Genomic DNA, 95,148 nt, shown 5'->3' with positions numbered 1-95,148 from the left:
ACGGAGGAACTCCCACTCCTCATCGGACAGTTCATGGCGACGTATCACCCGACCATGATCCACTACTCAAGATCAATTGAAGACACGACCTAGGCTCGTCCCACCATGACGACCGTGAGGATTCCCGCGGGCTGGCCCGCCACCGAAGAGCAAGCACGTGCCGTGCAGGACGAGTTGCGGGAGCGGGTGGTGCTCGACGAGCCGGGGCCGCCGCCCGGCACCGGCCGGGTGACGGGGGTCGACGTCGCCTACGACGACGAGCGGGACGTCGTCGCCGCCGCGGCCGTCGTGCTCGACGCGGCCACCCTCGACGTCGTCGCCGAGGCCACCGCCGTCGGCCAGGTCTCCTTCCCGTACGTTCCGGGGCTGCTCGCCTTCCGTGAGATCCCGACCGTTCTGGCCGCGCTCGGGGCCCTGCCCTGCGGGCCGGGCCTCGTCGTCTGCGACGGCTACGGCCTGGCCCACCCGCGCCGCTTCGGCCTCGCCAGCCACCTCGGCGTCCTCACCGGACTCCCCACGATCGGCGTCGCCAAGAACCCCTTCACCTTCTCGTACGAGGAGCCCGGCGCCGAGCGCGGCAGCGCGTCCCCGCTCCTCGCGGACGGCCCCGCGGGCGCCGAGGAGGTCGGCCGCGCGCTGCGCACGCGGGACGGCGTCAAGCCCGTCTTCGTGTCGGTCGGCCACCGGGTGAACCTGGACAACGCGTGCGCACACACGCTCGCGCTCACCCCGAAGTACCGCCTGCCGGAGACCACCCGGCGCGCGGACTCCCTCTGCAGGCGGGCCCTCCGGGAGGCAACACCCTGACCGACTCCTCTCTTGACGGAGCAGGCCTTCTGAGTACCCGATCTGAGTACGCGTTCTGAGTAGTCGTACGGATGCGAGGGCACCCTCATGATCGGCAGGCTGTGCCGCATGACGACGCACCGTGCCCCGAAGCCCGCCGCCCACCCCACCCAGCCCGTCGAACGGGCGGTGACGGCCGCGCTGGTCCTCGCCGTGATCGCCGGACTCGCCTGGATAGGCGGGATGATCTACACGGTCTCGGGATGGTCGTCCTGAGGTCCGGCCATCCCGAGAATCCGGACCATGTCGACTAGCGCGTGGCCGCGACGCGGAAGACGATCCCGGCCTTGCGGAGGCGTTCCATCAGCGCGTCCCCCATCGCCACCGCCGTCGTGACCTGACCGGACGTTTTCGGCAGGTCGTCGAAGGCGAGGGACAGTGCCGACTCCGCGAGCATCTTGGCGGTCTCGTCGTAGCCGGGGTCTCCGCCCGCGACCTCGGTGAAGACACGCCGCCCGCCGCCCTCTCCGACGAACCGCACCGAGAACCAGCTCTTGGCGCGTCGGGAGGCGCTCGGCCCGTCCCCGGGCTTGAGCCGGTCGGACAACCAGCGGCGCGCGGGCGGCAGTTGGGCCGCAGCGAAGACCGCGCCGACCGCCGCGACCCCGCCCACCGCGAAGGGCAGTCGTTCGACGGCCGCGTAGTGGCGGTAGCGGAAGTCGGGCCCGTAGCGCTCCAGCGCCCGCGCGGACCGCTGCACCACCTGAGCGTCGATCGTGGGCAGCGGCAGTGCCCAGGCCCCGACCTCCTTGGCGAACCGCGGAGCGCTCAGGGGTGCCTCCGCGCGCCGGGCCATCAGCCGCGGCTCATGGCGTTTCCGGTCCCGTGCCGCGGCGAGCATGTGCCGCCCGCGCGCGAACTGGTTGAGCGCCGAGGCGAAGGTGCCGCCCGAGAACATCGCCTGGGTGCGTACGAATCCGTCGACCCTGAGCGGTACACCCTCGGGCAGCTTCCGCACGGTGAAGTACGCGCCCAGGTCGTGCGGAATCGAGTCGAAGCCGCAGGCGTGCACCAGGCGCGCCCCCGTCTCCCGCGCGCGGGCGTCGTGCCGGACATACATCAGGTCCACGAACTCGGGCTCGCCGGTGAGGTCCACGTAGTCGGTCCCGGCGTCCGCGCAGGCGGCGACCAGCTCCTCGCCGTACGTGATGTACGGCCCCACCGTTGTGGCCACCACGCGCGCGTGGCGCGCGAGTTCGCGCAGCGACTCGGGATCGGCCACGTCGGCCAGCAGCACACCGGGGGCACCGGCCAGCCGCTCCCGGAGCCGTTCCAGCTTCTCCGCGCTGCGCCCCGCGATCGCCCAGCGCAGCCCCTCGGGCCCGTGCGCCGCGAGGTACTCCGCGGTGAGTTCCCCGACGAACCCCGTGGCTCCGAAAAGCACGATGTCGTACGCGCGATCCGTCCCGTTCAGCCTGCTCATGACACCCCTCAGCCGTGCGCGAAGCGCCGTTGTCGGTGGCTGAGGCTAGCGTGAGGTACGAGCAGCCGAACGACGAGGTCGGACGAAGAGGTCGGAGGAGCCGTGGCTGTGCCGAAGAACGCCCTGAAAAAGTGGGAGAAGGTGCGCGAGTTCGCCCTCGGCCTGCCCGGCGCCGCGGAGGAGTTCCCCTGGGGCGAGACCGTCGCGAAGGTCAACAAGAAGGTGTTCGTCTTCCTCGGCCTCGACGACGGCAGTTATCCGCTCGGCGTCACCCTGAAGCTCAAGGACGAGGCCGCGCACGCCCATGCCCTCGCCTCACCCGGCGCCGAGCCCGCCGGATACGGCCTCGGCAGGTCCGGCTGGGTGCGCATACCCCTGGAGGAGCGGGACGCGCCGGCCGCGGAGCTGCTGTGCGACTGGGTCGAGGAGAGCTACCGGACGATCGCGCCGAAGAAGCTGATCGCCGAGCTGGACGGGCGCTGACACGCCCCGTTTCGGCCCTCCTCATCCCGATTCGCACCGGAGAATTTAACTAAGCGCTTGCTCGTCAAGGGCTTGCCCGATGTGGAACACGTTCTTAACATCGCTGATGTCACATCAGTAGTGTCACAGTGCTGGGGGCTTGATGGCAGTGGCAGGGACGCCAGGGCACGGCCCGCTCGTCGGGGTGCGCGTCGTCGAGCTGGCGGGCATCGGTCCCGGCCCGTTCGCCGCCATGCTCCTCGCCGACCTCGGCGCGGACGTCGTCCGCGTGGACAGGCCCGGCGGCGCCGGGCTCGCGATCAACCCGGAGTACGACATCACCAACCGCAACAAGCGGTCCGTGATCATCGACCTCAAGACCCAGGACGGTCAGGACCGCGTCCTCGACCTGGTCGAACGCGCCGACATCCTCATCGAGGGCTACCGCCCCGGCGTCGCCGAGCGCCTCGGTGTGGGCCCCGAGACCTGCCACGTCCGCAACCCGAAACTCGTCTACGGGCGGATGACCGGCTGGGGCCAGGAGGGTCCGCTCGCCCAGCGCGCCGGGCACGACATCGCGTACATCGCCCTCACCGGCACCCTCGGCATGATCGGCAGGCCGGACGAGCCGCCCACGGTCCCCGCGAACCTCGTCGGCGACTACGCGGGCGGCTCGCTCTACCTCGTCGTGGGGATCCTCGCCGCGCTCCACCACGCGCGCGCGAGCGGCGCCGGACAGGTCGTGGACGCGGCCATCGTCGACGGCGCCGCGCACCTCGCCGCGATGATCCATGGCATGTTCGCCGCCGGCGGCTGGCAGGACCGGCGCGGCGCCAACCTCCTGGACGGCGGCTGCCCCTACTACGGGACGTACGAGACGGCCGACGGCCAGTACATGGCGGTGGGCGCCCTGGAGCAGCAGTTCTACGACGAGTTCGTGGAGCTCCTCGGCATCGAGGAGATGGCCTCCGCCCGCAAGGACCTGGCCCGCTGGGGCGAGCTGCGCGAGGCCGTCGCCGCCCGCTTCAAGACCCGTACGAGAGACGAGTGGACCGCGGTCTTCGAGGGCTCCGACGCGTGCGTGGCGCCGGTCCTGTCGCTGCGCGAGGCGCCCGCCCATCCGCATCTCGCCGCCCGCGGCACCTTCGTCGACCACGGCGGCATCACCCAGCCGGCCCCCGCGCCCCGCTTCTCCCTCTCCCGCACCGCCGTCCGCAGTGGTCCCGCCCAACCGGGCGCCGACACCGCGGACGTGGCACGCGACTGGGGCGTACCCGACCTGTTGAAAGACGGCGATCCGATGAAGGACGGCAATTGATGGAGCTCTCCCTCCCGCTCGACTACGCGGGCGATCCCCGGCCGGCGGCCGACGAGGTCGCCGCGCTGGAATCCGCGGGCCTGGACGCCGTCTGGGTCGCCGAGGCCTACGGCTTCGACTCACCCACCATCATGGGCTATCTGGCCGCCCGCACCGAGCGCATGAAGATCGGCGCCGCGATCCTCAACGTCTACTCGCGCACCCCCGCGCTGATCGCCCAGACGGCCGCCGGGCTCGACGCGATCTCCGGAGGACGAGCCATCATCGGGCTCGGTGCCTCCGGCCCGCAGGTCGTCGAGGGCTGGCACGGGAAGGCGTACGACAAGCCGCTCGGCCGCACCCGCGAAGCCATCGAACTGACCCGCCGCATCCTGCGCCGCGAGGTCATCGACCACCACGGCATCACCGACATGCCCCGCCCCGGCGGCCTCGGCAAGCCCCTGAAGATCCTCACCAAGCCCGTACGGCCCGAAGTGCCTCTGTACGTCGCCTCGCTGGGCCCCGCCAACGTCCGTATGACCGCCGAGGTCGCCGACGGCTGGCTGCCCACCCTGTTCCTCCCGGAGAAGGCCCACCAGGTGTGGGGCACCGCGTTGGCGGAGGGCGCCGCACGCCGGGACCCGGCCCTTGGCCCACTGCGGACCGTCGCGGGCGGACTGCTCGCCATCGGCGAGGACGCGGCGGCCGTGCGGGACCTCGCGCGGCCCAAAATCGCCCTCTACGTAGGAGGCATGGGCGCGCCCGGCAAGAACTTCTACAACGACCTCGCGGTGGCGTACGGCTACGAGAAGGAAGCCCGGCTCATCCAGGAGTTGTACCTCTCCGGGCGGAAGAAGGAGGCCGAGGCCGCCGTGCCGGACGAGTTCTGCGAGCTGATGTCGCTGTGTGGACCCGAGACCTACGTCCGCGAGCGTGTCGAGGCCTTCCGGGAGGCCGGAGTGACGATGCTCAACGTCATCCCCGTCGGACCGGAACCCGCCAGGCTCGTCGAAACCGTCAAGAGCTGGCTCTAGGAAGGCGTTTCCCCGTATGAACTCCAGGAGGGCGTTTCCCGCATGAAGCGGCAGATCTTCACCGCCGAGCACGACGCGTTCCGCGAGACCGTGCGCACCTTCCTCGCCAAGGAGGTGCTGCCCCACTACGAGCAGTGGGAGAAGGACGGCATCGTCTCGCGCGACGCCTGGCGGGCGGCAGGGAAGCAGGGGCTGCTCGGGCTCGCCGTTCCCGAGGAGTACGGAGGCGGCGGCAACCCGGACTTCCGGTACAGCGCCGTCCTCGCCGAGGAGTTCACGCGCGCGGGGACCCCAGGGCTCGCCCTCGGACTGCACAACGACATCATCGGGCCATACCTGACGGATCTGGCCACCGAGGAGCAGAAGCGGCGCTGGCTGCCCGGTTTCTGTGACGGTTCGCTGATCACGGCGATCGCCATGACCGAACCCGGTGCCGGGTCCGACCTCCAGGGCATCAAGACGCATGCCGAGGACAAGGGCGACCACTGGCTGCTCAACGGTTCCAAGACCTTCATCTCCAACGGCATCCTGGCCGATCTCGTGATCGTGGTCGCGAAGACGACGCCCGAAGGTGGCGCTCACGGGCTGTCGCTGCTCGTCGTCGAGCGCGGCATGGAAGGCTTCGAGCGCGGCCGCAACCTCGACAAGATCGGCCAGAAGTCCCAGGACACGGCCGAGCTGTTCTTCAACGACGTGCGCGTCCCCAAGGAGAACCTGCTCGGCAAGCCGAACGGCGCCTTCGTCCATCTGATGACGAACCTCGCGCAGGAGCGCATGGGCATCGCCGTCGCCGGCATCGCGGCCGCCGAGTACCTGCTGGAGATCACCACCGCATACGTCAAGGAGCGCGAGGCCTTCGGGCGGCCGCTCTCCAAGCTTCAGCACATCCGCTTCGAGATAGCCGAGATGGCCACCGAGTGCGCCGTCACCCGCGCGTTCCTGGACCGCTGCATCGTCGATCACTCGAACGGGGAACTCGACGCGGTGCACGCCTCGATGGCCAAGTGGTGGGCCACCGAACTGCAGAAGCGGGTCGCCGACCGCTGCCTCCAACTGCACGGCGGCTACGGCTACATGACGGAGTACCGCGTCGCCAGGGCCTTCACCGACGGACGTATCCAGACCATTTACGGCGGGACCACCGAGATCATGAAGGAGATCATCGGCCGTTCCCTGCTCGGCTGACCCTCACAGCCCGGCTCAGCCCTCCCGGCTCTCTTGAAAGGCTTACCAGTGAGCACCGAAGCGTACGTGTACGACGCGATCCGCACCCCGCGCGGCCGCGGCAAGGCGAACGGCGCCCTGCACGGCAGCAAGCCCATCGACCTGGTCGTCGGGCTCATCCACGAGGTCCAGCGCCGTTTCCCGGGCCTCGACCCGGCCGCGATCGACGACATCGTCCTCGGCGTCGTCGGCCCGGTCGGCGACCAGGGCTCCGACATCGCCCGCATCGCCGCGGTCGCCGCCGGACTGCCCGACACGGTCGCCGGCGTCCAGGAGAACCGCTTCTGTGCCTCCGGTCTGGAGGCGGTCAACATGGCCGCGATGAAGGTCCGTTCGGGCTGGGAGGACCTGGTCCTCGCGGGCGGCGTCGAGTCGATGTCGCGCGTGCCGATGGCCTCGGACGGTGGTGCCTGGTTCGCCGACCCGATGACCAACATGGCCACCAACTTCGTGCCGCAGGGCATCGGCGCCGACCTCATCGCCACCATCGAGGGCTTCTCGCGGCGGGATGTCGACGAGTACGCGGCCCTGTCCCAGGAGCGCGCTGCCGCCGCCTGGAAGGACGGTCGCTTCGAGAAGTCCGTCGTCCCCGTCAGGGACCGCAGCGGGCTCGTCGTTCTCGACCACGACGAGCACCTGCGCCCGGGTACCACCGCCGACTCGCTCGCCAAGCTGAAGCCGTCGTTCGCCGACATCGGCGAGCTGGGCGGATTCGACGCCGTGGCGCTGCAGAAGTACCACTGGGTCGAGGAGATCGACCACGTCCACCACGCCGGCAACTCCTCCGGCATCGTCGACGGCGCCTCCCTCGTCGCCATCGGGTCGAAGGAGGTGGGCGAGCGTCACGGACTCACCCCGCGCGCGCGGATCGTCTCCGCGGCCGTCTCCGGCTCCGAGCCCACCATCATGCTCACCGGGCCCGCGCCCGCGACCCGCAAGGCGCTCGCCAAGGCCGGACTGACGATCGACGACATCGACCTCGTCGAGATCAACGAGGCCTTCGCCGCGGTCGTCCTGCGGTTCGTGAAGGACATGGGCCTGTCCCTGGACAAGGTCAACGTCAACGGCGGGGCGATCGCGCTCGGCCACCCGCTCGGCGCGACCGGCGCGATGATCCTCGGCACCCTCGTCGACGAGCTGGAGCGCCAGGACAAGCGCTACGGCCTCGCCACGCTGTGCGTGGGCGGCGGCATGGGCATCGCCACGATCGTCGAGCGCGTCTGACCTTTCCCGACGGATACACGGATCAACGGAGCACCCCTGATGAGCACTGAGTCCACCACCATCCGCTGGGAACAGGACGAGACCGGCGTCGTCACCCTCGTCCTCGACGACCCCAACCAGTCCGCCAACACCATGAACCAGGCCTTCAAGGACTCGATCGCAGCGATCGCCGAGCGCGCCGAGGCCGAGAAGGACTCCATCCGCGGCATCATCTACACCTCCGCGAAGAAGACCTTCTTCGCGGGCGGTGACCTCAAGGACATGATCCAGGCCGGGCCGGAGGACGCCCAACAGGCCTTCGACACCGGTACGGCCATCAAGTCCTCCCTGCGCCGCATCGAGACCCTGGGCAAGCCCGTCGTCGCCGCCATCAACGGCGCGGCCCTCGGCGGCGGTTACGAGATCGCCCTCGCCTCCCACCATCGCATCGCTCTCGACGCGCCCGGCTCCAAGATCGGCCTGCCCGAGGTCACCCTCGGTCTGCTGCCCGCCGGCGGCGGCGTCACCCGCACCGTCCGTCTGATGGGCATCACGGACGCCCTGCTGAAGGTGCTGCTCCAGGGCACCCAGTACACCCCGAAGCGGGCCCTGGAGAGCGGCCTCGTGCACGACTTGGCGGTGACTGCCGAGGAGATGCTCGCCAAGGCGCGCGCCTTCATCGACGCCAACCCCGAGTCGCAGCAGCCCTGGGACAAGCCGGGCTACAAGATCCCGGGTGGCACGCCGTCGAACCCGAAGTTCGCGGCCAACCTGCCCGCCTTCCCGGCCAACCTGAGGAAGCAGCTGAACGGCGCCCCCTACCCGGCCCCGCGCAACATCATGGCGGCCGCCGTCGAGGGCTCGCAGGTCGACTTCGAGACCGCGCTGACCATCGAGGCGCGCTACTTCACCGAGCTGGTCACCGGACAGACCTCGAAGAACATGATCCAGGCGTTCTTCTTCGACCTCCAGGCGGTCAACTCCGGCGCCAACCGGCCCAAGGGCGTCGAGCCGCGCCCGGTCCGCAAGGTCGCCGTCCTAGGCGCCGGGATGATGGGCGCGGGCATCGCCTACTCGTGCGCCCACGCCGGCATCGACGTCGTCCTCAAGGACGTGTCCGCGGAGGCGGCGGCCAAGGGGAAGGCCTACTCCGAGAAGCTCTGCGCGAAGGCGGTCTCCCGGGGGCGTACCAGCCAGGACAAGGCCGACGCCCTCCTTGCCCGCATCACGCCCACCGCCGACCCGAACGACCTGGCCGGCTGCGACGCCGTGATCGAGGCAGTCTTCGAGGACACCGCGCTCAAGCACAAGGTGTTCCAGGAGATCCAGAACATCGTCGAGCCGGACGCGCTGCTGTGCTCCAACACCTCGACCCTGCCGATCACCGTGCTCGCGGAGGGTGTGGACCGGCAGGACGACTTCATCGGGCTGCACTTCTTCTCGCCCGTCGACAAGATGCCGCTCGTCGAGATCATCAAGGGCGAGCGCTCCGGCGACGAGGCACTGGCGCGCGCCTTCGACCTGGTACGGCAGATCAAGAAGACCCCGATCGTCGTCAACGACTCGCGCGGTTTCTTCACCTCCCGCGTCATCGGCCACTTCATCAACGAGGGCGTCGCGATGATCGGCGAGGGCATCGAGCCCGCGTCCGTCGAGCAGGCCGCTGCCCAGGCCGGCTACCCGGCCAAGGTCCTGTCCCTGATGGACGAGCTCACGCTCACCCTGCCGCGCAAGATCCGCAAGGAGTCGAGGCAGGCCGTCGAGGAGGCGGGCGGCACCTGGCAGACGCACCCGGCCGAGGAGGTCATCGACCGCATGGTCGACGAGTTCGGCCGCACCGGGCGCAGTGGCGGCGCGGGCTTCTACGAGTACGGCGAGGACGGCAAGCGCGGCAAGCTGTGGCCGGGGCTGCGCGAGCACTTCACCAAGCCGGGCTACGAGATCCCGTTCACGGACATGCAGGAGCGCATGCTCTTCTCCGAGGCGCTGGACACCGTCCGGCTCCTGGAGGAAGGCGTGCTGACCTCCGTCGCGGACGCCAACATCGGATCCATCTTCGGGATCGGGTTCCCCGGCTGGACCGGCGGTGTGCTGCAGTACATCAACGGGTACGACGGTGGGCTGCCCGGTTTCGTGGCACGCGCGCGTGAACTCGCCGAGCGCTACGGGGAGCGGTTCACGCCGCCCGCCCTGCTCGTCGAGAAGGCGGAGAAGGGCGAGCGGTTCAGCGACAAGTAGCGACAGGACCGGCAGAACCTCGGCGGCGCGTGCCGTATCGCTGAGTGGTACGAGAGGCTTGCTCCGTGAGGGCGAGGACCGGACGCTGACCCGCGAACCGGTACTCGCCCCCACGGAGGAGCTCCCAGGGGTCGCCGCCAGGCCTTGCCCTGCTGGACATCCGGCGCGGCGACGGCGTGGACCGCGTCCTTCGCACCCCCGGCACCACCGAACTCCCCTTCCTGGCCGCCTTCGCGGAAACCGAGGACGCACCCCAGTACGCCCTTGGCATCCATGAGGGCGCCGGCGATCGCGCCGAGCATGGTGCGCACGGCCGCCGAGCGCACCATCGGCGCGGCCGGCGGCTTCGAGCAGGTCCGCGTCCAGCAGGCCGTCTCCAGGACCCAGGAGCCGTCCGGCCTCGTCTCCACCCTCCGCTACGTGGTCGAGGAGGGCAGCGGCTTGCTGACGGCCAGACCCGCAATGTGGCGGGCGGATCCGCCTACTTGTGAGGGTTTTCTGGACGTGCGCCGGTGACGCAACCGGATGCGCCCCGTCCACGTCCTAGGCTCCCGTAGATCATGATCACGCCAACGGAGGGGCCGTACGTGCGGTGCACCACCAAGCGAGTGCTGCGAGGAGCCGGAGTCGGCGTTCTCGTCCTGTCGCTCGCGCTCACGGGATGCCAGGGCAAGAAGCACAAGAAGAAGAGCCGGGGGTACTCGTCCACCTCCCGCAGCCGCACCAGCGGTGGTTCGACGAGTGGCGGGTCGCTGACCGGGGCCCAGCGGGCGCAGTCCGTGCTGCCGCCCGCCGACAGCATGCCCACCGCCCTGCGCACGGTCAGCGAGGCGCTCTCCAGCCGCGCCAAGGCGCCCACGATCTGCAAGGACCCGTCCTCCAAGTGCAGGAACGCCGTGGCGCACGGTGACGTCGGCTACAGCGGCACCCGCGCCGGCGAGGGCGCCCGCTTCGAGGTCATCGTGTACCGCAACGCGAAGGCCGCCTCGAAGGCGTTCAGGGCCTGGGACATCTACGCTCGCAACCGCACCAGTACGCTCCAGGTACTCAACACCCCGACGTACGACGCCGGAAGCGTCACCTTCCAGTACAAGTCCGTCGCCAAGGAGCACACCCAGGAGACGGTGATCCTCCAGGGGAAGTACATCGGCACCCTGGAGCATCGGGCCGACACCAACTCGGCCCGGTCGGGGGCTTCCGACGCGCTGACCGGCCTCGCCCGGATGTACGCCGAGCGGCTGCGGCAGCTCGCGGCCGGCGACACACCCACCGCATCGACGGCGGGGCTGAAGGTCTCGTAGAGCAGGGGGAGTGGCTCAGGACTCCTTGAGCCACTCCCGCACTTCCTCCTTGAGGGAGCGCTGGAACGCGGTCAGCAACGCCTGCACCACCAGCGGCTGCATGTGCGCCGAGAGCGACTTCACCGCCGCCACGGACTCCCGCTCGCCCACCGCCTCCCGCAGCAGCGTGGACAGCTCGTGGGCGGCCGCACGCGAGTGCTCCAGGAGGACCGTGCGCGCCGCGAGGATCGACTCCTGCGCGAGCGGTACGTCGAGCAGCTGTATGCCGAGCCGCAGCAGCCCGGGGTCCACGCGGAAGGAGTCCGCGCTCCGCTCGATGACGCTCATCGCGGCGAGCCGGTCCAGGTCCCCGTCGTCCAGGGAGCGCCCGGCCCGCCGCTCCAGCTCCTCGCGTGTCACGTCCTCCGCCGCGTCGGGCGCCCAGGAGGCCACCACGGCCCGGTGGATGGCGAGGTCGTGAGCGCTCAGGCCGGGCGGCAGCTGCGTCAGATAGCGCTCGATCGCCGCGAGCGTCATGCCCTGGTGCTGCAACTCCTCGATGAGCGCGAGCCGGGCCACGTGCTCCTGACTGTAGTGGCCCACGCGCCGGGGACCGATGACGGGCGGCGGCAACAGGCCCTTGGCGCTGTAGAAGCGGACCGTACGGACCGTCATGCCCGCCCGCGCGGCCAGCTCGTCGACCGTGAGCGTGGGCTCTTCGGTGTCCGTCGTCATGGCAGGTCCTGTCTCTCCGGGCTGCGCAGCGATCAGGTGCAGCGGTCGATCCGGTGCAACAGTATTGCTGTCTCACCAGTGTTGTGAAAGCGTCCGGAGCGCTGCGCACCGAGCCGACGGCGCCAGGAGGCGGTCATGACCACGATCCTGCGACTCCCCGGAGAACCCGCCGAACTCACGCTCCCCGCCCTGCTGCTGCGCAATGCCGAGGACCATGGAGATCTGCCGGCGCTGTCCTGGCGTACCGAGGACGGCTGGGCCACGCTCACCTGGAGCGAGGTGCGCCGTGAGGCCGCCGTCCTCGCCGCCGGATACGCGGCCCTCGGCGTCGACCGCGGCGACCACGTCCTCATGATGATGAGCAACCGCCCCGAGCACTGGCTGAGCGACCTGGCACTGACACATCTGGGTGCCGTGCCGGTGAGCGTTTACGGCACCGCGGCCCCCGAGCAGGTCGCGCACATCGCCCGGCACAGCCGCGCCCGCCTCGCGGTCATCGAGGGGGCGCGTGAACTGGCGTGCTGGGAGCCGCTGCTGGAGGACTCCGGCACGCCGCTGGAGCGGCTGGTCGTCGCCGACGCGGCGGACGCGGGGCCCCATCGGACGTACGACTCGCTCAAGAGGCGGCAGAGCGCGGACGAAGGGTGGCAGGGCGCCGACGAGGGCCAGGAGAACGTCGACAAGGGCTGGTCGCCGACGCGTTCCACCGACCCCCTCACCGTCGTCTACACCTCGGGCACCACCGGCGACCCCAAGGGCGTACGCATCACCCACCGCAAGGTCGTCCTCAACGCGCTCGCGCTGGACCGCCTCGTCGATCTCCCCGACCACGTCGAGCACCTCTGTTACCTCCCCTTCGCGCACATCGCCGAGCGCATGCTGGGGATCTATCTGCCGGTGTTCCGCGCCTCGCACGTGTACCTGTGCGCGGACCCCACTCAGGTGGCCACCGTTGCGCGGGAGTTGCACCCCGCGCAGTTCTTCGGGGTCCCGCGCGTGTGGGAGAAGCTCGCCTCCGCCGTACGGGCCGCGCTGGCCGGGCTTCCGCACGAGCGGCGCCGGGCCGTGGAGGCCGCCCGGGAGACGGCACGCGCGCGCGTGGCCCGCCTCGAACGGGGCGAGGAGCCGTCCGCCGAGCTGGAAGAGGCGTACCGCGCGGCGAAGGAACAGGTACTCGACCCGATCCTCGCCCTGGCCGGATTCGACCGACTGGTGTGGACGGCGAGCGCCTCGGCTCCGATGCCGCCGGACGTCGTGGACTTCTGGGCGGGCTTCGGCCTCGCGATCATGGACGCCTGGGGTCTGACGGAGACGATCGGGGTCGCCACCACCAACACTCCCGCAGCCTTCCGGCTCGGCTCGGTGGGCAAGCCCCTGGACGGCGTGGAACTCCGCGTGGCCGAGGACGGCGAGATCTTCGTACGGGGCGCGACCGTCTTCGACGGCTATCTGCGCGAGGACGGCTCGATCGAGGATGCCCGGGACGCCGACGGCTGGTTCGCCACCGGCGACATCGGGCGGATCGACGAGGACGGCTTTCTCTGGCTCACCGACCGCAAGAAGGAAATGATCGTGACCTCGACGGGCAAGAACGTCTCGCCCGCGCTCGTCGAGAACGCGCTCAAGGAGCATCCCTTCGTCGACCAGGCCTATGTGCACGGTGACGGGCGCTCGTACCTGGTGGCCCTGCTCGTCCCCGACCCCTTGGCGGGGGCCGATCCGGCAGTGCTGCGGGACGGCATCGTCCGCGCCGTGCAGCAGGCGAACGTGCGCCTGAGCCGCACCGAGCAGATCAAGCGCTACCGGGTGCTCGACCACGAGTGGAGCCCGGAGACGGGCGAGCTCACGCCCTCGCTCAAGCTGCGGCGCAGGGCGATCCGGGAGCGCTACGGGCACGTGATCGAGGAGCTGTACGCCCCTTGAATCGAGGATGATCGAGGAGCTGCGCATCCCTTGAATTGAGGAGCTCTACATCTTTTGATCAGCTCCTGTACAGCCCCTGATCACCATGTGAGATGTGCCGCTATGTGACGCGCGCCACCGCATACGGGGTGATCTCTGGGGGAAGGTGGCGCCTTGGTCTGTGCCGCGTCAGGGGCGGCACGGGCCGAGGCACATCCGGACACCCGCGTACCCAGTGCGCCGGGCGACCAGAGAGTAGATCCACCCGTGAGCAAGGACGCCGTAGACACCGCCAAGGCCGCATCCCGCACGGATGCGACCCGCACGCCCGCGGACGCGGGCGACGCCGGTTACAGCAAGGACCTCAAGGCCCGCCACGTCAACATGATCGCGATCGGCGGCGCGATAGGCACCGGACTCTTCCTCGGAGCCGGCGGCCGCCTCCACAACGCGGGCCCCGCACTGGCGATCGCCTATCTCGTCTGCGGAATCTTCGCCTTCTTCGTCGTGCGGGCCCTCGGTGAGCTGGTCCTCTACCGGCCCTCCTCCGGGTCCTTCGTGTCGTACGCGCGCGAGTTCCTCGGCGAGAAGGGCGCGTACGTCGCCGGGTGGATGTACTTCCTCAACTGGTCGACGACCGGAATCGCGGACATCACCGCGATCGCGCTCTACACGCACTACTGGAGCCTCTTCACCGACATCCCGCAGTGGACGCTGGCCCTGATCGCCCTCGCCGTGGTCCTGGCCGTGAACCTGATCTCGGTGAAGATCTTCGGCGAGATGGAGTTCTGGTTCGCGATCATCAAGGTCGCCACCCTCGTCGCCTTCATGCTGATCGGTATCTTCCTGCTGGCCACGCAGCACGACGTCGGCGGGACCACGCCCGGCCTGAGCGTCATCACGGACAACGGCGGGATCCTCCCGCACGGCATGATGCCGGTCGTCCTGGTCATGCAGGGAGTGATCTTCGCGTACGCCGCCCTGGAGCTGGTCGGTGTCGCCGCGGGAGAGACCGCCGAGCCGGAGAAGGTCGTCCCGCGCGCGGTGAACTCGATCATGTGGCGCGTAGGTCTGTTCTACGTCGGCTCGGTCGTCCTGCTGGCCCTGCTGCTGCCCGGCTCTGTCTACTCGGCCGACCAGAGCCCCTTCGTCACGGTCCTCTCCAAGATCGGCGTCCCGGCGGCCGGTGACGTCATGAACCTGGTCGTGCTGACGGCCGCCATGTCGTCGCTGAACTCCGGCCTGTACTCCACCGGCCGCATCCTGCGCTCCATGGCCATGGCGGGCTCGGCCCCCAAGTTCACCGCGAGGATGAACCGCAGCCAGGTCCCGTACGGCGGCATCCTGCTCACCTGCGCGGTGTGCGTGCTCGGCGTCGGTCTCAACTACCTCATGCCGAGCCAGGCCTTCGAAATCGTCCTGAACGTCGCGTCCCTCGGCATCATCAGCACCTGGGTGATCATCATGATCTGCCACCTGGTGTTCGTCCGCCGCGCCAAGGAGGGGCTGGTGACGCGTCCGTCGTTCCGCCTCCCGGGCAGCCCGGTCACCGAGATCGTCACCATCGCCTTCCTGATCGCCGTGCTCGGCCTGATGTGGAACGACCCCGAGGTCGGCCGGAAGACGCTGCTCCTCATCCCGGTGATCGCGGCCCTGCTGGTCGGCGGCTGGTTCGCGCTGCGCCGCCGGATCTCGAAGGCGGAGGACCAGGAGCTGGGAGAGCTCACGAAGTAGCCGGTCACGGGCCACTGTCGGTGGCAGCGCCTACGGTGGCGTCATGTCGGAGATCACGTATGTCCGGGGTGACGTACGGCGGGCGGCGAGAAACCGTGCCGCACGCGCGGTGGCCGTGGCGACCGGCGAGGCAGCCGAGTGAAAAGGTTCCAGCCGCAGCCCGGCTTTGTGGTGCAGGCGTTCCGGTTCGCTCTGGACCCCAACGCCGCCCAGGAGCGTGCTCTTCGGTCGCACTGCGGTGCGGCGAGGGCGGCGTACAACTGGGCGGTGGGCTGGGTCACTGCGTCGTGGTGGCAGCGCAAGGCAGAAGCCACCTACGGCGTCATTGAAGCGGATCTGACCGAGTGGCGGCCGTGGTCGCTGCCCGCGCTGCGCAAGGCGTTCAACGAGGTCAAGCACACCGACCCCAGGTTCGCGTCCTGGTGGGAGGCCAACTCCAAGGAGGCGTACAACACCGGCCTGGCGAACGCTGCCGCGGCGTTCGACAACTATGCGAAGTCGCAGCAGGGCAAGCGGCGGGGCAAGCGGGTCGCGGCACCCCGGTTCAAGTCGAAGCGGAAGGCACGCCTGTCCTGCCGGTTCACCACCGGCACGATCCGCGTCGAGCCGGACGGCCGGCACGTCACGCTGCCCCGGCTGGGCACGATCCGTGTCCACGAACCCATGGGCAAACTCCTGGCACGCGTCCAGGCCGGGGCGGCCCGGATCCTGTCCGCGACCGCGCGGCATGAGCGCGGTCGCTGGTTCGTGTCGTTGCAGACCGAGACCGCGCGAGACCTGGTCCGCGTTGCGAGGCCGGACGCCGCAGTCGGTATCGACCTCGGGGTGAAGATCCTCGCGGTGATGGCCGACAGCACCGGAGAGATCCGCACGATCCTCAACCCCGGGCCACTGGACGGCGCGCTGAAGCTACTGCGCCGAGCCTCCCGTACCGTGTCCCGCCGCCGCGGCCCCGACCACCGCACCGGACGGAAGGCGTCGAAGCGGTGGGAGAAGGCCAACACCCACCGCAACCGCGTGCACCACCGAGTGGCGAACCTCCGCCAGGATGCCCTGCACAAGCTCACCACCGCCGTGGCGGCCGAGTACGGCACGGTCGTGGTCGAGGACCTGAACGTCGCGGGGATGCTCCGCAACCCGCGCCTCGCCCGCCAGATCGCTGACGCCGGATTCGGGGAGATCCGACGCCAGCTCGCCTATAGGACCCGCCGCAACGGCTGCCGCGTCATGGCCGCAGACCGGTGGTTCCCCTCCTCCAAGACCTGTTCCGGGTGCGGCGTAGTGAAAGCCAAGCTGCCGCTGCACGTGCGGACCTATGAATGTGCTGCTTGCGGCCTGGTCATCGACCGGGATGACAACGCGGCCCGCAACCTCGCCGCCCTCGCAGCGGCATGCACGACTGGTACCGGAGTGGCCGGAGACCAGGACACCGCCAAGGTGTCGAAACCTCGTGGAGCCGACCGGAAGACCCGCGCCACCCGCCATGACCGCAAAGTCACGGCGGGGCGGGCAGGTGGCGCAACCCTGCCGCACCAGCGGCAGACGGAAACGAGAGACCGTACTCAAGCCGAAGCCCTCACGCTTTGGTGATGTGACGGACCTCCCGGGCCGCAATGCCCGGGATGCTGAGATTCATTGAGGATCGAAGCAACGGACAGCCGTGACGGTCTACACAACGCGGCCCGACCACGGGGACTGACCCGAGGCTGAAGCATCCGCACCGCAGTCAACGCCCAGGCGCCAACGCGCAGGCCCCTGAAATAAGTTGCGGAAGATTCTGCAAATCCTTGCCGTGGTCGGCGGAGACTGCTTGACTCACTGCTCGCATCCGAGAGGAAGAGCCATGAGCCGCGACATCGATGTCCTCGTGCTCGGCGGAGCGGGCGTGGACACCATCGTGTACGTGCCGGAGCTGCCTCTGCCGTACGCCGACAGCTACATGATCGAGCCCGGGATCCGCACGCGTGCCGGACAGACCGGCGACTTCGTCGCCCTGGGCCTGAGCGCCCTCGGCCTGCGGACCCACCACCTCGACATGCTCGGCGACGACCCCGAGGGCGACCTGGTCCGCGCCCTGCACCGGGAGAAGGGCATCGCACTCACCGCCGTCCCGCAGCCCGCAGGCACCAAGCGTGCGGTCAACCTCGTCAGCCCCGACGGCAGACGGCTGTCCCTCTACGACACGAGCCGCGCACACGCCGACGACCGGCTGCCGGAGCCGGTCGTCCAGAAGCTGGCCGAGTCGAGCCGCCACGCCCACGTGTCCATCACCCACCCGTGTGCCTTCGCCCTGCCCGTGCTGCGCGAGGCCGGGGTGACCCTTTCGACCGACCTGCACAACTGGGACGGCGAGAACTTGTACCACGAGCCGTTCGCGCTCGCGGCGGACGTCGTCTTCCTGTCGACGGCCGCCCTGACCGACCCGGAGCGGACCATGCGCGGCATCGTCGAGCGCGGCCGGGCCGAGGTGGTCGTCGTCACGGCCGGCGCCGAGGGCGCGTTCCTGCTGGCCGACGGCGCGCTGACGCACATACCGGCGGTCACACCTCCCGCGCCGGTGGTGGACTCCAACGGCGCGGGCGACGCCTTCGCCGCGGCCTTCCTCTTCGGGTGGCTGAACGGCGAGCCGCCGCGGCGCTGTGCCCAGTACGGTGCGCTGGCCGGGGCGTACGCGTGCACGGTGCCGTCCACGGAGACCGTCGCCCTGTCCCGCGACGACCTCCTGACCGGGGCGGCCGCCCCGGAGGCGACGACGTCGAAGTAGCCCGCCTGTTGCGGTGGTTGCTTCGGCAGCCCGCACTGCCGTCGGCCGTACCGGCCCCTGGCCGCCGCCGCACCGATCGCCCAGGCGACGGACCCTCCGTCCCGCCCCGGGTGGCTGACGAGCTGCCGACGGCCCGGCGCGTCGTCCGTACCGTTCGGCCGACGGCCGGGCGACGGCGGCGCAGCGGTGTCACCGGCGGAGGCCGAGCGGCACACCTCACTCGGTGGCGTGATGGCTGCCGTGCGGCTCGGGTCAAGTGCCCCGAGCCGCGCGGTAGTTGCTCGAGGCTCAGCTGGCGTGGAGGTCGTTCGTCGCCGCGATCCTCTTCCACGACCTCGGCCGCGCGGGAGCCGCCGAAGCCTTCGCGATCGACGCGGTCCGCGCCGCCGCGGCGGCCGGCTTCGTCGGCTGGAACAGCCAGGTGTCGAAGAGCGCGGCAAGCGGCTTGCCGGACACCTGCTCGGCGTACTTCTGGAAGTCGCCGACCGAGGCGTTCCCGTACGCGTGATCCTTCGGCCAGCCCTTCAGGATGGCGAAGAACGCATCGTCGCCGACCTCGTTGCGCAGTGCCTGGACCGCCAGTGCGCCCCGGTCGTAGACCGCGATGTCGAACTGGTTGTCAGGACCGGGGTCGCCGGGCTTGACCGTCCAGAAGGTGTCGTCGGCCGGATGCGAGGCGTACACGTAGTCCGCGAGCTCCTGCGTCGTGCCCTCGCCTTCGTGCTCCGACCACAGCCACTGCGCGTAGCGGGCGAAGCCTTCGTTGATCCAGATGTCCTTCCAGCCCTTCAACGACACGTCGTCCCCGTACCACTGATGCGCCAACTCGTGGACGACGACAGAGGTGTTGGAGCCGTTCGCGAACTGCTTGGGGCTGTAGTACACGCGGGTCTGCGTCTCCAGCGCGTACCCGGTGGTGGTGTTCGGGACGTAGCCACCGACCGAGTTGAAGGGGTACGGGCCGAGGTACCCGGTCAGCCAGTCGACGATCTCTCCGGTTCGCTCGACGCTCGCCCGTGCGGCGCCGTCGTTGTCGCCGAGGTCCTTGCTGTACGCGTTGATGATCGGGACGCCGTCGGAGGTCTTCCCGGTCGTGATGTCGAACTTGCCGATCGCGAGGGTGGTGAGATAGGTGGCCTGCGGCTTGTTGGACCGCCAGTTGTAGCGGGTCCAGCCGAGACGTGAACTCGTCGACTGAAGCGTGCCGTTGGAGATCGCCTGCGTCCCGTCGGGGACGGCCACCGACACGTCGTAGGTGGCCTTGTCGAGCGGGTGGTCGTTGCTGGGGAACCACCACCACGCCGCCTCGGGCTCGTCCGCCGCGACGGCTCCGTCCGGAGTGCGGTGCCAGGTCGAGAAGCCGTACGCGCTCTTCGTGGACGGCACTCCGCTGTAGCGGACGACGACCGTGATCGGCGTGCCCTTGGGCAGCGGGTTCGCCGGAGTGATCTCCAGCTCGTGCTGGCCCGAGGTTGCGAAGGACGCCTTCGCGCCGTTGACCCGCACCTCGCTCACATCGAGCAGGAAGTCCAGATCGAACCGTGACAGATCCTGAGTGGTGGTGGCCAGGAGGGTCGCCGTGCCCTCCAACTCATCGGTCTGCGGCTGGTACTTGAGCCGCAGATCGTAGTGCGAGACGTCGTATCCGCCGTTGCCGTAGGCCGGGTAGTAGGGGTCGCCGATGCCCGGCGCCCCGGGGGAGTAGCTGGCCGCCGATGCCGGGATCGCCAGCAGCAGGGAGGCCGCGAGCGCGCCCGGGGCGATGAGTCTGCGGTGCACGTCAAGCTCCAAGTCGTAGGGGCATGAAGTCTGTTCGGAGCCTATTCAGTCCCTGTGGCCCCGGTCATGTCCATGGCCGCCCCTGTCACACGATCGCCATTCGGCCGACATGAGCGATCGCGCCCCACGGACCTTTCACAGCCGACCGCGGCCCTTGCGCCTCGATCGCCTTTCGGACCGTCACCGGCCCCCTTTTGCACGGGAGTTGACCGAGGTACGTTCCGCGCATGCCGATACCAGCGCGCCGCATGCGCTTCACGACCTGGAGATCGCTCGCGACGGCGGCCACGGCCGCCCTGATGGCCGCGTTGCTCGCCCCCGCCGCTGCACACAGCGCCCCACGGGAGAGCACCCCGGTCTATTCGTACGAGAACGCGATCCGTGAATCCGTCTGGGTGGACACCGGCCTCGACGGCGACAGCGACGGGAAGACCGACCGCGTCGCCGTCGACATCGTCCGGCCCCGCGAACTCGCCGAGCAGGGCCGCAAGATACCCGTGATCATGGACGCCAGCCCGTACTACTCCTGCTGCGGACGCGGCAACGAGAGCCAGAAGAAGACGTACGACGCGAGCGGCAACGTCGTCCAGATGCCGCTGTTCTACGACAACTACTTCGTGCCGCGCGGCTACGCCTTCGTCGGCGTCGACCTGGCCGGCACCAACCGCTCCGACGGCTGCGTGGACGTCGGCGGCCGCTCCGACATCCAGTCCGCGAAGGCCGTGATCGACTGGCTCAACGGACGCGCTCGTGGATACACCACCCGTACGGGCACCGCCACGGCCAAGGCCGGCTGGACCAACGGCAGGACGGGCATGATCGGCAAGAGTTGGGACGGCACCATCGCCAACGGCGTGGCCGCCACCGGCGTCAAGGGCCTCAAGACCATCGTGCCCATCAGCGCCATCTCCTCCTGGTACGACTACTACTTCGCCAAGGGCGCCCCGCTGTACGACTCGGGCCCCGACTGGCTCTCCGACTACGTCGACAGCCCCGACGCCCGCACCAAGTGCGCCGCCGTCCAGCAGAGGCTCGTCGACGAGGCGCCGCGCACCGGAGACTTGACCGGCCTGTGGACCGAGCGTGACTACGTCAAGGACGCGAGCAAGGTCAAGGCCAGTGTCTTCCTGACCCACGGCATGCAGGACCTCAACGTCCGCACCAAGCACTTCGGCCAGTGGTGGAGCGCCCTCGCCAAGAACGGTGTCGAGCGCAAGATCTGGCTCTCCCAGACCGGCCACGTCGACCCCTTCGACTTCCGCCGCGCCGCCTGGGTCGACACCCTGCACCGCTGGTTCGACCACGAACTCCTCGGCTACGACAACGGCATCGACCGCGAACCCATGGCCGACATCGAGCGCCACCCCGACCAGTGGGTCACCTCCAGCGTCTGGCCGACCCGCGCCACCGAGACGACGACCCTGCGCCCGGGCACGGGCACCCAGGCGGGCGTCGGCACCCTCGGTCTGCGGTCGAACTCCGGAACGGAGAACTTCACCGACAACCCGGCGCTGAGCGAGACCGACTGGGCGGCGCACATCGACCGGTCGACCCCGGACAAGGCGGGCTTCGTCAGCAAGCCGCTCACGCACGACCTCCGGCTTTCCGGCTCGTCCAAGGTGACCGTCACCGCCACGCCGACGACCTCGACGGCCCATCTCTCCGCCGTACTCGTCGACCTCGGCCCGGACACCATCCGTGACTACAACGCGGCCGGCGAGGGCATCACCACGCTCACCGACCGCACCTGCTGGGGCGCGAGCACGACCGGCGACAGCCCCTGCTTCAAGGTGACGCAGGCGAACAAGGCCGACGTCGACTACACGGTCTTCAGCCGCGGCTGGGCCGACCTCGGTAACTACGCCTCCGACCTCAAGGGCGTCCCGCTCACGCCGGGCAAGGCGTACACCATCACGCTCGACCTGGCAGCCACCGACCACGTCGTCCCCAAGGGCCACCGGCTCGCGCTGATCGTCGCGGGTACCGACAAGGACCTCATCGACCCGCCGTCCAGCACGCCGACCCTGACGCTCGACCTGTCCCGTACGTCGGCCCGGGTCCCGCTCGTCGGTGGCGCCGACGCCTTCACCAGGGCGACGGCGGGTTCCGCCGCGACGCCGAGCGCGGCCGTCCTCGACGGCGTACAGGAGCCGCGCGCCGCCCACCGTGTCCCGGGGGAGACCCGTTGATCCACTTACGTATCCGCGCCCTGGCCGTGGCGGTCACCGCCACGGCCCTGGCCGCGCCCCTGCTGACGGCACCCGCGTACGCGACTCAAACCCCGCCGCGTACGGGATTCGAGCAGACCGACGGCGCACGCTGGACCAGCCAACCGGAGGAGCAGGACTTCCTGGCCGCCGTCGACAGGACGAGCGACCGGGTGTCCGTGTCACGGATCGGCACCACGAAGCAGGGCCGCCCGCTCCAGCTCGTCCGGATCGGCGACCGTCACTCGGCCACCACCGTGCTCCTCGTGTGCAGCCAGCACGGCGACGAGCCGTCCGGGCGCGAGGCCTGCCTCACGACGATCCGCGACCTGGCGTACGCGAAGGACCGGAGCACCCGGCGATTCCTGCGGAGCACCAGCGTGCTCGTCGTCCCCACCGCCAATCCCGACGGCCGCGCCGCCGAGACCCGTGAGAACAGCGACGGTGTCGACATCAACCGCGACCACCTCGCTCTCAAGACGGCCGAGGCCCGCGCGATGGCGGCCGTCCTGCGCGACCACAGACCCGATGTCGTCTACGACCTGCACGAATACGGGGCCACTCCCAAGTACTACGACAAGGACCTCTTCGACCTCTGGCCGCGCAACCTCAACACGGCCGCGGCCGTGCACGACGAGGCGGAGACCCTGTCGCGGGACTATGTCCGGCCCGCCGCACAGGAGGGCGGGTACTCGACGGGCACGTACGGCATCTGGACCGACCCCGTGACCGGCGACCCGATCAAACAGACCGCCGGTGACGGGCAGGAGCGCATCCTGCGGAACATGTCGGGCGTGAAAAACTCCGTCGGCCTGCTCATCGAGAGCCGAGTCGACCCCGGCACGGATGCCGAGCGGGCCGATGCCCCCTTGAACAACAGGCGACGGGTCCACTCCCAACTGGCCGCGCTCGGTGGCCTGTTCGACTTCACGGGCGGGCGCGGCGCACGCGTTGCCGCGGCCACCGGCGCGGCCCGGCTCGCGGGTTACCGGGACACCGGCCCGGTCTACCTCGGCGGCGCCGACAACGACCCGGCCGAACCCGCCGAGGTGATGCAGGACCCGCCCTGCGGCTACCGGCTCAGGGCGGACCAGTACGCGGACGTGCGCGACGAACTCGCCCTGCACGGCGTGCGCGTACGACCGGACGGGGACGGCGTCCTCGTACCGCTGCGGCAGTCCCTGCGGGCCCTCGTCCCGTTGCTCCTCGACGAGCGTGCGCCGTACCACCTCACAGCCGCAGAGCCGGAGACGGCCTGCTGAGGACGGTCCTCAGGTCCTGAGGCCCTCACGCGGAGGCGGTCGGGTGTGCGAGCCCGGCCGCCTTTCGCGCGCACCCCCACGCCACCGTGACGCCTGCACCGCCGTGGCCGTAGTTGTGCACCACCACCCGCCCGTCCGGCAGCACCTCGCGCTCCAGCCGGACCGAGTCGCGCACCGGCCGCAGGCCCACCCTGTGGTCGAGCACGCGCGCCCCGGCGATCTCGGGACGCAACGCGATGCATCGCCCGACGATCTCCTGCGCCGCCATCGGGTCGGGCGTCAGCGACCAGTCGTCCTCGTCGGTGGTGCCGCCCAGCACCAGCCGATCCGGCTGCGGGAAGACGTATGTGGTCGTCCCCGCGTCCGCGTCCGTTGAGACGAGCCAGGTGCGGATACCGGGATTCTCGACGATCACCAGCTGCCCGCGCACGGGCCGCACGGCCGGATCGGGTACGAGCTCGCGGGCGCCGAGGCCCGTGCAGTTGACGACGACCGGTGCCTCGGCCTCCGCGAGATCCACCACAGTGCGCGCCTCGATCGTCCCGCCCGCCCGCAGGAACCGCTCCCGCAGCCACCGCAGATGCGCCGGCATGTCGAGCAGCGGCAGCCGCGCCCACAGCGCCGTCCCCGCGTACTCCTCGGCCGTCGCCACCCGCAGCCCCGGCACCCGGGCGGCGACCCACGAGGCCTGCTCGTCCAGCCGCGACTCGCCCAGTACGCCCTCGACCATGCGTACGCCCGTCTCCTCGTCCCGCGCCGCCACATCCTCGTACACGGAGAGTGATTGGAGCGCCCACGCGCGGGCGAGAGTCTTCGGCTCGATGCGATACGGCCACCACAGCGCGCCCGCAACCGCCGAGGTGGTCCGCTCGGCGGGCTCCCGCGCCCACACCCGTACCCGCGTGCCGCCCTCAGCCAGGACAAGGGCTGTCGTCAGGCCGATGACACCGCTGCCGACCACGATCACTTCACCGCTGCGAGCGTTCTTCACGCGGGGACGTTAACGGAATCTGTCATGCCGTGCTCACATCACTCTCAGTCTGGGGATACTCACAGCATGTCTGCCGAGTACGCGACCTTCGGCCTGGCACCGGCGATGCGTGCCGGTGGAGTCCTCGCCAACGGTGACTACCAAGTGCACCGGGATTTCGTGGACTTCATCGTCGACGGCCGCCCGCTGCTGTTCCAGCTCTCCGACCTCGACGCGGTGTCCCCGCTCGCCTCTGATGTACCGCCCGCGATCTTCACCGCCCAGGTGCGCAGCCTCCTCCTGGAGGCAGACGCCCCACTCGACGGCGGCCGGTACGTCATCTACGGCTGCCCGGAGTGCGCGAGTCTCGAATGCGGTGCCGTCACCGCCGTCATCGAGCAGGCCGACGACGACTATGTGTGGCGCGACTTCGCCTGGCAGACGGACGAACGGGCCGACCTGGAGCTCAACGGCTACCACGGGATAGGGCCCTTCCGCTTCCGTGGCGCCGAGTACCGCAGCGCCCTGAACTCCCTCCTCGACGGCGATTCGGGACCGCGCCGCCGCGTCCTCCTGATCGGCGCCCGCGTCGCGCTGCTCGCCAAGCTCGCCGCCGCCCTGCGTACCATCGGCATCGGCACCGACATCACCCGCGACGCCACGGACGTCCCGGCCGACGAACTCCGTACGTACGGCGCGGTGGTCTTCGGCCGGACCGTCGGCGAGGACGAACGTGCGGCCGTGCGCCGGTGCTTCCAGCGGGCGGGGGTCGAGGTCGCGTATGTCGAGGGTCTCGCCCCGATCATCCCGCTGCTGGTCGCCCAGATCGAGCACGCCCTGGACCGCAGCCCGCGGGAGCTGCGCCGTCTCACACGGCTCGTAGCCGCCGACGGCGAGGCGGGCATCGAGGTCACCTCCACCTGCCGCGTCCAGTTGACCGCGTACCGCCTCGACCGCCTCTCCCGCACCCATGCGCACGAGGTCTTCGACGGAATCCTGGAGACGGGGCGGCACCGGGTGGCGCTGGACGCCAGGGCGGTGAAGGGGGAGTCGTTCATCGTGGCCCGGACGTCGGGAAGTGTGCTGGTGGAGGCGATGGCCCACGGGCAGGCGGGCCGTTGAGAGTGGACAGACGGGCCCCGAATACGGGCAGACGAGCCGCTGAGCACGGACAGCGAGAACAGTGAGAACAGTGAGCACGGGCAGGCCGGCCCCTGAGCACGGGTCGGCGGGCCGCTGAGCACGGACAGTGGGTACGGGCAGGCGGGCCCGTGGTACGGGCAGGCGAGCCGCTGAGGAAGGGCAGGGGAGCCGTTGAAAACCCTGGCGCGGGTCGCGAAGCCGGGCCGTTAGGATCGGCCTTCTGATGACTGCCACTCTCGTCGCCAAGAACCTCGCCGCCGGACACGGCGACCGCTCGCTCTTCTCCGGGCTCGACCTCGTCGTCGCGCCCGGCGATGTGATCGGTCTCGTCGGTGCCAATGGCGCAGGCAAGTCCACGCTGCTGCGGCTGCTCGCCGGTCTCCTCACGCCGGAGCAGGGCGAGCTGCGGCTGTCCCCGCCGTCCGCGACCGTGGGGCATCTTCCGCAGGAGCCGGAGCGGCGGGAGGGCGAGACCGTTCGGGAGTTCCTCGCGCGTCGCACGGGCGTCGCCGAGGCCCAGCGGGTGATGGACGATGCGACACAGGCACTGGTCGACGGAGCGCCCGGCGCGGACGACGCCTACGCCACCAGCCTGGAGCGGTGGCTCGACCTCGGCGGCGCCGACCTCGAGGAGCGCGCCGAGGAGGTCGCCGACACCCTGGGACTCCGCGTCGACCTGGACCAGCCGATGACCTCCTTGTCCGGCGGCCAGGCGGCTCGCGCGGGACTGGCCTCCCTCCTCCTCTCCCGCTACGACGTGTTCCTGCTCGACGAGCCGACGAACGACCTGGACCTGGACGGCCTGGAACGCCTCGAGCGCTTCGTGAGCGGCCTGCGCGCCGGGACCGTCGTCGTCAGCCATGACCGCGAGTTCCTGACCCGCACGGTCACCAAGGTGCTCGAACTGGACCTCGCGCAACAGCAGATCACGCTGTACGGCGGTGGATACGAGGCCTATCTGGACGAGCGGGACGTGGCCCGCCGGCATGCTCGCGAGGACTACGAGGAGTACGCCGACAAGCGGTCCGCGCTCGAAGGCCGGGCCCAGATGCAGCGCTCCTGGATGGACAAGGGCGTCAAGAACGCCCGGCGCAAGGCGGGTAACGACAACGACAAGATCGGCCGCAAGTTCCGCAGCGAGGCCAGCGAGAAGCAGGCCGCGAAGGCCCGGCAGACCCAGCGCATGATCGAGCGCCTCGACGTCGTGGAGGAGCCGCGCAAGGAGTGGGAGCTGCGCATGGAGATCGCGGCGGCACCGCGGTCCGGCGCGGTCGTCGCCACGCTGCGCGACGCGGAGGTGCGGCGCGGCGAGTACACCTTCGGCCCGGCGACACTGCAGATCGACTGGGCGGACCGGGTCGCGGTCACCGGCGCGAACGGCGCAGGCAAGTCGACGCTGCTCGCCGCCCTGCTGGGGCGTGTCCCCCTGGACGCGGGCCACGCCACCCTCGGCTCGGGTGTGATCGTCGGCGAGGTCGATCAGGCCCGCAAGCTGTTCCTCGGCTCGGAGTCCCTGCTGGACGCGTTCTGCGCGGCGGTCCCGGAGACGGAACCGGCCGAAGTCCGCACCCTGCTGGCCAAGTTCGGCCTGAAGTCGGACCACGTCCTGCGCCCCGCGGGGACCCTCTCCCCGGGCGAACGCACCCGCTCAGCATTGGCCCTGCTGCAGGGCCGAGGCGTCAATCTCCTCGTCCTCGACGAGCCGACCAACCACCTCGACCTCCCCGCCATCGAGCAACTGGAATCGGCCCTGGACTCCTACGAGGGCACCCTCCTCCTCGTCACCCACGACCGCCGCATGCTCGACGCGGTCCACACGACCCGCCGCTTGGAGGTGGCGGACGGCAAAGTGACGGAACTGCCGTCGTAGCGACCCTGCTCACCCGCGGGCAGGCGTGCCGCTGAGGCGGCAGCCCACCTGCAGCGACACGTGGGTGCCGGGTGCCGTGGTAGCTGTCGTAGCTGTGGGCACGCGTGCTGCCGGGGGCGGCACGCGTGGGCACCGCGGCACCCTGTGAGTGCCGGGCCGCATGCACCCGGTCCCGAGTTCAGCCCCCACGCCGGGGCCCTGTCACCAAGGCCCCGGCACCGGACGCCAAGGCGTCAGCCCCGCCCCCGCTTGGGGTCCACCAACCCCGCCCGTCGCAACGCATCCGCCATCGCACTGTTCGCAGGCGGCGGCGCCTGCCGAGACCCGCCGCCACCGCCACCGCGCCCTTGCCGCTGCTGCTGCCCCCGCTGCTGCGGCGGCCGCCCTCCACGCTGGGGCCGCCCGCCCCCCTCCGGGGCGGGAGCCGCCGCCTCGTCGTCCAACCGCAGCGTCAGCGAGATCCGCTTCCGCGGAATGTCGATGTCCAGCACCTTCACCTTGACGATGTCTCCGGGCTTCACCACGTCCCGCGGATCCTTGACGAAGGTCTTGGACATCGCGGAGACATGCACCAGCCCGTCCTGGTGGACGCCGACATCGACAAAGGCTCCGAAGGCGGCGACATTCGTGACGACCCCCTCCAGCACCATCCCCGACGCCAGGTCGGAGATCTTCTCGACACCCTCCTTGAAGGTGGCCGTCTTGAAGGCGGGCCGCGGGTCGCGCCCGGGCTTCTCCAGCTCCTTGAGGATGTCCGTGACGGTCGGCAGACCGAATGTCTCGTCGACGAATTCGTCCGGCCGCATCGAGCGCAGCACACCCGTGTTGCCGATCAGCGACGCGACCTCGCTGCCCGCCGTCTTCACCATCCGCCGCACCACGGGGTACGCCTCGGGGTGCACGCTGGACGCGTCCAGCGGATCATCGCCGCCCCGGATCCGCAGGAAGCCCGCGCACTGCTCGTACGCCTTCGGGCCGAGCCGGGCCACGCTCTTGAGGGCCGTACGCGACCGGAAGGGCCCGTTCGCATCCCGGTGCGCCACGATGTTCTCCGCGAGCCCGGAGGTGATCCCCGAAACCCGCGCCAGCAGCGGCGCCGACGCCGTGTTCACGTCCACGCCCACGCCGTTCACACAGTCCTCGACCACCGCGTCGAGGGACCGGGACAGCTTCACCTCGGACAGGTCGTGCTGGTACTGCCCGACGCCGATGGACTTCGGGTCGATCTTCACCAGCTCGGCGAGCGGGTCCTGGAGCCGGCGCGCGATGGACACGGCGCCACGCAGCGACACGTCCATGTCGGGCAGCTCCTGCGAGGCGAACGCGGACGCCGAATACACGGAGGCCCCCGCCTCGGAGACCATCACCTTGGTGAGCTTGAGCTCGGGGTGCTTGGTGATGAGTTCAGCGGCGAGCTTGTCCGTCTCGCGGGACGCCGTGCCGTTGCCGATCGCGATCAGCTCGACCGCGTGCTCCTTGGCGAGCCGTGCGAGCTTGGCGATCGCCTCGTCCCACTTGTTGGCAGGTACGTGCGGGTAGATCACGTCCGTCGCGACGACTTTGCCGGTCGCGTCGACCACGGCGACCTTCACACCGGTACGGAACCCGGGGTCCAGGCCCAGCGTCGCGCGGGTGCCCGCCGGAGCGGCGAGCAGCAGGTCGCGCAGGTTGGCCGCGAAGACGTTCACCGCCTCGTCCTCGGCCGCCGTGCGCAGCCGCAGCCGCAGGTCGATGCCGAGGTGCACGAGAATCCGCGTCCGCCAGGCCCAACGGACGGTGTCGGTGAGCCACTTGTCGGCAGGGCGGCCGCGGTCGGCGATGGCGAAGCGGTGGGCGACGATCCCCTCGTACGAGGACGGACCGGGCTGCTCGGAGGGCTCCTCGGGCTCCAGGACGAGGTCGAGGACCTCCTCCTTCTCGCCGCGCAGCATGGCGAGGATGCGGTGCGAGGGCAGCTCCTTGAAGGGCTCGGCGAAGTCGAAGTAGTCGGCGAACTTGGCGCCCGCCTCCTCCTTGCCGTCCCGCACCTTGGCGGCGAGCCGCCCCCGTACCCACATGCGCTCGCGCAGCTCGCCGATCAGGTCGGCGTCCTCCGAGAACCGCTCGGTGAGGATCGACCGGGCGCCGTCGAGGGCGGCCTGCGGATCGGCGACCCCCTTGTCGGCGTCGACGAAGGCCGCCGCCGCGGCGAGCGGATCGACCGACGGGTCGCCGAGCAGGCCCTCGGCCAGCGGCTCCAGGCCCGCCTCGCGCGCGATCTGCGCCTTCGTGCGCCGCTTCGGCTTGAACGGCAGATAGATGTCCTCGAGACGCGCCTTCGTCTCGGCGCCCCTGATCTGCGCCTCGACCTCGGCGGTGAGCTTGCCCTGCTCGCGCACCGAGTCGAGGATCGCGGCGCGCCGCTCCTCCAGCTCCCGCAGATAGCGCAGCCGCTCCTCGAGGGTGCGCAGCTGCGCATCGTCGAGCATCTCGGTCGCTTCCTTGCGGTAGCGGGCGATGAAGGGCACCGTCGAACCGCCGTCGAGCAAGTCGACGGCGGCCTTGACCTGCCGCTCCCGTACGCCGAGCTCTTCGGCGATCCTGCCTTCGATGGACCCTACGAGGGGTGTCGTCACGATCCCGTACCGCCTTCTCCACTGAGGTTGCGCGGCAATTGTGGCAGGTGACACCGACAACGGGGGATCAGGGCACCGATCGGCGGTGTCAGACCTTGCCGGTCATGCCTTCGGGGAAGGCGCCGGCCGCGAGCGCCGTCATGAGAAGGCCCTTGGCCAGCTCGGTGAGTCGTTCGACCCCGGCGGCGCCCAGATGCTCGTACGGGGCGCGGTCCAGCCGGTCCGTCCGCGCCTCGATCTCGCCGCGCAGGGCCGCCCCTGCGTCCGTCAACTCGCCCTCGGTGTCGAGCAGTCCACGTTCCCGCAGCCGCCCGGCCGCCGCCTCCCAGTCCGCCCGGGACCAGCCGCGCGTGCCCAGCGCCCACTTCGGGGCCATGCCCTTGCCGGTCGCGGTGTGGCTCACCAGAGCCTCCACCGGGTCGAGTTCCGCGTCGAGCAGCACCGCGAGGTGGCCGTCGCCGCGGTGCTCGCGCAGCAGGGTGGCCGCGTGCCAGAGCGCGAGGTGCGGCGCGTCGGGCACCGGCAGGTCCGCGTGGGCGGCGTACAGCGGGCGCGCGGTCCTGGTGCAGGCCTCGGCCGCGCGCAGCGCGAGTTCCGCCGCCTCGGCCACCTCCTTGGAGGCGATGAGGTCTTCGCCCAGCAGGCGGCGCAGCGTCGCGTCGACGGCACGCGCGCGTGCCGCGAGCACGGTCTCCGGAGAGGCCGCCCGCCACACCTCGGGCAGGTGCTTCGCCACCAGCTCGTGGCGGAAGTTGTAGAACGTCGAGGTCACCGTGCCCGGGCCCACCGCACCCATGGCCGCGGCCCGGACGGCGAAGTACGCGCCCCTGCTGTCCTCGATCCCGACCGAAGCGAGCTCCCGCCCCAGATCGGGCGAGAAGTAGTGCGTCGAGTGCAGCGGGTTGAGGATGTTGTGGCAGCGCCGCCCGGCGCGCTCCGGCAGTGGAGTGGTCATGTCCGGCACCTTACCGACTGGTCGGTACGCAGGGAACGGCGGAGTTGGGGACGGCAGGAAAAGAGGGGTGCTCGTCATTGCGGCCATCGCTTCGGCCGCCAAGAATCAAAGGCATGCGAACCGTCCTGGTCGTCCTCTTCGACGCTGTGCAGAGCCTCGACGTCACGGGTCCTGTGGAGGTCTTCGCCGGCGCCGAGAACTACCGCGACGGCTCGTACCGCATCCGCACCGCCTCCCTGGACGGCACACCGGTGCGCACCTCCAGCGGCCTCGCCCTTGTCCCGGACCACTCGCTCGCCGACGCGCCCGCCCCGCACACTCTGCTCGTTCCAGGCGGCGCCGGCACCCGCCACCCCGACCCCCGTCTGACCGACTGGCTGCGCGAGCACGGCCCGCGCGCCGCACGGCTGGTCTCCGTCTGCACCGGTGCCCTCCTGCTCGCCGGAGCCGGTCTCCTGGACGGCCGTCGCGCCACGACCCACTGGGCCTACTGCGACAAACTCGCCCGCGACCACCCGGGGATCCAGGTCGATCCGGACCCCATCTACGTCCGCGACGGCCAGGTGTCCACCTCGGCCGGCGTCACCTCAGGAATCGACCTGGCCCTGGCGCTCGTCGAGGAGGACCTGGGGCGCGAGGCAGCCCTCGCCATCGCCCGTCACCTGGTCGTATTTCTCAGGCGCCCGGGCAACCAGGCCCAGTTCAGCGCCCAGCTGGCCGCCCAGACCGCGCAGCGCGAACCGCTGCGCGAGGTCCAGCAATGGATCACCGAGCACCCCGGCGACGACCTGAGCGTCGAGTCGCTCGCCTCGCGTGCCCGCCTCTCGCCCCGCCACTTCGCCCGCGCCTTCCGGACTGAGACCGGCATGACGCCCGGCCGGTACGTCGAGCGGGTCCGCCTCGAACATGCCCGGCGCCTCCTGGAGGACACTGCCGACGGCATCGAGGAGATCTCCCGCGCGTCCGGCTACGGCACGCCCGAGGCGATGCGCCGCGCCTTCATCAAGACCCTCGGCTCGGCACCGGCCGAGTACCGCCGCCGTTTCCGGACGGCGCCCAGCTATTGAACGGCGCCCAGCCATTGAACGGCGCCCAGCCATTGAAAGGAACCCGATGCAGATCGCCATCGTCCTCTACGACCGCTTCACCGCCCTGGACGCCGTGGGCCCGTACGAGACACTGGGCCGTGCGCCCGATGCGCAGACCGTCTTCGTCGCCGAGCACGCCGGCCCCGTCCGTGCCGACACCGGCAATCTGGCGCTGATGGCCGACAAGACCCTCGCCGAGGTGCCGCACCCGGACGTCGTGGTGGTCCCGGGCGGCCCCGGACAGTCCGCCCTGATGGAGGACGAGGTCCTCCTCGACTGGCTGCGGGCCGCCGACCAGACCAGTACCTGGACGACCTCGGTCTGCACCGGCTCGCTGCTGCTCGCCGCCGCGGGGCTCCTCGACGGCCGCCGGGCCACCTCCCACTGGCTGGCCCTCGACTTCCTCAAGGAATACGGCGCCGAGCCGACGGGGGAGCGGGTCGTCTTCGACGGGAAGTACGTGACCGCGGCCGGCGTCTCGTCCGGGATCGACATGGGGCTCGCCCTGCTCGGGCGGATCGCGGGCGACGAACACGCCCAGGCCGTACAACTGCTGACCGAGTACGACCCGCAGCCGCCCTACGACGCGGGCTCACCGGAGAAGGCGCCCGCGCACCTCGTCGAGGAGTTCCGCACGAAGAGCCGTTTCATCCTGACGTAGTCCTGCCGCACGCTCACGGCATCCATGTGAAGCACGGCTGCCGGCGCTCCAGGAAGGCGGCGACCCCCTCCGCGGTGTCGCCGCCGCCCCGCGCCTGCGCCGCCCAGTACGCGTCCCGGTCCGTGCGCCCGTTCGCGAACTCCTTGGCCGCCGCCTGGGTCAGCAGCGAACGCGAGGTCAGTACGCGCATGAACTCCGCGACGCGCTTGTCGAGCGTGCCCTCGGGCAGCACCTCGTCGACCAGACCCGTGCGCAGCGCCCGCTCCGCGTCGATCAACTCGCCCGAGAAGAGCAGGTACTTGGCGGTGGCGGGCCCCACCAGCGACACCAACCGCCGTGTGGAGGAGGCCGGGTAGACGATCCCCAGCTTCGCCGGGGTCACCCCGAACAGCGCCCCCTCCTCCGCGAACCGCAGATCACAGGCCGCCGCGAGCTGGGACCCGCCGCCCACGCAGTACCCGCGAATCGCGGCCAGCGTCGGCTTCGGGAACGCGGCGAGCGCTTCCTCGGCGAGTGTGGCAAGGCCCTGCGCCTCCTCCGGGGAGCGCCGGAGCGTCGAGATGTCGGCCCCGGCGCAGAACGTCTCACCCTCGCCGGTGAGCACCAGTGCGTGTACATCGGCGTCGGCGGTCAACTCGTCGAGCAGGGGCGGCAGGGCCCGCCACATGTCCGCCGTCATGGCGTTGCGCTTGGCCGGGTAGCGGATGACGACGGTGGCGACCCCGTCACCGACACGGTGCGACAGCTGCGGTTCCATACGGCGGATGCTAGCGGCATCGGCCGAACACACGATCAACAAGGGGCAGGTGCGAGGAGGCGCTGACAGCCACGTCGCGCCGCGGGATACGGCGGGCGGCGCGTCGTGGGCATGGTCTCGGAGGGCCTCTCCGACGGCCGGAGGGCGGGGAACGAATGGGGCGAGCCCGGCCCCCAAACCCGTACAACCCGAATAGTTCTGAAGTCCGCACAACAGGGGCAGGAGCAGTCTCACAACTGACCGTGTCATACGCCAACGATCAGAAGCTGTCGATAACCGCTGACTTCTGTTCAGTCATCCGGTACGGACCAGCGCATTACCAACACTCCATGTGTGGTGACAATCGAGCGCAAGGGTGGCGACCGGACGATGGCGAACCTCGGGCGGGGGTCCGACCCGAGCCCTGAAGTCGGCGGACAGGTGGCTCCCGACGGGAGACCGCCGGGCCCGCTGCCGTACGAGGGGGTGTGGCGGTTCACTGCTCCCGCCATCGACGCCTCGGTGCCGCAGGCGCGGCACGCCGTCCGTGATCTGCTGATCCGCCAGGGGGTGCCCGTCTCGGACGACCTGGTCCAGGGACTTCTGCTGATCGTCTCCGAACTGGTCACGAACGCGGTCCGGCACGCGGCGCTGCTGTCCCCCATGCTCGCCGTGGAGGTCGCCGTCGGCGCCGAATGGGTGCGCGTCTCCGTGGAGGACAACCACCCCTACCGCCCGACCGCCCTGGAGGCCGACTACGGACAGACCGGCGGCCGTGGGCTGCTGCTGGTGCGTGAGGTCACCCGGGAGTCGGGCGGAGTGTGCGACGTCGAACACACCGCCAGCGGCGGCAAGGTGATCTGGGCCGCCCTGCCGCTCACTCCGAGCGTCGTGTAGCGGGACGGCCGTCACCAGCCCGCGGACGTACCCGTCAGCTCCCTGATCGCCGGACGGGCCGCGTCCAGCACCGTCATGAACCACGACGAGAAGGTGTCCTTCGCGTGCCGCTCCGCCAGCTCGGCGGCGGTGACGAAGGCCGTAGAGCCGACCTCCTGCGGATCGGGACGCAGCGGCGACTGCACCATCCCGACGAAGAGGTGGTTGTACTCCTGCTCCACCAGCCCCGAGTCCGGGTCCGGGTGGTTGTAGCGGACCGTGCCCGCCTCGGCGAGCAGCGAGGGCGAGACCCCGAGTTCCTCGTACGTCCGCCGGGCCGCCGCCGCGAAGGGCGCCTCGCCCGGGTAGGGGTGACCGCAGCAGGTGTTCGACCAGACACCGGGGGAGTGGTACTTGCCGAGTGCGCGCTGCTGCAGCAGCAGTCGGCCGCGCTCGTCGAAAAGGAACACGGAGAACGCGCGGTGCAACTGCCCGGGCGCCTGATGGGCGGCGAGCTTCTCCGCCGTGCCGATCGTGTTGCCGTCCTCGTCGACCAGCTCCAGCAAGATCGCTTCAACGGTGCCGTTCGACGAACTGTGCGTCGCGGTGGCAGGTGTGATCGGCATACCCATCCTTCGCATCGGTCTTCGAGCCCCAAGTCTGCCGTACGAAACCGGCACTCCCGGCACTTCGCGGCTCCCGCATGTCCCGCCCCGAGAGCCCGGAGCGGGACATGCGGCCGACGTGGGTCAGACCCCGAAAGCGGCCGGATACCTGATCGTGCCCGGTGCCACCGACAAGGAATCGTCCAGGATCAGGGCCATCAGGTGTTCGGACGGCACGTCGAATCCGGGCCGGATGCCGTACTCCGAAGCGGGCAGGAATCCGAACCTCGGGTAGTACCCGGGATGCCCGAGTACGAGGACGAGCCGCTCCCGACGCGCGCGTGCCGCCTCCAGCACCGCGCGTACGACGGCCGATCCGGCGCCCCGGCGCTGATGCTCCGGCCGTACGGCGACGGGGGCCAGCGCGGCGGCGGGGACGCCGTCGACATGGCAGCGTGTGATCAGCGCGTACGCCGCGATCGTGCCGTCCGGCGCCTCGGCGACGTACGACAGGCCCGGCAGCCACGCGTCCGGGTCGGCGCGCAGCGCGTCCACCAGATCGGCCTCCTCGGCCCGCTGGAAGGCGGTGGCGTTGACGGTGTGCACCTCCGCGTGGTCGGCGGAGGTTTCCCGGCGGATGTGCCAGGCAGTGGTGTGTTCAGCGTTGTCGGTCAACGTGGAAACCCTTGGGTGAAAGGCCCGGCCGACACGTCGGGTCAGCCGCGGGCCCGGAGGACGGGGACGGTCGTCTCGCTGCGCACAGCAGCGCCGAACGCGACAGTCATCAACCCACCTCCTCCGATCGCCGACCACGCTAGCAGCGGGCGCGACGGTCTCGCCCTGGAATTACGCGACGGTCTCGCCTTCGAACGAACGGCAGAGCCTCGCCTCTCAATGGCAGAGCTTCGCCTCGTGCTCCGCGTGCCCGCTCGGCTCCAACTGGAAGGTGCAGTGCTCGACATCGAAGTGGACGCCGAGGCAGCCCTGGAGCTCGTGGAGCATCTTCTCGTGACCGATCGCGTTCAGGACTTCGGAGCTGACGACCACGTGGACGGAGAGCACCGGCATGCCGGACGTGATCGTCCAGGCGTGCAGGTCGTGGATGTCCTCGACGCCCGGCAGCGCCAGGATGTGTGCCCGCACCTCGGCCATGTCCACGTTCTTGGGGGCGGCCTCCAGGAGCACGTTGAGCGTCTCCTGGAGCAGCTTCCAGGTGCGCGGGACGATCATGAGGCTGATCAGGATCGAAGCGATGGGGTCGGCGGCCTGCCAGCCCGTGGTCATGATCACCGTCGCGGCGATGATGACCGCCATCGAACCGAGCGCGTCCGCCACCACCTCCAGGAAGGCGCCGCGCACGTTCAGGCTGTCCTTCTGGCCGCGCATGAGCAGGGTGAGCGAGATCGTGTTCGCGACCAGACCGATGAGGCCGAACACGATGGTCTGGCCGCCATGGGTGTCGACCGGGGTCACAAAGCGCTGGATCGCCTCGTAGAACACATAGCCGCCGACGCCGAGCAGTAGCAGACAGTTGGCCAGCGCGGCGAGGATCTCGGCCCGCGCGTACCCGAAGGTGCGGGTCTCGCTGGGCGGGCGGGCCGCGAAATGGATCGCGAGCAGCGCCATGCCCAGGCCCAGGGCGTCCGTCGCCATGTGCGCCGCGTCCGCGACGAGCGCGAGCGAATCGGCGACGAGACCGCCGACGAGCTCGACCACCATGACGGTGAGCGTGATCGACAGCGCGACGCGCAGCCTCCCGCGGTACGCCGCTGTCGCCGTACCGGGGGCCGGCGCTCCATGCGCATGCCCGTGGTCGTGCCCAGCCCCCATGGAAGCCGCCTCCTGTGTTCCGCTCGGGATCACAGTGAACTATGGGCGGGGGGTATTGGGCAACGCGGCATTGAACACCGTTGTCATATGCTCTGACCTGCGGAAACGATGCGCAGGTCAGAGCATTGACAAGATCATTCGGCCGGTGCCCCGGGGTGGCGCAACACCCAGCCCTCCCAGGCCGACTCGACCATCTCGCGCACGCCGCGCCGCGCGCTCCAGCCCAGCTCCTTGGCGGCCAGTGCGGCCGAGGCGACCGCTCGCGGGGCGTCACCGGCGCGGCGTGGCTCGACGACCGGCTCCCGGGGGTCCCCGGTGACCTCGCCGATGAGTGTGAGGAGTTCGCGGACCGAAACGCCTTCGCCGCGGCCGATGTTCACGGTCAGATCACCCGTCGCGCCGTCGGCCAACCGCCGGGCCGCCGCGAGGTGCGCCTCGGCGAGGTCGGCGACGTGGATGTAGTCACGGATGCACGTGCCGTCCGGCGTCGGATAGTCGTCCCCGAAGATCCGCGGGGCCTCATCACGGGTCAGGCGGTCGAAGACCATCGGGATCACGTTGAACACTCCGGTGTCGGAGAGCTCCGGCGCGGCCGCCCCCGCCACGTTGAAGTAGCGCAGACACACGGTCGCGATGCCGTGCGCCCGCCCGGCCGCCCGCACCAGCCACTCCCCGGCGAGCTTCGTCTCGCCGTACGGGCTCATCGGGGCGCAGGGGGTGTCCTCCGTGATGAGGTCCACATCGGGGTTGCCGTAGACGGCCGCCGACGAGGAGAAGAGGAACCGCTCGACGCCCGCCTCGGCGGCCGCCTCCAGGAGGGTCGCGAGACCGCCCACGTTCTCCCGGTAGTAGCGCGTCGGCTCGGCCACGGACTCACCGACCTGCTTGCGCGCCGCGAGATGCACCACACCCGTCACGGCGTGCTCCGCGAAGACCCGCTTGAGCAGATCCCCGTCCAGCGACGAGCCCCGCACCAGCGCAATGCTCTCCGGAAGCCGGTTCGGCACCCCCGACGAGAGGTCGTCCAGGGCGACGACGCGTTCCCCGGCCTCCGCCATCGCCCGCGCCACGTGGGCTCCGATGTATCCGGCTCCGCCTGTGATCAGCCATGTCATGGACGCCCACCCTATGCCGGTCCCGTGCACTGTCCGTCCTGCCCCGGTCCGGGCCGCCCGCGCGGTGTCCGCCGTGCCCCGCTCCGGGTGGTGCGCCGGGTGAGGTGTGCCATGCCGAGAATGCGCCGGTCTGGGAGCGCGGTTTGTGGCGCGGGCCCCGGATCCCTGATGATGATCGCGGCGGAGGCCATGCAAAACCGGGTGGATCGGGCCATGAACAGGTGGTGAACGCCCGCTTCCATTCATCCGATAACCTCTGCCGACATGCCGCCCGGCCAGGCTCTGTCGTCGGGCCACCCCATCACGCACTTGACCGGCGCGGACGCGCCGGCACCCAGGGAGTGAGTTCGCTGTCGACCGCCATCCTCACCGGCCAGCCGGTCCCCGGATCGTCGCTTGAGGGCGATCTGCGGTCGCTCGGCTTCGACGTGCGGCTCGCCTCCGACGCGGGCGAGGCCGAGTCCCTGCTGGCTGCCGTCCCGGCGGACCAGCGGGTCGCCGTCGTCGACGCCCGCTTCGTGGGCCACACACATGCGCTGCGCCTCGGTCTCACGGACCCCCGGTTCGCGGCCTCCGCGCTGCCCGGCGCCATATCCGTGCAGCCCGAGGCCCGCCGGGCGCTGACCCGGGCCGTGGCCCGCGAGAGCTCCGCCTCCGGGGGCCTCGCCGTCGCCACGGACAACCTCGCCGCGCGCCTCACGGCTGCCCTCGACGCGGACGGCGTCGCCGTGCACCAGCCCGAGCTCGGCACGCTCGTCGCCGCTGTGCCGAGCGACCCGCAGGAGCGCAACGAGGCCCGCCAGGCCGTCTCGGCCGTGGACGACGAGGCCGTACGCCTGCGCAGCGCCGTGAAGGCCCGTGACGGCTTCTTCACGACCTACTGCATCAGCCCGTACTCGCGCTACATCGCCCGCTGGTGCGCGCGCCGCGGTCTCACCCCGAACCAGGTGACGACCGCCTCACTTCTCACCGCGCTCATCGCCGCGGGCTGCGCCGCCACCGGCACCCGCGTCGGCTTCGTCGCGGCCGGTCTGCTGCTCCTGTTCTCCTTCGTCCTCGACTGCACGGACGGCCAGCTCGCCCGCTACTCCCTGCAGTACTCGACACTCGGCGCCTGGCTCGACGCGACCTTCGACCGCGCCAAGGAGTACGCCTACTACGCGGGCCTCGCCCTCGGGGCGGCCCGCGGCGGCGACGACGTCTGGGCGCTCGCCCTCGGCGCGATGATCCTGCAGACCTGCCGGCACGTCGTCGACTTCTCCTTCAACGAGGCGAACCACGACGCCACCGCCAACACCAGCCCCACCGCGGCCCTCTCGGACAAATTGGACAGCGTCGGCTGGACGGTGTGGGTGCGCCGGATGATAGTGCTGCCCATCGGCGAGCGCTGGGCGATGATCGCCGTGCTCACGGCGCTGACCACCCCCCGCATCACCTTCTACGCGCTGCTCATCGGCTGCGCCTTCGCGGCGACGTACACCACGGCGGGCCGCGTACTGCGCTCGCTGACCCGCAAGGCCCGCCGCACCGACCGCGCCGCCACCGCCCTCGCCGACCTCACCGACTCCGGCCCGCTCGCCGAGTTCCTGACCCGCTTCACGCGCAGCTTCGCAAGCCGCGGCCCGGCTTACGTCGCCTTCGCCGCCGGAGCCCTCGTGGTGCTCGGCGCGGCGCTCGCCCCGTACGGCAGCTGGTGGCCCGTTCTGGGCGCCGTGATCTACGTACTCCTGTCGCCGGTGGCCCTCGCGCGGCCCCTCAAGGGCGCCCTCGACTGGCTCGTCCCGCCGTTCTTCCGCGCCGCCGAATACGGCACCGTTCTGGTACTGGCCGCCAAAGCCGACGTGAACGGAGCACTTCCTGCGGCTTTCGGTCTGGTGGCAGCGGTCGCCTACCATCACTACGACACGGTGTACCGCATCCGCGGGAACGCCGGCGCCCCCCCGCACTGGCTGGTGCGGGCGATCGGGGGGCACGAAGGCAGGACGATGCTGGTCACCGTCCTGGCCGCGCTGCTCACCGCCACACAGTTCAAGGTCGCGCTCACGGTGCTCGCCGTGGCCGTAGCCCTGTTGGTGCTCGTCGAGAGCATCCGCTTCTGGGTGTCCTCCGGGGCCCCCGCCGTACACGATGAAGGAGAACCCGCATGATCGGCCTCGTGCTGGCCGCCGGCGCCGGACGGCGTCTGCGCCCCTACACCGACAGCCTCCCGAAGGCTCTCGTGCCGGTTGGTCCCGCGGGCATAGAGGACAGCATCACGGTCCTCGACCTGACCCTCGGCAACTTCGCGGAGATCGGCCTGACCGAGGTCGGCATCATCGTCGGCTACCGCAAGGAAGCCGTGTACGAGCGACAGGCGGCCCTCGAGGCGAAGTACGGCCTCAAGCTCACCCTCATCGACAACGACAAGGCCGAGGAGTGGAACAACGCCTACTCCCTGTGGTGCGGTCGTGACGCCCTCAAGGACGGTGTGATCCTCGCCAACGGCGACACCGTGCACCCGGTCTCCGTCGAGCGGACGCTGCTCGCCGCCCGCGGCGACGGCAAGAGGATCATCCTCGCCCTCGACACGGTGAAGAACCTCGCTGACGAGGAGATGAAGGTCGTGGTGGACCCCGCCAAGGGTGTCCAGAAGATCACCAAGCTCATGGAGCCGTCCGAGGCCACCGGCGAGTACATCGGTGTCACCCTCATCGAGGGCGAGGCCGCCGCGGAGCTGGCCGACGCCCTGAAGACGGTGTGGGAGAAGGATCCGCAGCAGTTCTACGAGCACGGTTACCAGGAGCTCGTCAACCGCGGCTTCAAGATCGATGTCGCGCCGATCGGTGACGTCAAGTGGGTCGAGATCGACAACCACGACGACCTCGCCAAGGGACGTGAGATCGCGTGCCAGTACTGACGAGGCTCATCCCCTCGCCGGTCGTCGTCGACATCCGTCCGGGCGCCCTGGACGACCTGGCGAGCGTGCTCTCCGACGAGCGGATCTCGCACTCGGGCAAGCTCGCCGTCGCGGTGAGCAACGGCTCCGGGGCCAGGCTGCGCGAGCGGATCTCGCCGGCCCTGCCCGGCGCCACCTGGTACGAGGTCGGCGGAGGCACCCTCGACGACGCGATCCGGTTGGCCGGTGCCATGAGGGCGGGCCACTACGACGCAGTCGTGGGCCTGGGCGGCGGCAAGATCATCGACTGCGCGAAGTTCGCCGCGGCGCGTGTCGGCCTCCCGCTGGTCGCGGTGCCCACGAACCTCGCGCACGACGGCCTGTGCTCGCCCGTCGCGACCCTCGACAACGACGCGGGCCGCGGCTCGTACGGTGTGCCGAACCCGATCGCGGTCGTCATCGACCTCGATGTCATCCGCGAGGCCCCCGTACGTTTCGTGCGCGCCGGCATCGGCGACGCCGTCTCCAACATCTCCGCGATCGCGGACTGGGAGCTGGCCAACCGCGTCAACGGCGAGAAGATCGACGGACTCGCGGCCGCGATGGCGCGGCAGGCCGGTGAGGCCGTGTTGCGGCACCCGGGCGGCATCGGCGACAACGACTTCCTCCAGGTACTGGCCGAGGCGCTGGTCCTCACCGGGGTGGCGATGTCGATCTCGGGCGACTCGCGTCCGGCCTCCGGCGCCTGCCACGAGATCAACCACGCCTTCGACCTCCTCTTCCCCCAGCGCGCGGCGAGCCACGGCGAGCAGTGCGGCCTGGGCGCGGCCTTCGCGATGTATCTGCGGGGGGCGCACGAGGAGTCGGCGTACATGGCCGAGGTGCTGCACCGGCACGGGCTGCCGGTGCTGCCGGAGGAGATCGGCTTCACCGTGGACGAGTTCGTGCAGGTCGTGGAGTTCGCTCCGCAGACCCGGCCCGGCCGCTACACGATCCTCGAACACCTCGACCTGAAAACCAACCAGATCAAGGACATCTACGCCGACTATGCCAAGGCCATCGGTAGCTGAACTCCGCCCCGTCGTTCACCCCGCAGGAGTGAAGGACCGGCGCAGCGGTGAGCACTGGGCGGGACGCCTGTACATGCGAGAGATCTCGCTGCGCTGCGACCGCTACCTGGTGAACACCAGGATCACGCCCAACCAGCTCACATACCTGATGACCCTCTGTGGTGTGCTCGCGGCCCCGGCCCTGCTGGTGCCGGGGATCACGGGCGCCGTACTCGGCGTGCTGATGGTCCAGCTCTATCTGCTGCTCGACTGCGTCGACGGCGAGATCGCGCGCTGGAAGAAGCAGTTCTCGCTCAGCGGGGTGTACCTGGACCGGGTCGGTGCCTATCTGACCGATGCCGCGGTGCTCGTCGGCTTCGGTCTGCGCGCCGCCGATCTCTGGGGCTCCGGGCGGATCGACTGGCTCTGGGCCTTCCTCGGCACCCTGGCCGCGCTCGGCGCGATCCTGATCAAGGCCGAGACCGATCTCGTCGGCGTGGCCCGGCACCAGGGCGGGCTGCCGCCGGTCAAGGAGGCGGCGTCCGAGCCGCGCTCGTCCGGCATGGCGCTGGCCCGCAAGGCCGCCGGGGCGCTGAAGTTCCACCGGCTGGTGCTCGGGATCGAGGCGTCCCTGCTGATCCTGGTCCTGGCGGTGCTGGACCAAGTACGCGGCGACCTGTTCTTCTCCCGGCTCGGCGTCGCGGTGCTGGCCGGCATCGCGCTCCTGCAGACGCTGCTGCACCTCGTGTCCATCCTCGCCTCGAGCAGGCTGAAGTGAGCGCGCCGATGAAGGTCGGCGCGGTCATCATCACGATGGGCAACCGCCCCGAAGAGCTCCGGGCCCTGCTGGACTCCGTCGCCAAGCAGGACGGCGAGCGCGTCGAGGTGGTCGTGGTCGGCAACGGCTCGCCCGTCCCGGACGTCCCGGAAGGCATCCGCACCGTCGAGCTGCCCGAGAACCTCGGCATACCCGGCGGCCGCAACGTGGGCATCGAGGCCTTCGGCCCCGGCGGCACGGACGTGGACGTCCTCCTCTTCCTGGACGACGACGGCCTCCTGGCGACCCACGACACCGCCGCACTGTGCCGCGAGGCCTTCGCCACCGACCCGCAACTCGGCATCATCAGCTTCCGCATCGCCGACCCCGAGACCGGCGAGACCCAGCGCCGCCACGTCCCGCGGCTGCGCGCCTCCGACCCGATGCGCAACTCACGCGTCACCACCTTCCTCGGCGGCGCCAACGCGGTCCGTACGAAGGTCTTCGCCGAAGTCGGCGGGCTCCCGGACGAATTCTTCTACGCGCACGAGGAAACCGACCTGGCATGGCGGGCCCTCGACGCGGGCTGGATGATCGACTACCGGTCGGACATGGTGCTGTACCACCCGACGACCGCGCCCTCGCGGCACGCGGTGTACCACCGCATGGTGGCCCGCAACCGGGTCTGGCTCGCGCGCCGAAACCTTCCGGCGCCGCTCGTCCCGGTCTACCTCGGCGTCTGGATGCTCCTGACGCTGCTGCGCCGCCCCTCGGGACCGGCCCTCAAGGCGTGGTTCGGCGGCTTCAAGGAAGGCTGGACCACTCCGTGCGGTCCCCGGCGCCCCATGAAGTGGCGTACGGTGTGGCGGCTGACTCGACTGGGCCGACCTCCTGTCATCTGACAAGCTCATTTCTGAGAGCATTCGTGGCCGTACCCCGGTCCCTGGCTCATGCCTACGCCCGACCAGGCGGTGCGCATCTTGAAGACGAAAGTTTCCACTTGTGAGTGAGACAACGCATGACGGCGGAGTCGCGGTGAGCGACCGACCGTCGCCCGATGACGGGCTCTCCGCGGCCGACCTGGCCGCCAAGTACGGGCTCGCGGTCAGCGGCGCCCGGCCCGGACTCGTCGAGTACGTGCGTCAGCTCTGGGGGCGGCGCCACTTCATCCTCGCCTTCTCACAGGCGAAGCTCACCGCCCAGTACAGCCAGGCCAAGCTGGGCCAGCTGTGGCAGGTGGCGACCCCGCTGCTGAACGCGGGCGTCTACTACCTGATCTTCGGCCTGATCCTGAAGGCCAACCGCGGTATGTCGCACGACGTGTACATCCCGTTCCTGGTGACGGGCGTCTTCGTCTTCACGTTCACGCAGAGCTCGATCATGGCCGGCGTCCGCGCGATCTCCGGCAACCTGGGACTGGTCCGCGCACTGCACTTCCCGCGTGCCTCGCTGCCCATCTCCTTCGCGCTCCAGCAGCTCCAGCAGCTGCTCTTCTCGATGATCGTGCTGTTCATCGTGGCGATCGCCTTCGGCAGCTACCCGGGCCTGTCCTGGCTGCTGATCATCCCGGTGCTCGTTCTGCAGTTCCTCTTCAACACGGGCCTCGCGCTGATCGTGGCCCGGATGGGCGCCAAGACGCCGGACCTGGCCCAGCTGATGCCGTTCATCCTGCGTACGTGGATGTACGCGTCCGGTGTCATGTTCTCCATCAGCACGATGCTCGCCGGCCGCCCGGAGTGGATCGCCCGTGCGCTGCAGGCGAACCCGGCCGCCGTCTACATGGACCTGATGCGCTTCGCGCTCATCGACGGGTACGGATCCGCGAACCTGCCGCCGCACGTGTGGGCCATCGCGATCTTCTGGGCCGTGGTCGTCGCCCTCGGCGGGTTCGTGTACTTCTGGAAGGCGGAAGAGAGGTACGGCCGTGGCTGAGAAGACGTCTCACATCCCCACCGTCATCGCGGACGAACTCCATATCGTCTATCGCGTCAACGGCGCCAAGACCGGCAAGGGCAGCGCCACAGCCGCCCTCAGCCGTATCCTCAAGCGCGGCGAGGAGCGCGGGGTCCGCAAGGTGCATGCCGTCCGGGGCGTCTCCTTCACCGCGTACCGCGGCGAGGCCATCGGCCTGATCGGTTCGAACGGCTCCGGCAAGTCCACGCTCCTGCGCGCCATCGCCGGCCTGCTCCCCGCCGAGAAGGGCAAGGTCTTCACCGACGGCCAGCCCTCGCTGCTCGGTGTGAACGCGGCCCTGATGAACGACCTGACGGGCGAGCGGAACGTCATATTGGGCGGGCTCGCGATGGGTATGTCCCGCGAGCAGATCAAGGAGCGCTACCAGGAGATCGTCGACTTCTCGGGCATCAACGAGAAGGGCGACTTCATCACCCTCCCGATGCGCACCTACTCGTCCGGCATGGCGGCCCGTCTGCGCTTCTCCATCGCGGCCGCCAAGGACCACGACGTCCTGATGATCGACGAGGCCCTCGCCACCGGCGACCGCAAGTTCCAAAAACGCTCCGAGGAACGCATCCGCGAGCTGCGCAAGTCCGCCGGCACGGTGTTTCTGGTCAGTCACAACAACAAGTCGATCCGCGACACCTGCGACCGCGTGCTCTGGCTGGAGCGCGGTGAGCTGCGCATGGACGGGCCGACCGAAGAGGTCCTCAAGGAGTACGAGAAGTTCACGGGCAAGTAGCCCATTTCGCCCAGGGCCCCGCCGGAACTCTTCGGCGGGGCCCTGCGTCTGCAAAGGAAACGCCAACTCCTGCTGGCCTTAGGAATCTTGACGCCAATCGGTGTGTTGTTGTGATGTGCAGGACACCCCGACGGAGCGTGCCGCGTTGTACAACGTAAGCTGTACCGGTGCTGATTCGCGGCAAGTAGGGCGATAATGCGCGACACCCGGCACCGGCGCGCTGCGCGGACCTCCGGGCGGCGTGTCCGAAATGGGCACTATTGGGTCGGCAGTGTAGAACGGGAGATGTGACGGCAATGGCTACGGAAACTCTCCAGCTCCGCGATGCGTGTGCCGTCCTCGCGCCGGGCGGCGAGCGGTGACCGAAGCCGGGACGGCGCGCACCGGCGATCCGGAGCGCGACACCCTCGACAAGGCTGCGGGCGAGAACTTCCCCGTGGCGCCCTTCTTCCTGCCCAAGGCCTGGCGTGAGAATCTGATGGCCGTCTACGGCTTCGCCCGCCTCGTCGACGACATCGGTGACGGCGACCTCACCCCGGGTGGCGTGGACGCCCGCCTCCTCGGCGTGTCGCCCGAGGAGGCCGGGGATCGCCTCCTTCTGCTGGACGCCTTCGAAACCGATCTTCACCGCGTGTTCGACTCGACCCCGCGCCACCCCTTGCTGCGCCGGCTCCAGCCCACCGTCCGCCGCGCGGGCCTCACCCCCGAGCCCTTCCTCGGCCTGATCGCGGCCAATCGCCAGGACCAACTCGTCAAGCGGTACGAGACCTATGACGACCTCGTCGCCTACTGCGAGCTGTCCGCCAACCCCGTCGGCCGCCTGGTCCTCTCCGTCACGGGTACCTCCACGCCCGAGCGCGTCCGCCGCTCCGACGCGGTGTGCACGGCGCTGCAGATCGTCGAACACCTCCAGGACGTCGCCGAGGACCTCGGCCGCGACCGTGTCTACCTGCCTGCCGAGGACATGAAGCGCTTCCACGTCCAGGAGGCGGATCTCGCCGCCGTCACAGCAGGCGCCTCGGTACGAGCACTGGTTGCATACGAAGCAGAACGCGCCTTGAACCTCCTGAATGAAGGCACCCCCCTCGTGGGTAGCGTCCACGGCAGGCTGAAGCTGCTGCTCGCGGGGTTCATTGCGGGGGGAAGGGCGGCAATCCGTGCGATTGCCGCCGCTGAATACGACGTACTTCCCGGCCCGCCCAAGCCCGGCAAGCTCCAGTTGCTGCGCGAGGTGGGAGTGACTCTGCGAGGAGAGGGGTGATCCGGACCGTGGAGTCGGAACAACACGTGTCCGCACCGGTACTCGCCGCTTACAGCTACTGCGAGGCAGTGACCGGTCAGCAGGCCCGTAATTTCGCGTACGGCATCAGACTTCTGCCGACACCCAAGCGCCGTGCGATGTCGGCTCTCTACGCGTTCTCGCGGCGTGTCGACGACATCGGCGACGGCGCGCTCGCGCCGGACGTGAAGGCGGCCCGGCTCGAGGACACCCGGGCACTGCTCGCGCGCGTCCGCGAGGGCTCCGTCGACGAGGACGACACCGACCCGGTCGCGGTCGCGCTCAGCCACACCGCCCTGAACTTCCCGGTGCCCCTCGACGGCCTCGACGAACTCATCGACGGCGTCCTCATGGACGTACGCGGCGAGACGTACGAGACCTGGGACGACCTGAAGGTCTACTGCCGTTGTGTGGCCGGGGCGATCGGGCGGCTCTCGCTCGGCGTGTTCGGTACGGAACCGGGGGCGCGCGGCGCCGAGCGCGCGCCGGAGTATGCCGACACGCTCGGGCTCGCGCTCCAACTCACCAACATCCTGCGGGACGTACGGGAGGACGCCGAAGGCGGGCGTACCTATCTGCCCTCCGACGACCTCGCCAAGTTCGGCTGCTCGGCCGGGTTCAACGGGCCGACTCCACCGGAGGGCTCCGACTTCGCGGGCCTCGTGCACTTCGAAGTGCGTCGGGCCCGCGCTCTTTTCGCCGAGGGATACCGGCTGCTGCCCATGCTGGACCGGCGCAGCGGCGCCTGTGTCGCGGCGATGGCCGGCATCTACCGCCGCCTCCTCGACCGCATCGAGCGCGAGCCGGAGGCCGTGCTGCGCGGCCGCGTCTCGCTGCCCGGACGCGAGAAGGCGTATGTCGCCGTGCGCGGTCTCTCCGGCCTCGACGCCCGCCATGTGTCCCGGCACACCGTCAGGAGGCGCACCTGATGGACAATTTGGGCCAAGGTGATTCCACTGACGAAAAGCGGCAGGCAACCCTCCGGCAGCGGTTGGCGTCCCTGACTGCAACGGCCTGCCGTGCACGGTTCAATCATCACGGCGGGTTCCAGGGGGAGGGTGCACGATGAGCGAGGTCACGCAGCCCGCGGGCAGCTCCGGCGGGGCGGCCGCCGTGGTCGTCGGCGGCGGGCTCGCCGGGATCACGGCCGCGCTCGCGCTGGCCGACGCCGGCGTGCGCGTGACGCTGCTCGAAGGGCGGCCGCGGCTCGGCGGTCTCGCGTTCTCCTTCCAACGCGGCGATCTCACTGTGGACAACGGACAGCATGTGTATCTGCGCTGCTGCACCGCCTACCGCTGGTTCCTCGACCGCGTCGACGGAGCCTCGCTGGCGCCGCTGCAGGATCGTCTCGACGTGCCCGTTCTCGACGCAGAGGGCAAGCCCGGGCGACGGCTCGGCAGAATCGGCCGCACCGCGCTGCCCGTACCGCTGCATCTGGCGCGCAGCCTCGCGACGTATCCGCATCTGTCGCTCGCCGAGCGCGCGAAGGTCGGCCGTGCCGCGCTGGCGCTCAAGGGCCTGGATCTCACCGATCCGGCGCTCGACGCGCAGAACTTCGGCAACTGGCTCGCCCAGCACGGTCAGTCGGAGCGTGCCGTCGAAGCACTGTGGGACCTCGTGGGGGTCGCCACCCTCAACGCGGTGGCCTCGGATGCCTCGCTCGGGCTCGCCGCGATGGTGTTCAAGACGGGTCTGCTGTCCGACCCTGGCGCGGCCGACATCGGCTGGGCACGCGTCCCGCTGGGCGAACTGCACGACACCCTGGCCCGCAAGGCGCTCGACTCCGCGGGCGTCCGTACCGAAGTCCGTACACGCGTCACCTCCATCTCCCCCAACGAAAACGGGCGTTGGAGCGTTCAGGTTCCCGGCGAGAGCATCGAGGCCGACGCGGTCGTCCTCGCCGTACCCCAGCGCGAGACCCACGATCTGCTGCCCCAGGGTGCGCTCGACGCCCCTGAGCGGCTCCTCGAGATCGGCACCGCACCGATCCTCAACGTCCATGTCGTCTACGGCCGGAAGGTGCTCCGCAGGCCGTTCTTCGCGGCGCTGGGTTCCCCGGTGCAGTGGGTCTTCGACCGGACCGAGGCGTCCGGGCTGCGAGAGGGTCAGTACCTGGCCCTCTCGCAGTCGGCCGCGCAGGACGAGATCGACGAGCCCGTCTCCGTGCTGCGCGAGCGCTATCTGCCGGAGCTGGAGCGGCTGTTGCCTGCCGCCCGCGGCGCGCAAGTGAAGGACTTCTTCGTGACCCGGGAGCGCACGGCGACGTTCGCCCCCACCCCCGGTGTCGGGCGGCTGCGGCCCGGCGCCCGCACCGAGGCCCCCGGCCTGTACCTGGCCGGATCGTGGACCGCCACAGGGTGGCCCGCGACCATGGAGAGTGCGGTCCGCAGTGGCGTCAGTGCGGCGGGCGCCGCGCTGGGCGCCCTGGGCCGGCCCCGCGATCACCTCCTCGAGCTCTTCGAGGAGGCGGCATGACGCTCGATCAGATCGATCAGAGCACCGTAGGCCCCCGCACCCCCCGTATCGCAACAAGAGGAGAGACTGTGCCCACTGTGCCCCCGGCCGAAACGGCTGCCGACGCGGTGGACGTGACCGCGCTCCTCGAGCGCGGCCGGACCCTGGCCACACCGGTGCTGAAGGCGGCCGTCGACCGTCTGGCGGCGCCCATGGACACCGTCGCCGCCTACCACTTCGGCTGGATCGACGCCGAGGGCAACCCCGCGGACGGCGACGGTGGCAAGGCCGTACGCCCCGCGCTCGCCGTCCTGTCCGCGCAGGCCGCCGGCGCCGCCCCCGAGGTGGGCGTGCCCGGTGCGGTCGCCGTTGAACTGGTGCACAACTTCTCACTGCTGCACGACGACCTGATGGACGGTGACGAACAGCGCCGCCATCGCGACACCGTCTGGAAGGTGCACGGGCCCGCCCAGGCCATCCTCGTCGGCGACGCCCTGTTCGCGCTGGCCAACGAGATCCTCCTGGAGCTCGGCACCGCCGAGGCGGGCCGAGCCACGCGCCGTCTGACGACCGCCACCCGTGCCCTGATCGACGGTCAGGCCCAGGACATCTCCTACGAGCACCGTGACCGGGTCACCGTCGAGGAGTGCCTGGAGATGGAGGGCAACAAGACGGGCGCCCTGCTCGCCTGTGCCTGCTCCATCGGCGCGGTGCTCGGCGGCGCCGACGACTTCACCGCCGACACGCTGGAGAAGTACGGCTACCACCTCGGCCTGGCCTTCCAGGCCGTCGACGACCTCCTCGGCATCTGGGGCGACCCGGAGGCCACCGGAAAGCAGACCTGGAGCGATCTGCGCCAGCGCAAGAAGTCCCTGCCGGTGGTGGCGGCGCTCGCCGCGGGCGGGCCCGCCTCCGAGCGCCTCGGTGAACTGCTCGCCGAGGACGCCAAGGCCAGCGACTTCGAGAACTTCTCCGAGGAGGAGTTCGCCGCGCGCGCCGCGCTCATCGAGGAGGCGGGCGGCCGCGAGTGGACCGCCCAGGAGGCCCGTCGCCAGCACACCATCGCCGTCGAGGCACTGGACGCCGTCCGGATGCCCGACCAGGTGCGGGCGCAGTTCGTGGCGCTCGCCGACTTCGTCGTCGTACGGAAGAGATGATCACTATCGGTCGAATAAACCTCGCGTAGTCGCCGGCCGGTGCCGCGGGAGAGCGAAGCACCGGCCGACGGCGGACCCACAGCAGAGACGTACCACTGCACGAAGGGGAAGCCATGACAGCGACGACCGACGGAAGTACCGGGGCCCTGCCGCCCCGCGCTGCCTCGGCCAGCGAAACACAACTTCAGACGACTCCCGTGGCGGCCGGGACAGTCGAGACCCGAGACGCCGCCACGCGCGCGATGCAGCGCGCCACCGACTTCCTGCTCTCGCGGCAGGACGCTCAGGGCTGGTGGAAGGGCGACCTCGAGACGAACGTCACGATGGACGCCGAGGACTTGCTCCTCCGTCAGTTCCTGGGCATCCGCGACGAGTCGACCACACGCGCCGCCGGGCTGTTCATTCGTGGGGAACAGCGCGACGACGGCACCTGGGCGACGTTCTACGGCGGCCCGGGCGAACTCTCCACCACCATCGAGGCTTACGTCGCGCTGCGGATGGCCGGGGACGCCCCGGACGAACCGCACATGGCGAAGGCGTCGGCGTGGATCCGCGAGCGGGGCGGCATCGCCTCGGCTCGTGTCTTCACCCGGATCTGGCTCGCCCTGTTCGGCTGGTGGAAGTGGGACGACCTGCCGGAACTTCCGCCGGAACTCATCTACTTCCCGAAGTGGATGCCGCTCAACATTTACGACTTCGGGTGCTGGGCGCGGCAGACGATCGTGCCGCTCACCATCGTCTCGGCGAAGCGTCCGGTGCGGCCCGCGCCGTTCCCGCTCGACGAGCTGCACACCGACGCCGCTCACCCCAATCCGGTCAAGCCGCTTGCTCCCGTGGCGAGTTGGGACGGTGCCTTCCAGCGCCTCGACAAGGCGCTGCATCAGTACCGCAAATTCGCGCCGCGCCGGCTGCGCAGGGCCGCGATGAACTCGGCGGCGCGCTGGATCATCGAGCGACAGGAGAACGACGGCTGCTGGGGAGGCATCCAGCCGCCCGCCGTGTACTCGGTCATCGCCCTGCATCTGCTCGGATACGACCTCCAACACCCGGTGATGCGGGAGGGGTTGGCCTCGCTGGACCGTTTCGCCGTGTGGCGCGAGGACGGCGCCCGGATGATCGAGGCCTGTCAGTCACCGGTGTGGGACACCTGCCTGGCGACCATCGCGCTCGCCGACGCGGGTCTGCCCGCCGACCATCCGCAGCTCGTGAAGGCCGCGGACTGGATGCTCGGCGAGGAGATCGTCCGGCCCGGTGACTGGGCGGTCAAGCGGCCCCACCTCCCGCCCGGTGGCTGGGCGTTCGAGTTCCACAACGACAACTACCCCGACATCGACGACACCGCCGAGGTCGTCCTCGCGCTGCGCCGCGTCAAGCACCACGACCCGGACGGCGTCGAGAGCGCCATCGGGCGCGGGGTGCGCTGGAACCTCGGCATGCAGTCCAAGGACGGCGGCTGGGGCGCCTTCGACGTCGACAACACCAGCGCCTTCCCCAACCGGCTGCCGTTCTGCGACTTCGGGGAGGTCATCGACCCGCCGTCCGCGGACGTCACCGCGCATGTCGTCGAGATGCTCGCCGTCGAGGGACTCTCGCACGACCCGCGCACTCGGCGGGGCATCGAGTGGCTGCTGGCCCACCAGGAACCGAACGGCTCCTGGTTCGGCCGCTGGGGCGTCAACTACGTGTACGGAACGGGGTCGGTGGTCCCGGCGCTCGTGGCAGCGGGACTGCCCGCCTCGCACCCGGCGATCCGCCGGGCGGTGGGCTGGCTGGAAGCCGTGCAGAACGACGACGGCGGCTGGGGCGAGGATCTGCGCTCGTACCACGACGTCGCCGAGTGGAGCGGACGGGGCGTCTCGACCGCCTCCCAGACCGGCTGGGCCCTGCTCGCCCTGCTGGCCGCGGGGGAGCGCGACTCCAAGGCCGTGGAGCGCGGGGTCGAGTGGCTCGCGGCGACGCAGTTGGCGGACGGTTCCTGGGACGAGCCGTACTTCACGGGAACCGGCTTCCCGTGGGACTTCTCGATCAACTACCACCTCTACCGGCAGGTCTTCCCGCTCACCGCGCTCGGCCGGTACGTCCACGGCGAGCCCTTCGCCGAGGCCAAGGGGGGTTGATGAGCATGAAGCCCGCCCCGGCCCCGCTGCTGATCGCCTGCGCGCTCGGCATCGAGCACCTCGCCCTGCGCAGCGGCGACCGCACCGGGGCCGACGGGCCAGTCACCGTGCTGCGTACGGGCATGGGACCCAAGGCGGCCGAACGCTCGGTCACCCGGGTGCTCGCCGACCCGGCGCTGCGCGAGGCCGGGGTCCTGGCCACGGGCTTCTGCGCGGGGCTCGCCCCGGGCATGCACCCCGGCGACCTGGTCGTCGCCGAGGAGACCCGGGACCCGCGCGGCACCACCCCGTGCGTGGGCATCGATCTGCTCGTCAAGGAACTCGTACGCACCCTGCCCGGGCGCAAGGTCCACACAGGACCCCTCACCGGCTCCGATCACGTCGTCCGCGGTCACGAACGGTCGGATCTGCTCGCGACCGGCGCAATCGCGGTCGATATGGAGTCGGCGGCCACGCTCCACAGTGCCGTGCGCACGGGTGCTCGCCCGGTTGCGGCCGTCCGGGTGGTCGTGGACGCTCCGGAACATGAACTCGTCCGTATCGGCACGGTGCGCGGTGGAATATCAGCTTTCCGCGTTCTTCGTGCCGTGCTTCCCGCTTTTTTTGAATGGCACCGTTCTTTGTTGCTCCCTCGGAGGTGAGCCAGATGGCCATGCCGCTTCGGCAGTCCATGAAGGTCGCTGCGTACCTGTTTGAACAGAAGCTCAGGAAGCGGGACAAGTTCGCGCTGCTGGTCGAGTTGGAACCGCTCTTCGCGTGCAACCTCAAATGCGAGGGCTGCGGCAAGATCCAGCACCCGGCGGGTGTGCTCAAGCAGCGCATGCCAGTGGCCCAGGCCGTGGGAGCGGTTCTCGAGTCCGGTGCCCCGATGGTGTCCATCGCCGGCGGTGAGCCGCTGATGCACCCGCAGATCGACGAGATCGTTCGGCAGCTGGTGGCCAAGAAGAAGTTCGTCTTCCTGTGCACCAATGCGCTGCTGATGCGCAAGAAGATGGACAAGTTCAAGCCCTCGCCCTATTTCGCGTGGGCCGTGCACATCGACGGGCTGCGCGAGCGGCACGACGAGTCGGTGGCCAAGGAGGGAACGTTCGACGAGGCGGTCGAGGCCATGAAGGAGGCCAAGCGGCGCGGCTTCCGCGTCACCACCAATTCGACCTTCTTCAACACCGACACCCCGCAGACCATCATCGAGGTCCTCAACTTCCTCAACGACGACCTGAAGGTGGACGAGATGATGCTCTCGCCCGCCTACGCCTACGAGAAGGCCCCCGATCAGGAGCACTTCCTCGGTGTCCAGCAGACGCGGGAACTGTTCAAGAAGGCCTTCGCGGGCGGCAATCGACGCCGCTGGCGGCTCAACCAGAGTCCGCTCTTCCTGGACTTCCTGGAGGGCAAGGTCGACTTCCCGTGCACCGCGTGGGCGATCCCCAGCTACTCGCTCTTCGGCTGGCAGAGGCCCTGCTATCTGATGAGCGACGGGTACGTGCAGACGTACAAGCAGCTCCTGGAAGAGACCGACTGGGACGCGTACGGCCGCGGCAAGGACGACCGGTGCGCCAACTGCATGGCCCACTGCGGCTACGAGCCGACCGCGGTCCTCGCCACCATGGGCTCCCTCAAGGAGTCGCTGCGCGCAGCCCGCGAGACCTTCACGGAAAGCCGCGGGTGACGTCATGACCGCCGTTTCCTTGGGCCTCCCCGAGGTGCCGGTCCGGCCGATCGCGGAGCGCCGTGTCTCGCGGCAGATCCAGGTCGGACCGGTGGCGGTCGGGGGCGGAGCACCGGTGTCGGTGCAGTCGATGACGACGACGCGTACGTCGGACATCGGCGCCACTTTGCAGCAGATCGCGGAACTCACCGCGTCCGGCTGCCAGATCGTCCGGGTCGCCTGCCCCACGCAGGACGACGCGGACGCTCTTTCCACCATCGCCCGCAAGTCGCAGATCCCGGTGATCGCGGACATCCACTTCCAGCCGAAGTACGTGTTCGCCGCGATCGAGGCGGGCTGTGCGGCGGTGCGGGTGAACCCCGGCAACATCAAGCAGTTCGACGACAAGGTGAAGGAGATCGCGCGGGCCGCGAAGGATCACGGCACGCCGATCCGGATCGGTGTCAACGCCGGCTCCCTCGACCGGCGACTGCTGCAGAAGTACGGCAGGGCGACACCCGAGGCGCTGGTCGAGTCGGCGCTGTGGGAGGCGTCGCTCTTCGAGGAGCACGACTTCCGGGACATCAAGATCTCGGTGAAGCACAACGACCCCGTGGTGATGGTCAACGCCTACCGGCAGCTGGCGGCCGCGTGCGACTACCCGCTGCACCTCGGTGTGACGGAGGCGGGTCCGGCGTTCCAGGGGACCATCAAGTCGGCCGTCGCCTTCGGGGCGTTGCTCAGTGAGGGGATCGGGGACACCATCCGGGTGTCCTTGAGCGCGCCGCCGGCCGAGGAGGTCAAGGTCGGCCTCCAGATCCTGGAGTCCCTCAACCTCAAGCCGCGCCGCCTGGAGATCGTCTCGTGCCCGTCCTGTGGGCGCGCCCAGGTCGATGTGTACAAGCTGGCCGACGAGGTCACGGCCGGTCTGGAGGGGATGGAGGTCCCGTTGCGCGTCGCGGTCATGGGCTGCGTCGTCAACGGCCCCGGAGAGGCGCGGGAGGCGGACCTGGGGGTCGCCTCCGGCAACGGGAAGGGGCAGATCTTCGTCAAGGGCGAGGTCATCAAGACCGTGCCCGAGTCGAAGATCGTCGAGACCCTCATCGACGAGGCGATGAAGATCGCCGAGCAGATGGAGAACGACGGCGTCGCGTCCGGAGAACCGGCCGTCACCGTGAGTTGATCAGCACGGACCGAGAGGGGGCCCGAGCGTGACGATTCTGGAGAACATCCGGGGACCACGCGACCTGAAGGCGCTGTCCGAGGCGGAGATCGGTGAATTGGCCGAAGAGATACGGGAGTTCCTGGTGCACGCGGTCGCCAGGACCGGCGGCCACCTCGGGCCCAACCTGGGAGTGGTGGAACTCTCCATCGCGCTCCACCGGGTCTTCGAGTCACCCGTCGACCGCATCCTGTGGGACACCGGCCACCAGAGCTATGTACACAAGTTGCTGACGGGACGTCAGGATTTTTCCAAGCTGCGCGGCAAGGGCGGCCTGTCCGGCTATCCGTCGCGCGAGGAGTCCGAGCACGACATCATCGAGAACAGCCACGCCTCCACGGCGCTCGGCTGGGCGGACGGGCTGGCCAAGGCCCGTCAGGTACTGGGCGAGAAGGGTCATGTCGTCGCGGTCATCGGCGACGGCGCACTCACCGGCGGTATGGCATGGGAGGCGCTGAACAACATCGCGGCCGCCAAGGACCGCCCGTTGATCATCGTCGTGAACGACAACGAACGTTCCTACGCGCCGACCATCGGCGGCCTCGCCAACCACCTCGCGACCCTTCGTACGACGGACAGTTACGAGAAGGTCCTCGCCTGGGGCAAGGACGTGCTGCTGCGCACGCCCGTCATCGGAAACACCATCTACGAGTCGCTGCACGGCGCGAAGAAGGGTTTCAAGGACGCGTTCGCCCCGCAGGGCATGTTCGAGGATCTCGGGCTCAAGTACGTCGGGCCGATCGACGGACACGACGTGGGGGCCGTGGAGTCGGCGCTGCGGCGGGCGAAACGCTTCCACGGGCCCGTGCTCATTCACTGTCTGACGGAGAAGGGCCGAGGCTACGAGCCCGCACTCGCGCACGAGGAGGACCACTTCCACACGGTCGGCGTGATGGACCCCCTCACCTGCGAGCCCCTCGCGCCCTCCAACGGGCCTTCCTGGACCTCGGTGTTCGGCGACGAGATCGTCCGGATCGGGGAGGAGCGCGAGGACGTCGTGGCCATCACGGCGGCCATGCTGCATCCGGTGGGGCTCGGGAAGTTCACCGAGAGGTTCCCCGACCGGGTGTGGGACGTCGGGATCGCCGAGCAGCACGCCACGGTGTCCGCGGCCGGGCTCGCCACGGGCGGGCTCCATCCCGTCGTCGCCGTCTACGCCACTTTCCTCAACCGTGCTTTCGACCAGCTCCTCATGGACGTCGCGCTGCACCGCTGCGGCGTGACCTTCGTCCTCGACCGGGCCGGGGTCACGGGAGTCGACGGGGCATCGCACAACGGCATGTGGGACATGTCGATCCTCCAGGTCGTGCCGGGCCTCAGGATCGCCGCGCCGCGCGACGCCGACCAGCTGCGGGCCCAGCTGCGGGAGGCGGTCGCCGTGGACGACGCGCCGACGCTGATCCGCTTCCCGAAGGAGTCGGTGGGACCGGCGATCGGGGCGGTGGACCATGTGGGCGGGCTGGATGTCCTGCATCGCAGCTCGGAAATCCCGCAGGTCCTGTTGGTGGCCGTCGGTGTCATGGCGCCGGTCTGTCTGCAGGCTGCCGAGCTGCTCGAAGCCCGCGGCATCGGATGCACCGTGGTGGACCCACGCTGGGTCAAGCCCGTCGACCCGTCGCTGCCCGGCCTCGCCGCCGAGCACCGGCTCGTCGCCGTGGTCGAGGACAACAGCCGGGCGGCCGGCGTCGGCGCGGCGGTGGCGCTGGCACTCGGGGACGCCGAAGTCGACGTACCCGTACGGCGTTTCGGCATCCCGGAGCAGTTCCTCGCACACGCCAAGCGCGGTGAGGTGCTGGCCGACATAGGTCTCACGCCCGTCGAGATCGCCGGGCGGATCAGCGCCGGTCTGGCCGTCAAGGATGAGCTGTCCAAGGTCGAGGACAAGCTGTCCATGGATGAGTTGTCCAAGGAGAAACAGGAATGAACGACCCTGCTCAGAAGCGGGAGTTCGACCTCGGCGCGCTACTGGCCGAGCGAGGAGCCGAGCGCTACGAGCTGCACACCAAGTATCTGAACCACCAGCTCCCGCGCATGCTGCACACCATCGGCTTCGACAAGGTGTACGAGCGGGCCGAGGGTGCCCACTTCTGGGACGCGGACGGCAACGACTACCTGGACATGCTCGCCGGGTTCGGGGTGATGGGCCTGGGCCGTCATCACCCCGTCGTCCGCCAGGCGCTGCACGACGTCCTCGACGCCTCGCTCGCCGACCTCACCCGCTTCGACTGCCAGCCGCTGCCAGGACTGCTCGCGGAGAAGCTGCTCGTCCACAGCCCGCACCTGGATCGGGTGTTCTTCGGCAACAGCGGTACAGAGGCGGTCGAGACCGCGTTGAAGTTCGCCCGGTACGCCACCGGGAAGCCGCGGATCCTCTACTGCTCGCACGCCTTCCACGGCCTGACCACCGGCTCGCTGTCGGTGAACGGCGAGGACGGCTTCCGCGACGGGTTCGCCCCGCTGCTGCCCGACACCCCTGTCCCGCTCGGGGATCTCGACGTCCTGGCACGGGAGCTGAAGACGGGCGACGTCGCCGCGCTCATCGTCGAACCCATTCAGGGCAAGGGAGTGCTCGAGGCCCCGCCCGGATATCTGCGCGCCGCCCAGGAGCTGCTGCACAAGCACAAGGCGCTGCTCATCGCGGACGAGGTGCAGACCGGGCTCGGACGGACCGGGGACTTCTACGCCTACCAGCACGAGGAGGGCGTCGAGCCGGACCTGGTGTGCGTGGCGAAGGCGCTCTCCGGCGGGTATGTGCCGGTCGGCGCGACCCTCGGCAAGGACTGGATCTTCAAGAAGGTCTATTCGTCGATGGACCGGGTCCTGGTGCACTCGGCGAGCTTCGGCTCGAACGCGCAGGCCATGGCGGCGGGGCTCGCCGTGCTCTCCGTGATGGAGAACGAGCAGATCGTGGCGGGCGTACGGGCCACGGGGGAGCGGCTGAAGTCCCGGCTCTCGGCGCTCGTGGACAAATACGAGCTGCTGAGCGATGTACGCGGCCGGGGCCTGATGATCGGCATCGAGTTCGGGCGGCCCAAGTCGCTGAAGCTGCGCAGCCGCTGGACGATGCTCCAGGCCGCGCGCAAGGGCCTCTTTGCACAGATGGTGGTCGTCCCGCTGCTGCAACGGCACCGCATCCTCACCCAGGTCTCCGGAGACCATCTGGAAGTGATCAAACTGATCCCGCCGCTGATCATCGGCGAGCAGGACGTCGACCGCTTCGTCGAGGCCTTCACCGCCGTGATGGACGACGCGCACAGCGGGGGCGGGCTGATGTGGGACTTCGGAAAGACGCTGGTGAAGCAGGCGGTGGCGAACCGCTAGCCGCGGTGCTTTTCAGGGGCGGGCTCGCGCATCGAGTCCGCCCTGTTCCCTGCTGTGAGCGCGGTCCGGGCCCCTGGTTCATGCGCTGATCTTTTGCCTCTTAGGCAAGGTATTTGCCTACAAGGCAAGACTGCGGCTCAATGGAGGGCATGAACCCTGCCGAGGGTACGAGCCCTTCCCAGCCGGGGGCGGCCGACGAGCTTCCCGCCGTCGCACCCCAACTGCGTGAGCTGCGCCGCCGTGCCTCTCTGACCCTGGAGGCCGCGTCCCGCGCCGCCGGGCTATCGCCGGCCCACCTCTCCCGCCTGGAGACCGGGCAGCGCCAGCCCTCGCTGCCGATGCTGCTCGCGCTCGCCCGTATCTACGGTACGACCGTCTCGGAACTGCTCGGCGAGACGGTCGCCGAGCGTGACGCGATCGTGCGCGCCGCCGACATGGAGCCGACCGGGGCCGGCGGCTGGACCTACTGGCAGGCCGGTGCCCCGGGGCGGGGCATGCAGGCCCTGCGCGTGCACGTCCCGTACGGCTCGCAGGGCGACATCGTGCGTGTCCACCCCGGCGAGGAGTGGCTGTACGTCCTCCAGGGGCGGCTGCGGCTGCGCCTCGGTGACTCCGCGCATGTGCTCGCACCGGGCGACAGCGCGCACTTCGACTCGCTCACCCCGCACCGCATCGCCGCCGCGGATCGCGGCGGAGCCGAGCTCCTCTTCGTACACACCCTGCTGCAGAGCCCCACCGCCGCGCTGTGCCTCGGCCCGGCGACGGGGCACCCGACCTCGGGAGAGACGTCATGACCGAACCCACGGAACCCGGCACGCGACGGTCCATGGAGGAGCGCTTCCCGCGCGCCCTGTGGATACGGCTGATCATTTACATCGCCGTAGGCCATGTCTTCGCGGCCTTCATCTACCTGCTGTTCACGCTGGGCGCGCAGAGCCACTAGGTCGCTTCGGGGCTCAGTCCAGCAGGCGCTCGCGCAGGCGCTCCCGCAGTTCGGGGGTGATGCGCAGCGCCTGCTCCAGGTAGGGATCGGCGCCGCCCCAGGTCTGCTCGATCGTCTCGAAGGCCGCCGTCAGGTATTCGGCGCGTGCGTCGAACAGCGGGCTGAGCAGCTCCATGACCTCCGGGGAGTACGCGGCGGCCGAGCTGCTGCTGCGGTGCACCTTGTAGCGGCGGTGCGTGGCGTTCGACTCCAGGTAGTCGGCCACGATCGCGTCGCGCTCGACGCCCAGGGCGAGGAGGGTCACGGCTATCGACAGGCCCGCGCGGTCCTTGCCCGCCGCGCAGTGCATCAGCGCGGGCACGCTGTCCTCGGCCAGCGCGTGCAGCACCTGGGAGTGCTCGGCCGTGCGCTGCGCGATGATCGTGCGGTACGAGTTGATCATGCGGTTGGCGGCCTTGCCGTCCCCGAGGATCGAGCGGAGCTGGTCGATCTCGCCGTCGCGGACCATCTTCCAGAACTCAGCGCCGTCGGCCGGGTCGGTCAGCGGAAGATTCACGTTCCGCACGCCCGGCAGCTCGACGTCCGGGCCCTCCAGCTTCTGGTCCGAGGCATTGCGGAAGTCAAAGATCGTGTGGAGGCCCAGGGAGGAGAGGAACGCGGCGTCCTCTTCGGTGGCGTGCGCCAGGTGGCCGCTGCGGAACAGCTGTCCCTGCTTCACGCGCCGGCCGTCCACGGTGGGCAGGCCGCCCACGTCCCGGAAGTTGCGCACGCCTGCCAGCTCGGGCTCGGTCGACGGGACCTGCTGCGTCACTGGGGCTCCTCCCCTTCGGCCGTCGGCGCTGCTCGGCTTGGCTCGGCGGCGCTTGGCGCTTGTGTGCGGGTTGCGCTCTCGACCATACGACATGGGTTCCTGGGGCAATGAGTTGTCCACAGACGTTGCCTTCGAGACACCGGCCCATGATGATGTTGGCGTCTGATCGCACCTGTTCGAATCTGTGGGGGACTGATGATCGAAGTCGGCGTGGACGTTCGTACCTGGCTTCTTTCGGGGCCGACGAGCAGCTACGCACTGCGGCTCACCGAACGCGACGAATTGCTGCACCTGCACTGGGGCCCGCGGATCGCACTCGCCGACGCCGAGGCGCTCGCCGCGCTGCCCGCGCCTCAGTACTGGCCCTTCGAGTCCCCGCTCGACGGGCGCGAGGAGTACCCGGTCGAGGGCGGCCCGCGCTTCGTACGGCCCGCCCTTTCCCTGCGCACGGACGAGCGCCGCGGTACGGAGTGGCGCTTCGAGGCACACGAGACGGAGGGCGACGAGCTGCGCCTGCGTTTCTCGGACTCCGGGCTCGCCATCACGCTGCACTACCGGATGCGCGGCGACGTCGTCGAGCGCTGGGTGACGCTCGCCAACGAGGGCCCCGCTTTGGAGCTGCTGCGCGCGGACTCCGCGACCTGGACGCTGCCGGAGCGCGACGGCTGGCGGCTGTCCCAGCTGCACGGGCGATGGGCGGCCGAGTCCCGGCTCGTACGCGCACCCCTCACCTACGGTGAGAAGGTCATCGGCAGTCGGCGCGGACACACCGGGCACCAGCATCTGCCCTGGGTCGCGCTCGACAGCGGGGCGACCGAGGAGGGCGGCGAGGTGTACGGGTGCGCGCTCGGTTGGTCGGGCTCGTGGCGGATCTGCGTGGCCCAACTTCCCGACGCGCGCGTGCAGATCTCCGGCGGCGCGGGGTATGACGACTCCGGACTGCTGCGCCTGGAGCCGGGGGAGTCGTTCACGACCCCCGTCTTCGCCGGACTGTGGAGCGACGGCGGCTTCGGCGGAGCGAGCCGCGCCTGGCACGCCTACCAGCGCGCGTACGTCATCCCTGACGCGGACGAGGACCGGCCGGTGCTCTTCAATTCCTGGGAGGCCACCACCTTCGACATCTCCGAGGAGCAGCAGGGGGTGCTCGCGCGCCGGGCCGCGGCGATGGGTGTCGAGCTGTTCGTGGTCGACGACGGCTGGTTCGGGGCGCGCACCAGCGACCGGGCCGGGCTCGGTGACTGGACCCCCAATCCGGACCGCTTCCCGGCAGGGCTCAAGCCGCTCGGTGACTATGTGCACGCGCTGGGCATGCGGTTCGGGATCTGGGTCGAGCCGGAAATGGTCAATCCGAACAGCGAGCTCTATCGTGCGCACCCCGACTGGGTGCAGTTCCAACCGGGGCGAATCAGGACGGAATACCGCAATCAGCTCGTACTGAACCTCGCTCGCCCGGACGTTCAGGAGTACCTCTGGGAGCAGCTCGACGGCCTGCTCTCCAGCGCTCCGATCGACTACGTGAAGTGGGATTTCAACCGCTGCTTCACGGACGCGGGTTGGCCCGGCGAGCGCTACCCGCAGAAGCTGTGGGTCGAGCACGTGGAGGCCCTGTATGCCCTGCTCGACCGGCTGCGTGCCGCGCACCCCGGGGTCGCCTTCGAGTCCTGCTCGGGTGGTGGCGGCCGTATTGACCTCGGCATCATGGCGCGTACGGACCAGGTGTGGACCTCCGACAACACCGACCCGCTCGACCGGCTCGCCATTCAGCACGGATTCAGTCAGATCCACCCGGCCCGGATCATGGCCGCCTGGGTCACGGACAGCCCGAACACGCAGCTCAACGGCAGGGTCAGCTCGCTGCGCTTTCGCTTCGTGAGCGCCATGGCCGGGGTGCTCGGCGTCGGTGGCGACCTGAGCGAGTGGAGTGAGCAGGAGCTGGCCGAGGCGCGGGGGTGGGTGGATCTCTACAAGGAGATCCGGCCCGTCGTGCAGCGCGGCGACCTCTACCGGTTGCGGCCCCCGGAGGGTGGGCTGAGTGCGGTGCAGTACGTCCACGGCGATGAGACCGTCGTCCTCGCCTGGCTTCAGGCCCAGCGTCACGGCGAGCCGGTCGCCCCGCTCCGGCTGCGCGGACTCGACCCGACAGAAGCGTATGAATGCCGCGAAACGGGCAAAGTGCACCGGGGTGCGGTGCTCCTGCATCACGGGTTGCGGACAGGGCTGCGAGGGGACCTTGATGCGACGGTTATTCGAATGCGTCGCATGTGAGCGATCTGTCCGAATTGACGCCTTCATCCCAAGTAGCCCTGGAATAAAGCATCGTGGGTAGAGGTGCGTGAGGAGCGTCATATTCGTGACGATGTGTTGCGACCGCCCTTTCTCAATCCGCCCCCATTCCCGGGCGGGTTGAGAGGTCGGAAAGATCGACGATCCACGGAGGGTGACCGGAATTCCGTGATGGATCAAGAAGGGCGTGTGCACAGAAAAGCCACATGGTTGTGAATGCGTTCTCATCTCGCTTACGTTCAGCCTCAATCCGGACGGACGCCCAATCCTGCCGCCGCCCGGAATCCGCACACTCACCCGCATACGGCAGGAGCGGGGGACCCACAGGTTCCGTGCCTGTTCCGGTCTCCGGAACGGCTAGGGGTATAGCCGTGCAATTGCACGGCCGGGCATCTCCAGCCCGCACCCGACAGCTCACCTCGCAGGCGCCGGAGAGGAATTCGTCATGCCCGCGAAGGGTAAGCACCGCCGTCCCAAGTCTCAGCGTTTCACCCGCTCGATCGCCGTGGCCGGAACCGGCGGCGCCGCGCTCGCGCTGCCTCTGATGGGGGTCACCGGCGCCCATGCCGCAACCCCGACGGCCTCCGTCGCGCAGAGCGTCGAGAAGCCCGCGGAGAAGACCGCCGCCGCTCCCGCCGCGGCGAAGAAGGCGGCCGGAATCAAGACGTACGCGGTGAAGGCCGGCGACTCCCTCGTCAAGATCGCCGACAAGCAGCACGTCAGCGGTGGCTGGAAGAAGCTCTACTCCGACAACCGCTCGGTCGTCGGCAGCGACCCGTCGCTGATCCACCCGGGGCTGAAACTGACGATCGGCAAGAAGGCCGCCTCCGGCAGCGCCACCCGGTCGTCGGCCAAGCCGGCGCCTTCGGCCGCGAAGGCCACCAAGGCCGACGTGACCACCAACGCCGCGTCCACCAGCAGCAATTCCGGCTATACCCTGCCCGTCGTGGGCGCGACCGTCGGCACCGGCTACAAGGTGGCCGGCAGCATGTGGTCCAGCGGCTACCACACCGGCGTGGACTTCGTGGTCCCGACCGGCACCACGATCAAGGCGATCGCCGCGGGCACCGTCGTTTCGGCCGGCTGGGGCGGCGCCTACGGCAACCAGGTCGTCCTCCAGCACGCCGACGGCCGGTACTCCCAGTACGCCCACATGTCCTCGCTCTCCGTCTCGGCGGGCCAGACCGTGACCGAGGGCCAGCAGATCGGCCTCTCCGGCGCGACCGGCAACGTCACGGGACCGCACCTGCACTTCGAGATCCGCACCACGCCGAACTACGGCTCGGACGTGGACCCCGTCGGGTACCTGCGCTCGCACGGTGTCGCCGTCGGCTGACGCGTCTCCCTCGCCTCCAAGGGCCGGACCCCACGATCCCCGGGGTTCGGCCCTTGGTGTTTCCTGTGGGATTCATGATCGGCACATTGCGGCCGTATGGCAGGCGTGCGCGAGGTATCGACAGACGTGCGCCAGTGCCCCCACAGTGATCTCTGCAAGCGCTTTCTGCCGCTCCGGAGGTCCCTGCTTCGCCTGGTGGCCGTCCGGCTCGTCGCTCTCCTCGACCGCAAGGGTGCACTGACGCGTGAGACCTCGAAGACTTGGAGTGATCACCGCCGCCGACATCGTCCCGTCCCACCCCGGCTGCGAATACTGGACCTCCACGGCCGACGTCACCCGGCCCGGCGCGGGCCTCTTCAACGTCCAGGACGGCAAGGTCTCCACGACCACGCCCAGCGTCAACTTCCGCATCTGGTGGGACGGTGACAAGGGGTCGGAACTCCTCGACTGCACGCCCGTCGACAAGTGGGACCCGAAGACCGAGACCAGCACGAGGCTCTTCGCCCCCTCGGGCGTCGTCTCGGGCGCCCGCAACGCGACCCCCTTCTACGGTGACGTCCTCGGCGACTGGCGTGAGGAGGTCCTCGCCGAGACGAGCGACCACACCGCGCTGCGCCTCTGCGCCACCACCGAACCGGCGAACACCCGCCTCTACACGCTCGCCCAGAACCCCGAGTACCGCCTCGGCCGGACCGTACGCGGCTATCTCCAGTCGACGTACACGGAGTACTACCTGGGTGCCGAGACCCGACGGGTGCCGAAACCCGCGATCACCTCGACCTCTCGTACGGAAGGTGCCTCATGACGACCCGCAGAGCCTTTGGAGCCCTGGCCGCCGGTACCGCCCTGTCCGCGCTGCTCCCGGCCACCGCCGCGAGCGCCTCGCCGCGCCACCGGCGCGGACTGATCGCCGCCGACGACTTCCGGCACGGGCTCGGCCGGTGGGCCACCGAACTGCAGGACGGCGGCACGGTCACCGCCTCGCGGGGTCTCCTCGAGATGGACGTACCGAGCGGCGCGACGGTCTGGTTCAAGGAGAAGCTCGAAGGGCCGTACGTCATCGAATACACGGCCACCCCCGTCTTCGAAGGCGGGGTCAACGACCGGGTCTCCGACCTGAACAACTTCTGGAACGCCGTCGACGTACGCTCCCCGGACGACCTCTTCGCCACGCCCCGGGGCGGCGCCCTCGCCGAGTACGACTACCTCAAGACCTACTACGTGGGATACGGCGCCAACACCAACACCACCACACGGCTGCGCCGGTACGTCGGCGAGGCCGGCGTCCGTCCGCTGATCTACGACTACACGCAGCCGCTGCTCGTGGCGAACGAGCCGAACCATGTGCGGATCGTCTCCGACGGCTTCGTGGTGCGATGGTGGAACAACGGGCAGTTGGTCTTCGACTACACCGACCCGCAGCCCTACATAAGTGGGCACTTCGCGTTCCGCACCGTGTGGAGCCACTTCCGGATCGCCGACTTCCGTGTGTGGCGGCTCCCTCAACGCCCCTGAGCAGGGGCTTATTCCGGAATTGGACAATACTTTAGGCGTGGCTTATCTCACCATCCGTCAACCCTTGCCTACGGTCGCGTAGCTCACATCCGAAGGTGAATCATGGGCCGACGTGGCAGACGATTCGAAGAGTGACAACAGATCAGTGATCGGGTCGTACGTGGCGGTGGGGGACAGCTTCACCGAGGGCGTCGGCGACCCCGGTCCTGACGGGGCCTTCGTCGGTTGGGCCGACCGGTTCGCGGTACTTCTCGCGGACCGTCGGCCAGAAGGCGACTTCAACTACACCAATCTCGCCGTACGCGGCAAACTTCTCGACCAGATCGTCGAGGACCAGCTCCAACGCGCCAAGGAACTCGCGCCGGACCTGGTCTCCTTCTCCGCGGGCGGCAACGACATCATCCGGCCCGGCACCGACCCCGACGAGGTCGCGGAGCGCTTCGAGCGCGCGATCGCCGAACTCACCTCCACCGTCGGCACCGTCCTGGTGACCACCGGCTTCGACACCCGTGGCGTACCCGTGCTGAAGCATCTGCGCGGCAAGATCGCCACCTACAACGGACATGTGCGCGCCATCGCGGACCGCTACGGCTGTCCGGTACTCGACCTGTGGTCCCTCAAGACGATCCAGGACCGCCGTGCCTGGGACGGCGACCGGCTGCATCTGTCGCCCGAGGGGCACACCCGGGTCGCGCTCCGCGCCGGCCAGGTCCTCGGCCTCGACGTACCCGCCGACCCGGACCAGCCCTGGCCGCCGTTGCCGCCGCGCGGCACGCTCGAAGTGCGGCGCGACGACATCCACTGGGCGCGCGAGTACTTGGTCCCGTGGATCGGGCGGCGGTTGCGCGGGGAGTCGTCGGGGGACCATGTGGCGGCCAAGGGGGCCCTCTCGCCCGACGACATCAAGATGCGGATCGAGTCGGTGGCCTGAGTCCGGCGTTCTTACAAGCCGGCACGGGCCCGAACCGGTCCGGTTTCCGGCTCGACCGGTGAGGCGACAGCGCGGGAGTGGTGCGGGGCGGGGAGCGGTCGGCGGTGCTGGGATCACCGCGAACCGCCCCGACGTCCCGGAGGGCGGCCCCCGATGGAGAACTCCGCATGCCCGCCCTCCGCGCTTCCACCGCAATCGCCGTGACTCTCTCCTCGCCCTCACCCTTCCGCAGGCCGCGACCGCACCCGCCTTCGCGCTGCCCGCCCCCTCCCACCCGGTGCCGGTTTCGGTGACCGCCTTCGATCAAGCCGCGACGGGGGTCCCGGTCGCCACCGGCGAGATCCGGGACACGATCACGGTCACGGCGGTGTATGAGCTGGACTGAGCCGGAGGGGCGACGGGCGAGTTCCTCCAGGGTGGCAGGCCCTTCAGGGACTTCAGCAGGGTGACTTGCCCGGTGGCGGAGAGAGGTTGGCGGACATAGTCGTACTGCCCGGGTGGCAGAGGCGCATTGGTGGTCGCGTAGGTACCGCCCGGGTGGTGGAGGCGTGCTGGTGTTCGCGTTCGTACCACGCCGGCGGTGAAGGCACGCCGGTGGCGGCCGGCGTACCCCGGGCGCGGGGACGAACGCATCACCCAGGCAGGGGCGAAGCTCGAATCGGTTCCGGTAAAGGCGCCGGGCTCAGCGCACCGCCGCCACCAACGCCTCCCGCTCAAGCCCCAGTTCGCGTGCGAGCGCCTCGTCCACCCACTCGTGGGTCCGCGCCCGCGACACCGCTCCCGCGTACGCCGTCATCTGGACGGCCAAGCCGTCCAGCAGGGCCGTGAGCCGCAGGGCCGCGCCCGTGGGATCCGGGCAGTGGAACTCGCCCGCGGCCACTCCCTCCGCGATCACCTCGGTGATCGCGGCCTTCCACTGCTTGTCGAGATCGCGCGTGACCTCCCGCAGCGCGGGTTCGCGCAGCGCGGCCGCCCAGCCCTCGATCCACAGCCGCCAGCCCTTGGCCTGCCCGGTCGGCGCGTACCACCGCACGGCCGCCCGCAGTCGGCGCAGCGCCGTCGTACGGCGGCCGAGCAGCTTGCGCAGATGGGCCAGGTCGTCCTCGGCCGCGTAGGTGAACGCGGCGGCGACCAGCTTCTCCTTCGTCGAGAAGTGGTACAGCACCAGCGCGTTGCTCACCCCGAGCGTCGAGGCCACGTCGGCGATCCGCACCGCCGCCACACCCCGCGTCTCGATCTGCTCGACGGCGGCCCGCAGCAACTCCTCACGCCGCTCCGCCACGCTCAACCGCACTCTCGCCACGCGGCAACCCTACACAGCGGTTCCGACGCGAGCACGACAGGCGCTCTCGACCCCTTGACACCGCCGCGCGGTGGAGACCAAAGTACGGCCACTACTGACTGCTCGTTCAGTCAGTAGCTGTGAGCTCAGGCGATGCCCGCCCCGTCCGTACGCCCGATGTGTGCCCAGTCCGTACGTCCCCGTACCGTCGCAGGAGTCCGCCCGTGACCCAAGCACCGAGCACCCCGAAGCCCGTGCCCGAGCCCGATGCTCCCGACCTCTCCGAGGGCTGGGGCGAACAGCGTTCCCGGCTGCGCAGGGATCTGCGCCGGCTCGATGTGCTGTTCTTCCTGATCTGCACCCTCGTCGGCCTCGACACGATCGGCTCGGTCGCGGCCCAGGGCCCGCAGGGGCTGACCTGGATGGCGATCCTCGCTCTGGTCTTCTTCCTGCCCTACGGCCTGCTGGTCGCCGAACTCGGCTCCGCCTTCCCGGTCCAGGGCGGCCCGTACGTCTGGACGCGGCTCGCCTTCGGACGGCTGACAGCCGGGGTGAACCAGCTCCTGTACTGGATCTCCAACCCCGTCTGGGTCGGCGGCAGTTTGTGCATCATCGCGCTGACGACCTGGGAGGAGTTCTTCACCCCGCTGCCGGGGGCGTGGAAGTATGCGGCCGGGCTGGCGTTCATCTGGGGCGGGGCGCTCGCGGTCGTCCAGTCGGTGCGGATCGGCAAGTGGGTGCCGATCGCCGGAGCCGTGGCCAGGATCGTGCTGCTCGGCTTCTTCCTCGTCTCCGTCGTCGTGTACGCGGCCCGGCACGGCGTCCACGCGCTGCCGGCCGGCGACTTCACGCCCACGTACGCGGGCTTCGTCGCGCTCGTCCCCGTCCTGATCTTCAACTACGTCGGCTTCGAACTGCCCAGCTCGGCGGCGGAGGAGATGAAGAACCCGCGGCGCGACATACCGCTGTCCATCCTGCGTTCGGGCCTTGCCGCACTCGTGCTCTACGGCGGACCCATCCTCGGCATTCTCTTCGTGCTGCCCGGCGAGCGGATCGGCAGCCTCGGCGGATTCATCGACGCCTGCAAGGCCGTGTTCACCGTCTACGGGGGATCGATCGCCGCGGACGGCACCGTGACGCTCACCGGAGCGGGAGCCGTCTGCGGTGGCATCGCGGCGGCCGGGCTCATCCTCGGTCTGCTCACCTCGGGCGTCACCTGGGCCATGGGCGCCCACCGTGCCCAGGCGGTGGCCTGCGCGGACGGGGCGGGACCGGCCTGGCTCGGGCACATCTCGGAGAAGCACGGCACCCCGGTCAGGGTGAACCTGCTCTCCGCCGTCCTCGCCTCCCTGCTCTTCGTGGTCGCCCTCAACCTCACCGGCGGCGACGGCGAGAAGTACTTCGCGGCGGGCCTCGGCCTGACCATCTGCACCACCTTCATCTCGTACGTCATCACCTTCCCGAGCCTCGCGGTGCTGCGCCGCAAGTACCCCTCCGTCCCCCGGCCCTACTCCGTGCCGGGCGGTCGCTTCGGCGTGCGGCTCGTGAGTGCGCTGGCCACCGCGTTCGTCGCCTTCACCGTGGTCGTGCTGATCTGGCCCGGCTTCGGCGTCGGCTGGTTCGGCACGGCGGGCAGCGCCGCGGACTCGCTGCCGCAGTCCTTCGCCGGACAGCGGCTGCAGTACACGCTCAGCCAAGTGCTGCCGTTGGCGCTGTTCGTGGGCATCGGGCTCGCCTTCTACGCGGCGGGCCGGCGAACCCGCCGCGACAAGGGCTGACCGAGGCTGTGCGCCGAGGTCAGTCGACGAACTGGTAGTCGGCCTTGATGCGACCGTCCTCGTCGAGGACGAGGAACTCCAGGCCGCCGCCCGTCACCTGTCCTTCCCCGGTGTGGAAGGACTCCCAGCGGAACGTGATCACGTCACGCAGCCGGCGGGCGGCCTCCTGGATCCTGAAGACATACGTGCCCGGGGCCACGAACTCGTCGTAGGCGCGCGTCACGCGCGCGTGCAGCGCGTCGTGGCCGCGGGCCTCCAGGACGGCGGTGGGGAACCCGAGGCCCGCCGCCCGCTCGTGCATCTCCTGGGGCGGTCGCAGTACGTGCAGGCCGTCCTGCGCCCACAGGTCCTGGACGGTCTTGCGGCGGATCTCGGGATCGGGCTCGTTCCAGACATCTATGTAGCGCTCGATCAGGTCCTGTGCGTCGACGGCGGGCATGGTGCTCCTCGTGCTGGTCGGTGTGCGAGTGGTGGCGTCAGCTCGGTATGAGGTTTCTGACGTCACCGACTCTGCTGTGACCGGGTCCGTCGCTCAATTCCCGACAGGGAATGGCCGCGCTACGCCGGCACCCCGTGGGCATCCAGGGCCACCGCACCACCAGGGTGCACGAGCAGGGGATTGACCTCCAGCTCGGCGAGTTCGGGGTGCTCGGCGGCGGCTCGGGCCACCGCGCACAGGGCGGTCGCCGCGGCCTCCAGATGGACCGGCGGCGCGCCCCGCCAGCCGGTCAGCAGCGGTGCGTGCCGCAGCTCCGCTAGCAGGGCACGCGCGCGTGCCTCGGTCAAGGGCGCCAGGGCCAGTGCCGTGTCGGCCAGCAGCTCCGCGGTGACCCCGCCGAGTCCCACCATCGCGACGGGGCCGAAGGCCGGGTCCCGGCGTACGCCGACGATCAGCTCATGGGCGTACGGAGGCGTCGCCATGGCCTCCACGGCGAAGCGCTCCGCGCCGGTGGCCGCCCGCATCCGCCGGAAAGCGGCGCGCAGGGCGTCCGCGTCGGCGAGGCCGAGGGCCACCCCGCCCGCCTCTGTCTTGTGGGCCATGCCCATCGCCTTGAGGACCAGCGGGTATCCGACGAGGTGTGCGGCGTCCACGGCCTCGTCGGCCGTCGTGACGAACCGGGCGGCGGGGAAGGTGAGTCCGTAGGCGGAGAGGAGATCGCGGACGGTCTCGTACGAGCCGTCGGGTATGGGGGAAGAGGATTTCCTCGCCGGCGCCGGGTCCAGCGAGGGGCGCGTGAGGCGCGCGATGCCGGACAGTGCCGTCGCCGCCTGCTCGATGCGCTCGTAGACGGGGATGCCGCGGCGGCGCAGTACGGCGAGAGCGGGCGTGTCGCGGGCCATGGTGTGCACGACCAGGGCGCGACACGACTCGGCTGCGGCGTCCGCGAGCTCGTCCGCGACCTGGCACTCACGCGCGGACTGGGCCGGGTTGGCGCTCGCGTAGTCGCCGAAGTACCCGGTCAGTACGACGGCGTCGGCCTCCCCTCCCATCAGCAGAGCGCGGGCCACGCGCGCGTAGCTGCCGAGATCGGCCTCGCCCGCGCCCGCGAGGTCGACCGGGTTGCGGCATCCGGCTCCGGGTGGCAGCACCGCCGCGAGCTCCTGCGTCGTCCCCGCGGACAGCTCCGGCACGTCGAGGCCCCGCACGGCGAACGCGTCGGCGGCGAGGGCCCCTTGGCCGCCGCTGTCACCGACGACGGCGACGCGGAACGATCCCGCGTCCCGGCGCGAGCCGGTACCCGACGGCCGCGGTGAACCGGCAGCCGACACCGGACGTGGGGCGGCCGTGGACAACAGACACACCGCCGTGTCCACCAGCTCACCCGCAGACTCCAGCAGCAACGCGCCCGCCTCCCGGCAGACGGCGGAGACCGTGGCGTAGGGACTGACCAGGGCGCCGGTGTGGGAGGCGGCGGCACCCGTGGAGGCGGGGCTGCGGCCGACCGTCAGCAGGAGCACGGGCTTTCCGGCCACGTGGGCCGCGGCGAGGGCGCGGGCGAGGCGGCGGCCGTCGCGGAAGTCCTCGACATACGCGGCGATGACACGCGTCGGCTCATGGGCGACCAGGGACTCCAGGGCGTCGGCCGCGTCGATGTCACGCTGGTTCCCCAGGGAGACGAAGCGCGAAAATCCTTGTCCCGCGCGCGCGAGGAGACGGCCGATCTCCAGGGCGAGGTTCCCGCTCTGCGAGACCAGACCGACGGCACCCACCGGGAACTCGCCCCAGCTGAGCCGGAGCTGCGTGGTCGTGTCGACCAGCCCCATGCAGTTGGGGCCGAGCAGCCGTGCCCCGCCGCCGGTCACCAGCTCGGCGAGCGCGTGCTCGTCGGCCGTACCGCTGCCCGAGGTGATCACCGTGAAACAGCGGGCGCCCGCCGCGAGCCCTTCGGCGACGACAGGACGTACGAACGGGGCAGGCACCGCGACCACCACATGCTCGGGCGCCTCGGGCAGGCCGGTCAGACCTGGGCGGAAGGACACGCCGTCGAGCGCCCCGCCGCGCCGGTTCACCAGATGCACCGCCCGGCGGTCGCGCCCGGAAAGAGCCCCCTTCGCCAGCCAGTAGCCCCACTTCGCGGGGTTGTCGGAGGCGCCGACCACGGCCACCGAGCGTGGGTCGAAGAGGGCGTGCAGCGGCGTTTCGTCCGTCATCCGTACCACCCGAACCGCTCCGCGATCACCGGCAGCCGGTCGTCGACGATGGCATGCGCGGCGGCCCGCGCGGTCGTCCCGTCGGCCTCCGCACGGGCCAGCATCTGGTCGATCAGGGCGCGCATGGAGCGCCGCGTGTATGCGAACGCCTCGTCGGCTTCGGCGCCGATGTCGCCGAAGAGCGTCCACCACCACCAGGCGTTCGTCCCGGAGTTGACCACCACGTCCGGCAGCACGGTGACCCCGCGCGCGGCGAGCAGCTCCTCCGCCTCCGCCAGGACGGGCATGTTGGCCGCCTCGACGATCCAGCGGGCGGTGATCCGCCGCTGGTTCACGGTGTCGATCGCGTACGAGACCGCCGCGGGCACCAGCACCTGCGCGTCGGCGGCCAGCCAGGCGTCGCCGGGGAGTTCACGGTCGTCGGGGCGCAGCACCGAGCGGTCGACCGTCCCGTACGCGTCGCGGGCGGCGAGGAGTGCGTCGACGTCGAGGCCCTCCGGGTTCGCGATCGTGCCCTTGATGTCGGCGACGGCCACGACCTCGAGCCCCGCGCGCGCGAGGAAGCGCGCCGTGGCCCCGCCCATGGTGCCGAGGCCCTGCACGGCGACGCGCGTCCCCGCGTACGCCACCCCGGCCCGGTCCAGGGCGGCGAGCACCGACTCGGCGACTCCGCAGCCGCCGACCAGCTCGTCGAGGCCGATGCCGTCCACCTCGACCGCGAAGGCGTCCGCGAGCCGCCGCCGTGCTGTCGCCTCGTCGTCGAGCAGCGGATACACGGCCTGGATGGACGAGACGAGACCCGCCTCCTCGGCGGCCCGGTCGACCAGATCCTGGGTGAGACCCAGGTCCTCACCCGTGGTCCAGAAGCTCTCGATGTACGGGCGCATGGCGCGCAGATAGCGCACCAGCAGGCCGTACGCCGCCGGATCCTGGGGATCGCAGTCGATACCGCCCTTGGCGCCGCCCAGCGGGATGTAGCGGCCCTCGGGGTTGTAGTGCAGGGCCTCCTTCATGGTCATGCCGCGGGCGAGCCCCGCGACCTCCTCCAGCGTGCAGCCGGGCCGCATCCGCAGACCGCCGCTGGAGACGCCTCGCACCAGGCGGTCGACCACGAGGAAGCCCTGGCGGCCGGTGACATGGTCCGTCCAGGTGAGCGTCATCAGGGGGGCGGTCATGGGGACTCCTCGGGGATGGCGATCAGAGTGGGGCCGGGGGTGCGCAGTGCCTCGGCGAGCGCGGCGGCCAGTTCGTCCGGTCCGCACGCGCGCGTGCCGTGCCCTCCGTAGGCGCGGGCCAGGGCGGGCAGGTCGACCGGCGCGAGATCGACCGCCGTGGGGTTGTCGCCCCGGGCGGCCATCTCGTCGCGGATCTCGCCGTAGCCGCCGTTGTCGAACACCACGACGGGCAGCGGGAGTTGGAGCTGTGCCGCGGTCGCCAGCTCCTGAACCGTGAACTGGAGGCCGCCGTCCCCGCCGAGCGCCACCACCTGACGATCAGGCTGCGCCACTTTGGCGCCGATCGCCGCGGGCAGCGCGTAGCCGAGCGTGCCGAAGCCGGTCGGGTGAAGATAGCGGCCCTCGGGGCCCAGCGGGAGGTGCGGCAGCGCTCCGTAGTAGCAGCACTGGGAGCTGTCCGAGGTGATGACGGCGTCGTCGGTGAGGATGGAACGGATCGCCCGGAGGTATGGGATCCAGCGGGCGTCGCGTTCGGCGGTCTCGGCGTCACGGGCCGCGCGCAGGGCGCTCACTACTCCGACGGCGTCCTTGTCGGCCTCCACGCGCGCGTGCCCCCGTACTCCGGAAAGGAGCGCCTTCAAGGAGATGGCCGCGTCGCCGACGACGGCGATGTCCGCAGGCAGGCCGGCGTACATCTGGTCGGGGTCCAGGTCGACACGGATCAGGGTGCCGTTCAGGGCGGGAGTCGGGGACCACAGATCGGACTCGGCGAGTTCGGTGCCGACGGCGAGTACGGCGTCGCTCTCGGTCAGCCACCTCTGGACGGACGGGCTGTGCAACGAGACCCCGAGCGACAGCGGGTGCGTCTCGGGGACGATCCCCTTGCCATTGGCCGTGGTGACGACGGGAGCGCCCAGCTCTTGCGCGAGAGCGAGGCACGAGGCGGTCGCGCCGCGCGCCCCGCCCCCGAGCACGAGCGCCGGACGGTGCGCGCGGCTGACGACTTCGGACGCCTTCCGCACGGCTTCGGTGCCGGGTGCCGGCGGCCCGGCGTGCGGGGTGACGCGAACGGGACCGGTCTCCTCCACGGCCTCCAGCAGGTCGAGCGGCACCTCGATGTGTACCGGCCGTGGTCGTCGCGTGTGGAACAGAGTGAAGGCCCGGGCGATCGCGGCATCGATCTCCGCGACCGAGGACACCCGGTGACTGAACGCGGCCACGCCGCGCAGCGCCTCGGTCTGGCTGCGCATCTCGTGCAGCAGTCCGGTCGCGAGCCGCGGGTGGCGCAGCGGCATCCCGGGCGAGACGACCAGCAGCGGCACGCTGTCCGAGTACGCCTGCCCGATGGCGGCCGCCGCGTTCAGCAGCGCGGGCCCGGTCGTCGTGATCACGACACCCGGGCGATGCGTCACGCGCGCGTAGCCGTCGGCGGCGTATCCCGCACCCTGCTCGTGGCGGGGCAGAACATGCCGGATGCCGTACGCGGACAGATGACGGTAGATCTCCAGATTGTGGGTGCCGGGGATGCCGAAGACCTGGGTCACGGCGTGTCCGCACAGGGCGCGGACCAGTGCCTCACCACCGGTGACTGCGTCGCCCATCACAGGCTCCGCGAGATGACGAGTCGCATGATGTCCGAGGTGCCCTCTTCGATCTCCTCCAGCTTGGCGTCGCGCATCCACTGCTCGACAGGGAACTCCCGCGAGTAGCCCCAGCCGCCGAGCGTCTGAACGGCCGCCCAGGTGCAGTACGCGGCGGTCTCGGACGCCGTCAGCTTGGCCATCGCCGCCTCGGCCGTCGCGTTCAGACCGGCGTCCAGACGCTTCGCGGCCCGCCAGGTCATCAGCCGGGCCTGCTCCACGCGTGTACGCATGTCGGCCAGGCGGAACGCCACCGCCTGGTGCTCGATGATCGGCTTGCCGAACTGTCGCCGCTCGCGGGCGTAGTCGCGCGCGTACTCGTACGCGGCCCGTGCCACGCCTGTCGCGGCGGCGCCCAGGACCGCGCGCGAGATGTCGAACGTCCGCATCAGCCCGTGGAACCCCTCACCTTCCGCTCCGAGCAGGTGTTCCTCGGGGACGTGCGCGTCATCGAAGAAGATCTCCCGGCAGACGATGGCGCGCTGCCCCATCTTGCGCATCGGCTCTCCGAAGGAGACGCCTTCGGTGTCCTTGCGCAACAGGAACGCGCTGACCCCGCCGGAGCGCCGGGTGGGGTCGGTCTTGGCGAACACGACGTACTGCTCGGCCTCGCCCGCGTTCGAGATCCACGCCTTCTGCCCGTTCAGGCGGTAGCCGCCAGGGGTGCGGTGCGCCGTGGTGACGATCGACGCGGCGTCCGAGCCCGCTCCCGGCTCGGTGGTCGCCAATGACGTCATCGGGGTGTCGGGGCCCGTGAGCGGGGTCAGCCACTCCCGCTTCTGCTCCTCGCTGCCGAGCTCCAGCACCGGGTCGGCGAAGAAGCCGTTCGAGCAGAGCAGGTTGCCGATGCCGAGGTCGCCCACGCACAGCTCCTCCTGCACCAGGACCTGGGTGAAGACATCGGTGAAGCCGCCCCCGCCGAACTCCTCGGGCAGCATGAAGCCGGTGATCCCCACCTTGGCGGCCTTGCGCCACAGGTCCCACGGCGTCTCGACATCCGCCTCGTCGACGGCCCGCGCGCGTGGACGGATTTCCTCCCGCGCGAACGCACGCGTCAGCTCCACGATGTCGTGCTGTTCCGCGCTGAGCGGGACCAGCTCGTTGGGGAGGTCGGACATGGTGCCTCCAGATGCGGACGGAGCGGCGTGGCCGACGGGGCCACCGGGCAGTTACTGAATCATCAGTCAGTATCTGAAGCGGTTCGGTTCTCTGTCAACGTACTGAACGGATCATCAGTAGCAGGCCTCGGTCGCCCGCCCGGCCGACGCGACGGACGCACTCCACTGGCGGTGGGGGAGGCGGTGGAGGACGCGGACGCACCGTCGGCGAGCACCCTCACGCCGTTCGTTCGTGCCCCACTGCACGCCCCGTCGTTCATGCACCGCTCCACGCGCGTTCTTCTTCCGCTTCGCGAATCACTGCGCGAAGCGGAAGAAGAACGCGCGCCGCGGAGTTGGACGAGTAAAGACCATGGAGTCGCGGACATCGGGCTGTGACAGGGCCGACCCGGCGCTGTCGGAGGCGGCGACCATAATGGAAAACCTGACTGACTCCACATGGAGGTACCGTGACCGGATTCCGTACCCTGAGCTCCGGGCTCCGCTCGCTGCGGCCCGCCGCCTTCGGCGCGGATCCCGGTGGTGAGCGCCTGGAGCGCATCCGCAGATCGCCGAACTTCGCGGACGGCGTCTTCAAGAATCCGGAGAGTGCCCGGATCCGCCCCGACGGCTCCATGGTCGAGTTCGCGAAGGTCTACTTCCGCAGGGAGGAGCGCGCCCACCGCGCCCCCACCGGCACGGTGCCCGTGCATGCGACGACGCTCGCCGACCTGGCCAGGCCCGCGGCGAGCGGGCTGCGGCTCACCTGGATGGGACACTCCAGCGTTCTCGCGGAGATCGACGGGCACCGGGTGCTCTTCGACCCGGTCTGGGGCGAGCGCTGCTCCCCGTTCGACTTTGCCGGGCCCAAGCGGCTGCACCCGGTGCCCCTGCCGCTGGCCGAGCTCGGCCCGGTGGACGTCGTCGTCATCTCGCACGACCACTACGACCACCTCGACCTGCCCACCATCAAGGCGCTGGCCGACACGGACACGGTGTTCGCGGTGCCGCTGGGCGTCGGCGCCCACCTGGAGCACTGGGGTGTCTCGGCCGACCGGCTGCGCGAGCTGGACTGGAACGAGTCGACGAAGATCGGCGGAATCTCCCTGACCGCCACCCCGGCGCGGCACTTCTGCGGCCGCGGTCTGCGCAACGCGCAGCACACGCTCTGGGCCTCCTGGGTCGTCGCGGGCGACGAGCACAGGATCTACCACAGCGGTGACACCGGCTATTTCGACGGATTCAAGGACATCGGCGCCGAGCACGGCCCGTTCGACGCCACGATGATCCAGATCGGCGCGTACAGCGAGTTCTGGCCCGACATCCACATGACGCCCGAGGAGGGCATGAGCGCCCACCTGGACCTCCAGGGCGGGCAGCCCTCCGGGGTGATGCTGCCGATCCACTGGGCCACGTTCAACCTGGCGACCCACCCCTGGGCGGAGCCCGGCGAGGGGACGCTGGCCGCCGGGCACGCGGCCGGTGCCCCCGTTGCGCTGCCCCGCCCCGGCGAGCCCTTCGAGCCCACGGCCGAGACTGTCCCGTCCGAGCCCTGGTGGCGGGGCGTGGCCCTCCCGCCGGCGGGAGGGTGGCCCACCCTCGAGAAGACCGTCGCCGACACACCGGGTGACATCGCCGACGGCTCGACGGAGGACACCGGAGAGCCGGAGACGGTGCCCGCGGGCTGATTTTCCGATCGACGGCGAGGGCCGGGGAGCGCACCGCTCCCCGGCCCTCGTTGTTTGTTTGCGACCGCTTCTGACCAGCTTCGATCGAGTCGATGTTCCGTTGGAACGCCTGCCCGATGGAGTTATCGGTCTGTCGTACGAGGCCTCATACCAGAGCGGGACGCCGGCCGTAGGACTTTGTCAACTGCCCACCGCACATGATGGGTTGGCGACTACTGTCAGTTGCCGTCGGGCGACGCAGGGCCGAATTTTTCGGCTCTCTCGACCGGCACCGCGATGGCGCACGCCCGAGTCGCGCCGACCCGCAGGAGCCCCCGCGCTTCCGACGCCACAGTACGAGGACACCGATGTCTCACCTTCGCGCACCGGCCGCACGCGCAGACCGCCGTGAGGGCGGGCGGCACGGGCGACCGGTCGCCCGCACCGCCCCCTCGCTGCCCGAGACCCATCTGCGGCCCCAGCTGCTGCGCCTGGCGGTCCTGCCGCCGATCGCGGTGGCTCTCAGCGCGTGCGCGGCCGTACTGTTCACCGTCCGCTCAACCGGTGCCCGGCCCGGCCCCATCCTGTGGGCCGTACTCGCAGGCGCCGTGGGCGTGGCCCTGGTCGGCATCCTGATCGCCGCCGTGGCCGCCGACCGTGCCGCCAAGTCCGTACGGGAGCGCCTGGGCGCCCTGCGGCGCACCAGTGCGCGGACGGAGGCCGACCTGCGCGCCCTCGTCGAAGGGCTGCGCCGGGGCGAGAACCCGCCCACGCGCAAGGCACGTCACCAACCCCCTGCGGACGCTGACGACTTCGAGCTGCTCGCCGCCGACCTCTCCCGCGCCCACGACGGTGCCGTCGCGGCCGTCGTGCAGGCCGCGCAGCTCTCCAGCCAGGCGGGCAGCGAACAGAAGCTCGAGGTCTTCGTCAATCTGGCCCGGCGACTGCAGTCCCTCGTGCACCGCGAGATCTCGATCCTCGACGAGCTGGAGAACGAGATCGAGGACCCGGACCTGCTCAAGGGCCTCTTCCACGTCGACCACCTCGCCACCCGCATCCGCCGCCATGCCGAGAACCTCGCTGTCCTCGGCGGCGCCGTCTCGCGCCGCCAGTGGAGCAACCCCGTCTCCATGACGGAGGTGCTGCGGTCCGCGATCGCCGAGGTCGAGCAGTACTCGAGGGTGAAGCTGGTGCCCCCGATCGACGGCACCCTGCGCGGGCACGCGGTCGCCGACGTCATCCACCTGCTGGCCGAACTCGTCGAGAACGCCACGGTGTTCTCGGCCCCGCACACCCAAGTGCTGCTGCGCGCCAATCTTGTCACCTCCGGGCTCGCCGTCGAGGTGGAGGACCGGGGCCTCGGCATGCCCCTGGGCGAGCAGAACAAGATGAACGCCCTGCTCACCGACCCCGACCAGGTCAATGTCGCCAGCCTCCTGCAGGACGGGCGCATCGGCCTGTTCGTGGTCTCGCAGCTCGCCCGGCGGCACGGCATCCACGTCCGGCTGCAGACCAACATCTACGGTGGCGTCCAGGCCGTACTCGTTGTGCCGCAGGGGCTGTTGGGCATGATGCCGGGCGCTCTCGGGGACGTAGCCCAGGGGCAGCCGCAGGAGACGCCCGGGGGGCGCCGCACACCCGCGAGACCGCAGGCCACGCAGGCGGCTACGGCGCCCGCATCGCCCGGCGGCCGGGCGATGCCCTCCGTGCCACGTCAGACCCAGCGCGAGCAGGCACCCCCGCGTGCGGTGCCGGGCGCGTCGGTCGCGGGCGGTGGCGGTCCCGCGCCACTGCCCGTGCGCGGTACCCACGGGCAGCGGCCCAACCCGGCGGAGGCGGTGCCCGGCATCCGCCCCGAAGACCGGCACATCGCCAGGGAGAACGCGGCAGTGCCGCCCACGCCGCGCGGCGGCGCCGTCCGCGGCACCATGGGCAAGCCCCAACTGCCCAGGCGGCGCGCCCAGGAGCACATCGCACCCCAACTGCGCGACGGCCCGGCGCCCCGCCAGGACACGGAGTACGTCGTCGGCCACGACCCGGGTCTCATGGCGGCGTTCCAGCGCGGCATCGGCCTTGCGGAGGCGGTCCACGCGGAAACGGAACGTACGCAGGCGTCACCCGTGCAGACGTCGTCGCCGAGGGACCGGGCGCACCTGGACCTGGTGCGCACGGAGGAGCTGCCGCCCCTGGAAGTGGTCAGGGCGGAGGGGCCGCCTGTGGGCGCCGCCCATGCCGACGGTGCGCACATGGACAACACGCACATGGAGCGACCGCACATGGACAACGCCCACATGGAGCGACGGCATATGGAGCGACGGCACATGGGGCGACCGCACCTGGACGTCCTGCGCATGGACGGCGTGGCCCAGGCCGACGGGCCGTCGTCCGCCGGAGCCACCTCCGGCGGCGTGGACCCCATGGACGTACCGCCGACAGACGCTGCGGCCACGGCGCACATAGCCGAAGCGCACACGGCGCACGCGACGGCGCCGCACGAGGCGCAGGGGACGCGGGACACCGCGCCCGCGCCCGGACACGACCTCACTGCCCGGCACGACGGGAGCACACCGGCCGGATGACCACCCCCCTCACCACCCCCACCCCCTCCGCTCCCGCAGACCTTCGTACCTCAAGGAGTCGATCCACCATGGCGAGCGATGCGCCGACCGGCCATGTATCCGATCTCGACTGGCTGATGAGCGGACTCGTACAGCGCGTGCCGCACACCACAAGCGCGGTACTCCTGTCCTGCGACGGGCTCGTGAAGTCGGTTCACGGTCTCGACCCGGACAGCGCCGACCACATGGCGGCGCTGGCCTCCGGCCTCTACTCCCTCGGTCGCAGCGCGGGCGTCCGCTTCGGGGACGGCGGCGACGTACGGCAGGTCGTCGTCGAACTCGACTCGACGCTGTTGTTCGTGTCCACTGCGGGCTCCGGTACCTGCCTTGCCGTGCTCGCCGGACGCGAGGCCGACGCGGCGGTCCTCGGCTACGAGATGGCCATGCTCGTCAAGAGCGTCCGGCCGTACCTGATGACCGCGCCCCGGCAGCCCGCCGTCGAACCCTCGGCGATGAGGCCTTGAGCGTGGCCGCGGCCGGCGACGGGCCTTGGCTCGACGACGCTGCCGGGCGCCTGGTACGCCCCTACACGGTCAGCAACGGCCGGACCCGGCCCACGACCGCGCTCGACCTCCTGTCGCAGGTCATGGCCACCGGAGCCAGGCCCCTCGGCTACCTCGGCCCCGAGCACACCCAGGCACTCGAACTGTGCCGGGCACCCGTCTCGGTCGCGGAGATCGCCGCCCATCTGAAGCTGCCCGCGGCGGTCACCAAGGTGCTGCTCTCCGACCTCGTCGACTGCGGGGCGCTCACCACCAAGCCACCGTCCTTCCACCACAACCCCGCTGACCGGTCTCTGCTGGAGGCAGTGCTCGATGGACTACGACGACAGCTCTGACCCCTTCCCCACCGCGCTGAAGATCCTGGTGGCGGGAGGGTTCGGGGTCGGCAAGACAACCCTCGTCGGCGCGGTGAGCGAGATCGCGCCGCTCAGCACGGAGGAGCTGCTCACCACGGTCAGCGCCGCGACCGACAGTCTCGACGGCATCGAGAACAAGGTCGAAACCACTGTGGCCATGGACTTCGGCCGCATCACGCTCGATCCGGAACACGTGCTCTATCTGTTCGGTACGCCCGGCCAGGAGCGCTTCTGGTTCATGTGGGACGAGCTCTCCGAGGGTGCGTTGGGCGCGGTGATCCTCGCCGACACCCGCCGCCTGGAGGACTGCTTCGCAGCCGTCGACTTCTTCGAGCAGCGGGGCCTCGGATTCATCGTCGCGGTCAACGAGTTCGACGGTTCGTACCGCTACGACCCGGAGGAGGTACGGGCGGCCATCGACCTCGATCCCGAGATCCCCGTCGTGCGCTGCGACGCCCGGATCTCCAGCTCGGGCGTGCAGACCCTGCTCACCCTGGTCCGCCATCTCATCGCTCACGCGCCCGCGCACAGCCCAAGTCGCGGAGCCCGTACATGAGTTACGATCCGCCGCGTCCGGCCGGTCGTCTGCTGCTGACCCCTGAGGACAAAGACGCGCCGGCCCGGGTGCGGCGGTTGCACCGACTGGGGCTGGGGGAGCACGCGGAACCGGCCTTCGACGCCTTCGCGGACCGGCTCGCCGAGGTCGCCGCGGTGCCGTACTCGATGGTCAACTTCATCGACGAGAACCGGCAGTTCTTCGCGGGCCTGCACACCCCGGAGGGAGGCGGCCCGGGCGTCCTGCCGCCCGGGGCCGACACCGGGGACAGCACCGTCCCCGAAGTGGGCCGCTACATGGCACGCGACTACGGCTTCTGCCCTCATGTGGTGGTCCGGCGCAGGGCGCTGGTCCTTGAGGACGTCTGCGACTACCCGCGCTTCGCCGGGAACCCGGTCGTCGACGAGATCGGCATCCGTTCCTACCTCGGGGCCCCGCTGATCGACCGTACGGGCATCGCCCTCGGCACGGTCTGTGTCGTGGACGTCCAGCCGCGCCCATGGGGAAAGGCGGGCCTGGAGACCATCAAGTCGCTGGCGGCGGAGCTGGTCGAGCAGATCGAACTGCGGGAGGGAGGCGGGGGGTTCTGAGGATGTGCCGGGCAGTCGGCGTCCCACCTTGGTGAGTGTGATGTGCGCCCATGGGATGTAGGCAAAGCATGTCTCCGTAGTCGTACTCCGACGTCCACCGGAGGTTGACCCAGGCCCTGCGGAGGAAGGCTGCGCCCGAACCTCCTCGACACCGTATGGAGATACCTATGGGTGGCGCCCCATAGAGAGTCGCCCACGGAGTGGAGGCGCCGCCGCTCCGGGCAGCGGGACCGGGCTGACGGCGAGTACCCGGTGCCGGAGGCCGACGAGGACGCCGAGCACGGGGGCGCCGACCCGCTGCTGATCGACGAGTTCCTGCGGTTGGTACGGGAGGCGGGCGCACCGACACCTCCCCGGTCGCCGCGCGCATGGCGGTGGCCGCCGGATTCCGGGCCACCGAGTCGCTGCGGGACGGCGGCACTCCGCGCGACGTGCCGCCGCTCGCCCCGGATCTGGTGGCCTACTTCGAGCGGGGTCAGACACCCTGAGTGCGCAGGCACCGGAGCAGGCGTGAAGGAAAGCTGCGGCCGCGCTTAAGAAAACCTCGATGGACCGGGAGCACCGCCGTACGGCAGATTCCTACGGGAATTCACCACTCTCCCCGGTACGGGCTCCTTCGGCGTGCCCTGCCCCGGGACCTCACCCACAGGAGCCGTCGCGTGAAGGCGCTGGTCAAGGAGAAGGCGGAGCCCGGGCTCTGGCTCACGGACGTCCCGGAGCCGCAGACCGGCCCCGGCGACGTACTGATCAAGGTCCTCAGGACCGGGATCTGCGGCACCGACCTGCACATCCGCAACTGGGACGGCTGGGCGCAGCAGGCCATCGACACGCCGCTCGTGCTCGGGCACGAGTTCGTCGGCGAGGTCGTCGAGACCGGCCGCGACGTCGCCGACATCAAGGTCGGCGACCGCGTCAGCGGCGAAGGCCACCTGGTCTGCGGCAAGTGCCGCAACTGTCTGGCCGGGCGCCGCCATCTCTGCCGTGCCACGGTCGGCCTGGGCGTGGGCCGCGACGGCGCGTTCGCCGAGTATGTGGTCCTTCCCGCAGCCAACGTGTGGGTGCACCGGGTCCCCGTCGACCTCGATGTCGCCGCGATCTTCGACCCCTTCGGCAACGCCGTGCACACGGCGCTGTCCTTCCCGCTGGTCGGCGAGGACGTACTCATCACCGGGGCCGGACCGATCGGCCTGATGGCCGCGGCCGTGGCCCGCCACGCGGGCGCCCGCAACGTCGTCATCACCGACATCAGCGAGGAGCGCCTGGAGCTGGCCCGCAAGATCGGCGTGAGTCTCGCCCTCGATGTCGCCGGCGCGACGATCGCCGACGGTCAGCGCGCGCTGGGTCTGCGCGAGGGCTTCGACATTGGCCTGGAGATGTCTGGCCGCCCCGAGGCGATGCGCGACATGATCGCCAACATGACGCACGGCGGCCGGATCGCGATGCTCGGCCTGCCGTCCCAGGAGTTCCCGGTCGACTGGTCCCGGATCGTCACCTCCATGATCACGATCAAGGGCATCTACGGCCGCGAGATGTTCGAGACCTGGTACGCCATGTCGGTTCTCCTCGAAGGTGGTCTCGATCTCGCCCCTGTCATCACCGGCCGGTACGGCTTCCGTGACTATGAGGCGGCCTTCGACGACGCGGCCGCCGGCCGCGGCGGCAAGGTCATCCTCGACTGGACCGCCTGAGACACCCCGGACTGCCCGGGACGCCCTCGACCGCCCGGGCTCCTGGACTGCCCGAGCCCCCGGACTGCTTGAGAATTCTAAGGAACTGATGATGTTCGAATCCGTACGCGACGATCTGCGCACCACCCTCGACGAGATCCGCGCCGCCGGCCTGCACAAGCCCGAGCGCGTCATCGGCACCCCGCAGTCCGCGACCGTGAATGTCACCGCGGGCGGCCGGCCCGGCGAGGTCCTCAACTTCTGTGCGAACAACTACCTCGGCCTCGCCGACCACCCCGAGGTCGTCGCCGCCGCCCACGCGGCACTCGATCGCTGGGGCTACGGCATGGCGTCCGTGCGCTTCATCTGCGGTACGCAGGAGGTGCACAAGGAGCTGGAGGCCCGCCTGTCCGCGTTCCTCGGCCAGGAGGACACGATCCTCTACTCCTCGTGTTTCGACGCCAACGGCGGTGTCTTCGAGACCCTCCTCGGTGCCGAGGACGCGGTCATCTCCGACGCCCTCAACCACGCCTCGATCATCGACGGCATCCGGCTGTCCAAGGCCCGCCGCTTCCGGTACGCCAATCGCGACATGGCCGACCTGGAGGCCCAGCTCAAGGAGGCGTCCGGCGCCCGGCGTCGCCTGATCGTCACCGACGGTGTGTTCTCGATGGACGGCTATGTCGCGCCCCTGAAGGAGATCTGCGACCTCGCCGACCGCTACGACGCGATGGTCATGGTCGACGACTCGCACGCTGTCGGTTTCGTCGGCCCCGGCGGTCGTGGCACCCCCGAACTGCACGGCGTCATGGACCGCGTCGACATCATCACCGGCACCCTCGGCAAGGCGCTCGGCGGCGCGTCCGGCGGTTACGTCGCCGCCCGCGCTGAGATCGTCGCCCTGCTCCGTCAGCGCTCGCGCCCGTATCTCTTCTCGAACACGCTCGCCCCGGTGATCGCGGCGGCCTCCCTGAAGGTCATCGATCTGCTGGAGTCGGCCGACGACCTGCGTGTCCGCCTCGCCGAGAACACCGCGCTCTTCCGCTCCCGGATGACCGCGGAGGGCTTCGACGTCCTTCCCGGCGACCACGCGATCGCCCCCGTCATGATCGGCGACGCGGCCGTTGCCGGGCGCATGGCGGAGCTGCTCCTGGAGCGCGGTGTGTACGTGATCGGCTTCTCGTACCCGGTGGTTCCCCAGGGGCAGGCCCGTATCCGTGTCCAGCTGTCGGCGGGGCACTCGACGGAGGACGTGAACCGGGCGGTGGACGCGTTCGTGGCCGCCCGCGCGGAACTCGAGGGTTGAGGGAGCGGGCGGAACGCGAGGGCTGAGGAGCGCGCGGAACCCGAGGGCTGAGGAGCGGGGGGACACGAGGGCTGAGGGAGCGGGCGGAACGCGAGGGCTTCATGATGCGTGTGACCTGAGAGAATCGGTCGCATGATCGAAGCGCGGCGGCTCCACATCCTCCGTGCGGTGGCCGACCACCGCACGGTGACGGCGGCTGCCGCCGCGCTCTATCTCACGCCGTCGGCCGTCTCCCAGCAGCTGGCCGCTCTGGAGCAGGAGACGGGGCACCGGCTCGTCGAGCGCGGCGCCAAGGGCGTCCGGCTGACGCCCGCCGGCGAGATCCTGCTCGGCCACACCAATGCCGTCCTCGCCCAACTGGAGCGTGCCGAGGCCGAGTTGGCCGCGTACAGCTCGGGCTCCGCGGGCACGGTCACCGTCGCCTCGTTCGCGACCGGCATCGGCCTCGTCGTGGCCCCCGCGCTGGCCCGGCTCGCCTCCACGGCGCCCGGCATCCACATCCGGGTCCAGGATGCCGAGGGTGACGCCAGCCTGCCGATGGTGCTCGACCGACAGGTCGACATCGCGGTCGCGGTCGAATACCGGGGTGCCCCCGACGCGGACGACCCACGCCTCACCCACGTGCCTCTGTACGCCGAGCCCTTCGACGCGGTCGTCCCGGTCGCCCACCGCCTGGCGGATGCCGACGAAGTCCCGCTCGCCGAACTCGCCAAGGACCCGTGGATCGGCCCCTACCCGGGCAACCCCTGTCACGACGTGGTCGTCCTGGCCTGCGAGAACGCCGGATTCCAGCCCCGCCTCGAACACTCCTCGGACGACTTCCGCGCCGTCGTCGCCCTCGCCTCGGCCGACGCGGGCGTGGCCCTGGTACCCCGCTCGGCGCTGCGGGGCATGGACCTCAGCGGGGTTCTCGTGCGTCCGGTCGACGGCGTCGCGCCCACCCGCCGGGTCTTCGCGGCCGTACGCCGCGGCGCGGAGGACCATCCGCTGATCAGGCCGGTGCTTGACGCGTTGGCGGAGGCTGCGACCGTGGATTGAGGAAGTCCTCGTCTCGCATCTGGGATATCATCCCGAATATGGGAAACGAAGTCGAGGATGCCGTCGACGTCCGGCTCGGTGCCCGGCTGGCCGAGCTGCGGGCCGAACGCGGCTGGTCCCTGGGTGAGCTGGCGGAGCGCAGTGGGGTCAGCCGCTCGACCCTTTCCCGCGCGGAGCGCGCGGAGACCAGCCCCACCGCCTCGCTCCTGAACCGCTTGTGCGGGGTGTACGGGCGGACTATGTCTCAACTGCTCAGCGAGGTCGAAGGGGAGCCCGTGCTGTTGGTGCGGGCGGCCGACCAGGCGATCTGGGAGGACGAGGCCTCCGGTTTTGTACGCCGGTCGGTGTCGCCGCCGCACACGGGGATGCGCGGCGAGCTCGTCGAGGGGCGGCTCGCGGCCGGCGCCGACATCGCGTACGACCGCCCCCCTGTGCCCGGCCTGGAACAGCACATCTGGGTCCTTGACGGGGCCCTCGCCGTGACGGCGCAGGACGTCGAGCACCGCCTCGAGGCGGGCGACTGCCTCCGGCTGCGGGTGTGGGGACCGACGCGTTTTCGATGCCCCGGCCCCGAGGGCGTGCGGTACGCGCTGGCGGTGGTACGGCCGTGACCACCCTCTCCCGGCTGAACGCAACCCAACTCCGCGCCTCGGCGGAGGAGTTGGCGGATCTGCTGATCGATACCGTGCAAGGTGGTGCGTCGATCGGCTTCCTCGCACCGCTCGACCGTACGACGGCCATCGCCTGGTGGGAGCAGCGTGCGGCCGCGGTGTCGGCCGGCCGTCTCGCCGTGTGGGCGGTCCGCGGCGAGGGCCGACTGCTCGGCACCGTCAGCCTCGCGTTCCCCGACAAGCCCAACAGCCGCCACCGCGCCGAACTCGTGAAGCTGATGGTGCACCGGGACGGCCGCGGACAAGGTCTTGGCCGTACGCTCCTGACGACCGCCGAGGCCGAGGCGGTCGCGGCGGGAGTGACCCTCCTGCACCTGGACACCGAGACCGACAGCCCCGCCGAGTCCCTCTACCGCTCCGCCGGGTGGACCCGGCTCGGGGCGATACCGGACTACGCGGCGAGCCCGTCGGGCGAATTGCGTCCGACGACGATCTTCTACAAACGCGTCGGGGCGGAAGCGGTCGTTCTCGGTTCGTAAGGGGGCGGCGCCTGTACGGGCTCCCGATCTGGTGGCATGGCCTTGGGTCTGTGCGGGCTCCCGCCCGGTGCCATGGCCTGGGTCTGTGCGGGCTCCCGACCCGGTGCCATGGCCTGCGCTTTTGATCCGGTCCTCGACGAGTCGATGTCAGTGCCATTGGCTACGGTGCCTCTCATGCCGGATGCCGAAGACGTACGCCGTATCGCCCTCTCCCTGCCGGACACGACGGAGAAGATCGCCTGGAGTATGCCCACGTTCCGGGTCGCGGGAAAGATGTTCGCCACGCTGCCCGAGGAGGAGACCTCCATCGCCGTGCGCTGCCCGAAGGAGGAGCGCGACGAACTCGTCCTCGCCGAGCCCAGGAAGTTCTGGATCGCCGACCACGAGGCGAGCTTCGCCTGGGTCCGGGTCCGCCTGACCGCCCTGGAGGACGACGACGAACTCCGCGACATCCTCGCCGACTCCTGGCGCCAGGCGGCCCCGCCCCGACTGCTCGACTCCTATCCGGAGTTGGGTCTCCCGTCCGCCGACTGAAATCCTTGAGGCGTTGTCAGTGCCCCGTGGCATGATCCGGCGACAGGAGTGGAGAGCGGGACACTCGGCTCCGCGGGGGAGTTGTGGGGCATCGGCAGAGCGTGGCAGGGGAGGGGTGCGACCGGATGGCCGGGACGTCATCGGGCGAGGAGCCGCCGTGTGCGTCGGAGACACCGCACGAAGCTTGTGGGACTCGGCGGGGAGCTTCTGAGCGGCGACCCGCAGCTTCCGAGGAGTCGCACGAAGCCTTTGGGGCATTGTCCGGAGCCGCTGAGGCGCCGGGTGAAAGGGTCGGCGGCCGTCGTGACATCGTTGCCGCGGACGGGCCCCGACGGCCCGTATGGTCACGGGACTTCGCGCTGTTCTTCGTCGCGCGGGCCCTCGCCCGGCTCGGCGACACCATCCTGCCGGTGGCGCTCGCCGCCGGACTGCTGCAGTACGGGTACGGGGTGGGCGCGGTCGGCCTGGCGATGGCCGCGTCGGCCGCCTCCTTCGCCGGACTGGTGATCTTCGGCGGGGTCATCGCCGACCGGTTCAGCACGCGCAAGCTGATGATCGGCGCCGACCTGGTGCGGCTGGTCACCCAGTCTCTGTGCGCCGTGCTCTTCTTCACCGGCCATGTGGTCCTCTGGCAGATCTGCGCGATCGGTGCCGTCAATGGCGTGGCGGGCGCGGTCTTCCAGCCCGGCGTGGCCAGCACAGTGCCCCGCCTGGCCGCCGACGTACAGGGGGCCAACGGAGCCATACGGATCGCCGAGTCCGCCGCCCAGCTGGCGGGCCCCGCTCTGGCAGGCCTGCTGGTCGCGTTCGCATCGGCCGCAGGGGTCTTCGTGGCCCACGCGGCGACGTACGCGCTCAGCGCCCTGTGCCTGCTGCTGCTCCGGCTCCCCTCGGCAGTACCCGGAACCCACACGCATGGCGGCAGCTTCAAGGCCGATCTCGCCGAGGGCTGGCGGGAGTTCAAATCCCGGACCTGGCTGTGGGGCGTCATCGTCATCTGGTGCGTGTACATGATCTCCATCTGGGGCCCGACCGTCCCCCTGGTGGCGACGGAGGTCATCCAGCAGCACGGCCCGCGCGCCTACGGCCTGGTCAACTCCGCCCTAGGCGCCGGCACCGTCATCGGCGGACTGATCGCGCTGCGACTCCGCCCCCGCCGCATGCTGCGTGCCGGCTCGTTCGCCCTCTTCGCCTTCGCCTGCTTCCCGGCGTCCGTCGGGGCGGGGCTCGGCGTGGCGGCCATGTCGGCCGGAGCGGTGATAGCGGGCGCGGGCATGTCGCTCTGGGGTGTGATGTGGGCGACCAGCGTGCAGACGCAGGTCGCGCCCGACGTCCTCAACCGCATCCACGCGTACGACGTCGCCGGCTCCCTGGCGATGATGCCCGTCGGCCAGGCTCTCGCCGGCCCGGCCGCCTCGGTCCTCGGCGCGGACCATGTTCTCCTCATCGCGGGCGTCATGACCCTCGTCGTCTCGACGGCCCTGCTCTTGGTGCCCGCGATACGCAACCTTGTGCGCGTCGACGCCCCCGTGTCCCGGCCGCGTACGACCGGGGCGATACCCGAGGCGGCGGGGCGGGAGATGCGCTGAGTCGGTTCCGCGGCACTGCTTCCAGGGTTCCGACAGTCACACCCGGACCCGCGCTCCCAGGAATCCGTCGATGCGCTCGCGCAGCGACCGCGCGTCGAGGCCGTGTGCGGCCACGTGCTCGTCGATGTCTCCGTAGCGGCGCAGCTCACGGCGGCCCACGCCGAGACCGAGGACGCGGTGGGGCACATCGGCGAGCGCGTCGTTCGCAACGGCGGTGGAGGTGCCGGCCAGGTATGGCTCGACGAGGACGACGTCAGTGCCGGCGGTCCCGGTGGCCCGGCGCAGCGCCGCCGCGTCGAAGGGGCGCACCGTGGTCGCGTACAGCACGGTCACGTCGAGCCCTTCCGTCGCGGCCAGCACGGCGTCGAGCATCGGCCCGACGGCGACGACCACTCCGGCGCGCCCTTCGCGGACGGTGAGGAAGCGTGTTCCGTCGACCGCGAGTCCCTGCGCGTTGGACTGGACGGACAGCCGCACATACACCTTGTCGTCACCTGCGGCGACGGCGTGGCGCAGCAGCGTCTCGGCCTCGTCCGGGTGGCCCGGGACGTGCACGGTCCAGCCGTCCAGGGTGTCGAGCAGAGTTACATCGCCCGGCGCCATGTGCGTGAAGCCGCCCGCGGGCCAGTCGAAGGACGCGGCGGCACTGACGAGCACCGCGCCCGCGTCCTGGTGTCCGAGGTCCAGCTTGACCTGCTCGAAGGGCCGCTCGACGAGGAAGCTGGCGAAGGTGTGCACCACCGGTCGCAGCCCCGTCAGCGCGAGGCCCGCGCCCGCGCCGATCAGGAGCTGTTCGCGAATACCGACGTTGATCACCCGATCCGGATGCTTGCGTCGGGCGTCCGCGAAGCCGTCCTTGCCGATCTCGGCGAGCACGACCGCGACCCGCGGGTCCTCGTCGAGCAGTCGAGAGACAACAGGGGCGAATCGGTCACGCATGGTGTCCATGGGATGTCGTCCTTCCAGGGCGTACGGGTTGCGGTCTGTCGTGTCCGACGTGGTGAGGTGATGCGCGGTGTCGCCCGGCGGGCAGGCGGGACCGGGGAAGCGCGGAGGCTGCGCCTCAGGCGAACTTCGCCTCGACCTGGGCGACGACCACGCGCGGGCGGCCCGGGTGAGGGGCGGTGAAGGCGGCGTGGAGGGCCTCGTGGTCACGGCCGTCCACGGTCGCGGCGGACCAGCCTGCCGCCTCGAACCGGGCGGCGATCCCGCCGGGCCGGGCGTGGCTGGCGGAGGAGTTGTCGATCACAACGGTGTGCAGCCGCTCCAGACCCGCGGGCCCGGCGAACGCGATCGCCTCGTGGTTGCTGCCCTCGTCCAGCTCCGCGTCGCCGATCAGCACCCAGACGCGCGGCTCGTCGAGCCCTTGCGCCCGCAGCCCGAGCGCCGTGCCGACGGCGATCGGCAGCCCGTGCCCGAGCGACCCGCTGCCGATCTCGGCGCCCGGCACCAGCACCCGGTCCGGATGGTGCCCGAGCGGGGAGTCGTACGACCCGAATCCGGGCAGCCACTCGACCGGGACGAATCCCTTCGCCGCGAGCACCGCGTAGTACGCCATCGGTCCGTGCCCCTTCGAGAGCAGGAACCGGTCCCGCTCCGGATCGCCCATCCGCTCGGGCCCGATCCGCAGCACCCGGTCGTACAGCACCCACAGCGCGTCCAGGGTGGACGTCGCCGCCGGCCCGTGCTTCTCATCGCCGGTCATCAGCCCCATCAGCCGGGGCAGGTCCGCAAACTCGTGGCTCTGCTTCGCCGTGATCGTCATGCCGACGATCGTGCAACCTCAACCAAACTTGAGGTCAACCCCACCCCTGTGTCGGCCCTCGCCCCGCATAAACGAGTGCGCGACCACCGGCACGAGTGCGGTATTGTTTCCGTGCACGTTCGGCCAGGGGAAAGCCCAGGTCAGGCGGGCACCGGGACGTGGCGCAGCTTGGTAGCGCACTTGACTGGGGGTCAAGGGGTCGCAGGTTCAAATCCTGTCGTCCCGACTAGTTCGAACTATCGAACGTCGCAGGTGAAGGGCCGTTTTCGAACGGCCCTTTTTCTGTTGCTCCCACGCTCCCACTGGGAGCGTGGGAGTGGGAGCGTGCTTCCACTGTCCCCTTGTCTGTTTGCCCCCACTCGGGCCGCTGGGTGCATGTTTGGTTTCTTGCGCGGACGTTCACATCTGTGTCCGGTTTGTGACCGGCGGCTCCCCGTCGATCGGGTGCGTTTCTGGGTTGCGCTTGCGCTCTTTGGGCTGGTCAGGGTTGCTCCCAGTGGGAGTGGGGTCGGGAGCGGTGAGCCCATATCGGGAATCCGGCATATGGGACCGGGCGAAACCTTGACCCCATGTCCGAGTCCGATTTCGGCGGGACGGTATGCCGTTTTTCGGTGGTGGCCGTTGGTGGATGCATGGAGATGTTGAACGCGGGGCCGTGGCGATTCGGCGTGCTTGGGGGATCTGGACGGCTGTGGGCGTCGCCGGCGCGCAGGCTGCTCATCCTGCGGTTGCCGCGGCGGTGGCCCTGATCGAGGCGCGGCTCGTGGAGCCGCTGACCGTGTCCGGGATCGCCAAGGAAGCCGGGGTCTCCCACAACCACCTGACCCGTCTGTTCCGGGCGGCCACCGGGCACACGGTGATCGCCTACATCCGTGCCCGCAGGATGGCGCAGGCCCGGCACTGCTGCGGGCCGGCACCTGTCCATTCCCGCCGTCGCCGTCGCCGTCGGCATCCCCGACCTGCAGGCGTTCAACAAGGCCTGCCGCCGTGAACTCGGGGCCTCACCACGCGCCATCAGAGCCCGCCCGGTTGAAAATCGACCAGTAATGGGTGAACGCTGCCCACGCCATCCGCCGTGCCCGCGCCTAGCGTGTGGGCCATGGAACAAGCCGAGAAGAACACGCCGCAGCCGAACGGAGCGCTGCTCAGTTCGGTGCAGATGGCCCGGTTCGTGGCGCGTGGGTCGCTGCGCCTCGACGCGGTGGTCCCGCCCGAGATGAACGCCGAGGCGTTGCGCGTCCTCGCGGACGGCATCGCACCGGTGCCGTACGGAACACCCGTGGACCAGGCCTTCGCGCCGGGCTCCTTCGCCCGACGCCTCCTCGAACTTCCCCAGGTTACAGGGGCGTTGCACAGCCTGGTCGGCCCAGGCCCGACCGTCGACCACCACGCCGTGCACACCCGCGAGCCGCACGAAGGACAGGCCCAGCCGCTGCACGCGGACGCCATCATCGACGTACGACCGGACGCGTTCGACGTCCAGCTCATGTACTACCCGCAGGAGGTCACCCTGGAGATGGGCGGTACGCTCAGCGTGCCTGGCAGCCATCTGCGGCGCACCAACGAGTCCGACACCGGCCGCTACCAGAACCTGCGCGGCCAGGACCGGCTCATCTGCCCGGCCGGCACCGTGGTGTTCCTGCACCACGGGCTGTGGCACGGCGGCCGCCGCAACGACAGCGACATCCGCCGCTACATGTTCAAGATCCGCTTCAACCCCCAGGTGCGGCAGCGGCTCTTGTGGGACACCTCGGACCTCGACGATCCGCAGGTGCGCGCGGAACTGGACGCGCACTTCCCGTGGTACGAGCAGGCGACCGGACGCCTGGAGCGCTACAACCGCGTCCTGCTCTGGCGCGAACTGACCGGTGACGACACCTTCGACATCGAATACTGGGTGACCAGGGTCGCCAACCGCCCTCAGGAGGCCTCCGCATGAGCGTTGCCACGTCCACCCCGACCACGACCCTGCGGCAGCAGGTGCTGGTTCTGTACCTGTCGACGTCCGCCCTGGACTCCTGGGTTGTCGGCTGGGCCCGCTACGACGGGACCGGCCGTACCACCCCGACCTCGGGAGACAGCGACGAGCCGCCCTACGAGACCGGGGTCGACGCACTCCTGGACGGCTGGCGGCTCATCCAGGCATCTCAGCTCGACCCGCCGTCCCCCGGCCGCGAGTACGGCACCTCTTTCCTCAAGCACGAGTTCTTCTTCGAGCGGATCATCGACCTGCGTGATCCGGATCGGGACTGAGCCGGAGGACCACCGCTGAGGGTGCCGCGGGAAGCGTCACCCTCACCTCGGAGGCCTCGGCGCGCCATGACGTCCGCGCCCGGGTGGACGCCGGATACAGCACGTCACGCGGACCGGCGCGGCCTGCGGGCCCGGCAGCGGCAGCACGGCGCTCTCGTCGGTTCCGGGGCGGCGCCACACCGTCACGTACCTGGTGCCGTCCGGCGTGCGCAGGGCAAGCGCGATCCACGGGTCGTCCCAGGTGGGAAGGCCCAGCGGCCAGGCGGGGATCGCGTCCGTCGGATCGGTCCGGATCGCCTTGTACGCCGACACCGCCTCGCGCACCAAGTCGCGGGCAGCGTCGGCGAGTTCGGGCAGATTGCTGGAGAGGTGGATACGGCCCAGGAGGGCGTTGGCCATGGTGAAGGCCACTTCATCCGGGTAGTCATCAGGCTGCGGGTAGGCCCAGACGGCGCATTGTTCCGGGGTGACCGCGGTCGGTGCCGCCGCGGCGATGGGCGCGTGGAGATCGAGGTTCTGCTGGTCGCTGGCGGAGTGCACGGGCAGCCGGGACAGCAGGGCGTGGTCGGCACGCATGCCGCCGGACGCGCAGTTCTCCAGTACGAGGTGGGGGTGACGGTCCAATATGCCTTCCAGCCAGTCGAGTTGCGCGCGGTTGTGGCCGAGGAGGCCGTTGGCGGGGGTTTCATTCGGGTGGGCGCTCGTGCCTGGGCCCGCGTCGACGTTGTAGTCGAGCTTGAGATAGCCGACGCCGAGGTCGTCGACCAGACGGTCCACGACGCGGTCGAGGTGGGCGCGGACGGCGGGGTGGCGCAGGTCGAGGTGGTAGCGGCCGGTCTCCAGGACGCGGACGCCGCGCCGCCGGAAGAACGCCTCATCGGGCAGCGTCGTCGCCAACGGGCTGCGCACGCCGACCACTTCGGGCTCCAGCCACAGCCCCGGTACCATCCCCCGCTCACGGATGTGGTCCAGGACCTCGTGGATGCCTCGCTCCCCGGGGAAGCGGGATGCGGCGGGCTCCCAGGCGCCGACGCTGTCCCACCAGCCGCCGCCCTCGTCGTCGTACCAGCCGGCATCGATGACGAAGGACTCGGCGCCCGCCTCCGCGGCCGCGTCGATGTGCGGGAGGAGGCGATGCGTGGTCGGGCCGCCCATCAGGCAGTTCATGTAGTCGTTGAAGATGACCGGCAGGCCCGTGTGGTCGGGGTGCGGGCGGCGGGCGGCTCGCCGGTAGCGGGTGAGCGTCGCGAACGCCTCGTCGACACCGCCGCTCTCCGCGAGCGCCAGCGTGACGGGGACGGTTCGGAAGGGCGCACCGTCCGGCTCCAGAGGGTGCGACCAGGCGTGCCGGAGATCGTTGGGGCCGGAGGCCGCCACGAAGGCGGCTTCGGCGCGCACGCCGCACTCCCATGTCCAGCCGCCGTTGTGCTCGATCTGCCGCAGCCATGTCCGCCCTGTATGGCGGTCCGTCAGACAGCCCATGGGAGGGTGGCCGTAGCTGGACCAGGAGCCCTGCCCGGAAATGGTGAAGGCGCCCTTGCCGTTCGGGTGGCGGACGCGGCTGTTGAACGCCGGCGCGGCCTGCCTCAACGGGCGGCGCTGCCAACGGTATTCGGCCAGCCACTCGTTCCCGCCCACAGCAGGTCCGCCGCGCTGGTGGCGTTCTCGCCATCGGTCAGTGA

At 70.2% G+C, this 95,148-nt stretch carries 84 protein-coding genes, 1 tRNA gene, 2 pseudogenes and 1 riboswitch (1 of these 88 cut by a window edge); of the genes and pseudogenes, 66 read left to right on the top strand and 21 right to left on the bottom strand.

Translation table 11 applies throughout. The features are described 5' to 3' along the window. Positions 1-105: 105 nt before the first annotated feature. A complete protein-coding gene (locus tag ACIBK0_RS15790) occupies positions 106-807 on the top strand; it encodes an endonuclease V (protein WP_399079847.1) in 702 nt (233 codons plus the stop codon). A 108-nt stretch (positions 808-915) separates the two neighbouring features. After that, entirely contained in the window at positions 916-1,062 is a 147-nt protein-coding gene (gene mmpA / locus ACIBK0_RS15785) for a morphogenic membrane protein MmpA (protein ID WP_399079845.1), read from the top strand. Between the two features lie 34 nt (positions 1,063-1,096). On the opposite strand, the gene ACIBK0_RS15780 is transcribed toward mmpA, so the two are convergent. Then, complete coding sequence (locus ACIBK0_RS15780; RefSeq protein ID WP_399079843.1) at positions 1,097-2,269, bottom strand: saccharopine dehydrogenase family protein; 1,173 nt, start codon at positions 2,267-2,269, stop codon at positions 1,097-1,099. 102 nt (positions 2,270-2,371) lie between these two features. On the opposite strand from ACIBK0_RS15780, the gene ACIBK0_RS15775 reads away from it, so the two are divergent. The 8 genes from ACIBK0_RS15775 to ACIBK0_RS15740 all read left to right on the top strand — a co-directional run bounded on the left by ACIBK0_RS15775 (position 2,372) and on the right by ACIBK0_RS15740 (position 11,028). Then, on the top strand, positions 2,372-2,752 hold the full coding sequence (locus ACIBK0_RS15775; protein ID WP_399079841.1) for an MmcQ/YjbR family DNA-binding protein: 381 nt from the start codon (positions 2,372-2,374) through the stop codon (positions 2,750-2,752). Between the two features lie 142 nt (positions 2,753-2,894). Further along, the gene (locus ACIBK0_RS15770; RefSeq protein ID WP_399079839.1) at positions 2,895-4,049 is read left to right on the top strand and encodes a CaiB/BaiF CoA transferase family protein; all 1,155 of its coding nucleotides are present in this window, start codon (positions 2,895-2,897) and stop codon (positions 4,047-4,049) included. Continuing rightward, the gene (locus ACIBK0_RS15765; RefSeq protein ID WP_399079837.1) at positions 4,049-5,062 is read left to right on the top strand and encodes an LLM class F420-dependent oxidoreductase; all 1,014 of its coding nucleotides are present in this window, start codon (positions 4,049-4,051) and stop codon (positions 5,060-5,062) included. The genes ACIBK0_RS15770 and ACIBK0_RS15765 overlap by 1 nt, the downstream gene beginning before the upstream one ends. A 42-nt stretch (positions 5,063-5,104) precedes the next feature. Continuing rightward, positions 5,105-6,247: an acyl-CoA dehydrogenase family protein gene (locus ACIBK0_RS15760; protein ID WP_399079835.1), complete on the top strand. Its 1,143-nt coding sequence runs from the start codon at positions 5,105-5,107 to the stop codon at positions 6,245-6,247. A gap of 48 nt (positions 6,248-6,295) precedes the next feature. Then, on the top strand, positions 6,296-7,510 hold the full coding sequence (locus ACIBK0_RS15755) for an acetyl-CoA C-acetyltransferase (protein ID WP_399079833.1): 1,215 nt from the start codon (positions 6,296-6,298) through the stop codon (positions 7,508-7,510). A gap of 39 nt (positions 7,511-7,549) precedes the next feature. After that, entirely contained in the window at positions 7,550-9,727 is a 2,178-nt protein-coding gene (locus ACIBK0_RS15750) for a 3-hydroxyacyl-CoA dehydrogenase NAD-binding domain-containing protein (RefSeq protein WP_399079830.1), read from the top strand. Between the two features lie 300 nt (positions 9,728-10,027). Beyond that, positions 10,028-10,243: a hypothetical protein gene (locus ACIBK0_RS15745; protein ID WP_399079828.1), complete on the top strand. Its 216-nt coding sequence runs from the start codon at positions 10,028-10,030 to the stop codon at positions 10,241-10,243. Between the two features lie 44 nt (positions 10,244-10,287). Next, positions 10,288-11,028 (top strand): hypothetical protein, encoded by a 741-nt coding sequence (locus ACIBK0_RS15740; RefSeq protein WP_399079826.1) that lies wholly within the window; start codon positions 10,288-10,290, stop codon positions 11,026-11,028. A 15-nt stretch (positions 11,029-11,043) separates the two neighbouring features. Here the strand turns inward: ACIBK0_RS15740 and ACIBK0_RS15735 are convergent, their stop codons facing one another. Continuing rightward, positions 11,044-11,742, bottom strand: coding sequence for a MerR family transcriptional regulator (locus ACIBK0_RS15735; protein ID WP_399079824.1), 699 nt, complete (start codon positions 11,740-11,742; stop codon positions 11,044-11,046). A 135-nt stretch (positions 11,743-11,877) separates the two neighbouring features. Between ACIBK0_RS15735 and ACIBK0_RS15730 the strand changes: the two genes are divergently transcribed. From ACIBK0_RS15730 to ACIBK0_RS15715, 4 genes are all read left to right on the top strand, one after another. Next, entirely contained in the window at positions 11,878-13,665 is a 1,788-nt protein-coding gene (locus ACIBK0_RS15730) for an AMP-dependent synthetase/ligase (RefSeq protein ID WP_399079822.1), read from the top strand. A 246-nt stretch (positions 13,666-13,911) separates the two neighbouring features. Then, positions 13,912-15,378: an amino acid permease gene (locus ACIBK0_RS15725; protein ID WP_399079820.1), complete on the top strand. Its 1,467-nt coding sequence runs from the start codon at positions 13,912-13,914 to the stop codon at positions 15,376-15,378. A gap of 138 nt (positions 15,379-15,516) precedes the next feature. Continuing rightward, positions 15,517-16,968 (top strand): IS607 family element RNA-guided endonuclease TnpB, encoded by a 1,452-nt coding sequence (gene tnpB, locus ACIBK0_RS15720; RefSeq protein ID WP_399079818.1) that lies wholly within the window; start codon positions 15,517-15,519, stop codon positions 16,966-16,968. Between the two features lie 253 nt (positions 16,969-17,221). Further along, on the top strand, positions 17,222-18,142 hold the full coding sequence (locus ACIBK0_RS15715; RefSeq protein WP_399079816.1) for a PfkB family carbohydrate kinase: 921 nt from the start codon (positions 17,222-17,224) through the stop codon (positions 18,140-18,142). 288 nt (positions 18,143-18,430) lie between these two features. Here the strand turns inward: ACIBK0_RS15715 and ACIBK0_RS15710 are convergent, their stop codons facing one another. Then, positions 18,431-19,921 (bottom strand): M1 family metallopeptidase, encoded by a 1,491-nt coding sequence (locus ACIBK0_RS15710; RefSeq protein WP_399079814.1) that lies wholly within the window; start codon positions 19,919-19,921, stop codon positions 18,431-18,433. A gap of 227 nt (positions 19,922-20,148) precedes the next feature. On the opposite strand from ACIBK0_RS15710, the gene ACIBK0_RS15705 reads away from it, so the two are divergent. Together ACIBK0_RS15705 and ACIBK0_RS15700 are read left to right on the top strand one after the other, a co-directional pair. Beyond that, entirely contained in the window at positions 20,149-22,110 is a 1,962-nt protein-coding gene (locus ACIBK0_RS15705; protein ID WP_399079812.1) for a Xaa-Pro dipeptidyl-peptidase, read from the top strand. Then, entirely contained in the window at positions 22,110-23,390 is a 1,281-nt protein-coding gene (locus ACIBK0_RS15700) for a M14 family metallocarboxypeptidase (protein WP_399079883.1), read from the top strand. The genes ACIBK0_RS15705 and ACIBK0_RS15700 overlap by 1 nt, the downstream gene beginning before the upstream one ends. Before the next feature lie 25 nt (positions 23,391-23,415). Here the strand turns inward: ACIBK0_RS15700 and ACIBK0_RS15695 are convergent, their stop codons facing one another. Further along, positions 23,416-24,381: an FAD-dependent oxidoreductase gene (locus ACIBK0_RS15695; RefSeq protein ID WP_399079810.1), complete on the bottom strand. Its 966-nt coding sequence runs from the start codon at positions 24,379-24,381 to the stop codon at positions 23,416-23,418. 66 nt (positions 24,382-24,447) lie between these two features. Here ACIBK0_RS15695 and ACIBK0_RS15690 point away from each other — a divergent pair, with 66 nt between their 5' ends. Both ACIBK0_RS15690 and ACIBK0_RS15685 read left to right on the top strand, forming a co-directional pair. After that, a complete protein-coding gene (locus tag ACIBK0_RS15690; RefSeq protein ID WP_399079808.1) occupies positions 24,448-25,482 on the top strand; it encodes an oxidoreductase in 1,035 nt (344 codons plus the stop codon). 244 nt (positions 25,483-25,726) lie between these two features. Continuing rightward, a complete protein-coding gene (locus ACIBK0_RS15685) occupies positions 25,727-27,373 on the top strand; it encodes an ABC-F family ATP-binding cassette domain-containing protein (protein ID WP_399079806.1) in 1,647 nt (548 codons plus the stop codon). A gap of 233 nt (positions 27,374-27,606) precedes the next feature. Here the strand turns inward: ACIBK0_RS15685 and ACIBK0_RS15680 are convergent, their stop codons facing one another. Both ACIBK0_RS15680 and ACIBK0_RS15675 read right to left on the bottom strand, forming a co-directional pair. Continuing rightward, entirely contained in the window at positions 27,607-29,988 is a 2,382-nt protein-coding gene (locus tag ACIBK0_RS15680) for a Tex family protein (protein ID WP_399079804.1), read from the bottom strand. Between the two features lie 88 nt (positions 29,989-30,076). Then, positions 30,077-30,943 carry a hypothetical protein gene (locus tag ACIBK0_RS15675; protein WP_399079801.1) on the bottom strand — a complete coding sequence of 289 codons (867 nt, stop codon included), beginning with the start codon at positions 30,941-30,943 and terminating at the stop codon, positions 30,077-30,079. Between the two features lie 113 nt (positions 30,944-31,056). On the opposite strand from ACIBK0_RS15675, the gene ACIBK0_RS15670 reads away from it, so the two are divergent. After that, positions 31,057-32,010, top strand: a complete 954-nt coding sequence (locus ACIBK0_RS15670) for a GlxA family transcriptional regulator (protein WP_399079799.1) — start codon at positions 31,057-31,059, stop codon at positions 32,008-32,010. A gap of 46 nt (positions 32,011-32,056) precedes the next feature. After that, positions 32,057-32,692, top strand: a complete 636-nt coding sequence (locus ACIBK0_RS15665; protein WP_399079797.1) for a DJ-1/PfpI family protein — start codon at positions 32,057-32,059, stop codon at positions 32,690-32,692. A gap of 13 nt (positions 32,693-32,705) precedes the next feature. Here the strand turns inward: ACIBK0_RS15665 and ACIBK0_RS15660 are convergent, their stop codons facing one another. Next, positions 32,706-33,449, bottom strand: a complete 744-nt coding sequence (locus ACIBK0_RS15660) for an enoyl-CoA hydratase/isomerase family protein (protein WP_399079795.1) — start codon at positions 33,447-33,449, stop codon at positions 32,706-32,708. Between the two features lie 369 nt (positions 33,450-33,818). Here ACIBK0_RS15660 and ACIBK0_RS15655 point away from each other — a divergent pair, with 369 nt between their 5' ends. Continuing rightward, positions 33,819-34,325 (top strand): ATP-binding protein, encoded by a 507-nt coding sequence (locus ACIBK0_RS15655; protein WP_399079881.1) that lies wholly within the window; start codon positions 33,819-33,821, stop codon positions 34,323-34,325. An 11-nt stretch (positions 34,326-34,336) separates the two neighbouring features. Here the strand turns inward: ACIBK0_RS15655 and idi are convergent, their stop codons facing one another. From idi to galE, 4 genes are all read right to left on the bottom strand, one after another. Beyond that, positions 34,337-34,930 (bottom strand): isopentenyl-diphosphate Delta-isomerase, encoded by a 594-nt coding sequence (idi, locus tag ACIBK0_RS15650; protein WP_399079793.1) that lies wholly within the window; start codon positions 34,928-34,930, stop codon positions 34,337-34,339. Positions 34,931-35,053: 123 nt separating this feature from the next. Continuing rightward, positions 35,054-35,584, bottom strand: a complete 531-nt coding sequence (locus ACIBK0_RS15645) for a GNAT family N-acetyltransferase (protein ID WP_399079790.1) — start codon at positions 35,582-35,584, stop codon at positions 35,054-35,056. Positions 35,585-35,800: 216 nt separating this feature from the next. Further along, positions 35,801-36,739: a cation diffusion facilitator family transporter gene (locus ACIBK0_RS15640; RefSeq protein ID WP_399079788.1), complete on the bottom strand. Its 939-nt coding sequence runs from the start codon at positions 36,737-36,739 to the stop codon at positions 35,801-35,803. Positions 36,740-36,873: 134 nt separating this feature from the next. Continuing rightward, positions 36,874-37,854 (bottom strand): UDP-glucose 4-epimerase GalE, encoded by a 981-nt coding sequence (gene galE, locus ACIBK0_RS15635; protein WP_399079786.1) that lies wholly within the window; start codon positions 37,852-37,854, stop codon positions 36,874-36,876. Positions 37,855-38,204: 350 nt separating this feature from the next. Here galE and ACIBK0_RS15630 point away from each other — a divergent pair, with 350 nt between their 5' ends. From ACIBK0_RS15630 to ACIBK0_RS15535, 20 genes are all read left to right on the top strand, one after another. Next, positions 38,205-40,001, top strand: a complete 1,797-nt coding sequence (locus ACIBK0_RS15630) for a DUF5941 domain-containing protein (protein ID WP_399079879.1) — start codon at positions 38,205-38,207, stop codon at positions 39,999-40,001. After that, positions 39,998-40,750, top strand: coding sequence for a sugar phosphate nucleotidyltransferase (locus ACIBK0_RS15625; protein ID WP_399079784.1), 753 nt, complete (start codon positions 39,998-40,000; stop codon positions 40,748-40,750). The genes ACIBK0_RS15630 and ACIBK0_RS15625 overlap by 4 nt, the downstream gene beginning before the upstream one ends. Continuing rightward, complete coding sequence (locus ACIBK0_RS15620; protein WP_399079782.1) at positions 40,738-41,799, top strand: iron-containing alcohol dehydrogenase family protein; 1,062 nt, start codon at positions 40,738-40,740, stop codon at positions 41,797-41,799. Before ACIBK0_RS15625 ends, ACIBK0_RS15620 begins: the two co-directional genes overlap by 13 nt. Beyond that, positions 41,777-42,556 (top strand): CDP-alcohol phosphatidyltransferase family protein, encoded by a 780-nt coding sequence (locus tag ACIBK0_RS15615; protein WP_399079780.1) that lies wholly within the window; start codon positions 41,777-41,779, stop codon positions 42,554-42,556. The genes ACIBK0_RS15620 and ACIBK0_RS15615 overlap by 23 nt, the downstream gene beginning before the upstream one ends. Positions 42,557-42,564: 8 nt before the next feature. Further along, on the top strand, positions 42,565-43,437 hold the full coding sequence (locus ACIBK0_RS15610; protein WP_399079877.1) for a glycosyltransferase family 2 protein: 873 nt from the start codon (positions 42,565-42,567) through the stop codon (positions 43,435-43,437). A 100-nt stretch (positions 43,438-43,537) separates the two neighbouring features. Continuing rightward, positions 43,538-44,467 (top strand): ABC transporter permease, encoded by a 930-nt coding sequence (locus tag ACIBK0_RS15605; RefSeq protein ID WP_399079778.1) that lies wholly within the window; start codon positions 43,538-43,540, stop codon positions 44,465-44,467. Then, complete coding sequence (locus tag ACIBK0_RS15600; protein WP_399079776.1) at positions 44,460-45,233, top strand: ABC transporter ATP-binding protein; 774 nt, start codon at positions 44,460-44,462, stop codon at positions 45,231-45,233. Before ACIBK0_RS15605 ends, ACIBK0_RS15600 begins: the two co-directional genes overlap by 8 nt. Before the next feature lie 358 nt (positions 45,234-45,591). Continuing rightward, positions 45,592-46,494 carry a squalene synthase HpnC gene (gene hpnC / locus ACIBK0_RS15595; RefSeq protein ID WP_399079774.1) on the top strand — a complete coding sequence of 301 codons (903 nt, stop codon included), beginning with the start codon at positions 45,592-45,594 and terminating at the stop codon, positions 46,492-46,494. Further along, positions 46,491-47,441, top strand: a complete 951-nt coding sequence (gene hpnD, locus ACIBK0_RS15590) for a presqualene diphosphate synthase HpnD (protein ID WP_399079771.1) — start codon at positions 46,491-46,493, stop codon at positions 47,439-47,441. The genes hpnC and hpnD overlap by 4 nt, the downstream gene beginning before the upstream one ends. After that, on the top strand, positions 47,441-47,581 hold the full coding sequence (locus ACIBK0_RS15585) for a DUF6380 family protein (protein WP_399079769.1): 141 nt from the start codon (positions 47,441-47,443) through the stop codon (positions 47,579-47,581). Before hpnD ends, ACIBK0_RS15585 begins: the two co-directional genes overlap by 1 nt. Continuing rightward, positions 47,578-48,987 carry a hydroxysqualene dehydroxylase HpnE gene (hpnE, locus tag ACIBK0_RS15580; RefSeq protein ID WP_399079767.1) on the top strand — a complete coding sequence of 470 codons (1,410 nt, stop codon included), beginning with the start codon at positions 47,578-47,580 and terminating at the stop codon, positions 48,985-48,987. Before ACIBK0_RS15585 ends, hpnE begins: the two co-directional genes overlap by 4 nt. 68 nt (positions 48,988-49,055) lie before the next feature. Further along, positions 49,056-50,123 (top strand): polyprenyl synthetase family protein, encoded by a 1,068-nt coding sequence (locus tag ACIBK0_RS15575; RefSeq protein WP_399079765.1) that lies wholly within the window; start codon positions 49,056-49,058, stop codon positions 50,121-50,123. A gap of 113 nt (positions 50,124-50,236) precedes the next feature. Beyond that, positions 50,237-52,240: a squalene--hopene cyclase gene (gene shc / locus ACIBK0_RS15570; RefSeq protein ID WP_399079763.1), complete on the top strand. Its 2,004-nt coding sequence runs from the start codon at positions 50,237-50,239 to the stop codon at positions 52,238-52,240. Next, positions 52,240-52,881 (top strand): 1-hydroxy-2-methyl-2-butenyl 4-diphosphate reductase, encoded by a 642-nt coding sequence (locus tag ACIBK0_RS15565; protein ID WP_399079762.1) that lies wholly within the window; start codon positions 52,240-52,242, stop codon positions 52,879-52,881. The genes shc and ACIBK0_RS15565 overlap by 1 nt, the downstream gene beginning before the upstream one ends. Positions 52,882-52,886: 5 nt before the next feature. Continuing rightward, on the top strand, positions 52,887-53,909 hold the full coding sequence (hpnH, locus tag ACIBK0_RS15560; RefSeq protein WP_399079760.1) for an adenosyl-hopene transferase HpnH: 1,023 nt from the start codon (positions 52,887-52,889) through the stop codon (positions 53,907-53,909). 4 nt (positions 53,910-53,913) lie between these two features. Further along, positions 53,914-55,071, top strand: coding sequence for a flavodoxin-dependent (E)-4-hydroxy-3-methylbut-2-enyl-diphosphate synthase (gene ispG, locus ACIBK0_RS15555; RefSeq protein WP_399079757.1), 1,158 nt, complete (start codon positions 53,914-53,916; stop codon positions 55,069-55,071). Between the two features lie 28 nt (positions 55,072-55,099). Beyond that, entirely contained in the window at positions 55,100-57,034 is a 1,935-nt protein-coding gene (gene dxs / locus ACIBK0_RS15550) for a 1-deoxy-D-xylulose-5-phosphate synthase (protein ID WP_399079755.1), read from the top strand. Beyond that, positions 57,031-58,431 (top strand): aspartate aminotransferase family protein, encoded by a 1,401-nt coding sequence (locus ACIBK0_RS15545; RefSeq protein ID WP_399079753.1) that lies wholly within the window; start codon positions 57,031-57,033, stop codon positions 58,429-58,431. Before dxs ends, ACIBK0_RS15545 begins: the two co-directional genes overlap by 4 nt. Before the next feature lie 149 nt (positions 58,432-58,580). Continuing rightward, on the top strand, positions 58,581-59,225 hold the full coding sequence (locus ACIBK0_RS15540) for a helix-turn-helix domain-containing protein (protein WP_399079751.1): 645 nt from the start codon (positions 58,581-58,583) through the stop codon (positions 59,223-59,225). 32 nt (positions 59,226-59,257) lie between these two features. Beyond that, positions 59,258-59,374, top strand: a complete 117-nt coding sequence (locus tag ACIBK0_RS15535) for a DUF6126 family protein (protein WP_369252793.1) — start codon at positions 59,258-59,260, stop codon at positions 59,372-59,374. A 13-nt stretch (positions 59,375-59,387) separates the two neighbouring features. Here ACIBK0_RS15535 and ACIBK0_RS15530 read toward each other — a convergent pair whose 3' ends face one another. Then, complete coding sequence (locus ACIBK0_RS15530; protein ID WP_399079749.1) at positions 59,388-60,185, bottom strand: tyrosine-protein phosphatase; 798 nt, start codon at positions 60,183-60,185, stop codon at positions 59,388-59,390. A 195-nt stretch (positions 60,186-60,380) separates the two neighbouring features. Between ACIBK0_RS15530 and ACIBK0_RS15525 the strand changes: the two genes are divergently transcribed. The 6 genes from ACIBK0_RS15525 to ACIBK0_RS15500 all read left to right on the top strand — a co-directional run bounded on the left by ACIBK0_RS15525 (position 60,381) and on the right by ACIBK0_RS15500 (position 66,635). Beyond that, positions 60,381-62,450: an alpha-galactosidase gene (locus ACIBK0_RS15525; RefSeq protein ID WP_399079748.1), complete on the top strand. Its 2,070-nt coding sequence runs from the start codon at positions 60,381-60,383 to the stop codon at positions 62,448-62,450. A 283-nt stretch (positions 62,451-62,733) separates the two neighbouring features. Continuing rightward, a riboswitch (cyclic di-AMP (ydaO/yuaA leader) is annotated at positions 62,734-62,909 on the top strand. A gap of 4 nt (positions 62,910-62,913) precedes the next feature. Then, positions 62,914-63,804, top strand: coding sequence for a peptidoglycan DD-metalloendopeptidase family protein (locus ACIBK0_RS15520; RefSeq protein ID WP_399079746.1), 891 nt, complete (start codon positions 62,914-62,916; stop codon positions 63,802-63,804). Positions 63,805-64,048: 244 nt separating this feature from the next. Continuing rightward, positions 64,049-64,609, top strand: a complete 561-nt coding sequence (locus ACIBK0_RS15515) for a hypothetical protein (RefSeq protein ID WP_399079744.1) — start codon at positions 64,049-64,051, stop codon at positions 64,607-64,609. Beyond that, positions 64,606-65,319 (top strand): DUF6250 domain-containing protein, encoded by a 714-nt coding sequence (locus ACIBK0_RS15510; protein WP_399079742.1) that lies wholly within the window; start codon positions 64,606-64,608, stop codon positions 65,317-65,319. Before ACIBK0_RS15515 ends, ACIBK0_RS15510 begins: the two co-directional genes overlap by 4 nt. A gap of 145 nt (positions 65,320-65,464) precedes the next feature. Further along, entirely contained in the window at positions 65,465-66,250 is a 786-nt protein-coding gene (locus tag ACIBK0_RS15505; RefSeq protein ID WP_399079875.1) for an SGNH/GDSL hydrolase family protein, read from the top strand. Between the two features lie 58 nt (positions 66,251-66,308). Then, complete coding sequence (locus tag ACIBK0_RS15500) at positions 66,309-66,635, top strand: hypothetical protein (protein ID WP_399079740.1); 327 nt, start codon at positions 66,309-66,311, stop codon at positions 66,633-66,635. Between the two features lie 297 nt (positions 66,636-66,932). Here ACIBK0_RS15500 and ACIBK0_RS15495 read toward each other — a convergent pair whose 3' ends face one another. Continuing rightward, complete coding sequence (locus ACIBK0_RS15495; protein ID WP_399079738.1) at positions 66,933-67,553, bottom strand: TetR/AcrR family transcriptional regulator; 621 nt, start codon at positions 67,551-67,553, stop codon at positions 66,933-66,935. 203 nt (positions 67,554-67,756) lie between these two features. Here ACIBK0_RS15495 and ACIBK0_RS15490 point away from each other — a divergent pair, with 203 nt between their 5' ends. Beyond that, positions 67,757-69,310, top strand: coding sequence for an APC family permease (locus ACIBK0_RS15490; protein ID WP_399079736.1), 1,554 nt, complete (start codon positions 67,757-67,759; stop codon positions 69,308-69,310). A gap of 19 nt (positions 69,311-69,329) precedes the next feature. Here the strand turns inward: ACIBK0_RS15490 and ACIBK0_RS15485 are convergent, their stop codons facing one another. The 5 genes from ACIBK0_RS15485 to ACIBK0_RS15465 all read right to left on the bottom strand — a co-directional run bounded on the left by ACIBK0_RS15485 (position 69,330) and on the right by ACIBK0_RS15465 (position 75,895). Further along, complete coding sequence (locus ACIBK0_RS15485; RefSeq protein WP_399079734.1) at positions 69,330-69,749, bottom strand: hypothetical protein; 420 nt, start codon at positions 69,747-69,749, stop codon at positions 69,330-69,332. A 119-nt stretch (positions 69,750-69,868) separates the two neighbouring features. Next, positions 69,869-71,962: an acetate--CoA ligase family protein gene (locus tag ACIBK0_RS15480; RefSeq protein WP_399079732.1), complete on the bottom strand. Its 2,094-nt coding sequence runs from the start codon at positions 71,960-71,962 to the stop codon at positions 69,869-69,871. Continuing rightward, a complete protein-coding gene (locus ACIBK0_RS15475; protein ID WP_399079730.1) occupies positions 71,959-73,137 on the bottom strand; it encodes a Glu/Leu/Phe/Val dehydrogenase dimerization domain-containing protein in 1,179 nt (392 codons plus the stop codon). The genes ACIBK0_RS15480 and ACIBK0_RS15475 overlap by 4 nt, the downstream gene beginning before the upstream one ends. Continuing rightward, a complete protein-coding gene (locus ACIBK0_RS15470; protein WP_399079728.1) occupies positions 73,134-74,738 on the bottom strand; it encodes a 5-guanidino-2-oxopentanoate decarboxylase in 1,605 nt (534 codons plus the stop codon). Before ACIBK0_RS15470 ends, ACIBK0_RS15475 begins: the two co-directional genes overlap by 4 nt. Continuing rightward, positions 74,738-75,895 (bottom strand): acyl-CoA dehydrogenase family protein, encoded by a 1,158-nt coding sequence (locus tag ACIBK0_RS15465; RefSeq protein ID WP_399079726.1) that lies wholly within the window; start codon positions 75,893-75,895, stop codon positions 74,738-74,740. The genes ACIBK0_RS15470 and ACIBK0_RS15465 overlap by 1 nt, the downstream gene beginning before the upstream one ends. Positions 75,896-76,344: 449 nt before the next feature. On the opposite strand from ACIBK0_RS15465, the gene ACIBK0_RS15460 reads away from it, so the two are divergent. The 14 genes and pseudogenes from ACIBK0_RS15460 to ACIBK0_RS15395 all read left to right on the top strand — a co-directional run bounded on the left by ACIBK0_RS15460 (position 76,345) and on the right by ACIBK0_RS15395 (position 89,448). Continuing rightward, on the top strand, positions 76,345-77,562 hold the full coding sequence (locus tag ACIBK0_RS15460; RefSeq protein WP_399079724.1) for an MBL fold metallo-hydrolase: 1,218 nt from the start codon (positions 76,345-76,347) through the stop codon (positions 77,560-77,562). Between the two features lie 347 nt (positions 77,563-77,909). Further along, positions 77,910-80,120 carry a sensor histidine kinase gene (locus ACIBK0_RS15455; protein WP_399079722.1) on the top strand — a complete coding sequence of 737 codons (2,211 nt, stop codon included), beginning with the start codon at positions 77,910-77,912 and terminating at the stop codon, positions 80,118-80,120. Positions 80,121-80,188: 68 nt separating this feature from the next. Then, a complete protein-coding gene (locus ACIBK0_RS15450) occupies positions 80,189-80,623 on the top strand; it encodes a roadblock/LC7 domain-containing protein (protein ID WP_388871471.1) in 435 nt (144 codons plus the stop codon). Positions 80,624-80,625: 2 nt separating this feature from the next. Then, complete coding sequence (locus ACIBK0_RS15445) at positions 80,626-80,997, top strand: DUF742 domain-containing protein (protein WP_399079720.1); 372 nt, start codon at positions 80,626-80,628, stop codon at positions 80,995-80,997. Further along, positions 80,975-81,574 carry a GTP-binding protein gene (locus ACIBK0_RS15440; protein ID WP_399079718.1) on the top strand — a complete coding sequence of 200 codons (600 nt, stop codon included), beginning with the start codon at positions 80,975-80,977 and terminating at the stop codon, positions 81,572-81,574. Before ACIBK0_RS15445 ends, ACIBK0_RS15440 begins: the two co-directional genes overlap by 23 nt. Then, complete coding sequence (locus tag ACIBK0_RS15435; RefSeq protein ID WP_399079716.1) at positions 81,571-82,164, top strand: GAF domain-containing protein; 594 nt, start codon at positions 81,571-81,573, stop codon at positions 82,162-82,164. Before ACIBK0_RS15440 ends, ACIBK0_RS15435 begins: the two co-directional genes overlap by 4 nt. Positions 82,165-82,365: 201 nt before the next feature. Then, a pseudogene (locus ACIBK0_RS15430) lies at positions 82,366-82,652 on the top strand (gfo/Idh/MocA family oxidoreductase); the annotation flags it as partial. Between the two features lie 171 nt (positions 82,653-82,823). Then, the gene (gene tdh / locus ACIBK0_RS15425) at positions 82,824-83,852 is read left to right on the top strand and encodes an L-threonine 3-dehydrogenase (RefSeq protein ID WP_399079714.1); all 1,029 of its coding nucleotides are present in this window, start codon (positions 82,824-82,826) and stop codon (positions 83,850-83,852) included. A gap of 91 nt (positions 83,853-83,943) precedes the next feature. Continuing rightward, on the top strand, positions 83,944-85,137 hold the full coding sequence (locus ACIBK0_RS15420) for a glycine C-acetyltransferase (protein WP_399079873.1): 1,194 nt from the start codon (positions 83,944-83,946) through the stop codon (positions 85,135-85,137). 132 nt (positions 85,138-85,269) lie between these two features. Then, complete coding sequence (locus ACIBK0_RS15415; RefSeq protein WP_399079711.1) at positions 85,270-86,175, top strand: LysR family transcriptional regulator; 906 nt, start codon at positions 85,270-85,272, stop codon at positions 86,173-86,175. Positions 86,176-86,213: 38 nt separating this feature from the next. Further along, the gene (locus tag ACIBK0_RS15410; protein ID WP_399079709.1) at positions 86,214-86,786 is read left to right on the top strand and encodes a helix-turn-helix domain-containing protein; all 573 of its coding nucleotides are present in this window, start codon (positions 86,214-86,216) and stop codon (positions 86,784-86,786) included. After that, positions 86,735-87,325, top strand: a complete 591-nt coding sequence (locus tag ACIBK0_RS15405) for a GNAT family N-acetyltransferase (RefSeq protein ID WP_399079707.1) — start codon at positions 86,735-86,737, stop codon at positions 87,323-87,325. The genes ACIBK0_RS15410 and ACIBK0_RS15405 overlap by 52 nt, the downstream gene beginning before the upstream one ends. 174 nt (positions 87,326-87,499) lie before the next feature. Beyond that, the gene (locus ACIBK0_RS15400; protein WP_399079705.1) at positions 87,500-87,859 is read left to right on the top strand and encodes an MmcQ/YjbR family DNA-binding protein; all 360 of its coding nucleotides are present in this window, start codon (positions 87,500-87,502) and stop codon (positions 87,857-87,859) included. 308 nt (positions 87,860-88,167) lie between these two features. Beyond that, the gene (locus ACIBK0_RS15395; protein ID WP_399079871.1) at positions 88,168-89,448 is read left to right on the top strand and encodes an MFS transporter; all 1,281 of its coding nucleotides are present in this window, start codon (positions 88,168-88,170) and stop codon (positions 89,446-89,448) included. Between the two features lie 36 nt (positions 89,449-89,484). Here the strand turns inward: ACIBK0_RS15395 and ACIBK0_RS15390 are convergent, their stop codons facing one another. Both ACIBK0_RS15390 and ACIBK0_RS15385 read right to left on the bottom strand, forming a co-directional pair. Continuing rightward, on the bottom strand, positions 89,485-90,396 hold the full coding sequence (locus ACIBK0_RS15390) for a transketolase family protein (protein ID WP_399079703.1): 912 nt from the start codon (positions 90,394-90,396) through the stop codon (positions 89,485-89,487). A gap of 115 nt (positions 90,397-90,511) precedes the next feature. After that, positions 90,512-91,213 carry a transketolase gene (locus ACIBK0_RS15385; protein ID WP_399079701.1) on the bottom strand — a complete coding sequence of 234 codons (702 nt, stop codon included), beginning with the start codon at positions 91,211-91,213 and terminating at the stop codon, positions 90,512-90,514. Between the two features lie 152 nt (positions 91,214-91,365). Between ACIBK0_RS15385 and ACIBK0_RS15380 the strand changes: the two genes are divergently transcribed. The 4 genes and pseudogenes from ACIBK0_RS15380 (at position 91,366) to ACIBK0_RS15365 (ending at position 93,466) form a co-directional block, all read left to right on the top strand. Then, positions 91,366-91,439: transfer RNA gene (locus tag ACIBK0_RS15380), tRNA-Pro, on the top strand. Positions 91,440-91,892: 453 nt separating this feature from the next. Then, a pseudogene (locus ACIBK0_RS15375) lies at positions 91,893-92,232 on the top strand (helix-turn-helix transcriptional regulator); the annotation flags it as partial. Between the two features lie 80 nt (positions 92,233-92,312). Further along, positions 92,313-93,152: a phytanoyl-CoA dioxygenase family protein gene (locus ACIBK0_RS15370; protein WP_399079699.1), complete on the top strand. Its 840-nt coding sequence runs from the start codon at positions 92,313-92,315 to the stop codon at positions 93,150-93,152. Further along, a complete protein-coding gene (locus tag ACIBK0_RS15365; protein ID WP_399079697.1) occupies positions 93,149-93,466 on the top strand; it encodes a hypothetical protein in 318 nt (105 codons plus the stop codon). Before ACIBK0_RS15370 ends, ACIBK0_RS15365 begins: the two co-directional genes overlap by 4 nt. 42 nt (positions 93,467-93,508) lie before the next feature. On the opposite strand, the gene ACIBK0_RS15360 is transcribed toward ACIBK0_RS15365, so the two are convergent. Beyond that, positions 93,509-95,148: the 3' portion of a glycoside hydrolase family 36 protein gene (locus ACIBK0_RS15360; RefSeq protein WP_399079695.1), read on the bottom strand. 358 nt of this gene lie beyond the right edge of the window; the window shows 1,640 of its 1,998 coding nt (coding positions 359-1,998); its start codon lies off the right edge, out of view; it ends in the stop codon at positions 93,509-93,511.

The sequence above is a fragment of the Streptomyces sp. NPDC050564 genome (genome assembly GCF_044457265.1).
Lineage (GTDB): Bacteria > Actinomycetota > Actinomycetes > Streptomycetales > Streptomycetaceae > Streptomyces.
This window is presented reverse-complemented; position numbering and strand designations above follow the sequence as displayed.

Excerpts from the sequence above, each read along its gene's own strand:
- ACIBK0_RS15790 (WP_399079847.1), top strand. The coding sequence starts at position 106 with ATGACGACCGTGAGGATTCCCGCGGGCTGGCCCGCCACCGAAGAGCAA.
- mmpA (WP_399079845.1), top strand. The coding sequence starts at position 916 with ATGACGACGCACCGTGCCCCGAAGCCCGCCGCCCACCCCACCCAGCCC.
- ACIBK0_RS15780 (WP_399079843.1), bottom strand. The coding sequence starts at position 2,269 with ATGAGCAGGCTGAACGGGACGGATCGCGCGTACGACATCGTGCTTTTC.
- ACIBK0_RS15770 (WP_399079839.1), top strand. The coding sequence starts at position 2,895 with ATGGCAGTGGCAGGGACGCCAGGGCACGGCCCGCTCGTCGGGGTGCGC.
- ACIBK0_RS15765 (WP_399079837.1), top strand. The coding sequence starts at position 4,049 with ATGGAGCTCTCCCTCCCGCTCGACTACGCGGGCGATCCCCGGCCGGCG.
- ACIBK0_RS15760 (WP_399079835.1), top strand. The coding sequence starts at position 5,105 with ATGAAGCGGCAGATCTTCACCGCCGAGCACGACGCGTTCCGCGAGACC.
- ACIBK0_RS15750 (WP_399079830.1), top strand. The coding sequence starts at position 7,550 with ATGAGCACTGAGTCCACCACCATCCGCTGGGAACAGGACGAGACCGGC.
- ACIBK0_RS15745 (WP_399079828.1), top strand. The coding sequence starts at position 10,028 with ATGGTGCGCACGGCCGCCGAGCGCACCATCGGCGCGGCCGGCGGCTTC.
- ACIBK0_RS15740 (WP_399079826.1), top strand. The coding sequence starts at position 10,288 with ATGATCACGCCAACGGAGGGGCCGTACGTGCGGTGCACCACCAAGCGA.
- ACIBK0_RS15735 (WP_399079824.1), bottom strand. The coding sequence starts at position 11,742 with ATGACGACGGACACCGAAGAGCCCACGCTCACGGTCGACGAGCTGGCC.
- ACIBK0_RS15730 (WP_399079822.1), top strand. The coding sequence starts at position 11,878 with ATGACCACGATCCTGCGACTCCCCGGAGAACCCGCCGAACTCACGCTC.
- ACIBK0_RS15715 (WP_399079816.1), top strand. The coding sequence starts at position 17,222 with ATGAGCCGCGACATCGATGTCCTCGTGCTCGGCGGAGCGGGCGTGGAC.
- ACIBK0_RS15705 (WP_399079812.1), top strand. The coding sequence starts at position 20,149 with ATGCCGATACCAGCGCGCCGCATGCGCTTCACGACCTGGAGATCGCTC.
- ACIBK0_RS15690 (WP_399079808.1), top strand. The coding sequence starts at position 24,448 with ATGTCTGCCGAGTACGCGACCTTCGGCCTGGCACCGGCGATGCGTGCC.
- ACIBK0_RS15685 (WP_399079806.1), top strand. The coding sequence starts at position 25,727 with ATGACTGCCACTCTCGTCGCCAAGAACCTCGCCGCCGGACACGGCGAC.
- ACIBK0_RS15675 (WP_399079801.1), bottom strand. The coding sequence starts at position 30,943 with ATGACCACTCCACTGCCGGAGCGCGCCGGGCGGCGCTGCCACAACATC.
- ACIBK0_RS15670 (WP_399079799.1), top strand. The coding sequence starts at position 31,057 with ATGCGAACCGTCCTGGTCGTCCTCTTCGACGCTGTGCAGAGCCTCGAC.
- ACIBK0_RS15665 (WP_399079797.1), top strand. The coding sequence starts at position 32,057 with ATGCAGATCGCCATCGTCCTCTACGACCGCTTCACCGCCCTGGACGCC.
- ACIBK0_RS15660 (WP_399079795.1), bottom strand. The coding sequence starts at position 33,449 with ATGGAACCGCAGCTGTCGCACCGTGTCGGTGACGGGGTCGCCACCGTC.
- ACIBK0_RS15655 (WP_399079881.1), top strand. The coding sequence starts at position 33,819 with ATGGCGAACCTCGGGCGGGGGTCCGACCCGAGCCCTGAAGTCGGCGGA.
- idi (WP_399079793.1), bottom strand. The coding sequence starts at position 34,930 with ATGCCGATCACACCTGCCACCGCGACGCACAGTTCGTCGAACGGCACC.
- ACIBK0_RS15640 (WP_399079788.1), bottom strand. The coding sequence starts at position 36,739 with ATGGGGGCTGGGCACGACCACGGGCATGCGCATGGAGCGCCGGCCCCC.
- galE (WP_399079786.1), bottom strand. The coding sequence starts at position 37,854 with ATGACATGGCTGATCACAGGCGGAGCCGGATACATCGGAGCCCACGTG.
- ACIBK0_RS15625 (WP_399079784.1), top strand. The coding sequence starts at position 39,998 with ATGATCGGCCTCGTGCTGGCCGCCGGCGCCGGACGGCGTCTGCGCCCC.
- ACIBK0_RS15615 (WP_399079780.1), top strand. The coding sequence starts at position 41,777 with ATGCCAAGGCCATCGGTAGCTGAACTCCGCCCCGTCGTTCACCCCGCA.
- ACIBK0_RS15610 (WP_399079877.1), top strand. The coding sequence starts at position 42,565 with ATGAAGGTCGGCGCGGTCATCATCACGATGGGCAACCGCCCCGAAGAG.
- ACIBK0_RS15585 (WP_399079769.1), top strand. The coding sequence starts at position 47,441 with ATGGACAATTTGGGCCAAGGTGATTCCACTGACGAAAAGCGGCAGGCA.
- hpnE (WP_399079767.1), top strand. The coding sequence starts at position 47,578 with ATGAGCGAGGTCACGCAGCCCGCGGGCAGCTCCGGCGGGGCGGCCGCC.
- shc (WP_399079763.1), top strand. The coding sequence starts at position 50,237 with ATGACAGCGACGACCGACGGAAGTACCGGGGCCCTGCCGCCCCGCGCT.
- ACIBK0_RS15565 (WP_399079762.1), top strand. The coding sequence starts at position 52,240 with ATGAGCATGAAGCCCGCCCCGGCCCCGCTGCTGATCGCCTGCGCGCTC.
- hpnH (WP_399079760.1), top strand. The coding sequence starts at position 52,887 with ATGGCCATGCCGCTTCGGCAGTCCATGAAGGTCGCTGCGTACCTGTTT.
- ispG (WP_399079757.1), top strand. The coding sequence starts at position 53,914 with ATGACCGCCGTTTCCTTGGGCCTCCCCGAGGTGCCGGTCCGGCCGATC.
- ACIBK0_RS15545 (WP_399079753.1), top strand. The coding sequence starts at position 57,031 with ATGAACGACCCTGCTCAGAAGCGGGAGTTCGACCTCGGCGCGCTACTG.
- ACIBK0_RS15540 (WP_399079751.1), top strand. The coding sequence starts at position 58,581 with ATGAACCCTGCCGAGGGTACGAGCCCTTCCCAGCCGGGGGCGGCCGAC.
- ACIBK0_RS15535 (WP_369252793.1), top strand. The coding sequence starts at position 59,258 with ATGGAGGAGCGCTTCCCGCGCGCCCTGTGGATACGGCTGATCATTTAC.
- ACIBK0_RS15525 (WP_399079748.1), top strand. The coding sequence starts at position 60,381 with ATGATCGAAGTCGGCGTGGACGTTCGTACCTGGCTTCTTTCGGGGCCG.
- ACIBK0_RS15520 (WP_399079746.1), top strand. The coding sequence starts at position 62,914 with ATGCCCGCGAAGGGTAAGCACCGCCGTCCCAAGTCTCAGCGTTTCACC.
- ACIBK0_RS15510 (WP_399079742.1), top strand. The coding sequence starts at position 64,606 with ATGACGACCCGCAGAGCCTTTGGAGCCCTGGCCGCCGGTACCGCCCTG.
- ACIBK0_RS15485 (WP_399079734.1), bottom strand. The coding sequence starts at position 69,749 with ATGCCCGCCGTCGACGCACAGGACCTGATCGAGCGCTACATAGATGTC.
- ACIBK0_RS15480 (WP_399079732.1), bottom strand. The coding sequence starts at position 71,962 with ATGACGGACGAAACGCCGCTGCACGCCCTCTTCGACCCACGCTCGGTG.
- ACIBK0_RS15475 (WP_399079730.1), bottom strand. The coding sequence starts at position 73,137 with ATGACCGCCCCCCTGATGACGCTCACCTGGACGGACCATGTCACCGGC.
- ACIBK0_RS15470 (WP_399079728.1), bottom strand. The coding sequence starts at position 74,738 with ATGGGCGACGCAGTCACCGGTGGTGAGGCACTGGTCCGCGCCCTGTGC.
- ACIBK0_RS15465 (WP_399079726.1), bottom strand. The coding sequence starts at position 75,895 with ATGTCCGACCTCCCCAACGAGCTGGTCCCGCTCAGCGCGGAACAGCAC.
- ACIBK0_RS15455 (WP_399079722.1), top strand. The coding sequence starts at position 77,910 with ATGTCTCACCTTCGCGCACCGGCCGCACGCGCAGACCGCCGTGAGGGC.
- ACIBK0_RS15450 (WP_388871471.1), top strand. The coding sequence starts at position 80,189 with ATGGCGAGCGATGCGCCGACCGGCCATGTATCCGATCTCGACTGGCTG.
- ACIBK0_RS15440 (WP_399079718.1), top strand. The coding sequence starts at position 80,975 with ATGGACTACGACGACAGCTCTGACCCCTTCCCCACCGCGCTGAAGATC.
- ACIBK0_RS15435 (WP_399079716.1), top strand. The coding sequence starts at position 81,571 with ATGAGTTACGATCCGCCGCGTCCGGCCGGTCGTCTGCTGCTGACCCCT.
- ACIBK0_RS15420 (WP_399079873.1), top strand. The coding sequence starts at position 83,944 with ATGTTCGAATCCGTACGCGACGATCTGCGCACCACCCTCGACGAGATC.
- ACIBK0_RS15415 (WP_399079711.1), top strand. The coding sequence starts at position 85,270 with ATGATCGAAGCGCGGCGGCTCCACATCCTCCGTGCGGTGGCCGACCAC.
- ACIBK0_RS15410 (WP_399079709.1), top strand. The coding sequence starts at position 86,214 with ATGGGAAACGAAGTCGAGGATGCCGTCGACGTCCGGCTCGGTGCCCGG.
- ACIBK0_RS15405 (WP_399079707.1), top strand. The coding sequence starts at position 86,735 with ATGCCCCGGCCCCGAGGGCGTGCGGTACGCGCTGGCGGTGGTACGGCC.
- ACIBK0_RS15400 (WP_399079705.1), top strand. The coding sequence starts at position 87,500 with ATGCCGGATGCCGAAGACGTACGCCGTATCGCCCTCTCCCTGCCGGAC.
- ACIBK0_RS15390 (WP_399079703.1), bottom strand. The coding sequence starts at position 90,396 with ATGGACACCATGCGTGACCGATTCGCCCCTGTTGTCTCTCGACTGCTC.
- ACIBK0_RS15385 (WP_399079701.1), bottom strand. The coding sequence starts at position 91,213 with ATGACGATCACGGCGAAGCAGAGCCACGAGTTTGCGGACCTGCCCCGG.
- ACIBK0_RS15370 (WP_399079699.1), top strand. The coding sequence starts at position 92,313 with ATGGAACAAGCCGAGAAGAACACGCCGCAGCCGAACGGAGCGCTGCTC.
- ACIBK0_RS15365 (WP_399079697.1), top strand. The coding sequence starts at position 93,149 with ATGAGCGTTGCCACGTCCACCCCGACCACGACCCTGCGGCAGCAGGTG.